The organism is Mesorhizobium sp. M0145 (assembly GCF_040322355.1).
In the GTDB taxonomy this organism is placed as follows: Bacteria; Pseudomonadota; Alphaproteobacteria; order Rhizobiales; family Rhizobiaceae; genus Mesorhizobium.
This window is the reverse complement of the sequence record NZ_JAMYTK010000002.1, coordinates 279,968-393,523: the sequence shown is the minus strand read 5'-3', so window position 1 is coordinate 393,523 and position 113,556 is coordinate 279,968. Positions and strand designations below refer to the sequence as shown.

The following is a 113,556-nucleotide window of genomic DNA, read 5'->3' as shown; positions in this document are numbered from 1 at the left end:
CAGGCCTATCCAGGGCTCGACATCGGCATTGGCCTGATAACCGCATGCGCCGTCGGTGGCGTCGCCGGCCTGATCAACGGCCTCGTCGTCACCAGGGGAAAGATCCCGGCGATCGTCGTCACGCTGGCCTCGATGTCGATCTTCCGCGGCTTCAACTCGATCTGGGCAGCCGGTGACCAGATCAGCGCCGACGAAGTCACGCAAGCCTGGCTCGACATGACCGGCCTGAAGATCGCCGGCGTGCCGCTGATCGTCGTCATCGCGATCGTCATCCTGTGCCTAGGTTATGTGCTGCTCTATCGCACGGCCATCGGGCGCGAACTGTTCGCCGCCGGCTCCAATCCCGACGGCGCGCGTCTGATCGGCATCCCCGTCGACCGGCGCATTCTGCTGGCCTTTGGCATGGCCGGCCTGCTCGGCGGCCTGTGCGGTGCGCTGTGGGCATCGCGCTATGCGACCATCGATGCCCGCGTCGCGCTCGGCTTCGAACTCACCGTGATCGCGTCGGCGGTGGTCGGCGGCGTCGCCATCCGCGGTGGTTCGGGCACGCTGCTCGGTATCATCCTCGGCGCGCTCACGCTGCTCGTCATCAAGAACGGGCTGACGCTGGTGCGCGTCGACCCGCTGTGGCTGCAGGGCGTCTACGGCCTGGTTATCCTGGTGGCCATCGGCATCGACACCTTCATCGTGCGGCGTGCCGAGCAGGCAAGACAGGCGAGGGCGCGGTGAAAAAGTTCCTCCGTTCGATCGACTTCTGGGATCTGCTGCTGGCGACCTCTTGCGTGGCCATCTTCCTCTATGCCGCGATCTTCGTGCCGAATTTCGTTTCCGGCTTCAATCTCTCGCAACTGGCCGCCAGCGCCTCGGAAAAGGCATTGCTGATCCTGCCGATGACGCTGCTCATCATCACCCGCGAGATCGACCTGTCGATCGCCTCGGTGCTGGCGCTGACCTCCGTCGTCTTTGGCTTGCTGGTCCAGGCCGGTGTGCCGACGCTTGCCGCAATCCCGCTGACGCTCGTCATCGGCGGCCTGCTCGGCGCCTTCAACGGCTATCTGGTCTCGGGCCTTGGACTGCAGTCGTTGGTTGTGACGCTCGGCACCATGGCGCTCTACCGAGGCATTGGCTACATCCTGCTCGGCACCGGCTCGGTCAACATCCTGCCGCCCGCGCTCGTCGATTTCGGCATCAACAACCTGCCTGGCACCGAGATACCGTGGACCATCGTGCCCTTCCTGGTGCTGGCGCCGGTGTTTGCGGTCGTGCTGCAGAAGACGCCGACCGGCAAGCGCATCTACGCGCTCGGCGGCAGCCCCGAAGTGGCGCGCTATTCCGGCATAAACACGCGCCGGATGGTGCTGAACCTGTTCGTCGTCTCGGGCGTCGTCGCGGCGATAGCCGGCATCGTTTATACCGCGCGCCTTTCCAACGCCCGCGCCAACAATGCGCTCGGCATGGAGCTCGACGTCATCACCATCGTGCTGCTCGGCGGCGTCAGCGTCTTTGGCGGCAAGGGCCGCCTGACCGGCGTCATGCTGGCACTGGTCCTGATCGCCATCATCCGCAACGTGCTGGCGCTGAACCAGATCGGTGGCGACGCGCAGGGCATGATCATCGGCCTGCTTCTGATCGGCTCGCTGCTGGTCGGCAATTACTGGCGCTCCACACAGGAGATGCTCAGCAGATCCCGCGCAATGCGCGAGACAAAGGGGTGATCTCGGGCCCCTTCCTTCAAGCCCGAATTTTGACGGAGGAGTCACAATGAAAGCGTTTAGATTAGCCCTGCTCGCATCCGCGGTTCTGCTTGCGCCAAGCTCGCTGGCCTTCAGCCAGGAGTGCGCCAAGGAACCCGTAACGGTCGGTTTCCTGCCCAAGCTCGACACGGATCCCTACTTCAAAGTGGCCTTCGGAGGCGCACAAGAGGCAGCCAAGGAAATTGGCGGCACCGCTACGCAGGTCGCCCCATCGCAGGCGACCGCCGAGGCGCAGATCGAATTCATCAACAGCCTCGTGTCGCAGAAGGTCGGAGTCATCGCAATTGCCGGCAACGACGCCAATGCCGTCGCGCCTGCGCTGAAGCGCGCCGTTCAGCAGGGGGTCAGGGTGATTTCGTATGACTCCGATGTGGCCGCCGATGCGCGTGCGGTGTTCGTCAATCAGGTGAAGGGCGACAGCCTCGCCGAGATGATGCTCGAAAGTGCATTCGCCCTCAGCGGCGGTGAAGGCGAATTCGCGATCCTGTCGTCGACGCCGACGGCGACCAACCAGAATGCCTGGATCGACTTCATGAAGGCGAAGATGGCGGCCGAGCCGAAGTTCTCCAAAATGAAGCTGGTGCAGGTGGCCTATGGCGAAGAAAGCGAACAGATCAACCAGCAGCAGGCATTGGCGCTGGTGCAGGCGTTTCCCGATCTCAAGGTGATCATCGTCCCGGCAGGCATCGGCCTTCCGGCGGCCGCGCGTGCACTCGAGGAAGCGGGCATGATCGGCAAGGTCAAGCTGACCGGGCTCGCGCCGGCCACTCTGATCTCGAAATACATCAAGGACGAAGCGGCTCAGGATATCTGGTGGAACGTCACCGATCTTGGCTATCTTACTTATCAGACGGCCCAGGCGTTTGCGCAATGCAAGATCACCGGCAAGGAGGGTGAGAAGTTCACGGCAGGCAGGCTCGGCGAATACACGATTGGCGCCGGCGGCGAACTGATCCTTGGTCCGGCCAAGATCGTGACTCCCGAAAATCTGGCCGAGTTCAAATTCTGATCCTATAGAGCTTGAGTTCTAGGGGGCGCCGGTCCATCCGGCGCCCTTCCTAAAAACCTCTCGAATGAAAACAGTGCGGGGCGGCAATGAAGATATTGCTTGCAGGCGAAACCTTTGCAGCGACGACCTCGGTTGCCATCGGCAGCGACGTGCTTACAAGTGCGGCCTCGACAAATGGTGCGACGGCCTTCAATGCCGCGCTGGCCACTGAAGGCATCGCCGTCACGCAGATCGGCGGCGAGCGTTGCAGCGCGGAGTTTCCCTATGATCTCGATGGGCTCGCCCAATATCAGGCGGTGGTGATCTCCGACGTCGGTGCCCTGACATTGCTGGTGACGCCGGATGCCCGCGCCGGGCGTGTCGGCGTCAACCGCCTCGATGTGCTCAAGGCCTATGTCGAAGGTGGCGGCGGGCTGATGCTGGCCGGCGGTTACATGGGCTTTCAGGGCATGTTCGGGACGGCGCGTTTCCACGACACCCCGGTCGAGGACGTTCTGCCGGTCCGTTGCCTACCCTACTGCGACGGCATGGAGGTGCCGCAAGGACTGCAGGCCTCCGTCCTGCAGTCGTCACATCCGATTTTTTCCGGGGTGGAGGGGCCTTTGCCGCCGATTCTCGGCATGAACAAGCTGGAATTCAAGCGCGACGGTTCGTCCCGGCTTCTGGCGACCTGCCACCATCGCGGCACCGACTGGCCGCTCCTTGCCGTCGGTAGCCATGGCCGCGGCCGCACGATTGCCTGGGCAACCGATATCGGCCCGCATTGGCTCTCGCAGGATTTCCTCGGATGGCCGTTCTACGGAAGACTGATGGCGAACATGGTCCGTTGGCTCGCCGGCGATGAATGAGAAAGCTGGACACCAGGTTTGACCACTGCAGTCCGCCTGCCGCTGCCTCCGATGCCGCGCGAGGCGCCGGTAACCAGCACCACCTTGCCGGCCAGGTCGAATTTCGGCGTGAACTCATTTGTCATGCGATTCCACCTTGTTTTTCAAATCGGACCGGCTGCCGTGTCGAACCGAATAGGCTCGCGTGAATTCGGCGCCCAGCAGAAATATCTCGGCCGAATAATAGACCCATAACAGCACGACGAGCAGGGCGCCGGCCGCGCCGTATGACGATGAGATGGCGCTGGTTCCGATATACCAGCCAATCAGCGACTTGCCGATGGTGAACAGAAACCCGGTGACCACGGCGCCGATGCCGACATCGCGCCATTGCAGGCTGCGGTCCGGCAGCACCTTGTAGATTGCGGCAAACAGCAGCGTGATCAGGGCAAACGAGACGATCCCGTTGATGGTGCTCAGGATGATGGTGCCGAACGGCAGGTAGGCGTTGATGACTTCTCCGAGCGCCGAAATTGCAGCGCTTACGACCAGCGACACCAAGAGCAGAAAACCGAGGGCGGCGACCAGGCCCAGGCTTGCAATGCGTGCCCGAACCATTCGTGAAATCGTTGCCCCGCTCGGTTTGACTTTCCAGATTTCGTTCAACCCCAGCTGCATCTCGCCGAACACGCCGGATGCGGCGACGAACAGCGTGACCAGCCCCAGAATGCTGGCGAGGGTTCCGGCTTCCTTCTGCGAGGCGTTTTCGATCGTAGCTCGCAGCAGCTCGGCACTTTGCGGCCCCATCAGGCCAGCGATCTGTGCCGAAAGGGCGAGTTGCGCCGCCTCGTGCCCGAAGGCCATGCCGGCAATAGCGACAACGATGAGCAGGATCGGCGCAAGCGAGGTCGTGGCATAAAACGCTATCGCCGCCCCATGGCTCAGCGCATTGTCGTCGATGAAGCCGATGACGCTCTGCTTGAGGAGCCTCCAGCCCTCTGCTGCCAAATTCCACATGTAGGCCTCGCATGCCTGTCAACAAACAAGTAGCGGCGGCGCAGCGCTAGGCGAGGGGTGGGGGCTCGGCCGGAACAAAGCCGGCAACGGCACGCTGTACAAGGCGATCGCCTATAAAGGCGGCGTGCAGCGAACATCCTGCGAAAGGTGCCGCTCGACTGGCCGGGGACGTGCTCACGATGCAATCAGGGGAACTGTGACAGTTGTCTGATAATGTATCGGATATCGGTTGAAATACGGGAACTCGATCACGAACGCATATTGGGCGGTCAGATGTGCCATGCGAAAGCCGCCGCTGGCGACGTCGATTGCTATTGTTACGTCGACGTCTTTCAATCCCAAATCCAGTAATTTTTCCGTGGCAATGGCTTGGATCTGGGCCTGAGTCAGCGAGTTCTTCATTTGCAGCGCACGTGACGACGTTTCCAGCGTGTACCGAACACTCGACATAGCATTCAGAGCCCAGCCGAATGCAAAGATGCCGATCAAAAGCATTATCAGAAAAGGCGCGATCAGCGCGAACTCTAATGCAGCTCCGCCTGATGCATCCCCCGTGAAAGCTCTCGACTTAGCGGACACGAATCACCTGTTGATGACTGAGTTCGCGCGAGAGGGAAAACGCGCCAAAACTGAAGGGCGGTGACCAGGTGGCTGTCGCCTGTATTACGAGGAAGACCGAGGGGGCTTTCAAAGTGTCGCACAGGACCGATGGATCGGCCACGATGTTCCCGCACATGTATTTCCGGCTCACTGCCACCTGCGCGCCATCAGGATGGTTTTCCCAGCTCGAAAGAGCGACAGCTTGGATGGTCGTATCCTCGACTGCTCCTTGCATCACGAGGTTCGCCGCGGTTTTGACGCCTGCACGCATCGACAATGCGCTCGAGACAAAAGACCAGCCGTCGATGATGCCAAGAAGTACCAGGCAAAGGATGGGCAGAACCAGCGCAAACTCTACCGCGGCAACACCCGAATCACTCCGGAACATCCGGACTTGTAGCCGATCCACGAAAACTACTCGACAAGCTGAACGGTTTGCGTGGCCGGAATGTCTCGCATTCCAAGGCTCGTGCAATCCTGAATGATGTTTGCGTTGCCGGACCATTGCACGGTACTTGCGACGACCTGCGTGCAACCACCTTTGCCCGAGAAATTGCCGAGATAATTGACGCCCTGTGTTGGAAAATACAGAGCGCCGGTCAATAGCGAATCCGCCGTGCCATTAAACGTGTTGGATCCCGCCAGGTTGGCTCTGTCGCCATAGAACAGCACACCTGAATAGGTGCCCGACGTCGGTGCGCTGAGCTTGACGGTCGCCGTGCCGTTCATGCTAACGCCGGAGGTATCGGCCAGATAAATGACGACACCCTCGCCGGAAATATTTGCATTCGAGCTCGCTTTGAAATCGCCTCCCTCAATGACGTATATCCCGGGCGAGAGGGTTACATTGCCGCTCAAGCTGAGCCCCTTGCAGTATGTTCCAGGTTGCAAGGTTGACTGATTGCCGTTTTGACAAGGGTTCGTGGCCGGCAGGTCGGCAAAAGGATCAGCAGCGGGCAGCGCCTGAGTTATCAGGCTGGCGCAAACGGTCTTCACGACGTTGCTCAACGAAACACCGCCTGCCGATATCAGGCAATCGACATCAAGGCTTGCCGATCCCTGAAGTTTGATGGCGTCCGGAGCTATCGAATTCGACATGACGGAGCAGCCTGTCAGTTTTGTGGTCGAACTGCCGGAAAAGAGCGCCGCTTTCGAAGCGGAAGGATCGACCGTCAAAATGCAGGCTTTTGAAGCATCCGTAATAAGAGCCACCGCCCTTGCTTGTGCGCCAACTGCGTTTTGCGTGAATATCGACGTAAAGAACCGATCGAGGTTCTGATGAACGACTACCTCAACCGCCTTTTTTCCGACATTTGGACCGGCTGACGGAGGCGAGAAAACCTCTATTGTACCTGCTGACGGTCCCCAGCCGTTCGTGGTCGCTGACGCTGTCGCTGCGGAGACAATCTTTGGCGTGTCGGATCCCGAAACCTTTTCCAAAGCGCCAGCATAGGCCGCCGCATCCGCCACCGCTTGTAGCTTCAGGCTGCTGTAATACCAATAGGAAGTCTCGATACCGAGGCCCGCACCGCCGACGACAATCGGCAAAGACAGAGCAAAAATAGTAGCAACGTTGCCGCTCTCGCCGATCGGTCGCATAGCGCGGAAAAAACACCTAAAAATGCGGGCACGCCAGTCCATTTCCCTATTAAAGCAGGATTGCATAAAAGAATGACTAAGAATTTCCGTACATTTCTTGGCTGCGATCCATCCGGGCTTAACGGCCCGTTCCGCCGCTTCAACGCGGGCCTTTGGCGCCACAGGACCCTCGTTAGTCCTTCGGCCGGGTGCATGTCTTCATAGGAACAATTCTGGTTTCCGGGGTCATGCGCAAGAAAAGACCGCCGCGGCCGGTTTCGATTGGCAATGGGTTGCCGTTCCCTGCTATTCCCGCTTCAAATCAAAAAGCAGTGGACGTTTCCAGTATGACCAATGTCGCCTTGACCGGGCTTGCCCGCGATCTTGCCAAGCGTGCCGCGGAAGGCCGCCCGGTGCGCATCGGCGTCATTGGTTCTGGCGAGATGGGCACCGACCTGGTGACGCAAGGCATGCTGATGCCGGGCATTTCGGTTTGCGCGATCTCGACGCGCCGCCCGCATACGGCGCGTGAGGCCATCCGCATTGCTTATGGCGACCAGGCGATGGCAGCCGAAGCGGACAGCGCTTCGAAGGTCAGCCAGGCGATCGAAAGCGGCAAGATCGCCATCACCTCGAACGAGATGCTGGTCACCAATCCGCTCATCGATGTCGTCATCGATGCCACCGGCAAGCCCGGGGTCGCCGCCGATTTCGACCTGATGGCGATGCAGCACGGCAAGCACCTGGTGATGATGAATGTCGAGGCCGACGTTACCATCGGCTGCTATCTAAAGCAGCAGGCCGACCGGCTCGGCGTCGTCTATTCGGTCGGCGCTGGCGACGAGCCGTCGAGCTGCATGGAGCTGATCGAGTTCGCTTCGGCGCTCGGCTACACCATCGTCTCCGCCGGCAAGGGCAAGAACAACCCTCTCAACCACGACGCCGTTCCCGACGACTACCGCGAGGAGGCGCTGCGCCGCAACATGAATCCGCGCATGCTGGTCGAGTTCGTCGACGGCTCGAAAACCATGGTCGAGATGTGCGCCATTGCCAACGCCACCGGGCTGGTGCCCGACGTTCCCGGCATGCACGGGCCCAAGGCCGATCGCGACGAGCTGGTCAAGGTGCTGATCCCGCGCGAGCAGGGCGGCATTCTGTCGAAGAAGGGCGTCGTCGACTACACCGTCGGCAAGGGCGTGGCGCCCGGGGTCTTCGTCATCGTCGAGGCGACGCATCCGCGCATCATCGAGCGCATGGACGATCTGCATATCGGCCACGGTCCCTATTACAGCTTCTTCAGACCCTACCATCTGACCTCGCTGGAAGTGCCGCTGACGGCCGCTCGCATCGCGCTTTACGGCAAGCCCGACATGGTGCCGCTGCCGCGGCCGGTGGCCGAGGTCTGCGCCGTGGCCAAGCGCGATCTGGCGGCAGGCGAGGTTTTCGATGCGATCGGCGAGACCTGCTACCGCTCCTGGACCATGACCGTCGAACAGGCCCGCGCCCATCGCGCCGTGCCGGTCGGTCTGCTCGAAGGCGGCAAGGTGCTGAAACCGGTGAGGAAAGGCGAATTGCTCACCGCCGACAATGCCGCGCCCGACCCGACGACCGGGCTGTTCGCCTTGCGCCGGCTGCAGGACGAGATGCTGTATGGGAATCTTGGTGATGGCTGAGGTCCGTGAATCCGAGTTGAAGCGGGAAAATGGACGCCCTTCTCTGGCAGAGCGGCTCGCGGCCATTGCCGATGATCTCAAAGCCAAAGCCGGCAAAGACGGGCGGCCCGTGAACAAGGACGAGATCGACGACTTGTGGGGACATCGCTGATATCTGTCGACATTCTAGGCTATCGCGATTTTGATGTCGGCAGGACAGTGGAGGGCGCGAAGGAACGCCGCGTAACGGCTTTTCTACCGGTTGCTATTGCCGAAAGGAACGGTCGACCATCACCGCCGACCGGCTCCCCCAGAAGCCCTACTTCCCCAGCTCTATCGACCGCAGCCGCGCCGCTTCCACCGCCTCGGTGAGCAGGCGCGTCAGCCGGTCCTCGCCCATCAGTACTGCAAGGGCCGCAGCCGTGGTGCCGTTGGGGCTGGTCACCTGCTGTCTGAGCACGCCCGGCTCCTCGCCGCTTTCGGCGGCCAGCGAGGCGGCGCCGTAGACCGTCTGCATTGCCAAGAGCTTGGCAGTCCTGGTCGGCAGGCCGGCCTTCTCGGCTGCCACCGTCAGCGCTTCGATGAAATGGAAGATATAAGCCGGCCCCGACCCGGAGACTGCCGTCACCGCGTCCATCAGGCCCTCGTCATCGATATCGGCCACTTGCCCGCCCGCCGAAAGCAGGTCGGCCACAAAACGCTTGGTGTCCTCGGAAACCAGCCTGTTGGAAAACACCACCATCATGCCCTTGCCGATTGCCGCCGGCGTGTTGGGCATGCAGCGCACGATCGGCGCGCGGTCGCCGAGAATGCCTTCGAACGTGGCGACCGGCGTCCCGGCGGCGATGCTGAGGAAAGTGGTTCGGCCATCGTTGAAGCGGATGTAGCCAGCCGTGACGTCGCGGATCACCTGTGGCTTGACCGCAAGGACGACGAGGGCCGGCACGGCGTTGGCCGGTATGGCGCCAGCATCCGCGCCGGCAGCGCAGCCCAGTGCTTCGGCACGCTTGCGCAACTCGGCATTGGGCTCGACCACGAACACCACCGCCGGAGCCAGCTTGCCGGCTTTCAGCCAGCCCGAGAGCATGGCGTAGCCCATATTGCCGCAACCGGCGAGAACAAGCCTGACCGTCATCGAAAGCCTCCCATATTGAGATGGCTTCCCCATAGACGTTCGCGGCAGGGCGGGGAAGCCCTGTTGGGACCGTGATCAGGCGGAAACCCCGACCTTGCGGTTGGGATGCGTATGTAGTCGCGCAGCCGCGCGGCGACCAAATTAACCTTTTATTTCCTATGCCTGTTTAGCATCGCTTAACCAGTGGCGGTCGCTACGTCCCAGCCCGAGGGGAAGGCTCCAGAAACCATGGCTTATAGGAAAAATCGTGAACACTGGAGGAACGAGCAGTCCTTGCTGTCGCTCGTCGAGGCGGTGCGCGGCGAGGACGAAGCATCGCTGGTTTCGCTAGAGGACCGCGCAGGCCCGTCATGGCGCGAGGATGCCGCCACACGCCATCGTCTTGCCCGCTCGCGCCGCGAAGCGTGTGCCAGTCCGATCCTGTTGGCAGCCGCCGGCATAAGCCAGCCCGATCCTGATGAGCCAAAGGCCGGCACCATACTGATGGAAGAGGCTGCAGCTGCCGATGGGGTTTTCGACCCCGCTGGCTCCCTTGGCGGCCCCGATGCCGGTTCCGCCGATCACGCAGCATACCGGGCAGCGCCGCCTCCCGCTCAGCCGGTCGAGGTCGCGCGTACCAAACGTCCTGGTCCGATCGGTGCCGTGTTGTCGGCGCTGAGCCGGCTCATGCCTGGCAGAGCGCCGGAGGAGATGGCGTCCGGTGAGACTTCCGCCGCGACAAATTCCACCGCAGCGATGCCACCTGCGTTCCACCCGCAGCCGCTCTATGCCGGTCGGGCACCTTATCCGCAGCAACCCACGCCGCCGCATTCGGCCCATACTCAGGCCTGGTCGAGGAAGGCAAATCAGGCCTCGGAAGCCGCCGATCAGCAAAGCCAGATCGAGGAAATCCGCGCCAGCCTGCGCGAATTCCGCGAGGTCGTTCGCGAGCTCACCGAAAACCGCGCGCGCCGCCGCTATTTCTGAGCGTCGAATAAAACATGCCGGTTTCGAGTTAACGGCATGGGACGGCGCATTGACGGGATTGCCCGGCTCGATTTTCGTGAAAATGCCGCGCTGCATGTCCGCCCGCAGCGCATGGTTCTGGGCAACGGCCTGCATAAAAGATATCTGGAGCGCGCCGCATGGATGTTTTAACGCGGCAGGCTTACGCGATAGGCGTCGAGGGTGGTTCATGGCTGAGTTGATTGACGGAAAAAGCGTCGCCGAAGACGTGGTGCGGCGGGTCAAGGCCCTGACCGCCGAACTGGCGGAAAAGGGCGGACGGCAGCCCGGTCTCGCCGTGGTCATCGTCGGCGAGGATCCGGCGAGCCAGGTCTATGTCGCCTCCAAATCCCGCACCGCCAAGGAATGCGGCTTCCATTCGGTTCAGCACACGCTGCCGGCCGAAACCTCCGAGCCGGACCTGTTGAAGATCATCGGCCAGCTCAACGCCGATCCGGCCATCAACGGCATCCTCGTGCAGCTTCCGCTTCCCGGCCATATCGATTCCGGCAAGATCATCCAGACCATCGCGCCGGAGAAGGATGTCGACGGCTTCCACTTCATCAATGTCGGCAAGCTCGGCACCGGCGAACTCGAGACCGCCTTCGTGCCTTGCACGCCGGCCGGCTCGATGCTGCTGATCGAACGCGTGCGCGGCAAGGACCTGTCCGGTCTCAATGCGGTCGTCGTCGGGCGTTCGAACATCGTCGGCAAGCCGATGGCCAATCTTCTGCTTGCCGCCAACTGCACCGTCACCATCGCACACAGCCGGACCAGGGACCTGCCGGCGCTTGCCCGCACCGCCGATATTCTGGTCGCCGCCGTCGGCCGGTCTGAAATGGTCCGCGGCGACTGGGTCAAGCCTGGCGCCACTGTCATCGATGTCGGCATCAACCGCGTCGCCGCACCTGAAAAGGGCGAAGGCAAGACGCGCCTCGTCGGCGACGTCGCCTTTGCCGAAGCAGCGAAGGCGGCCGGCGCCATCACGCCGGTGCCTGGCGGCGTCGGACCGATGACCATTGCCATGCTGATGGCCAACACGCTAGCTTCCGCCTATCTCGCAGCCGGATTGAAACGGCCTTCCTTCTGACCAGAAAGCAGCGTCCTTGCCGAACCTCACTGTTCCCTTAGAACGGCCGGTCACCAATGATCCCGTTCAGGGCGGGCGGCAGTTCGGGTTTCTGTTGGTCGACAAGTTCTCCATGTTCTCGCTGGCCGCGGCAATCGACACGTTCCGGTCGGCGAACCGGCTGCTCGGCCGCGATTTCTATGGCTGGACTACGGTGTCGGCCGACGGCGACGCCGTCATGGCGTCCAACGGCCTGCCGCTCAAGATCGACTACGCGGTTGCCGATCTGCCGCCGGTCGATATCCTGTTCGTCTCGGTCGGGCTGACGACGGAATTTCCCGGCAAGAGCAAGGTGCTGGCAGCGCTGCGCAGTTGGGGCCGGCGCGGCAATGCGCTCGGCGCGCTTTCGGTCGGCTCCTATTTGCTTGCCGAAGCAGGCCAGCTCGATGGCTATCGCTGCACCATCCATTGGGAAAACCGCGCCGGCTTCCTCGAACGCTTTCCGGACATCAACTGCACCGGCAACGTCTTCGAGATCGACCGCAAGCGCTACACCTGCGCCGGCGGCACCACATCGATCGACCTGATGCTGGAGATCGTGCGCGGTGATTTCGGCTCGAGCCTCGCCAATGGCGTCGCCAACCAGTTCCAGCATGAGCGCATCCGCTCGGCCGGGGACCGCCAGCGCGTCGGCCCGGAACGCGACCTGACCGGCAAGTCGGAGAAGCTGCGCCGCATCGTCGAGCTGATGGCCGACCATCTCGACGAGCCGCTGTCGGCGGTGCAACTCGCCAAGTCGGCGGGCCTGTCGGTGCGCCAGGTCGAGCGCCTGTTCCTGCGCCATCTCAGTGTGACGCCCGGGCGCTATTATATGCGGCTCAGGCTCGAGCGGGCGCGCGAATTGCTGCGCCAGACAAACATGCCGATCCTCGACGTGGCAATCGCCACCGGCTTCACCTCGCATTCCTATTTTGCCCAGAGCTACCGGCTGCAATTCGGCCGGCCGCCTTCCGAGGAACGCCGCACGGCCTATTGAGGGTTTGGCAGAGAGGCGACGCAGCTTCGTACTCCGTCCGGGCTTGTGTCGCGACCCGGCGTCAAATAGCTTTCCGGCGCCGAGCGGCGGCGACTGACGGGGGAGATTTTTGATGGCGGGATTTGTGCAGAGCGTCGCTGCGGCCGCCCTGTTGCTGTGGACGACGGGGTTCGGCTTCGCCGCCGATCGCGTCATCGTCATTCTCGATGCCTCCGGCTCGATGTGGGCGCAGATCGACGGCAAGCCCAAGCTCGAAATCGCCCGTCAATCGCTGCGGAACGTGCTGCAATCGGTCCCGGCCGAGGAGGAAATAGGCTTCATGGCCTATGGCCATCGCGAGAAGGCCAGTTGCGACGACATCGAACTCATCGTGCCACCGCAGGAAGGCTCGGCAAGTGCGATCTCAGCCGCGGCCGACAGCTTGAAATTTCAGGGCAAGACGCCGCTGACCGCTGCGGTCAAGCAAGCGGCGGAAGCATTGAAATACACCGAGGACAAGGCGACGGTCGTTCTCATCACCGATGGCATCGAGACATGTAGCGGCGATCCCTGTGCGCTCGGCAAGGAACTGGAGGCTGCTGGCGTCGACTTCACCGTCAATGTCGTCGGCTTCGGCCTGACGGCGGCCGAGGGCAAGCAGGTCGGTTGCCTCGCCGACAATACCGGCGGCAAATATATCGAAGCGTCGGATGAAAAGGCATTGCAGGACGCCCTCGTCGAGACCGTTGCGCCTCCGCCACCCGCCCCTGAACCGACTCCCGCCCCGCAGCCTGCTCCCCAGCCGGCGCCCGCCCAGCCGGCGGAGTCCAATTTCGTGCCCACCGTCGTGCTTGCCGAGGGTGGCGATCCCGTCACCGACGGCAATGCCTGGGAGATCTACAAGGCGAATTCCGACGGCACGCGCGGCGATCCCGTCACCACCGAATATGGCACCTACAAGGGCAATCTGGAGCCGGGCGACTATATCGTCGTCGCGCGTGCCGGCGAGGCCAGGGCCGAACAGAAGATCAAGATAGAGCCTGGCCAGGTCGCCAAACCGCACTTCAACCTGAATGCCGGCACGCTGGTCATCCACCCGCGGCCAAGCGAAGGAGCGGACGTTGATGACGGCGCGGCTGTCGTAATCGGCTATCCCGGCGTCGACACCCCGCCGACCTATTACGGTGACACGAAAGTCGTGCTGCCGGCCGGTGACCAGAAGGTGACGGTCACGATCGGCCAGGGCATGGTTATCGAGACGATCCCGCTTGCCGCCGGCAGGGTCATCGACAAGGACATCATCGTCGGCGTCGGGCGTATCGTCGCCAACGCCTATTATGCTGCCGGCGGCGACAAGGCCGAGGGTTCGGGCGTCGGCTTCAAAGTGCTCCAGGCGAAAAAGAACGTCGACGGAACCAGGCAGGAGGTGACTTATGCCTACGGTCCGGACAGCAAGTTCGATCTGCCGCCCGACGATTATGTAATGGTCGCGACGGTCGACCTTGCGGTGGCCGAGCAGCCGTTCAGCGTCAAGGTTGGCGACCATCAGGATCTGAAGATCGCGATGAACGCCGGCATGCTGACGATAACCGCGCCAGGGGCCTCGAAGATCGAGATATTCGAGGCCAGGAAGGCCATCGACGGAACCCGCAAGTCGGTCGGCTACGCCTACGACCAGAAGTATCAAGCCACCCTGTCGGCCGGCGACTACGCGGTGGTTTCGGAGAAATCGGACAACAGCTCGAGGGAAGGCACGGTAACGATCAGGGCCGGCGCGCGAGCCGACCTGACGGTTCAGTAGATCTAATGCATGTCGCGCAAAAGTGTGCAGCGGTTTTGCGATAACGACATGCATAAAAACAAGATCCTAAAAGCGCGTCGCGTGAGGCCGATCGAACGCCACGCGCTTTTGGAGAGCGGCCACCAGCCGCTCTTCCATGGTCGAAAAGTCACGCCGTACCGAAGGCGCTGGCGCCATGGTCGGCGCGTCCCACCAACTGCCGGAACCCGGCGAAAAGCTCGCGGCCGAAGCCGAATTCATTGCCTATGAGGTCGCTGTCCGCGGGGCGGCGCAGTGCGAAATCGCCGGCTGGCACCAGTACCTCCAGCGTCCCGGCCTCGGCGTCGAGCCTGATGATATCGCCGTCATGGATCCTGGCGATAGGCCCGTCCTCCGCTGCTTCCGGCGTCACGTGGATCGCCGCTGGCACCTTGCCTGAAGCGCCCGACATGCGGCCGTCGGTGACCAACGCCACATGCTGGCCGCGGTCCTGCAGGATGCCGAGCACGGTGGTCAGCCTGTGCAATTCCGGCATGCCGTTGGCCTTCGGTCCCTGGAACCGAATGACGGCGATGAAGTCGCCGGTCAGCGACCCCGCCTTGAACGCCTCGTTCAGGCCTTGCTGGCTGTCGAACACCTTGGCCGGCGCCTCGATGACGCGCCGCTCCGGCTTGACCGCCGATGTCTTGATGACGGCGTGGCCGAGATTGCCCGAAAGCACTTTCAGACCGCCGCTCGGCTGGAACGCCTTCTTGAACGGCGCCAGCACCTTCTCGTCCCCGCTCTCGCGCGGCGAAGCCTCGCGCACGACGCCGCCGTCGGCGCCGAGCCTGGCCTCGACCGCGTAGGGGCGCAGCCCTTCGCCCCACACCGTCTGCACATCCTCGTGCAGGATGCCTGCGTCGAGCAGTTCGCGGATCAGGAAGCCGAGCCCGCCGGCGGCGTGGAAGTGGTTCACATCGGCAAGGCCGTTCGGATAGACCCGCGCCAGCAGCGGCACGGCTTCCGAGATGTCGGAAATATCCTGCCAGGTAATGGCGATGCCGGCCGCCGCTGCCATGGCGATCAGGTGGATGGTGTGGTTGGTCGAACCGCCGGTGGCGTGCAGGCCGACGATGCCGTTGACGATCGAGCGCTCGTCGATCATCCGCCCGACCGGCGTGTAGGCGTTGCCGAGCGCGGTGATCGCCAGCGCCCGCTTCGTCGCTTCCCTGGTCAGCGCGTCGCGCAACGGCGTGCCGGGATTGACGAAGGAAGCGCCAGGCGTGTGCAGGCCCATGATCTCCATCAGCATCTGGTTGGAATTGGCGGTACCGTAGAAAGTGCAGGTTCCCGGCCCGTGATAGGATTTTGATTCCGCTTCGAGCAGTTCGGCCCGTCCCGCCTTGCCCTCGGCATAGAGCTGGCGGATCTTGGCTTTTTCGTCGTTCGGAATGCCGGTCGTCATCGGCCCGGCCGGGATGAAGACCGCCGGCAGATGGCCGAAGGTCAGCGCCGCGATCACCAGCCCCGGCACGATCTTGTCGCAGACGCCGAGATAGACGGCGGCATCGAACATATTGTGCGACAGGCCGATTGCCGCGGCCATGGCGATCACGTCGCGCGAGAACAGCGACAGCTCCATTCCGGGCTGGCCCTGGGTGACGCCGTCGCACATCGCCGGCACGCCGCCGGCCACCTGGGCGATGCCGCCGGCCTCGCGCGCCGCATCCTTGATCAGCGCCGGAAACGTCTCGAAAGGCTGATGCGCCGACAGCATGTCGTTATAGGAGGTGATGATACCGAGGTTCGGCACCCGGTCGCCGCCAAGCGCCACCTTTTCGGAAGGGCTGCAGACGGCAAAGCCGTGGGCCAGGTTGCCGCAGGACAGCACGGCCCGGTTGGCGGTGCGGTTCGAGGCTTCGGCGATGCGGCCGAGATAGGCCTCGCGACTGGGCTTGGAGCGCTCACGGATGCGCTGGGTGATGGCTTCGATATCGCGTCTTGCGGTCATGGCGGTCGGTCCTTTCAGGCGAGGTCCCGCAACACCTTCCGGCTATTGCCGGGACCTGCAGCCAAGTTGAGATCAGGGTGCCCAGAAAACCTCTACGGGCTTTTGAGTGGCATCGAGCACGGCGCGAATGGGCTTTCGTGTTCCAGTTCCAAGCGCGGCCTCGAATGCGCTGCGTTTTTCCGCGCCCTCGATATGCAGCGCGATGAAGGTGGCATTGATGATCCGCCCCAGTGACAGCGTCAGCCGTGGCTCGCCGGCGCTTGCCGCGTGAACCGGAAGCACGATCCTTTGCGACGACGGATCGAGCAATCTTGCCAGGTTGTCGGCATCCGGAAAGAACGAGGCGGTGTGGCCATCAGTTCCCATGCCGAGCACAACGACGTCGAGTGGCCAGGGCAGCACTTGCAGCGCCTCACTGTCGGAGACCGCTGCACCCTCGATACTTGCCGCGGCGTGGTAGAGCGGCACGAAATTCGCGGCGGCGGCCGCGTTCTGTAGCAGGTTGGCGGCAACCAGGCCGGCATTGGAGCGCGGCGATGAGGGCGGCACGAAGCGCTCGTCGACCAATGTTATCGTCACCTTTTCCCAGGCGATCGGAACGGTCGAAAGCGCCGCGAAGAATTTCGCCGGCGTCGTGCCGCCCGAGACCGCAAGCAGCGCCGTGCCGCGCTCGGCGATCGCCTTTGACAGACGGCCGGCGACGTGGCCGGCAAGCGCTGTCGCCAACTCCTGGCGTCCGGCAAATTCGTGCCAGTTGTAGGCGCCGCCTAATTGCTCTCGTGCCATGTCCGCCCGTCGCGTTCGATCAGCGCAATCGAGGCCGAGGGGCCCCATGTGCCGGCGGTGTAGCCTTGCGCCTCTTGCCTGCCGCTTTCCCAGGCGTCCTGGATCGGGTCGATCCATTTCCACGCCGCCTCGACCTCGTCGCGGCGCATGAACAGCGTCTGGTTGCCACGGATGACGTCCATGATCAGCCGCTCATAGGCATCGGGGGCGCGGCCGTCGAAGGATTGCGCAAAACTCATGTCGAGCGGAATCTGGCGCAGCCGCATGCCGCCCGGCCCCGGGTCCTTGATCATGATGAACTGCTTGACGCCCTCGTCGGGCTGCAGCCTGATGACCAGCTGGTTGGCGGAGATCGGCCCGGCGCTCTCGCCGAAGATCGAATGCGGGATCGGCTTGAATTCGATGACGATCTCCGAAACGCGCGTCGCCAGCCGCTTGCCGGTCCGGAGATAGAACGGCACGCCCGCCCAGCGCCAGTTGCCGATCTCGGCTTTGAGCGCAACGAAAGTCTCGGTGTTGCTGTTCTTGCCGAGCTCCTCGACATAGCCTTTCACCGGCCCGCCGGCCGAGGCGCCGGCACGGTATTGTCCGCGCACCGTGTGCTTCGGCGCTTCGTTGCCGTTGATGCGCTTCAGCGCCCGCAGCACCTTCAGCTTTTCGTCACGGACGGCGTCGGCGTCCATCGACGACGGCGCCTCCATGGCGACGAGGCAGAGCAGTTGCAGCATGTGGTTCTGCACCATGTCGCGCAATGCGCCGGCCTTGTCGTAATAAGTGACGCGGTCTTCCAGGCCGACTGTCTCGGCCACGGTGATCTGCACATGATCGACATTGGCGGAATTCCAAAGCGGCTCGTAGAGCGCGTTGGCAAAGCGCAGCGCCATCAAATTCTGCACCGTCTCCTTGCCGAGATAGTGATCGATGCGGAAAATCTGGCTTTCATGGAAGTCGTCGCCGACCAGGTCGTTGAGCGCGCGCGCCGAAGCTAGATCGCGGCCGATCGGCTTTTCCAGCACGATGCGCGAATTCGGCGTGATCAGCCCGTGCTCCTTCAGCTTGTGCGAGATGTCGCCGAACAGTGCCGGCGCCACCGCCAGATAGAAAGCGCGGATGTGTTCGCTGTCGCCGATCGCCTGCTTCAGCCTGTCGAAGCCGGCACCTGTGGTTGCATCTGCCGGGACATAGGAAAGCCGTGCGAGGAACGTCTTCAGTTCCGTGGCGTCGATATCTTCCGGCTTCACGTGGTCGGCAATCGCCTGCCTGGCGAAAGACTGGAACTCCTCGTCTGTCATCTTCGAACGCGATGTGCCGATGATGCGCGTCGGCTCGGAAAACTGGTGGTCGCGCTGGCGGTAGTATAGCGACGGCAGAAGCTTGCGTTCCGACAGATCGCCGGTGCCGCCGAAAATGATGAAGTCGAAAGGGTCGACGGGGATGATCTGGCTGGTCATGGTCTGTCCGCTCTGACGCCGGTCGCGATAACGCGGCTGATATAATCTAATCGATTTAAACTTGCCAGTGCCATTGCGTCACATCCGCGTGTGCTCTTGACACCGGCGCTGGCCGGCGGCTTGTCGGCAAGCGATGCTTCCGGGAGCGTTCGCAGGTGCAGCATAGAGCGGGATCAAGGCGAAAGCCAAAGGAGAAATCGGCAATGGACACACATCTTTCGATGGCCATGGCCAAACGCGTTTTCGATCGTCTTCAACGATGAGTGAGAAAAGCATGCGCCTCAAAAACAAGGTCGCCATCATCACCGGCGCTGCCTCGGGTTTTGGCGAGGGCATGGCCAGGCGCTTTGCCGAGGAGGGCGCGCGCGTAGTCGTCGCCGATCTGAACGCCAAGGGCGCAGAGCGCGTTGCCGGCGAGATCGGCGAAAAGGCGATCTGGACCCAGACCGACGTCTCGCTGCGGTCCGAATTCGACGACATGGTCCATGCTGCAATGAGCGCCTTCGGCCGCATCGACATCATGGTCAACAACGCCGGTTATACCCATCGCAACGGTGACATGCTGGAAGTCGACGAGGCGACCTTCGACCTGATCACGTCAGTCAACATGAAGGCGATCTACCACGCAGCGCTTGCCGTGGTACCGGTGATGGAGCGGCAAGGCGGTGGCGTCATCCTGACGACGGCCTCCACGGCCGGTATCAGACCGCGGCCCGGCCTCACCTGGTACAATGCATCGAAGGGCTGGGCGATCACCGCGACCAAATCGATGGCGGTGGAACTCGCGCCGAAGAACATCCGCGTCAACTGCCTCTGCCCAGTTGCCGGCGAGACCGGCATGCTCGCGAAATTCATGGGCGCCGACACACCCGAGATCCGCGAGAAGTTCCGCGCGTCGATCCCGCTCGGCCGGCTTTCGACGCCGCTCGACATAGCCAATGCCGCGCTTTGGCTCGCTTCGGACGAGGCGGCTTTCATCACCGGCGTGGCGCTGGAAGTCGACGGCGGGCGTTGTATTTGAACGGTCCGGTTATCCGGCGGAGGACCGGCTGATGGCGAGCGACCCGCAATCGCTCTGCCGGCCCTACGCCCCGGTTTTGACGTAGCTCTTGTAGATCCAGCCGCGCTTGCCGTTGTACACGATCTGGCACCATTGCTTGCAGCTCATCACTTGCACCGATGTCTTGGCCGGCACGGTGAGAATGGCGGCCGCATTCTTTTTTGGGCCGGTGCGCATGGTGACGGATCTCAGGATGCGTCCGGTACCGGCAGTATTGGCTCTTCCGGATTTTGCCTTGGTGCTGTTGTCGTCTTCGCTCGCGGTCTGCGTCGGCAGTTGCGGCTTGGGCGTGGGGATGGCGGCGGTCTGCGCGCCATCGGGCCCGCTGTTTTTCGTTGAGCTGCCGGGAGCCGCGACCTTGGCAAACAATGCCGCAGCGTCGGGTTTTGCTGCCGGGTCGGCGAATGCCACCGAAGCAGACGATTTATCGGTCGCCTGCTCGGTCTGGCTTGCCAGCTGGTCGGATGCTGCCGTGGCGGCGGCCGATGCCGTCTTTGGCCCCGTCCAGCGCGGATCGTTGGGAGCCAGCGCTGGTATCTCGGCTTCCGCTGCGGCCACCGCTGGGGAAACCGCATCTGCCTTGCCCGTCGTCCGCGGCGCCGCAGCAAGCTTGGCAGGCATGATCTTCGTCGTCTTGACCGGGATGGTCGGAACGATCTGCTCAGGACTTGCGGCCGCTTGTCGCTCATTTGCCGGCAATGCCAGCCACAGTGCCACCGCGGCAACGCCGAGCAGTGCGGCCGTGCCAAGCGCGGCTATCACCAGATGCGCGTTCGACCGAACCCCGTGCCAGAACGTCGGCCGCATATCGTAACCGAATTGCATCGCAAGGCGCCGTCGTTCCGGCGCGCCGAAACTGAAGGGCTCTCTCACACTTGCCACCTCCATTTGCGGGCCGATGTTCTTACGACCCATGCCGGAGAGCCGGCATTTCGATCGGCATCGGTCCCAAACCAAAAGCGGGCAGGCCCGCAAAAATTCCCCGTTCAGCTGCCCACGAGCATCATCTTTCGCCCGCGATTGTGGCATCACTGCGCCCTTGGCCGGAATTCTGCGCCCTGGTTAAGGATTCTGCAACGTCTGGTTAAATCCTGTCCCGCAACGCGTACCAGTTGAGCGCAAGAAAGAGCAGTGGCGCGCGCAAACGCCGGCCGCCGGGGAAGGGTGGAATTTTCAGGTCCTCGATCAGCTTCAGCCGGTCGCGGTTGCCGGCGACCGTCTCGGCATAAAGCTTGCCGAAAAAGTTCGACAGCATGACGCCGTGGCCGGAATAACCGCCGATCGAGGTCACATTGGGCATCACTTCGCGCACGAACGGCTTTCTCGGCACGGTGATGCCGACATAGCCGCCCCAGCCATGCGTGATCTCGACGTCCTTCAGTGCCGGATAGATTTCGGCGATCTGCCGGCGGATGTGGATGTGGATGTCCTTGGGATCGTTGACCGCATAGATCTCGCGCCCGCCAAACAGCAGCCGCCCGTCCTTCGATTTGCGGAAATAGCGCACGACGAAGCGCGAATCGTCGACCGCCTCGCCACCCGGCAACACTTTGGAATCGGCTCCCAGCGGCACCGTTGCGCCGATGAAGGAGCCGATCGGCATGATATGCGCGGCACTCACCGGTTCGAGCGTGCCGCCATAGGCATTGACCCCGATCAGGCATTTAGCGGCGGCGATCGTGCCCTTCGGCGTCACAACCCTCACCTTGCCGCCGCTGGAGGTGATGCCGGTCGACGGCGTCTGCTCGAATAGCTTTGCGCCGGCCTCTGCCGCCACCTTTGCGGTGCCGATGACCAGTTTCAGCGGATGGATGTGGCCGGTGCCGGTGTCGCGGGTGCCGCCGAAATAATGCGTCGAGCCGAGCCGCTCGGCTGTCTCCGCGGCATCCATGAATGAGATGTGCGGATAGCCGAATCGGCACGCCATGATCTCGGCATGCGCCTTGTAGTCGTCGACATAGCGCTTCTTGTGCGCCACCGACATCTGGCCGGGCATATAGTCGATCTCGATCTGGTGCATCGCGGCAAAGTCGAGCAGATGCGCCTTGGCCTCTTCGGCCAGGTCGAACAGCGCCTTGGCGCGGGAAAAGCCGTATTCCGCTTCCAGTTCCTCTGCCCAGGCCCGTTGTCCGGTGCCGAGCTGGCCACCATTGCGGCCTGATGCGCCGTCACCGAAACGATGCGTTTCGATAAGCACGACATCCGCGCCTGTCTTGGCGAGATGAGCCGCCGCCGACAGACCGGTAAAGCCGCCGCCGACAATCACCACATCGCATGTCCGGTCGCCGTCGAGCGCCGGATACTCGGGCCTTGGCCCGGCCGTGTCTTCGTACCAGGAGCGGCCGGGGGAGATTGGGGATTGGTAAGTCATGATGCTCGGCTAGGGCAGTAGGGCAGTAGGTGTCTATTCAGCCGACAGCTTGCGGATCAGAAGCCGCAAGAGCTTTCCTACGCTCTCGCTGTGGGGCATCAATGACTCGACCGCCTCGCGAGAGGTAATTCCAACCCTTTGCGCGATTAAAAGGTGTGTCTCCAGTTCCTTGAGTGATCCCTGGGCGATCCTGAGAAACTGCTGGTAGGAAGCTCGGCTTTCTCGGCCGTAACCCTCGGCGATGTTGGCGGGCACCGACGTTGCTGCCCGACGCACCTGACTCGTCAGCCCGTAGATCTCGTCTTTCGGCCAAGTCCTTGTTACTTGGTAGATTGCAACTGTTAGGTCCATGGCTTGCTGCCAAACGATCAGATCCCTGTACGATGCGATCTTGTCCGTCATCCTTGCCCTACTGCCCTACTGCCATATTGCCCTACTCCCCTACTGCCATATTGCCCTACTCCCCTACTCCCCTACTCCCCTACTACACATTCAGCAGCAAATACTCCCTCTCCCACGGGCTGATCACTTCCATGAAGGTCTCGAATTCCGCTCGCTTGATCGCCGCATAGGTGGCGGCAAATGACTTGCCGAGCAGCGCGCCGAGTTCTTCGTCAGCCTCGAACAGGTCGACGGCTTCGAGCAGGCTGCGCGGCAGGTCGATCTGGTCCTCGTTGGCGGTCGTCAGAACCGGCGGCTCGGCCTTGATCTTGTTGGTCATGCCGATCAGCCCGCAGGCAAGCGATGCCGCCAGCGCCAGATAGGGGTTGGCGTCGGAGGAGGGGATGCGGTTCTCGACGCGCCGCGCCGCCGGGTCGGAGCGGGGCACGCGGAAGGCCGTGGTGCGGTTGTCGTAGCCCCATTTGTTGTTGACCGGCGCCGAGGCCGACTGCGTCAGCCGCCGGTAGGAATTGACGTAGGGCGCAAACATCACCAGCGCGTTCGGCACATGTTTCTGCATGCCGCCGATGAAATGGAAGAAGGCCTCGGTCTCCGAGCCGTCCTCCGCCGAAAAAACGTTCTTGCCGGTCTTCTTGTCGATGATCGACTGATGGATATGCATGGCCGAACCGGGCTGCCCTTGGATCGGCTTGGCCATAAACGTGGCGTAGATCTCGTGCTTGAGCGCCGCCTCGCGGATGGTTCGCTTGAACATGAACACCTGGTCGGCGAGCTCGATCGGATCGCCGTGACGCAGATTGATTTCGAGCTGGCCGGCGCCCTCCTCGTGGATCAGCGTGTCGATCTCCAGGCCCTGGCTTTCGGAGAAATGGTAGATGTCGTCGATCAATTCGTCGAATTCGTTAACCCCGGCGATCGAATAGCCGGCGCCGCCGCCGATCGGCCGTCCCGATCGACCTACTGGCGGGGTCAGCGGATAGTCCGGATCGGGGTTCTTGCGCACCAGGTAGAACTCGATCTCGGGTGCCACGACTGGCCTCAGCCCACGCTTGTCATAGGCGGCAAGCACGCGCTTCAGCACGTTGCGCGGCGTGAACTCGACCGAGCGGCCGTCCTGGTGGACGAGGTCGCAGATAACCGCCGCGGTAGGGTCCTCCTCCCACGGCACCACCGTCAGCGTCGAGAGGTCAGGCATCAGCTTGAGGTCGCCGTCGTCCTCCGGATAGTGGAAGCCGTTGCCGTCCTCCGGATAGCCGCCGGAAATCGTTGTCATGAACACCGCCGAAGGCAGCGCCAGCGAGGTGTTGGAGGTGAACTTCTTCGATGGCATCATCTTGCCGCGCGCAACCCCGGCCTGGTCGGGTGTGATGCATTCGATATCTTCGATGCCGCGCCATTCCAGCCAGGCGCTGACTTCCTTCCAGTTCTTGACGCCACGTTGGTTTTTCACGAAGGCAGGCGTGCGGACGCGTCCTCCGCGGCTCGACGGACGGACTTCCTTTTTTGCAGGCGGCATCAATCACCAGATTTGTTGCAGATTGTGGAGTATAGCCGTTGCCGACGACGAAAGGGAAGGGGAGCCGGCTGGCGTGCGCCTCGATAACCGGGGGAACACAACGACTTCCGGATAAAAGCCTCCTGGTCTAGGGTCGGCCTCCCGCAACGCTGCAATTAATGGTCCCCATGCAACACAGCCGCAAACTGACGACGATCGGCTTCGACGCCGACGACACGCTGTGGCAGAACGAACAGTTCTTCCGCATGACCGAGCAGCGCCTCGCCGCGCTGCTCGCCGACCACGCCGAGGAGGACCGGATTTCAGCAAGATTGCTGGAGGCCGAGAAGCGCAACCTCGCGGTCTACGGCTTCGGCATCAAGGGGTTCACGCTGTCGATGATCGAGACGGCGATCGAGGTCACCGAAGGCCAGGTGCCTGCCTCAACCATTGCTGAAATTCTCGCCGCGGGCCGCGAGATGCTCAGCCATCCGATCGAGCCGCTTCCGCATGCGCGCGAGACCGTGGAAAAGCTGGCCGGCGCTTACCGCCTGGTGCTGATCACCAAGGGCGACCTGTTCGACCAGGAACGCAAGCTCGCGCAATCCGGCCTGGGCGAGCTGTTTGATGCCGTCGAGATCGTCAGCGACAAGAGCGCGGCCACCTATACCCGCATCTTCAGCCGCCACGGCGACGGCCCGGAAAAGGGTATGATGGTCGGCAACTCGCTCAAATCGGACGTCGTACCGGCCATCGAAGCCGGCAGTTGGGGCATCCACGTGCCGCACGAGCTCACCTGGGTGCTGGAACATGTCGAGCCGCCGGTCTCAGCACCACGCTTTCGCCAGATAGCCAATCTCGGTGAACTGCCGGGCTTGATCGAGCGTATCGGCGAGATTGATTGATCAGGTCTGCAGCCGAGGCATCGCGGTAGGCGTCAGTTGCGGCCGACCCCGACCAGCCGGTCGATCACCGGCTGCAGCCGTTCGGTGGTGATCGGCTTGACGACCACTGCATCGATGACGCTGGACAGGCCCAGGCTCTCCGGCGTGCCGGTCTTGACTGAGAGCAGGATCACCGACGGAAGCGATCTGCCTGACGCCCTTCGCAGTGCATCGATACCCGACAGCAAGGCGTCGCAGTCCCCATTCTCCGCACCGCCGTCGAGAACGACAGTGCCGGGAATCAGCGCGTGCAAGGCCTTTGCCGCGGTTTCGGGAGCTTCCGAGATCGGTTTGAGGCCGGACCGCTCCACGATTTTTGAAACCACGACGCGGTTGATCGGTGATTTTCCGACCACCAGCACCCGCGAAAAATCCGGGAGCATCCGCGTCTCCATGTCCCGGCTAACAAAAGGCAGCTGTTTTGCAGTCTCGATATCGCGATTCGCTGGGCACATGGCGGGGCAGGCCGTTGTTCAATGTTTCAATGCAGGGTTGAAACTCGAGAGGTAATTGGCGTGAGATCACTGCTCATGTCAAGCTCAAATGGCGTATCAGGAGAATATCGCAAGAAACATTAAAATTAAAATTAAGTGCTTTTCTTTGCGGCCGCCCGAAGAAGAAGTTGCCACCACAATCGGGCAGGCTCAGCTAAGTTTGGCTTTGCAGCGCGAACGCACCAACTCGCAGCCGTAGCCGGGTTGACGTAAGGTTGGACGAAGGCGAGTCAGGCCTGTCGCGAGCTTGTCGTATCGCCTCGCCGAACTACCCTTCCTCGTTGGCTAAGCACGTCTCTTTGACCGACGGGAGATGACGATGGAACTCGTGACTCACAAGAAATTCAAAAATGGCCGGTTGATGCCATGGGGAAAGGGTACGATCGTTACCGGCGCAAAGGGGTTTATCTACCTTTCCGGAAACACCGCGACGGCCGAGGACTACGATCCGATCGGCAAAAGCGGCGGCGCCGCCATTGGCGATGCAGCGGCACAGTGGCGCGCAATTCTCACCAATATCAAATCAGATCTGGAGGAGCTTGGCAGTGCGCTCGAGCATCTCATCCGGCTGACCTTCTTTGTTAAGGGGCCATTTCCAGATGGCGGCGTGCTGAGCTCGCCCAATTTTCGCTTGGACGTCTTGGACGAATTCTTTGCCGTGCACTGCCCGAAGCACTGCAGCTACAACAACCCGCCGCCCTCGGAAGTTATTGGCGTTGCAGCGCTTGCGCAGCCTGATCTTGTCATTGAAATCGTTGCATTAGCGGCTCTGCCGGATTAGGCAAAGCCGCGGCGTGCAAGGTGCGATAGCATGCGCTCAAAAGAGGCGCGGTGCTATCGAGTTTGTCTGTCGTGGCTCCGCTGTGTGACGATGACCGGGATCAGCAGATCGCCCCAGTTGCCGTCGCCGCCATGGTGCCGTGCCGAGCGCACCAGTTCGACCGAGACGCCTGCCTCGACCGCCTTCATCACCGACTGATTGAGCCTGTGCAGATCGTTCGCCAGCATGCGGATGGTCGCCTGCTGGTCGACATTCATGCTGGTGGCCTGCTCTTCGGCCCGTTCCTTGACGCGGCTTATCGAAGCCATTGGTCTTCTCCCTGTGTTGCCATGCCTGTTGTGTTGCCATGCCCGTTTGGGCGTTCACTCTGTTTGTCTGCTATTCCGCCGCCGGCCTGAATTGGGCGCGCTCGGTCGATCCCTGCATGGCCGTGGTCGAAGACTGGCCACCGGTGATCGCCATCGAGACGGCATCGAAATAGCCGGTGCCGACCTCGCGCTGGTGCTTGGTGGCGGTATAGCCATTGGCTTCCGCGGCGAATTCCGCCTGCTGCAGTTCCGAATAGGCGGCCATCTGCCGCTCCTTGTAGCCGCGGGCGAGCTCGAACATGCCGAAATTGAGCTGGTGGAAACCGGCCAGCGTAATGAACTGGAACTTGTAACCGATGGCGCCGAGTTCCTTCTGGAACTTCGCGATCATTGCGTCGTCGAGATTCTTCTTCCAGTTGAAAGACGGCGAGCAATTATAGGCAAGCAGCTTGCCTGGATGATGCTTGCGCACGCCTTCGGCAAACGTCCTGGCCTGCGCCAGATCGGGCTTGGAAGTCTCGCACCAGATCAGGTCCGCATAGGGCGCATAGGCGACGGCGCGGGCGATGCAGGGCTCGATGCCGTTGCTGACACGATAGAAGCCCTCCGCGGTGCGGCCGGCGCCATAATCGACGAAGGGCTGGTCGCGCTCATCGATGTCGGAGGTCAAGAGCTGTGCCGCTTCCGCGTCGGTGCGTGCCACGACCAGCGTCGGCGTACCCATGACGTCGGCGGCAAGCCGCGCCGCGTTGAGGTTGCGGATATGTGCGGCGGTCGGGATCAGCACTTTGCCGCCAAGATGGCCGCATTTCTTCTCCGAAGCCAGCTGGTCCTCGTAATGGATGCCGGCCGCACCCGCCTCGATGAACGCCTTCATGATCTCGAAGGCGTTGAGCGGCCCGCCGAAACCGGCTTCCGCGTCGGCGACGATCGGCGCGAACCAGGTGTCGACCGACAGCCCGTTGCCTTCCGAAGTCTCGATCTGGTCGGCGCGCTGTAAGGTGCGGTTTATGCGCTTGACCAGTTCGGGCGCGGCATTTGCGGGATAAAGCGACTGGTCCGGGTACATGGCGGAAGCGGTGTTGGCATCGGCGGCGACCTGCCATCCTGACAGATAGATCGCTTTCAGCCCGGCCCGCACCTGCTGCATCGCCTGGTTGCCCGACATGGCACCCAGCGCGTTGACGAAATCCTCTTCATGGATGAGCTGCCACAGCCGGTTTGCCCCCATTTCGGCGAGGCTCTGCCGGATCTGCACCGAGCCGCGCAGCCGCTTCACGTCGTCCGGTGAATAGGGCCTTTCGATGCCATCAAAGCGGCCTTGCGGCGCCGACGGGACGAGGTTGTAAAAGTCGGTCATTGATCACTCCAGGCGGTTTTGATGCCGGTTTAGGAAGGCGTCGCAGAGGGAAAATATGTGCGCCATATGTGTGACACCATTTACACGTCGGCACGACGCAAGCGAGGTAAACCTCCGGATCAGTCATAAAATAAGGGAAAACCTGTGTTGTGTTTGACTGATGAGAGCTGTAAATCTGTCATGGTTGTAAAGACAGCCATGCCATCGGCGGATGTAAAATTCTGTCAAGGAAACTCGATTGGCCGACCACAAAATCTTTGCCGGGCCGCGCATTCGTCGCATCCGCAACGCCAAGGGGCTGACCCAGACGGCGATGGCCGAAGGGCTCGGCATCTCGCCGTCCTATCTCAATCTTATCGAGCGCAACCAGCGGCCGCTGACGGTGCAACTGATCCTGAGGCTGGCATCCGTCTACAAGGTTGACCCGCACGAACTGCAGGGCGAGGCGCGGGGATCGGTCGCCGATTTGAAGGAAGTGTTTTCAGATCCGTTGCTGGCCGGCGAACTGCCGGGCGACCAGGAACTCATCGAGCTTGCCGAGGCGGCGCCCAACGCTTCCGCCGCTGTGATAAAACTGTTTCGCGCCTATCGCGAGCAGGCCGAGCGATTATCGGATCTCAACGAGCTGCTCGCGCGTGAGGGCAAGGCCACCGCACTCTCCGGTGCCCGGCTGCCGATCGACGAGGTGCATGAGATTTTCGAACGCCGGCCGAATCATTTTGCCGCGCTCGAAGAGGAAGCCGAGGCATTCACGTCGGTGCTCGATCCTGGCGACGATCTGTTCAGTGCGTTGAAGGCTTGGCTGCGGCGTGAATTCGGCATCGTCGTTAAGGTACTGCCGGTCGCTACCATGCCCAACTGGCGGCGTCGCTATGACCGTCACTCGCAACGCCTGTTCCTGTCCGAGCGCCTGTCGCCATTCGATCAGCTGCGCGAGGTGGCTATGGAGGCCTGCCTGATCCGCATGAGCGTCGCTGTCGCCGCCGAGATCCAGGCGCTGAAGCTGACCACGGACGAAGCCCGCCGGCTGGCGCGTTTCGAGCTCGGCCGCTATGCCGCGCACGCTCTGATGATGCCCTATCAGCCTTTTCACGCCGCTGCGGTCCGCACCCGCTACGATATAGACATGTTGCGGTCGCGCTTCGGCGTTTCCTTCGAGCAGGCGGCGAACCGGCTGACCACGCTGCAGCGGCCGGGTGCGTCGGGTGTGCCGTTCTTCATGCTCGAGGTCGACAGTGCCGGCAATCGGTTCCGCAAGGCGGGCAGCCACGGCTTTCCGCAAAGCCGCTTCGGCGGCGGCTGTCCGAAGCTGCCGGTCCATGCCGCCTTCGCCCAGCCCGGCCAGATCCTGGTCGAGGCAGTGGAAATGCCCGACGGTGCGGCGTTCCTCTGCATGGCCCGCACGCTCGAAGGGCCGCAGGGCTCGTTTGCCGAGCGCCCGCGGCGCACGGCGCTGTTGCTCGGCTGCGACATCGGTTTTCGCGACGAGGTCGTCTATGGAGCGGCATTGCCGGGGCCGGCCGCCATCGGCAAGACCGGACAGAGCGCCGCTGCGCTGGCGACGCCGGTCGGCCCTGCCTGCCGGCTGTGCGAACGCATCGGCTGCCTCGCCCGCGCCGAGCCACCCGTTACACGTCCGCTCGGCCTCGACGAGATGGTCACGGGACTGTCGGCGTTCGATTTCCAGTGATTCGGCTCCAGCAATATTGCGGCTGAATCTTCGACCAAAGGACCTCATCTGTTCCTGCGGCGGCAACCAGTAAGCTGGTTCGCGGTTGCCGGCCAAAATATTGGTTCAGCCAAAATATTGATTCAGCCGAATATTGATTCAGCATTGACGGTACGGTATCAAAAAAAAGAACTGCGCAACGGTCGGGGGATCAATGATGGGCAGGACAGTTTTTTGGCTTGGCTTGGCGCTCGCGTTTTCGGCCGATCCCGCATTGGCTGAAAAGTCCTCGGATTTCTTCAATTCCTATCAACACTACAATGATGCCGGCAAGGCGTTCCTGGACAAGATCGATCCGAAGACCGGCGCGATAAATCTTGCCGAAGGCATCCATCTCGACCTCAAGGACAAGTTCTATTTTCTGGACAAGAAGGACACGCTCTCCGTCCTCACCGAAGCCTGGGGCAATCCGCCCGACTCTGGTTCCGATGCCCTCGGCATGATCTTTCCAGTCTCCCATGATCCCATTGCCGACAACAATTGGGGGATAGAGCTGCGCTGGGAAAAGATCGGTTACGTCGACGACAGCGACGCCGCGTCCATCGATTACAATGAACTGCTGCGCAACATGCAGTCAGACACTCTGTCCGGCAACGATCAGAGGGTAAAGGATGGCTATGCGCCCATTACGCTGATCGGCTGGGCGTCGCCGCCGGTTTATGACGCGGCCCACAAGCGCCTGCACTGGGCCAAGGAGCTGCAATTTGGCAACGATGCCGCCCATACGCTCAACTACGACGTCCGTTTCCTTGGCAGGGAGGGCGTCTTCGTGATGAGCTATATCGCGACGGTGGAACAATTGCCGGAGATAAGGCAAAGCCTGGATGAAGTGCTTGGCCTCGCGGACTTCAATACCGGCAAGACATACGCCGATTTCGTGCCGGGCGTCGATACGGTTGCGGCGATTGGCGTCGGTGGTCTGATTGCCGGCAAGCTGGCGGCGAAAGCAGGTTTTCTGGTCGTGGCGCTGATCGCGCTGAAAAAGTTTGGCCTGCTCCTGCTGATTCCGCTGGCCGGTCTCTGGCGTTTTATCCGCGGCAACAAGAGCACCTCGTAACGCATCATCGACAGGTCGCCTCGGAGCATCGCCGGGCGAGGGGCGAGGCGCCCTCATCAGTGCGCCAAACGGAACATCGAACTGGATCACGCCCGGCCTTCTGCTTTGCGTTACGCGAATTAGGCACGTCTCTGTCGTCCATTGCACATCGTGCTGCTCCGAATTCGCCGACAGTCGTACCCATGACCGATACCGCATCATCTCCGGTTGCCGCTTCGCCGATCGTGTCGCCGCAAGGGGAACGCGTCGGCTTCCTGCTGGTATTCCTGTCGGCGTTGATGTGGAGCTTCGGCGGCAGCATTGCGCGCTTCATCGACAACGCCGACAGCTGGACGGTGGTGTTCTGGCGCTCGGTCTGGGCCGCCGCCTTCCTGCTCTGCTTCATGGTCTGGCGCGACGGCTGGCGTGGCACGCTGAAGCTGTTTCGCGGCATGGGCCTGGCCGGCCTTGCGGTGGCGTTCTGCTTCGCCACGGCGTCGACCTCTTTCGTCGTGGCGCTTGCCTATACCACGGTCGCCAACATCCTGTTGATGCAGGCCGGCGTGCCGCTTCTGGCAGCGCTGTTTGCGTGGGCGCTGTTTCGCGAACGGGTGGCGGTGGCGACCTGGGTGGCGATCGCCGCCGTCATTGCCGGCGTCGCCATCATGGTGTCGGAATCGCTCGATGGCGCGGTGTCGCCGATCGGCGACGGGCTGGCGCTGCTCATCGCTGTCATGTTCTCGATCGCCACCGTCATCACGCGCCGCTTTGCCCATGTGCGCATGACGCCGGCGACCTGCCTCGGCACGATGCTGGCGGCCGCCTTTGCGGCATCGCAGGCGTCGGCGCTGGGCGTCTCCAGTCACGATATGGGCTTCCTCTTTGCCTTTGGCGTGATCAATCTGGGACTCGGTCTCGCCTTCTTCGCCACCGGAGCCCGGCTTGTTCCGGCCGCCGTCGCGGCGCTGCTCGGCACGTTCGAACCGATCCTTGGCCCGATCTGGGTCTGGCTCATCCATTCCGAGGTGCCGTCGGCGCGCACCATCGTCGGCGGTGCGGTCGTGGTCACCGCGCTGCTCGTCCATATCGGGCTCGAGTTCAAGCGTCAGACGCGGCCCGCGCGAGCGGGCGTCACCGGTGTGCCGTCACCTAATTGATGCAGTGCGCGCGTCAAAGCGAGATGAACCATTGACAACGTCGCAGCCGCGCGGGCAGGCTGCGATCACGGCAACAACAAGACAGGCGTATCTTGCCAAGTCTCCATGCCGGCCGCATCGAGGCCGGACAATATCGTCGTCTCCCTGCCCGCGCCGTAGCGAAAGCTTCCGACGGCGTCGGAACACCACCAACGCCACGCCAGGTCTTCGCTGTCGGCTCGCCGCCGAACGATAATGGCGCCGGCAATTCGCGCTTGTCGCCTGCCTGCAAGCCCAATACCCTGAAGCAAATGCCCAGCCGCGCGGACGCCGCGACGAGCTGGCGACGGAACACTCATCAAAGGAGAATAGCATGACCCGCAAAGCGCTCTGGCTTTCGGCGACTTCGGCGTTTCTGGCAGTTTTCACCTTGGGCGCGCATGCCGAGGATCGCGTCGTCAACGTCTTCAACTGGTCGGACTATATCGACAGTTCGATCATCGACGACTTCACCAAGGAAACCGGCATCAAGGTCGTCTACGACACTTTCGATTCCAACGAGATCCTGGAAACGAAACTGCTCGCCGGCGGCAGCGGCTACGATGTCGTCGTGCCCAGCGGCAATTTCCTTGCACGCCAGATCCAGGCGGGTGTGTTCCAGAAGCTCGACAGGTCGAAACTGCCGAACATTTCAAATATGTGGGACACGGTCATGGAACGGACCGCCAAATATGATCCCGGCAACGAATATTCGATCAACTACATGTGGGGTACTGTTGGCATCGGCTACAACATCAAGAAGGTGCAGGCAGCGCTCGGCACCGACAAGATCGACAGCTGGGACATGTTCTTCAATCCCGAAAGCCTGGCCAAATTGAAGGACTGCGGCGTCTATGTGCTGGATTCGCCGGCCGACATCATACCGGCGGCACTGAAATATCTGGGCCTCGATCCGAACAGCACGTCGCCCGATGAGATTGCCAAGGCCGAAGAAACCTTGCTGAAGGTCCGGCCCTATATCCGCAAGTTCCACTCTTCCGAATACATCAACGCCCTTGCCAATGGCGACATCTGCCTGGCGGTCGGCTGGTCGGGTGACGTCTTCCAGGCCCGCAACCGCGCCGACGAAGCCAAGCAGGGCGTCGAGATCGGCTACTCCGTGCCGAAGGAAGGTGCCCAGATGTGGTTCGACCAGATGGCGATCCCGGCCGATGCGCCGCATGTCGCCGAAGCCCATGAGTTCCTGAACTACATGATGAAGCCCGAAGTGATCGCCAAATCGTCGAACTATGTGCTCTATGCCAACGGCAACAAGGCTTCGCAGCAGTTCATCGACAAGGCGATCCTGGAAGATCCGGCGATCTATCCGGATGCAGCCACCTTGCAGAAGCTCTACACCGTATCGCCTTACGATCCCAAGACCCAGCGCATCATCACTCGCACCTGGACCAAGATCGTCACCGGCCAATAGCAATCTGACCAGGCCCCGGCAGCCGTTGCCGGGGCCGCTTTCTCATGGGGCAAGCAGCAGGACGGAGTGGGACATGAAATCGCTTGGCAGCATCCGCAGGGATTTTGCGCCATGGAACGATCCGAACGCCAAGCCATACATCCAGTTCGACAACGTCACCAAGAAATTCGGTGAGTTCACAGCGGTCAACAACCTGTCGCTGACCATTTTCGAACGCGAATTCTTTGCCTTGCTGGGGGCCTCAGGCTGCGGGAAATCGACACTGCTTAGGATGCTTGCCGGCTTCGAGGAGCCGACCGCCGGCCGCATCCTGCTCGATGGCCAGGATCTGCGCGGCATTCCGCCCTACCGGCGGCCGGTCAACATGATGTTCCAGTCCTACGCCTTGTTTCCGCACATGACGGTCGAGAACAACATCGCCTTCGGCCTCAAGCAGGAAGGCATGGCCAAGGCCGACATCGACAAGCGCGTCGCCGAGATGCTGAAGCTGGTCAAGCTCGAGCAGTTCGCCAAGCGCAAGCCGCACCAATTGTCGGGCGGCCAGCGCCAGCGCGTCGCGCTCGCGCGCTCGGTGGCCAAGCGGCCGAAAGTCCTGCTGCTCGACGAGCCGCTTGGTGCGCTGGACAAGAAGCTGCGCGAGGAAACCCAGTTCGAGCTGATGGACCTGCAGCAGAACCTCGGCCTCACCTTCGTCGTCGTCACCCATGATCAGGAAGAGGCGATGACGATGGCTGACCGCATCGCCATCATCGACAAGGGCGAGGTGATGCAGGTGGCGACGCCGGCCGAGGTCTACGAGGCGCCGGGTTCCCGCTTCGTCGCCGGCTTCGTCGGCAATGTGAATATGTTCGACGGCAAGATCGCGGCTGGCGAGGCCGGCAGCGCGAGCATCGATGCCGGCAACGGCATCACCATCCGGACCGAAAATGCCGGCAGTGCCGCCGCCGGAACATCCGTCACCTTCGCCATCAGGCCGGAGAAGATCAAGGTGTCCTCCACGAAACCGGCCGGTGCCGTCAACGCCATCGAGGGCGAGGTCTACGACATAGCCTATCTCGGCGACATGACCGTCTATCACGTCAGGCTGGACGACGGTCAGGTGGTGCGGGCGAGCACCATGAACGCGGCACGCCTCACCGAGGACCCATTGACCTGGAACGACCGCGCCTGGGTTTCTTTCCGCCCCGACGCCGGCGTCGTCCTGGCACGGTAGGGACTGATCATGTCCGCTGTCACCGCCGCAACAAGCTCTCCGGCAAGCGCTGCCGGCAAATCCGCCTTGGTCAGGCTGGGAGCGGCCTTCGTTAGCCGGCTCGTCATCATCGTCCCCTACCTCTGGCTGCTGTTCTTCTTTCTCGTCCCTTTCATCATCGTCTTCAAGATTTCGCTGTCGCAGACTGCGATCGCCATGCCGCCCTACACGCCGGTGCTCGATTTCCGCAGCGGCATTTCCGGGTTTATCTCGGAATTCGGCGCGCTCAATTTCGACAACTATACCTGGCTGACGCAGGATGCGCTTTACTTCAATGCCTATGTGACGAGCGTCATCGTCGCCGCCATCTCGACGGTCCTGACATTGCTGGTCGGCTATCCCATTGCCTATGGCATGGCACGCGCTCCGGCGACGATTCGCCCGACCTTGCTGATGCTGGTGATCCTGCCGTTCTGGACCTCGTTCCTGATCCGTGTCTACGCCTGGATTGGCATCCTCAAGCCCGAGGGCCTGCTCAACCAGCTGCTGCTCGCCACCGGCATCATCAGCCAGCCGCTGATCATCCTCAACACCTATACGGCGATCTTCATCGGCATCGTTTACTCCTATCTGCCGTTCATGGTGCTGCCGCTCTATTCGTCCTTGGAGAAAATGGACCATTCTCTGATCGAGGCGGCCAAGGATCTCGGCTGCCCGCCGACCAGCGCCTTCTGGAAGATCACCTTTCCGCTGTCGCTGCCCGGCGTCATCGCCGGCTGCCTCCTGGTGTTCATTCCTGCCGTCGGCGAGTTCGTCATCCCCGACCTGCTCGGCGGCTCGCAGACGCTGATGATCGGCAGGACGCTGTGGAACGAGTTCTTCGCCAACCGCGACTGGCCAGTGTCGTCCGCGGTTGCCGTCATCTTGCTGCTGCTGCTGATCGTGCCGATCATGCTCTTCCAGCGAGCCCAGGCGCGCGCCCAGGAGCAGGACCAATGAATGCGACCTGGAGCCGCTTCAACATCACTTCGATCGTGCTCGGCTTTGCCTTTCTTTACCTGCCGATCGTCCTGCTCGTTGTGTTCTCTTTCAACGAGTCGAAGCTGGTCACCGTCTGGGGCGGCTTTTCGACGAAATGGTATGTGTCGCTGTTCCACAATCGGGGTCTGATGGACGCCACCTGGGTGACGGCCCGCGTCGGCGTCATCTCGGCCACGGTGGCGACCGTGCTCGGCACGCTGGCGGCGCTCACCTTGACACGCTACACGCGCTTTCGCGGCCGGCTGCTGTTTTCGGGCATGGTGTTTGCGCCGCTGGTCATGCCGGAAGTCATCACCGGCCTGTCGCTATTGCTGCTCTTCGTCGCCGTCGGCCTCGACCGCGGCTTTCTGACGGTGACGCTTGCCCACACCACGCTTACCATGTGCTTCGTGGCGGTGGTGGTTCAGTCGCGCCTGATCACTTTCGATCGTTCGCTGGAAGAGGCCGCGATGGATCTCGGTGCGCCACCGGTGAAGACCTTCTTCCAGATCACGCTGCCGGTTATCATGCCGGCTATCGTCTCCGGCTGGATGCTGGCCTTCACGCTGTCGCTCGATGATTTGGTTATTGCCAGCTTCACCTCGGGACCCGGCGCCACGACGCTGCCGATGAAGATCTACAGCCAGGTCCGCCTTGGCGTGACGCCGGAAATCAACGCAGCCTGCACCATCTTGATCGCGGTCGTCGCAGTTGGCGTGATCATCGCTTCGCTCGCCAACAAACGCCGCGAGGTGCAGCGCCAGCGCGACGAGCAGGCCGCGCAGCGAGGTTGAAGGCTCGCTACTCTCCCGAAACGCCGCGGCTTATCGGCGAGATGAACGGCGTGCTCCACGTGCCGCCGACGAAGAACGACGACTGCTTGGGCGGCTGGCCATTCGTCTGCGTGGCAGCCTGGCTCGGCTGGACGATGCCGCCGGACAGCGCCAGCCCGCGTCCGGCATAGGATGCGATGCCGGAAAGCCAGATCTTGTATTGCGCGGAATTCACCTCGGCCTTGTCGATACGCGCCACGCCGTTCGAAATGCTCGCCTTGAGCTCGGCCCCGTCGATCGGCAGCGTTCCGTCCGAGACGTCGTCCAGCGCGAAGAATCCGCCCTGTTCGGTGTGCTTGAGGAACGCCGGCAGGTTAAGCCGGCTCAGCGCACCCGCGCCGAACGTCGCGGACAGCGAGCCATTGGCGTTTTCGAAAATCGAGTCCCAGGTTCTGCCAGGCCCCTTGAGGATGACCGAAACGGTTCCAGTGCCGATCGGCACCAGCCGCGTCATCCCGGCCGCGGTGCCGAAAGCGCCGCCGTCGATATCGGAAGCAAGCAGCCGGATCTCGACTTCCGTGCCGGCGGGCTTGCGGTCGAAACGGACGCTGCTCTGGACGTTGCCGCCAAAGGCGGATGCATCCGAGATGTCGAAGGCGGCAAGGCCGTTCTTGACCTGGGCAGTGGCAGCGACGTCGGCAAGCTGGATGGCGCCGGCGGTGGCATGCGCCGCCGACAGCCTGAGATCGAGATTGATCCGGTCGGCGAAGCTTGTGTCGATTTCGCCCGGGCCGGTGCCGCCGGCGGATGGTACCGGCGTAAAGGCGGAGAGAAATGATCTGAGGTCGAGCGTATCGAAGGCAAGTGTGCCGGAGATCACCGGCAGTGCCTCACCATAGGTGAAGTCCAGCGCACCCATTCCCGGGTTGTTGTCGAGGGTCAGGGCCGTGTTTTCAAATTTGACGCGCCCGGCCGTCGCCGTGATCTTGCTTGAAACCGAGATCGAGCCGATTGCGGCACCGGGCGCGATGCCGGCCTGCGACCATTCGAGCACGCGTCGGAGCGAAGGTGCGGCGAATTTTGCCTGGCCGTCGAAATAGCCGTTCTCCGACATGCTGGCGCGGCCGTCGAACGAAAAACTGGCCGGTGCCGCCTTGAAGGAAAATGTAGCCGGTGCTGTGCCGCCACCAAACAGCACGAGCGGGTTCGGCGATGCGGCGTCGATGGCAACACTTTCGCCGCGCCATATCCCGGTCGCCGACAGCGTCGCATTGCTGTTCATCGCGGCCCAGTTCGCCTGGCCGCTCAGGCTGCTCAATATCTCCTGGTCCTTGCCGCCGATGGCAGCCACTACGCGGCCGTCCCTGAACTCGACTGTGCCGAACGGATCTGTCGGCAGCTTGCCGAGATCCGGCTTGGCGGGATTTGTGTTGATCACCGCGCGGGCAGCATCGATCGAACGCGTAATGCGCCCGCCGCTGGGAATCGCAGGCAGGAAAAACCCGCTCGCGGTACGCTGAACCCGGATCGTCGGTCGTACCAGCCGCGCCGTCGAAAACATCACATCGCCACGCAGCGCCGCCATCGCTGAGAGGTCGACCTCGACCCGTTCGGCCTCGACCACGGGCGGCGCATCCGTCTCTGTCCATTGCGACAGCGTCACGTCGCTCAGGATCGCCCGGAAATTCGGCCAGACCTCGATACGCGGCGCGCCGTCGATGGTGACCCGGAAACCGCTCCACGCGCTCATTTCCCACGCGATACGGTCGCGTACGATGCGGGTCGAGGCGATCAACGGCAAGGCTGCGACAACCAGCGCGATGACGATGACGGCTGCGCCGATCGCCCATATTCCGCGTCGGATCAAAGGTGATGGCATATCGCCCCGTATGCTTCCATTCCGACAAAATCGCCCGACGGGTGTAACCGACGGCTGACGCATTTCAAGTCTTTATGGCCCGGCGATGGCATTTGCGCACACCCTGACCGGCGCGGTCCAACAAAATCTTGCTCTGCTGCATCGCGATATGCATAAGCGATGCCAATGCATGTCGCCCAAAGTGCGCAGCGGTTTTGGGATAAACGACATGCATAAAGACAAAAGTTTAAAGCGCGTCGCGTGAATCTCTTCAAACGTGACGTGCTTTAAGGAGGAACAATGATGGCTGACGACGCACCGCTCTGGATCCCGACGCAAGAGCAGATCGACGCAGCGCCGATGACCGCCTTCATGAACACCGCGGCGAACATGGCCGGCAAGGTTTTCTCCTCCTATGCCGACCTGCATCGCTGGTCGATCGATGATCGCGAGACCTTCTGGAGCCTGGTCTGGGACTTTTGTGGCATCGTCGGCGACAAGGGCGAACGCGTGCTGGTCGATGGCAACAAGATGCCCGGCGCGACCTTCTTTCCTGAGGCAAAGCTGAATTTCGCCGAGAATCTCCTCAAGAAAACCGGGCTTGGCGACGCAATCGTCTTTCGCGGCGAGGACAAGGTCGAGCGGCGGCTGTCCTGGAACGAGCTGCATGCGCTGACCTCGCGGCTGCAGCGGCTTTTCCTGTCGCTCAAGGTGAAGAAGGGCGACCGCATCGCCGCGATGATGCCCAACATGCCGGAGACCGTTGCTGCGATGCTGGCGGCCGCCTCGATCGGCGCGGTCTGGTCGTCCTGCTCCCCAGATTTCGGCGAGCAGGGGGTTCTCGACCGGTTCGGCCAGATCGAGCCTGTCGTGTTCATCGCGCCGGACGGCTACTGGTACAATGGCAAGGCGATCGAAGTCGCCGACAAGATCGCGGCCGTGGCGGGCAAGCTCGCCACCGTCCGCAAAGTCCTCATTGTCGACTATCTCGGCACCTCGCTCGACGTCGCCGCGACCATCGGCAAGGCGGCTGCGCTGGAAGAGGCGCTGTCACCCTTTGCCGCAAGGCCTGTCGCCTACGAAAGGCTGCCGTTTTCGCATCCGCTGTACATCCTGTTTTCATCGGGCACGACCGGCATTCCCAAATGCATTGTCCATTCGGCCGGCGGAACGCTGATCCAGCACGTCAAGGAAGAACGGCTGCATGCCGGCCTGCTCGACGGCGACCGCTTCTTCTACTTCACCACCTGCGGCTGGATGATGTGGAACTGGCTGGTGTCGGGCTTGGCATCGGGCACCACCTTGCTGCTCTACGACGGCTCGCCGTTCTACCCGGACGGCAATGCGCTGTTCGACTTCGCCGATGCCGAAAAGATGACCTATTTCGGCACCTCGGCCAAATTCATCGATTCCGTGCGCAAGGCCGGCCTGAAGCCGATCCGCACGCATGATCTTTCCAGCGTGCGCACCATCTCATCGACCGGCTCGCCGCTATCGCCGGAAGATTTCCGCTTCGTCTATGAAGGCATCAAGAAGGACGTGCATCTGGCTTCGATTTCCGGCGGCACCGATATCGTCTCCTGCTTCGTGCTCGGCGTGCCGATCGAACCGGTATGGACCGGCGAGATCCAAGGGCCCGGGCTCGGCCTTGCCGTCGATGTCTGGGACGATGACGGCCGCCCGCTCCGCCAGGAGAAGGGCGAGCTCGTCTGCACCAAGACGTTTCCGGCGATGCCGATCGGCTTCTGGAACGACCCTGACGGCAGGAAATACAAGGCCGCCTATTTCGAACGTTTCGACGATGTCTGGTGCCACGGCGATTTCGCCGAATGGACCGTCCATGGTGGCCTGATCATCCATGGCCGTTCCGACGCCACGCTCAATCCGGGCGGTGTCAGGATCGGCACGGCGGAGATCTACAATCAGGTCGAGCAGATGCCGGAAATCCTCGAAGCGCTGTGCATCGGCCAGGATTTCGACAATGACGTGCGTGTCGTGCTGTTCGTGCGGCTGGCGGCCGGCGTTGAGCTCGATGCCGAGCTGGAAAAGCGCATCCGCGCGAAAATCCGCACCGGGGCGAGCCCGCGCCACGTGCCGGCCAAGATCGTCGCCGTCAGCGATATTCCGCGAACCAAATCGGGCAAGATCACCGAGCTCGCGGTACGCGACATGGTGCACGGCCGCGCCATCAAGAACAAGGAAGCGCTCGCCAATCCCGAAGCGCTCGAGCTGTTCCGCAACCTGCCGCAGCTTGCCGACTGACCCTGGGATCCAAGGTGGGAGCCGTTTTGAGGTCAGGTATAGTTAACAAATTATCTCTTCGGAATTTACCTAGATTTCATGAGTGGTACACATTGGTAAATTTTCCGGCGTGCCGGTAAGGATTTGTTAAGGCCCGGCATCAATAGTCGTGCGTAACTTGAGGGAGAAATCCCGTTCCTCTTAGCCCCGAGAGGATCTGATTCGCTCAAGCCCCGTTGTGACAGCAATTCCAATTTCTCAAGGCGTCCTGTTGGACGCCTTTTTTCTTTGCGCAACCATAGCTAACCGGCGAGCACGCGGGTCGAGGGAAAGGCGACTTCGACCAGGGTTCCCTCGCCGGGCGTCGAGTTGATGGTGAACCGGGCCCGGTTCGCTTCGACCATCGCCTTGGTCAGCGGCAGCCCAAGACCCGTGCCGTCGCCACGGCCGCGCTTCAGCGCATTGATCTGCTTGAACGGCTTCAGCGCCTGCTCGATCTCGGACTGGCTCATGCCGATGCCGGTATCGCGCACGCGCATGACGACATCGCCGGAGATCTCGTAAGCCGTCGACACGATCACCTGGCCGCCAGCCTGCGTGTAGCGGACGGCGTTCGACAGGATGTTGAGCGCGATCTGCCGCACGCTGCGCAGATCGGCCACCACTTCCGGCAGCCGCGAGGCGAAGCTGGAGCGGATGATGACGCGTTCCCGGTTGGCTTGCGGCTGCATCATCGCCACGGTTTCGGCCAGCGTGTCGTTAAGCGACACCGCCTCATAGGCCATCTCCTGCTGGCCGGCCTCGATTTTCGAAATGTCGAGCAGGTCGTTGACCAGATCGAGCACGTGGTTGCCCGAACGGTTGATGTCGCGCAGATAGTCGCGATAGCGGTCATTGGCCACCGGCCCGAATTTCTCGTCGACCATCAGCTCGGAAAAGCCGATTATGGCGTTGAGCGGCGTGCGGATCTCGTGGCTGATGCGGGCCAGAAAATCGGTCTTCTGCGACGAGGCGCGTTCGGCGACCGCGCGCGCCTGGGTCAAGTCCTCTTCGGCCCGCTTCCACTGGGTGATATCGCGCACCACCGCACAGAAGCCGCTGTCGTTGGGCAGCCTGCCGATGGTCATGAACAGCGGAATGAAACGCCCCTGCGCCTCGCGCCCGATCACCTCGCGGCCATCGTTCATCACGCTTGCAACGCCGGGCTCCGACAACCCCTCGAGATAGTCACGCGCCGCGCGCTGGCTTTCGATCGCAAACAGCGAGACGAACGGTTTGCCGGTCACCTCGTCGCTGTCGAAGCCGAACAGCGCTTCCGCCGGACGGCTAATTGAACGGATCGTTCCGTTACGGCCGATCAGCACGACGCCGTCGGTGGCGGTGTCGATGATGGTGCGCATTTCGGCAATGCGTGCCTTGAGCTCGGAAACATCCGGCTGCGTTTGGTCTTCGGCGGCGCCATGTGGAATGGCTGCTGCCTCGTCGTCGCCGGAACGACGTACGACCAGCATCAGCGCCTTGCCGTTTCCCCAGGGCACGGAGCGTAAAATCGCATCGATCGGAAACTCCTGACCTTCGCGCGTTTTCAGCCGCAGAGCGCGGTCGCCGCCGTCCGAACTGCCGTCGTCGGCATAAGGGTCGGCAAACAGCGCGCCGAGCCCGCCGGCCTCGTCCAGGGCATTGAGCGTCGCATAGCCGGTCAAGCCGAGGAATTCGTCATTCGCGTAATGCAGCTGGTCGCCGGAATGGATAAGCACCGGCACTGGCAGCTTGCCGAGGATCGAGGTATCCGGCCCCTTGTTGTCCTCTCCGGCAAACGCCGACGGCACGAAGCCGTCGAGTTTGAGCGGTGGTGCCTGCAGCCGCGCGATGGGCGGCACCTGGCCGGCAACGTCGGCTGCGGCTGCGCTGTCCTCGGACCAATCCTCGCTGTCCTCGGCGTCACGGAAATCTTCGGCCGTCATGCTGTCGTCGTCGCCATCCCGCGGCGCTTCGGCGATGATCGTTCGACGGTTCGTGCTGGGCTCAATGCCTTCCTGCGCTTCGTCGCTGGGTTCGCGGTCGGCATAGTCGAGCAGCGATCCGGAAACAGGGCGTGTGACGGGTTCGCCGGCTTGCGCCTCTGCTTCCGCCTCATCGGGCTGCTCGCCGTCGAGCCGGGCAAGATCCTTCTGGTCTTCGGTATCGGCCTCGGGCGGTTCGGCGGCAGCCGCCCCGCTTTCCGGACCTCGCGCCGGCATCTCACCCTTGTCCGCCAGCCCGGCTTCTTTCAGCTTTGGCTCGTCGGCCTTGCCGGCTGCCTCGACTTCCTCAACCGGCTTCTGCTTTCCGGCGCCGGGCTGTTCTTCGGCCGGGGTGCTGTCCTTCTTGAGACGCTCGCCAATCTCGCGAAACGCGCTGCGTTCCAGCGTCGACAGGCCCTTGTCGTTGGCCGGCTGCCGGTGCTCGGCCAGCCGGATCACCTTGTCGGCAAAGCGCCGCTCGGGTTTTGGCACGATGGTCAATGCCGGCACTTCGCCCCTGAACGGATCGGCGGATTTAGGTGTCTCGGGGAGAGGTTCGACGGCTTTCGGCCCGATGGTCGCGGCAGGTTTCTCCTCGGCGACAAGGGCCATGCCGACGGCATCCGGATCGACCACCGCATCGCCACTCCTGGCCACGCCGAAACCGCGAAAACCTTCGAAAACGCGGCTGCGGCTGTAAACCGGGAGCGCCGCCAGATCGACGGGTATCTTCAGATCGGTGCCGGCGACCGGCCACAGCACGGAGCGGCCGGACCAGGTGTCGCGCCGTTCGAGCAGGCCGGCAATCTCGCCAGAAGCATCGAGGCCATAGGCGGCCGAAACATCCTCGAAACGGCGGCCGATCACGTCGGCGGCAGGCTTGCCGACGAGCTCGGCAAATTCCGGCGACAGGGCGCTGAAATGGCCCTCCGCGTCGGTACGCCAGACGAAACGCATGGGCGCGGCGGTGCGATCGATCGCCGAAGCGCGGTGTTCGGCCGGCGAGGCGGCTTTGGTGGCTTTTGCGGCGCTTTCCGGCGAAGTATCCGGGCTGGCTGGGGTCTCGACTTCGCCGGACACAGCTGCCCCGGGCGAGATCTGCGTGTCGTCGCCGGCATTGAAGTACCAATGGTCATGCTGCGTCGGCGTTTCGCTAGCCGTGCGGTGATCGCCGGCCGCGTCGGCAGGTTCGTGCTCCGCCGATGCCGAGGTTCCTTCCATCGCTGCAAGGTCGATCTCCGCCGCGCCGGTGCTGGTGATTGGCTGCTCGTTGTCCTGGTTCGTTGGCTGGGGAAGATCGCCACCGCTCGGTGCCGCTGCCCCCTCGGTTTCCCCGCCGGCGCGCTCGCCATCGGGGGCCTCGCCGTCAAGCCGGTCCTCGTCGATCACCACCAGCAGGTGCCGCTCTTCCGTCAGCCGGGCAAGGCCCGCGGGATAGGAGCTGGACCCACCCGGAACCAGGCGCTTGACGATGCGGTCGCTCTCGTTCGCCACGTCGGCGACAAGTGCGGCCAGCGTCTCAGGCCGGATGCCGAGCGCCGAAAAGCCGTCCGATGCGGCGTCGATATTGCCCTTGGCATCGACAAAGGCGATGTAGTGGCCGTCTTCCGTAAAGCCACCGATGGCGCGGTCGGCGATCTCGGCCGCGCTGCGCGAGCCGGTCTGCGCCGCCGGCAGCGCCAGCATGATTGCTTCCTCGCCATCGGGCATGGTCACTGCGCTGGCCAGGAAGCCGACCGCGCGGCTGGTCAGGCCAGTCGCCAGCCGGACCGTGATGGCACGGTCGCGGCCGATCTGCGGAAAACCGCTGGTTGCCATGATCTGGCGCCTGGCGATCAGCGGCAAACCTGCCGAGGCGCCGATGATCGCGCCGATGTCGGGATAGCCGAATACCGCTGCGCCGGGGCCGTTGGCCCAGATCACCTGCTCGAGATCTGCCGACAGAATAGCGATCGCGTCGCCTGCGGCGAAGCGCAAGCGGACGGCGTCGAGCACGGCGACATCGAGGAAGGAGTAGTTTTCAGCCGGCATGCGCTTGGCGACCCTCACAGAGCGGGCAATTTGCGGTTAACGCTTTGTTAATAAAAGCCGACGGCGCGAAGGTCCACAAGTCATAGCGTGCAACCAGCGGAATCTCTAGGCGCGTGGTTAACGCCGCGAACCAAATATTTTATGGTGCGATGCAACAAACATGTTGCAATGCACAAAATTTGCCTTTATATTGCCATGATAGATGAACGAGACGGCATTTTGTCAAAGCCGCTGCCGCTGAAAAGGATGGAAAATGTCCAGGACCAAGACTGCTGAAACGATTGAAAACGTTGAATTCCCGAGCTTCGACGCTTCCAAGGCCACCGACCAGATCCGCGCCTTCGCCGAAAAGGGCGTCGAGCAGTCGAAAGAGGCCTATGCAAAGCTGAAGACCGGCGCCGAGGAGACCCAGAAGGCGCTGGAGTCGACCTATGAGACCGCCAAGACCGTTTCCAGCGACCTGTCGCTCAAGACCATCGCCGCCTTGCGTGCCAATGCCGAAGCCGGCTTCTCGCATTTCGAAGCCCTGATCGGCGCCAAGTCGCTGTCGGAAGTCGTCGAGCTGCAGACAGCATTCGTGCGCAAACAGGTCGAATTGACCGTCGAGCAGGCCAAGGACTTCCAGGCGGTTGCTGTCAAGGCGGCCGAGGACGTATCCAAGCCGATCAAGACCGCCTTCGAAAAGGCCGTGAAAGAAATCAAGATCGCCTAATATTTGCGCACAGTTTGACGATGCATCAAAAGGTCGCATTTCGTCAGACAAATAGATGTGCGATATAATTGTTTCAAACGAATACCCGGCGGGTGGAACCTCCTCCCTCTGCTCACCGGGGTGACCAGCCAGCACCTCCTCCCGCTGGCTCGTAATAGGAAAGGCCGGCACCTCCTCCCGCCGGCCTTTTCTTTGTCCGGCGAAAAATGACGCGATGCCGGAGCGATCTTTTGCTTTGCCAAAAGCCTTGAATTAAACTCCGATAGCCCGTATGGACGCATCGCCGAACGACAGAGCGGGTCCCGGAGAATGAACGTTCCGTCTGGATCTCGCTCGGGCAAGCGTGCCGTTGTAGCTCAGATGGTTAGAGCGCCGGATTGTGGATCCGGAGGTCGCTGGTTCGATCCCAGCCAACGGTACCATTCAGCTTTCAGCCAGGTTTCTGACCAATAGCGCCGAGCGTTCACTACGATCCCGTAGCGCTCACCCACGGTCCCGCGCCTGACGCGCGCCGCGCAGGTGATCCACGAGGGCTCTCAGCTTCGGCGCGATATTCCGTCGGCTTGGGAAATAGAGATAGAAACCCGCAAACGGCGGAAAATAGCCGTCCAGGATTGGCACGAGCTCGCCGCGGTCGAGCCAGGGGCGGAATGTATCGGCCATGCCGAACGTGATTCCGGCGCCTGCAACGGCCAGCCGGATCATCAGCCACATGTCGTTGGTAGTGATCTCGGGCGCAACCGCCACGTCGAACTCGCGCCCGTCCTCGCCGAACTCCCACCGATAGGGCGAAACTCCCGGCGCCGGCCGCCAGCCGATACAGCGATGTGCCACAAGCTCGCGCGGATGGGCGGGTGCTCCGAACTTTTCGAGATAGCGCGGGGCGCAGACGGCCATCTGCCGCTGATCGCCCGATACCGGCACGGCAATCATGTCCTGCTCGATCACTTCGCCGAGCCTCACTCCCGCATCATAGCCTTCGGCAACGATGTCGAATTCCTCGTCGGTGACCACAATATCCAGATGCACCTCGGGAAACCTTTCTGCAAAGGACGCCAGCAACGGTCCTGACAGAAAGGCCTCTGCGATAGACGAAACCGCGATCCGCAGGCGGCCGCGCGGGCGGTCCAGCAACTCCGTGGTGGCTTCGATTGCCGCGTTCACGTCGGCGATCGCCGGTGCGACGCTCGCCAGCAGGCGCTCGCCCGCTTCGGTCAGGTTGACGCTGCGTGTCGTGCGCTGCAGCAATGCGATGCCAAGGCGCTGTTCAAGCCTGAGGATGCTCTGGCTGACCGCCGAGCGCGTCACGCCCAGCCGGCCTGCCGCAGCACGAAAATTGCGTTCCTCGGCCACCGCGACGAAGACGGCAATTGCATTGAGATCGATATCCATTGGTTAGTCAAACTTACCATCGAGGTTAACGGCGGGCGGGTTATCGCGACAATGCCACGGCTCTATCTCTGTCGCAACGGCAAGAAGGCTTGATCCTCCCGATCCAAGCCGAAGCCGACCGACAAGGAGATATCCCATGACATCACTCCCTTCCTCCTGGGACCTGGATGGAAAAGTCGCCCTCGTGACCGGCGCGGCACGCGGCATCGGCCGCTGCGCGGCGGAACTGCTGCGGGCGCGGGGCGCCCGGATCGTGGCAAGCGATCTCAGCGACAGCGTACGCGAATTGGAAGCCGAGGATGTGGCAACGCTGGTCGGCGATGTCGCCGACGAGGACCTGGCCAGACGCTCGGTCGAACTCGCCGCGAAGCGCTTCGGACGACTTGACATCGTCGTGAACAATGCCGGTCGCACGCTCAACAAACGACTGACTGAGACCTCGGTCGACGACTATGACCGCATTCTGCAGATCAACGCGCGCGGCAGCTTCGTCACTGCCCGTGCCGCAGTGGAATTGATGGCTGCCGGCGGTAGCGGCGCGATCGTCAATGTCTCGTCGATCTCGGCCGTCGCGGCCTTCGAGACGCAGGCGGCCTATGCCTCCTCCAAGGCGGCTGTCGCACAGCTGACCAAGGTGATCGCGATCGAATACGGGCGCATGGGCATTCGCTGCAACGCCGTTGCCCCTGGCGTGATCGAAACCGACATCATGGAAGGTGTGGTGGAGAATGGCCGGGAGATGCTGCGCAGCTTCGGCGGCGCGCATCCAATCGGCCGGATCGGCCAGCCGCAAGAAGTTGCCGAGGCCATCGCCTTTCTTGCCTCGCCGGCATCCAGCTTCATCACCGGGGCCTTGCTTCTGGTCGATGGCGGCTACACCGCCCAGTGACCCCAAATAAGGCTGACGCACCGCACGCCATCCCTTCACATCGTGAAAATAATCACAGAACCAAAAGGATCATCTCGATGACCATGAACAGAGTTGTTCTGATCACCGGTGCCTCCAGCGGCATCGGTGCTGGCATTGCCCGCGAGCTTGGCGTGGCAGGTGCGAAGCTGATGCTCGGCGCACGCCGCACCGACCGCCTTGAAGCGCTTGCGGCCGAAATCGAGGCAGCTGGTGGAACGGTTCGCGTGCGAGCGCTCGACGTCACCAGGAGGGCGGATGTCGCAGCATTCGCCGATGCCGCCCGGGCCGAATGGGGCCAGGTCGATGTCATCGTCAACAATGCGGGCCATGAAGGTCGACGAGTGGGAGCTGATGGTGGACGTCAACATCAAGGGTGTTCTGTACGGCGTCGCGGCGGTTCTGCCCGAGATGACGGCACGCGGCTCCGGTCACATCATCAATATCGGTTCCATTGGCGCACTGGCCGTCTCGCCCACGGCTGCCGTCTATTGCGCAACGAAATACGCTGTCCGCGCGATTTCCGATGGGCTCCGCCAGGAGAGTGACGATATCCGCGTAACCTGCATTCATCCTGGCGTGGTGGAAAGCGAGCTGGCGAACACGATCTCCGACGAAGCCGCTGCCGCCGCCATGAAAACCTGGCGTGCTATTGCCCTGCAACCCGATGCCATCGCCAGGGCAGTGCGCTACGCAATCGAACAGCCCGACGATGTCGACGTCAACGAGATCGTCGTGCGTCCGACGAAGGCGGCGCATTGATGCGATCCACTTTGGCCGCAGTGCTTACGGATATTGCCGTTGCTGTAGCTCCAACCGGCCTGACCCTTCCTGCAACTCCAATCCTTGCGGAGGAACCAATGACGCACCAAGATCATCCCTATGTCGGAATGTGGGTCACCGAGGATCGCCATATCAGGCACGAACTCCTGCCGAACGGCCGTTATGACGAAGCGCGCGGTGACCGCGAGAGCGCCTATCGGGGACGCTATGAAGTGCAGGGCAGCCACATAGAATACTGGGACGATACGGGCTTCACCGCGGATGGTGAGTTCGTCGAAGGCGTCCTCTATCATGCCGGCATGATCCTTTACCGCCAGCGGTAGAGAGCCAACCTGGACAAGCACTTCAGGGTTCCACAAGACGCTATTGCACGCCTTGCATGAGGCGCTCGGCAGTTTGCACCGCAAGCCTCGCCACACCACATATGTCCCAGCAAGCGCGGCGGAAAGAAGCAGGATCGCCGGCAGAGTCGACATTGCAAATGGTTGTCACTATATAGCGGCGGCTTTGACGGCTCGCCTCTTACATGGTGCCGGCGAGAGCGCGGTAAATGTGCTAGTCATTGCGACATCTATTGTGATCTAAAACGGCTTGAAAACCGAAAAAAAGCAAATAGAAACAATAGCGCGGGTCGAACGAGTTTCGTCGAGAGAATCAGTCCTCAAGAACTAGAACGTGCTCCTTGAACCCTCCATTCCCTTCAGCTCTGTGGACCTCGGACAAGTTCGGCTTGCCGGGCGAAGCCGACTCGGCTCGAATGGCAGCACGCATCTTTTCGAAGATGCCGACGTTTATGAATACCAACCGGCATAGCCGCTAGGGAAACAGCAGTATGAGTGAACACGCGATCGAGTTCTTGCGCGGGTGGATTGGCGAAAAAGTCCACTGCCAGCCCTCGCCAGCCAGAATCGAGAAGCAGGCCGAGACCCTCGCCAGGGAATGTGCGGCCAAGGCTGCCGAAGCCGGCATACCCCTGGAGGATATCCAGGAAGAGGTCGGCGACATTCAGGAGCTCATTGCTTCAAGGCTCGAAGAGGCGGCCGAGGCCGATCAGGACGAGCGGAATTCCAACAAGCCTGCCGGCTGACGGACCGCCTCCGGCAAAACTTGCCGGGCAACATTGCCTGTCTGATGCAGTTGCGCGGTCTTATCGCCGCGCAGCTTTGCCAAATCTCTCCTTAAGCCATGTTTTCGGCAACGCCGGCACGAAATTGCCGTCGCGCCCGGTCATGTCGTCATTGGCGACCAGTGCGTTGAGGATGGCTTCCTCCACGCTCTGAATGACGGCGTCGAAGAACGGGTTGATGTCGGCATCCGGTATATAGCCGGCGCTGACCAGCTTGCCGGCCGCGCCGCGCGCCGCGTCGGGATTGGCCGTGCTGAAGGCCAGAAAGATATCGCCGGACGAATTGTATCCATAGCCGCCGATCAGCGCCACGCCGAGCGGCACGCGTTTCGCCAGTCTTTTCAACTGATGCGGCATGAATGGCGCATCGGTGGCGACGATCGCGATGATCGAGCTCTTTTCCGCTCGCGGCGTGTTGTCCCGGATCGCCGGTTCGGCGAGTTCCGCTCCGGCTCTGATGCCACGGATCACGAGGTTTCGCCGTGCACCGAAATTCGACTGAACGAAGCAGCCGATCGTGAAACGCTCTCCATTCCAGTCGACGCTGCGCGAGGATGTGCCGGACCCTGCCTTGAAGCCGAAGGTGATCATGCCTGTGCCGCCGCCGACGCTGCCCTCTTCGATCGGCCCGCTTTCAGCCGTTTCGAGCGCGGAAAACACGTGCTCGAAGCTCACATGGTGGCCGTTGATATCGTTCAGGAAGCCGTCGTAAGTCTCGCCCGCCACCGGCAGCGCCCAGGCGCTGTCGAGCGATTGCGGCAGCACCGTCTGCATCCAGCGCAACGTTGCGTCGCGGCTGACGCCGCAGGAATGCGTGTTGGTGATGGTGATGGGAAGATTGAACGCTCCGAGCTCCTCTATCAGATGTGAGCCGGTCAGTTCGCCATTGCCATTGGCGCTGAACACGCCGGCAAACGCAGGGACGGCCAACTCGTCTCTGGGCCATGGCAGGATCGCGGTCACGCCGGTGCGTACCGGACCCTTGCCGACGACGAGCGGCCCGTCCCCTGAGATCAGCGTGGTATAGCCGACCGTCACGCCGGGCACATCGGTGATGGCATTGAAGCGGCCTGGCGTGCCATCGAATGGGATCGCGAAGGCGCGGGCGCGCAGTTTGCCCGAGGGCGTCGCGAGATGCGGGTCGGTCATTTTTTCCTCAGAAAAGCGAACCTTGGCCGCCCGGCGCCTTGAGCTTGGCCGCGGGCTTGGCAACCGTCTTCGGCCGCGCCGTGCCACTGATGGCGACTGCATCGGCGGTGCCGTCGGCGAACTCCAGCGAAAGCGCCATTCCCGACGCCACTTCCGCCGCATGCTTGACCACCGCGCCGTCCGCATCCTTGACCAGCGCGAAGCCTCGCGCCAGCACGGCCTTGTGCGAGAGCGTCGCCAGCAGCCGGTCTGCCTGCGTCAGTTTTCCACGCAGACGGTCCAGCCGCCGCGAAATTGCCTGGTCCTGCCGCCGCGTCAGTGCCAGCAGTGCATCGCCTTGCAGTTTCTGCCGTCTTGCGATCGGCGCCGGTGACAGTCTGGTCGCCGTGCGTGAAAACCGCGCTCGACGCTCGCGCACGATGGCGAAGAACGCCGCTTGCGCACGGGCGAGGTCGCGACGGGTCAGCGTGCGGGCTTCGTTCATGCGCCGCGACAAAGTCGCCGGCGTCAGCCGCTGCCCCAGAAGCCTGGCTCGCTTGCGCTCGACGCTGACCGACAGCGCCCGGCCGAGCCGGCTCGTCGCCTCGTCGAAGCGCCGCCGCGGCAGCGCCAGCAACTGGTCGGGCGAGGGCAGCGCCCGGGCGGCCGCGCGTGCCGCCTGCCGCTTGCGTTCGAAATTGCGGGACAGTGCGGTCTTCAACCGCGCGCCAAGGCCGGCAAGCGTCGCTTCGAGGTCGACCTTGACCGGCACGGCGATCTCGGCGGCGCCTGTCGGCGTCGGCGCCCGCACATCCGCCGCCAGATCGATCAATGTCCAGTCGGTCTCGTGGCCGACCGCAGAAATCACCGGAATGCCCGAAGCGGCGACGGCCCGGGCAAGCGCTTCGTCGTTGAACCCCCACAGGTCCTCCAGGCTGCCGCCGCCGCGCGCCACGATCAACAGATCGGGCCGCGCGATGGCGCCGTCCCATGGCAGTGCGTTGAAGCCGTTGACGGCAGCCGTCACTTCCGCACCCGCCGTCTCGCCCTGCACCCGCACCGGCCAGACGAGCACGTGCAGTGGAAACCGATCCTTGATGCGGTGGATGATGTCGCGGATGACGGCGCCTGTCGGCGAGGTGACGACGCCGATGACGCAGGGCATGAACGGCAGACGCCGCTTGCGCGACGCGTCGAACAGGCCTTCGGCCTGCAGCCGGCGCTTGCGCTCGTCCAGCAGCGCCATCAGCGCACCGGCACCGGCCGGCTCGAGATTGTCGATAACGATCTGGTAGTTCGACTTTCCGGGATAGGTGGTGAGCCGGCCGGTGGCGATCACCTCCATGCCTTCCTCTGGACGGAATTTCAGCCGGCTCATCGTGGTCTTCCACACCACGGCGTCGAGCCGCGCGCGATCGTCCTTCAGGCAGAAATAGGCATGGCCGGAGGAATGCGGTCCGCGATAGCCGGAAATCTCGCCGCGCACCCGTACATTGCCGAAGACGTCCTCGACCGTACGCTTCAGCGCGCCGGAAATTTCGCTCACCGTATATTCGGTGGCGTTGGTGCGTGATTCGGATGCTGCGTCGCTCATCGGCCGATTGGGGGACGATTGCTGGCCGGCGTCAAGGCGGCCGTGTTCGATGTCCGCCCCAATCGCGCGATCACCAGCCCGGCAGAATCTGGTTCGGCTTGGTCCGCTTCATCTTGGCGAAGGCGAGGGCGGCGAAATCGAACGTGCCGGTCTCCTCGCCGAGTGGCACGGAAATATTGTCGAGGCTCTCCGAAATGTGGCGCGCAAGCGCGTCGACGATCTCCGGCCGCGAGGTCTGACCGCGCATGATGCCGATGCGGCAATCGGGCAGGGCGCCGAAACCGTCGGCCTCGCCCAGCACCCGCATGCCGGGCCGCAGGGCGCATTCCGGCAGCACCGAGATCGCCAGACCGGAAAGCACCGCGGCTGCGATGACGGTGGCAGAGAAGCTGGTGAACAGGATGCGATAGTCGCGGCTCTGCTGATCGAGCACGTCGGCGGCGGCCCGCCGCCAGATGCAGTTCGGCCGGCCGAAGGCCATCGGCAGGATCGGCTGCTCATGCGTCGCATGGTTGGCCGAGGTAACCCACAGCAGCGGTTCGCGCCGCACCACTTCCGACTGGCCACGCGCGTCGTTGTGCGTCACCAGCGCCAGGTCGAGATTGCCGCGCTTGATGTGTTCGACCAGTCCCGGCGTCGGTTCGCAGATAACGGTCAGTTCGACATGCGGGTTGGAACGGGCAAACCGCGCCATGATCTCTGGCAGGAAGCGATCGGCATAATCGTCCGGCGTGCCGATGCGGATGGTGCCTTCGAGCCGGCGGTCGTCGAAGGCGGCCAGTGTTTCCTTGTTGAGATAGAGCAGCCGCCTTGCGTAGGAGAGCAGTCTGTCACCTTCCTCGGTCAGCCTGTTGGTGCGGCCGTCTTTTTCGAACAGCGGCTTGCCGATCCGTTCCTCCAGCCGCCGCATCTGCATCGACACCGCAGACTGGGTCCGATGCACCGCTTCCGCCGCGCGGGTAAAGCTGCCGGTGTCGACAATCGAGATGAAGGTCTGCAACTGATCGAGATCGAGCGGCGCTTTCATTGGCCTAATCCATCATTGATGCTGATGCTAAAGATTAGAAACATTCGTTGGATTAATCAATCGGGCCATGGCAAATTCCGATTGTCCACATGAAGGCATGTGAATCGAAGCCGGAACGGCCGCTGTCGCCAGCGCCCGATCGACCGGTTTCGCCCGTTCGAATGTGAAGGAGACCGACATGGCTACGTTTGATTTCGCTACCGAGACCTCGCGCATCACCTCGCGTCCGGCCGTTGCGACGCGCGTGGCCAATGCCGCTGCCAATGTTTACCGCGCCTGGAGAAACCGCCGCGCCTTTTATCGCCTCGGCGAGATGTCGGATGCCGAACTCGCCGACATCGGCCTGACCCGCGCCGACCTGCACGTCGCTGTCGGTGTACCCTTTGGCCGCGATCCGACAGAAAGGCTTCGCGTCATCGCGGTCGAGCGCGCCGAAACGATCGAGGATATTGCCTGCAAGGTCGTGTGATCGCGTGGTTTCGCCGTTCGGGCGCGTTGAACCTTTTTGAGGCACGACGCCACTAAGTTACGCAGGCTCCCCACTCCCTGCCGGATCCCCCCGGCCAGCCTGCGCGCTGCCCGGTCCTCCCAGGACCGGGCTTTCTTTTTTGGGCGGCACTGATGATTGGTTGCCGGTGTCTGGTCTAGCGCCGGCCCATGCCCTGCTTGAACTGGTCGAAGATCGACTCCATGCCTTTCTGGTAGTCGTCGCGCTGCTGGGCGCCTGTCTCGAACATCTTGCCGAACAGGTCGTCAAACGGATTTCTCGGCCTGCCGCTCGGATTGGCCTGCGGCTGCGGCGCCTGGGGTTGCTGCGGCGCCTGACGCGGCTGAGACTGCGGTGCGCCACCGCCGAACATGTCCTGCAGTACTTTGCCGAGCGGATTGTCACCATAAGGGTTCTGTGTTTGCTGGGGTTGGTTCTGCGGCTGCTGCGGCTGTGGTGCACCGCCGCCGAACATATCCTGCAGCACCTTGCCCAGCGGGTTGTCGCCGTAAGGGCTCTGCGTCTGTTGCGGCTGCTGCCCGCCGAACATATCCTGCAGCACCTTGCCGAGCGGGTTATCCGTGGGGCCTGCAGGCTGAGGGGCCGGCGCCTGGCCGCCGCCGCCCGCCTGCCGCATCATCTGCTCGATGAGCTCGCCAAGCGGATTGCCGCCACCGCCTGCCGCATGTATCTGCCCGCCTAACTGGTTGGTGGTCTGCTTGAACAGCCCGCCCATCATCATCGAGGCGATTGCCGGCAGCATCTGCTGCAACACCTGCTGGCTGACGCCGCTCGCCTGCGCGGCCTGGTTGGCGACGGCCCGCGACAGGTCCTTCGAGCCGAACAAATGGCCGAGAATGCCGTTGCCTTCATCGAGGCCCTGCGGCGAGAAGGCCCGGCTTGCATCCTCGAAATATTTGGCGTGCTGGCCGCTTGCCATCGCCGTCATGAAGGAGCCGAGCCCATAAGGGTCCGCCGTGTTGCGCTTCAGCCCCTGCGAAAAGGCCGGCAGCAGCGCCGCGACCGCCACCTGCGTCTGCTGCTGCGAAAGCCCGAACTGCTGGGCCAGCGCCTGCATGCCGTTGCCGTTCTGGGCCTGTGCCAGAATATCGAACAATGAAGGCATTGTTTTCTCCTCCGGGAAATCCTCGTTGGAGAAGCCTAGTTCGTTTCCATCACTGATTGAAGCGAATTTGCCGGACCATCGGCCAAGCGGATAGCGAAGCGTTAATACGCGTATTCCATGAACACCGGCTCGATCGAGCCGCCCCAGCGTGTGTGGTAGGCCGAGAGCATCTCTTCGGCGCTGGTGGTGCCACGCGCGACGACCTCGTCCAGCGTGTTGAGGAACGACGTCTCGTCGTAGCCGTCGCGGTTCTTGCGGTCGCGGTTCTTCAGTCCCATGCGCGAGATGACGAGCACGTCGCGGGCGATCTCGCGCAATGTCGTGTTGCGGAAGGGCGCCGAAATGCCCTGTTCCGGCACTGCGTTGCGCATTGCCAGCACTTCGTCGTAGCTCCAGCTCGAGGTCAGCGCCTCGGCCGCGTCGAGCGCAGCCGCATCATAGAGCAGCCCGACCCAGAAGGCCGGCAGCGCGCAGATGCGCCGCCACGGCCCGCCATCGGCGCCGCGCATTTCGAGAAAGCGCTTCAGCCGCACGTCCGGGAACAGCGTCGACAGATGGTTCGCCCAGTCGCCCATCGTCGGCAGCCCGTCCGGCAGTTCGTTGCGGGCAGCACCCGCCATGAACTGGCGGAAGGTGATGTGCGTCATGTCATGGTACTGGCCGTCGCGGATGACGAAATACATCGGCACGTCGAGCGCCCATTCGACATAATCGGCAAAGCCGAAATCGGGCGAGAAGCAGAATTCGAGCAGGCCGGAGCGCTGATTGTCGGTGTCGCGCCAGATCTCGCCGCGCCAGCTCTGCAAGCCGTTCGGCCGGCTTTCGGTGAAGGGCGAGTTGGCAAACAGCGCCGTCGACAGCGGCTGCAGCTTCAGCGACACCTGCATCTTGCGGCGCATGTCGGCTTCGCTCTCGAAGTCGAGGTTCACCTGGATCGTGCAGGTCCGGTACATCATGTCGAGGCCCTTGGTGCCGACTTTGGGCATGTAGCGGGTCATGATCTCGTAGCGCGATTTCGGCATTTTCGGCGTCTCGGCCAGCGACCATTTCGGGCTGCCGCCAAGGCCGAGAAAACGAATGCCCATCGGTTCGGCGATCTCGCGCACCTGCGCCAGATGCGCATTGCCTTCGCGGCAGGTCTGGTGGATCGTCTCCAGCGGCGCGCCGGACAGCTCGAACTGGCCGCCGGGCTCCAGCGAGATCGCGCCCTGGCCGGTCGGCTCGACCAGGCCGATGATGCGGCCGGCATCCATGATCGGGTCCCAGCCGAGTTTGTCCTGCATGCCTTCGAGGATGGCGCGGATGCCGCGCTCGCCGCCATAGGGCACCGGCGCATTGCCGTCGACATAGAACGGGAATTTCTCGTGCTCGGTGCCGATGCGCCATTTGTCGCGCGGCTTGTTGCCTTCGGCCAGGTGCTCCACGAGTTCGTCGACGCCTTCGATCGGCCGGAAATCGGTAGTATCGCGCGCCATAATAGCCCTCCGCACATGGCCCCGAAAACCGGCTTCGATTTTCGGAAAGGATCATGTGCCCAATCAATATGCTACAGCGTCCTTTGCGCGCCCGAAAGGACGCGCGGCCACTGCCGGCGCTAGATGGACGAAATGTCAGTAGCCGATCAAGCGAAAAATCCTGAGCCAGCGGGTGACTGGAATTGATCACCAATCCCCGATTGTCGCCTGGATCAGCGCCAGTGCTGCTACGGCCGCCGTGTCCGCCCGCAGGATGCGCGGCCCAAGCGGAATGGCGGTAACGAAAGGCAGCGCTCTCAGCATCCTGCGCTCCTCGTCGGAAAAGCCGCCCTCCGGCCCGACAAGCAGCCCGAGCTTGTTCTCCCGCACCGCCTGCAATGCCGGCAGGGGACTGTTGGTCGATGCATCCTCGTCGCAGAAGATCAGCCGCCGCTCACGGTCCCAGCCCGCCAGCAGGCGCTCGAATTTTTCCGCTTCGCGCAGCTCCGGCACCGCCAATATGCCGCATTGTTCGGCCGCCTCGACGACATTGGCGCGCAGGCGCTCGATGCCGGGTTTTGTCACTTGCGTATGCTGGGTGATGACCGGCTGCAGGATGCCGGCGCCCATCTCCACCGCCTTTTGCACGAGGTAGTCGAGCCGCCCCTGCTTCAGCGGCGCGAAGCAATAGACGAGATCGGGCAGCGGCGGCTGCGGCCGCTGCAATGCCAGCAACTTCAGCCGCAACGCCTTCTTCGACTTCGCCGCGATCGCCGCCGACCATTCGCCGTCGCGGCCGTTGAAGACCAGAATTTCGGCGCCTTCGCCGAGCCGCAGCACGTGCGAGAGATAATGGCTCTGCTGCGGGCCGACGTCGAACTCGATGTCCGGTCCAAGCCCGTCCGGCACGAACAGCCGCTGCATCTTGTAATTGGCGCGCATCGCCGAGGAATGCGGCAACGTCACCCTCGGCGTCAAGCCTCGGCGGAAGGATGCCAGACAGGCTCGTAGCCTTTCTGCAGCACCGAAACAGTTGTCGCCGGCGTGAGCATGCCGATTGGACGGTCGGTAAAACCGCCGAACCCCACCGGTTCGCCATAACCGCCGAAACTCCAGGGCAGCGCCGCGCCATCAAACAGGGCGTACGCCCTGTTTCCTGACGAGATCACCGTGCCGTCCGGCAAGTCCGCAAGCGCTTCCGGTTTCAGTCTCGTCGCTCGTCCGCCCGGGGCCAGGCGCTCCTTGTGCAGGCGCTTGTCGAGCTGCGGCGCGCGTGGCTCGGCAATGCCGAAGGCGTCGCCGAAACGCCGGACAAAATCCCTGGCCCGCTCGCGCCGGCAGAAGAAGCAGGGACGGTGGCCGGCGGCAAGTGCCGTCACCTCGTCGAGGAAAAACAGCTCGGTCCAGCCGGCCTTGCCGCCAGCCCGGTTGCGCCCCATCGGCTCGCGCCGCACGTTGCCGAATTCGCAGACGCAGACAATCCAGGCTTGCAGCGCCCAGCGCTTCTTCAACAGCGTTCTCGTCTCGGGGTCGTGAATGATGCCGCGATTGCCCATGAACAGGCCGCGCTCCGGCACGGCATGGATGGCGCCGAACGGGTCGACCCGGTTTTGCAGTGGCATAGGCGTTCCCTGTTGGCTGCAATGCTGGTGCCATGATATCGCTCGTTGCATCAATTTCATGTCAGCAGGTTTCGATGCGGGTCTTGGTTGTCCAGAACTTCGACAATGAGGGCCTTGGCCAGATCGGCGCGGCCCTTGTCGAGGCGGGCGCCGATATCGACCTGCGCCGTCCCTACCGCGGCGACGCGCTGCCGCAAGATAGCGGCGGGCATGACGCCATGGTGGTGCTCGGCGGCGCCCAGAATGCGCTGGACGACGAGCTCTGTCCTTATTTTCCGGGTCTGCTCGATCTGACACGCGACTTTGCCGAGAGGGATCGCGCGGTGCTTGGTATCTGCCTCGGCAGCCAGTTGGTCGCGCGCGCCTTTGGCGGCGAGAACCAGATCGGCGGCGCGTCGGAGTTCGGCTGGTACGAGGTCGCGCTCACCGCGGCGGCGCAGGCCGATCCGGTGCTCGCCGCCTTGCCTGAAAAATTCCCGATCTTCGAATGGCACGACGACACCTTTGTCTTGCCCGAGACTGCCGTGCGGCTGGCCGGCAATGCCGTCGCCGAGAACCAGGCGTTCCGCATCGGCCGCGCCGTCTACGGCTTCCAGTTCCATTTCGAGGCCGACAGTCCGATGGTGCGCGACTGGAGCACCTCCTTCGCACCGCTGATCGCCGAGCGGCATCCTGAATGGGCGGGCCGGCTCGACGATGAAATGGCCCGCAACGGACCGCAAGCCGATGCCGCCGGCCTGGCCATCGCCCGCGCCTGGGTGGCGACGATCTGACGGCTCATATAGTCAACGTATTTGGCGACGTTGCATATTTGGCACGCGGCGGCAAATCCGCCGGGGATAACGCGTTTCATCCTTGGCCTGTGTCTGTGCGCCAGCCTAAAAGGCGCCCGCTCTGCATCTTGCGTGCAACCGCGATGAACCTTTCCTGTGACCCGCGCGACACACCGCCGATACAGAACATGCCTAGAAGCGCGAAACCGTCAGACATTTGCGACGTATTTCGCGTTTCAACGCATTGGTAACCCGCTCGTGCATAGATGCAGAAAGCTCAACAAGAGATGACGTCCGTGAAAGCAGCCTTTTTGTCCTTTGCCATGTTGTCGGCCATCGTCTTGTGCGGCCTCGGCATTTATTCCGCCGACGCAGCCAACAACCACAATGCCGTTGACGGCTACGGCGTCACCGCCGCGCTTCGCTAGCCTCTCTGCTCGTAATCCCACGCCTTTCCTACGCCCGCTTATCCGTCACTGTCAGGATATGCTTGTCAGCGCCGTCCACCACGAGCGCGGTGAGGTTTCCCGACTGCCAGGCGAGGGTGTCGACATTGACGCGGTTGCCGGTGATCTCGGGCTTGGGCACCGGCGTATGACCGTGCACCACGATCTTCGGATGAAGACCGGTGTGGTCGTGGAAGACCTCGCGGATCCAGATCAGGTCCTGCCGGGTCTGGCTTTCCAGCGCAATGCCGGGCCGGATGCCGGCATGGCAGAAGAAGAAGTCGCCGAACGTCACTGAAAAGGCCAGCGAGCGCAGGAACTCGACATGGTTCTGCGGCACCGCCTCGACCAGTGCGGCGTGCCCTTGCCGTAATGCCGCATCGGCGCGGCCAAACCAGGCGCTGCTCCCACCGAGTGAGACACCATACGATAGCGCCGTCTGGATGCCGCCATAGCGCATGAACAGCCCGTCCGGATCGGGGACATCGAGAAAATCGAGAAAGCCGAGATCATGATTTCCGGCCAGCATCAGGTGACGCGGATCGCGTCTTTGCGCGTCGATCAGGAAATCGATGACGCCCCTGGAGTCCGGGCCGCGATCGACATAGTCGCCGAGATGGATCACGCGCCAATCGGCCGACGGCCTTTGACCGAGCTCCGCCTCGATCCGCCGGTGCATGGCGGTCAGCAGGTCGAGCCGGCCGTGCACATCGCCGATCGCGTAGAGACGCATGCCTTGCGGTCCGCGCGCCTCGTAGAAACTGATGCCGGGCTCCGTCAATGCCTGCGTCGCCTCCGTGGTCATGCCGTCACGGGACTTTAGCGCCGAAGCTGATCCTTGCCCATGTCGGTGACCAGACGCTTTCCGCACAGAGCCAGCGTTATGTCCATCTCCTTGCGGATGATTTCCAGCGCCTTGGTAACCCCTTCCTTGCCGAGTGCGCCGAGGCCGTACAGGAAAGGCCGGCCGATATAGGTGCCCTTGGCGCCGAGGCACAGCGCCTTGAGCACGTCCTGGCCGGAGCGGATGCCGCCGTCCATATGCACCTCGATCGCGTCGCCGACGGCGTCGGCGATCTCTTCGACCGCCATGATCGACGACGAGGCGCCGTCGAGTTGGCGGCCGCCATGGTTGGAAACGATGATCGCGTCGGCGCCTGTCCTGGCCGCCATCAGCGCATCCTCCTTGTCGAGTATGCCTTTCAGGATCAGCTTGCCGCCCCAGCGCTCCTTGATCCAGGCGACGTCCTTCCACGACAGATGCGGATCGAACTGCTCCTTCGTCCACGACGACAGCGAGGCGAGGTCGCCGACGCCCTTGGCATGGCCGACGATGTTGCGGAAGCTCCGGCGCTTGGTGCCGGCCATGCCGACGCACCAGCGCGGCCTTGTCGCCATCTGCCAGAGGTGCTTCGGCGTCATTCGCGGCGGCGCCGAAAGCCCGTTGCGGATATCCTTGTGGCGCTGACCGAGGATCTGCAGGTCGAGCGTCAGCACCAGCGCCGAACATTTCGCCGCTTTTGCGCGATCGATCAAATCGAAGACGAAGTCCTTGTCGCGCAGCACATAGAGCTGGAACCAGAACGGCTTCCTGGTCACCGCCGCGACATCCTCGATCGAGCAGATGCTCATTGTCGACAGCGTGAACGGCACACCGAATTCTTCCGCCGCCTGGGCCGCCAGCATCTCGCCGTCCGGATGCTGCATGCCGGTCATGCCGGTCGGCGCCAGCGCCACCGGCATCGTCACCTTCTCGCCGATCATGGTCGATTCCAGCGAGCGGTTGTCCATGTCGACAAGCACACGCTGGCGGAACTTGATCTTCTGGAAATCCTCTTCGTTGGCGCGGTAGGTGCTTTCGGTCCAGGCGCCGGAATCGGCGTAGTCGAAGAACATCTTCGGCACGCGGCGGCGCGCCAGGTCCTTGAGGTCGGCGATGGTGAGAATGCTGCTCATGGATCTTTTTCCGCTGGTTCTTCGCTGGTTCGTCGTTGAATTTTCTGGGCGGTGCCTACGGCTGTTTTCTTGCCGGCTCACCGTCACCGGGCTCGGAGCGCTGCCTGAGCCTCAGCCGCGACACGCGCTGCCAGTCGCCGCTGCGCTCGGCCTCGGCCATCGACCGTTCGACATAAGAGATGTGGTCCATCGCCGCCTGCCGCGCCGCGGCTGCATCGCCGGCCTTGACCGCCGTGTAGATTGCCCGGTGCTGCGAAAGCAGCGTCTCGCGCGCGCCCGGCACGCTGAACACCAGCCGCCGGTTCTGGAACACGCCTTCCGACAGCAGCCGATAGCACGAGCGCAGCGTGTGCAGCAGGATGATGTTGTGCGCGCATTCGCAGATCGCGTGGTGGAACTCGACGTCGATTTCCGCCTCGTCGTCGAAATTGCCGGTCCGGTGCGCCTCGTCCATACGTGCCATGATGCGGTCGAGCAGCGCCAGATCGTCCGATGTGGCACGCCGCGCCGCATATTCCGCCGCCACCGCCTCGATCTCGCGGCGGTACTCCAGATAGTCGGTCACCGCCTTGCGATGCATCGAGATCAGGTCGGTCACCGGCTTGGTGAACAGCTGGCCGATGACATCGGCGACATGGGTGCCGCCGCCTGGCCGTGTCGTCAACAGCCCGCGCCCTTCCAAGGCTTTCAAGGCATCGCGCAGGATCGGCCGCGACACCTCGAACTGGCGCGCCAGTTCGCGCTCGCCCGGCAGCCGGTCGCCGGTGCGCAGGACACCTTCGAGGATCAGGCTCTCGATCTGCTGCACCACCTCGTCGGCGGTGCGCGAATGCTCGATCCGGGAGAAAATGTCGCTCAAACGGGATGCCTGGGGGTTGAACCGATGTCGCGCAAGATAAAGCCAGCGTCGCCAACTGGTCAAATTATTTATCCAATTCGCCGTGGCCGGGTCCGTTTCACAGCCGCGGCGCCATATCATCTTCAGCTAAATTGGGCGTTTGCGTCCCCTGGCGATTGCCTCTAGAGGGACGTCATTGCCAAGGGCTCACAGAAGCCCGGGGGACCAGCCGTGCCAGACGCCGACCCTTCCAACCTCGAATTCCAGCTGCGCGCCAAAGCCGTGGGCGGCACCGTCATGGGCTTTCCGGCGCATGAAGGTCGGCCGGGCGCGCTCGGCGAGGTCCACGCCCGGCCGCAGCCGCTGGTCGAAAAACCGCGCGTGCTGGTGCAGCTTTCCTTCATGACCGAAGCTGGATCCGGGATCGATCAGGCCGTGCTTTCCGAATTGTCGCGACGCCTCGGCATCGCCGCGCCCGACCCTCACGCCCGCCACCACGCGATGAAATGGGGCAAGGGCTCGCTGCGTTGGGAACGCCACACGGAATTCTCGACCTATCTCTGGGAAGGCCCGCTCGCCGAAAACGGCAGGGGGCAAGAAGACACACCCTTCGGCAACGGGTTTTCGCCGCCGGGCACGGTGATTTCCGGCATCAGGCTGGAGATCCGCAAATGGACGCCGGCGAACGAAAAACTGATCGCCGGCTTCGACCCGACCAGCCTGTGCTATTCGCTGGTCGAGCGCGGCAACGCGGCCATCGTCACCGATTTCCGTCAGGATGGCGACGGCTTGACCCGCATGCTGGTGCTCGACCGCGGCCTGACCCCGGCGCGCACCGGGGCACTGTCGCAGCGGCTGATCGACATCGAGACCTACCGCACGCTGGCCATGCTTGGGCTGCCGCTGGCCCTGACGCTGTCCGGTCGCGCCCGCCGCATCGAAGACAGGCTGGCCCAGACCACGTTGGAAATGAAGGTCGCCGAGACCCGCGACAGCCAGACGCTACTTGCCGACTTGACCGAACTGGCCGCCGAGTTGGAGGCCGATGCCGCCTCCAGCCTCTACCGCTTCGGCGCCAGCCGCGCCTATGACGGCATCGTGCGCGAACGGCTGGAGGCGCTCGACGAAGAGGCGGTGCCCGGCTACGACACCTGGGGCGGTTTTCTGCAGCGCCGCGTGGCGCCGGCGATGCGTACCTGCCGTTCGGTCGAGGAGCGTCAGGCCAACCTGTCGACGAAGCTCACCCGTGCCACCACACTGCTGCGCACCTGGGTCGACGTCGAGGTCGAGAAGCAGAACCGCGATCTTTTGGCATCGATGAACAATCGCGCCCGCCTGCAATTGCGGCTGCAGCAGACGGTGGAGGGGCTCTCGGTCGCCGCCGTCTCCTACTATGTCGTCGGCCTCATCGGCTACGTCGCCAAGGGCGCCTCGATCTTCGGCCATGCCTTCGCGCCGGAAATGGTCACCGCCGCCTCGGTGCCGCTCGCCATCGTGCTCGTCTGGTGGGGCGTGCGCCGCGTCCGCCGCATGCACTCCGAACCAGGCAAGCAGCCGGGCGAGTAGTGTGGGGCGCAGCGGCAGATTGCCGCTGCGGAAGGCAGTCTCGGCCATAGGCCTCTCATCCCGGCCAACGCGGCATTTGCAAGCGACCACCGTCGCTGGTAAAAGATTTTTACCAGTCGATCGAAGGAGGCTGTCGATGTCCGGCCTTGCCATGCCGAAACCAGACGACGCCACGATGCGCCGGCGCGACGAGATCGTCGCCGATATGCGCATCATGGTGCCGGGCGAGGGCGTCGTCGACGCCGCCAATGCCATGCGCGCCTTCGAGAGCGACGGGCTCACCGCCTACCGGCAATTGCCGCTGGTCGTGGTGCTGCCGCAGACCGTGGCGCAGGTCTCGCGGGTGCTGAAATATTGCAGCGACCGCAACATCCGCGTCGTGCCACGCGGCTCCGGCACCTCGCTCTCCGGCGGTGCGCTGCCGCTCGAAGACGCGGTGCTGCTGGTAATGAGCCGCTTCAACCGCATCCTCGAGATCGATTTTCAGAACCGCGTCGTCGTCGCCCAGCCCGGCGTCACCAATCTCGGCATCACCACCGCCGTCGAGCAGGAGGGTTTTTATTACGCCCCCGATCCATCCTCCCAGATCGCCTGCTCGATCGGCGGCAATGTCGCGGAAAATTCCGGCGGCGTGCACTGCCTGAAATACGGTCTCACCGCCAACAATGTGCTCGGCATCGAGATGGTGCTGATGAATGGCGAGGTGGTGCGCCTCGGCGGCAGCCATCTCGACGCGGAAGGCTACGACCTGCTCGGCGTCATGACCGGCTCCGAAGGACTGCTCGGCGTCGTAACCGAGGTCACCGTACGCATCCTGAAAAAGCCGGAGACGGCGCGTGCCCTGCTGATCGGTTTCCCGACCAGCGAGCAGGCCGGCCAATGCGTTGCCGACATCATCGGCGCCGGCATCATTCCGGGCGGCATGGAGATGATGGACCGTCCGGCCATCCACGCCGCCGAGGATTTCGTCCAGGCCGGCTATCCCTTGGATGTCGAGGCGCTGCTGATCGTCGAGCTGGACGGGCCGGGTGTCGAGGTCGATCACCTGATCGGCCTGGTCGAAGCCATCGCCTATAGGAACGGCTCGACCATATGCCGCATTTCGCAATCGGAGCAGGAGCGGCTGAGCTTCTGGGCCGGCCGCAAGGCGGCTTTCCCGGCGGTCGGCCGCATCTCGCCCGACTACTACTGCATGGACGGCACCATCCCGCGCAAGGAACTGCCGCGCGTGCTCGCCGGCATGCGCGAGCTGTCGGAGAAATACGGGCTCGGCGTCGCCAATGTCTTCCACGCCGGCGACGGCAATCTGCACCCGCTCATCCTCTATGACGCCAACGTGCCGGGCGAACTCGACAAGGCGGAGAGTTTCGGCGCCGACATATTGCGGCTCTGCGTCAAGGTCGGTGGCGTGCTGACCGGCGAGCACGGGGTCGGCGTCGAGAAGCGCGACCTGATGCCGGAAATGTTCAACCAGATCGACCTCGACCAGCAGATGCGCGTCAAATGCGCCTTCGACCCCAACCATCTTTTGAATCCCGGCAAGGTCTTCCCGCAATTGAGGCGATGCGCCGAGCTCGGGCGGATGCACGTGCATCGCGGGCAAGTGGCGTTTCCGGACATTCCGAGGTTTTGAGTGGGTATGTTGGCGCTTGAACACCCCCCTCTGTCCTGCCGGACATCTCCCCCTCAAGGGGGGAGATTGGCAGCTTGCACGCCTCAGCCTTCTTTCAATATTGACGATTGGCGAAGCCAGACGCGACGTCCGATCTCCCCCCTTGAGGGGGAGATGTCCGGCAGGACAGAGGGGGGCGCGAAGGAACGCGACGTCTTTGCATTTGCCATTGGCGCATCCGCCTCATGACCACCTTCGTCCCCACCACCGCAGCCGAAGTCCTCTCCACCGTCGCCTGGGCCGCGGCGGAAGACGCACCGCTGGAAATCCTCGGCCACGGCTCCAAGCGCGGTATCGGCCGGCCGCAGCAGGGCGAGCATACGTTCGACCTTTCCAAACTCTCCGGCGTCATGCTTTACGAGCCGGCCGAACTGGTGCTGTCGGCAAAAGCCGGCACGCCGCTGGCCGAAATCGAAAGCCTGCTTGCCGAAAACGGCCAGCAACTTGCCTTCGAACCGATGGATTACGGCCCGCTGCTCGGCGGTGAGCCAGCGCGAGGCACGATCGGCGGCGCACTCGCCGCGAACCTTTCCGGCCCGCGCCGGCTGAAGGTGGGTGCTGCGCGCGACCATATCCTCGGCATAGCGGCCGTTTCCGGGCGCGGCGAGGCCTTCAAGTCCGGCGGCCGCGTCGTCAAGAACGTCACCGGCTACGATCTGTCCAAGCTGATGGCCAACAGCTGGGGCACGCTGGCGGTGCTCACCGACGTCACCTTCAAGGTGCTGCCTGCTGCCGAGACCGAAGTCACGCTTGCCATCCGCGGCCTGCTCGACGATCACGCCGCCGCCGCCATGGCGCTGGCGCTGGGTTCCAGCGCCGAAGTGTCGAGTGCTGCCCATCTTCCCGAACGGGTCGCAGCTAGGGTCGCTGGCGGCAGTCTCGGCAGCGATGCCGCGACGCTGCTGCGCATCGAGGGCTTCGGCCCGTCGGTCGCTTACCGCATTGCCGCGCTGAAAGACCTGCTGAAAAACGCTGGGCCGCTGCAGGAGATTTCCGGTTCGGTCTCGTACTCGGTCTGGCGCGATGTCCGCGACTGCGCGTCGTTCGCCGATGGCAGCGAAAGGCCGGTGTGGCGCGTCTCGATGGCGCCGTCGCGGGGCCACCAGATGGTGCTGGCGCTGCGCATGCAGGCCCCGGTCGATGCCTTCTACGATTGGCAGGGCGGGCTGATCTGGCTGCGCATGCAGCAGGACGATCCCGAGGCTGGCCTGTTGCGCGGCCTGATCAGAAGACATGGCGGCGGCCATGCGACGCTGGTGCGCGCAATCCCTGCACATCGCGCCGCCGTGCCGGTGTTCGAGCCGCAGGCGCCACCGCTGGCAGCACTGTCGGCGCGGCTGAAGGCCGAATTCGACCCGAAGAATATCCTCAATCCCGGCCGTATGGCGCCGGGCGCAAGCTCTGCTACTCTCGCGCCGGCAACCGAGGGAGGAGCACAATGAGCGATCCAGGCCAAAACGGTACGTCACGCCAGACCGACCGCTGGCTGGAGCCCGGCCCGACCAACGCGCTGGTCATCTACATCCTCTATCTCGCCGGCCTGGCCATCGGCGTCAGCGGTATTGTCGGCGTCGTCCTGGCCTATATCAATCGCGGCAAGGCCGGCGGCTTCGTCGAGAGCCATTACACATTCCTGATCCGCACCTTCTGGATCGGCCTGCTCTATGCACTGATCTCGGCGCTGCTGATGATCGTGGTCATCGGTGTCGTGCTGATGGTTGCCGTCGCGGTCTGGTTCATCGCCCGCTGCATTCTCGGCCTGCAGGCGCTGCAGCGCGGCGAGCCGGTCAAGAACCCGGAAAGCTGGTTTCTGGGATTATGAGCATGATCCCCAAAAGTGGGTACCGGTTTTGGGAAAAGATCATGCTCAAACGGTAGGGATTCGTTTACGTGCAGACCAATTTCTCAGCTGCCCAGCTCGCCGATCCGCATGTCGCGGAATCGGAGAAGATCCTGCGCAAATGTGTGCATTGCGGCTTCTGCACCGCCACCTGCCCAACCTATGTGACGCTCGGCAACGAACTGGATTCGCCGCGCGGCCGGATTTATCTGATCAAGGACATGCTGGAAAACGGACGGCCGGCCGACAAGCAAATCGTCACCCATATCGACCGCTGCCTGTCCTGTCTCGCCTGCATGACCACCTGCCCATCGGGCGTCAACTACATGCATCTGGTCGACCACGCCCGCGTCCATATCGAGGAGACCTACAAGCGTCCGCTGGCCGATCGCCTGACACGCGCCATGCTGGCCTTCGTGCTGCCCTATCCCTCGCGTTTCCGCGCGGCGCTCAAGCTGGCGAAGCTCGGCCAGCCATTCGCCGGCCTGTTTGAGAAAATCCAGGCCTTGAAGCCTTTCGGCGCGATGTTGAAGCTGGCCCCGGCGTCGGTCCCGGCAGTCTCGCCGATGGCCTCGCCGGGCGTCCATGCCGGGCAGGGCGCGAAGAAAAATGGCCGCGTCGCCATCCTCACCGGCTGCGCGCAATCCGTGCTCGATCCCGGCATCAACGACACGACGATTTCGCTGCTGACCCGGCTTGGCGTTGAGGTCGTGGTGCCCGAGGGCGAGGGCTGCTGCGGCGCGCTGGTACATCATATGGGGCGCGAGGACGCTGCCTTGGCGTCGGCCCGACGGAACGTCGACGCCTGGACGCGCGCCATCGAGCAGGGTGGACTCGACGCCATCGTCATCACCGCATCCGGGTGCGGCACCACCATCAAGGATTACGGCTTCATGCTGCGCCTCGATCCGGCCTATGCCGACAAGGCCGCGCGCGTGTCGGCGCTGGCCAGGGACATCACCGAATATCTGGCAAGCCTCGACCTGCCCGAGCCGGTCCGCAAGCCGGGCACCATCGTCGCCTATCACTCAGCCTGCTCGATGCAGCACGGCCAGAAGATCACCCGCCAGCCGAAGGAGCTTCTGGTCCGTGCCGGCTTCGTCGTGCGCGAGCCGCGCGAAGGGCATCTGTGCTGCGGTTCGGCCGGCACCTACAACATCCTGCAGCCCGGGATTTCGGCAACGCTACGCGACCGCAAGGTCAGGAATATCGAGGCGACCGGTGCCGAAATCGTCGCCACCGGCAATATCGGCTGCATCACCCAGATCGCTTCTGCCGCGAAGCTGCCGGTGGTGCACACGATAAAGCTGCTCGACTGGGCCTATGGTGGGCCGAGGCCCGAAGGCGTTCGCGAAGAGAGGGCGGTTGTCGCGGCCGAGTGATGCGCCAGTCGCCTACTCCGCCGCCAGCCTGTCCGCTATGCCGTAGGTGGCCTGGTAGCGGGCGCGCTGGCGGCTGAGCGCTACCATCGTGTTGCGCAGCAGGATCGCCACCGTGATCGGGCCGACGCCGCCCGGCACCGGCGTGATCCACGACGCGACATGCCTGACGCTCTCGGCATCGACGTCGCCGACGATGCGGCTCTCGCCGTCCGGCCCGATTTCCGAATTGATGCCGATATCGATGACGGCGGCGCCCGGCTTGACCATGTCGGCCTTGATCAGCCGCGGTTTGCCGACCGCGACGAACAGTGCGTCGGCGCGGCGTGCGTGTCCCGCCACCGAACGCGTCATGTGGTGACAGACGGTCACCGTCGCGCCTTCGCTCATCAAAAGGAAGGCGATCGGCTTGCCGACGATCTCGGAATGGCCGACGACCACCACCTCGAGCCCCTTGAGGTCGAGGCCGGTTTCCCTGAGCAGTTCGACCGAAGCGGCGGCGGTGCAGGGCGCCAGGTCGAGCTGGTTGTAGACGATGTTGCCGATCGAGGCCGGATGCATGCCCTCGACATCCTTGAGCGGATGCACCGCCGCCTGCAGCGTCTTGATCGGAATGTGCACCGGCACCGGCCGCTGGATGATGATGCCGGTGACGCGCGGGTCGGCGTTAAGCCCGTGGATTGCCGCTTCCAGCTCGCCGGCGGTGATGTCGGCGCGAAAGCGCCTTTCCTCGAAGCCGATGCCGGCCAACCCGGCCTTGGCGCGCTGGTTGCGGACATAGACGTCGACCGCGGCGGTATCGCCGACGGTGACCGACACCAGCTTGGGCGGAAAGCCTTCGGCGGTGGCGATCGCCGCGTCCTCGCGCACGCCGGCGATGATGCGTTGGGCAACCGGGCCGCCTCTGAGATAGCGGCTGTCATCGGAAAGGGGCATCGGGATGGGCCTTTATCTGGATTTTAGCCGCCACATAGCAAAGCAACCGCGAAAAGGCAGCGCGAAAAGCGAACCGCCATGCCGGTCGCGCGACGTGCCGGCGAAATCTTCCCGTCAATTCTTGCTGGCGTTGGCGGAAACAAAAAGGGCAGCACGGCTTGCCGCGCTGCCCTTTCGTGACTGGCCGCATCCCCACACGGCCCGTCCCCCGTTATTCAATGCTCCCGAGGCTTCTGAGCAGAATCATCGGTGAGGTCAACCGCAGATTACATCACTACAACCGTCGTGCCAACATTGACCCGCTCGTAAAGGTCGACCACGTCCTCGTTGCGCATGCGGATGCAGCCCGACGACACCGCGCCGCCGATCGTCCAGGGCTGATTGGTGCCGTGGATACGGTACTCGGTCGAGCCGAGATAGAGCGCGCGTGCGCCGAGCGGGTTTTCCATGCCGCCGGCGAGATAGGTCGGCAGATAACGGCCCTTGGCGGCTTCGCGGGCGATCATCACCGCCGGCGGCCGCCAATCCGGCCAGACGCGCTTGTTGGTGATCTTGTGGGTGCCGGACCATTCGAAGCCCGGCTTGCCGGTGCCGACGCCATAACGCCGCGCCTTACCGTTCTTCCCGACCAGATAGAGGAAATTCTCTCGCGTATCGATGACGATCGTGCCCGGCTTCTGCGGGCCGTCATAGGCGACTTCCTGCGGCAGATAGATCGGGTCGATCTGCGGCCGCATCACCATGCGCTTGGCCGGCGCCTGCACCGCTGCGGTGCGCAGCTGATCGGGTTCGGCCAGCCGCCGGTAGCGCCGTTGCGGCTGCGCCTCTTGCCGGCTCTGCCGCACGATGCCCGGCGCATGGCCGAGCTGCAGCACCCAGGGCGCCGAAAGATCTGGGCTGACCACCACCGGCGGCCTCTCGGCATAGCGGTCGTTGGCATTGGCGGCACCGGCCGCAAGCACGGCCGCGGCGCCGAACAGTGGGAACAAGAATGTCTTCATCGCAACGCACCTTGATCGTCGAACATGCCGGGGTGCAAAGCCTCCCCGATTTCGCCGACATTGGGCGCGAAGCGGCAACCGAAACATGAATCGGAATGCGTAAAATGCCGATCTGTCAGTAAAGCTTTTGGTGTGGTTACCGCCCGGTTCAGGAATCTGGTAAAGCCGCGGTAAAGCCCGCGTCAAAACGCGTTAACGCCAAGACACGAACGGAATTCCGCCATGGATGAAAAGACAGGTCTGCTTGCCGGTCCCGACGGCATCGCCCGCTGCTTCTGGCACGGCAACCTGCCGGATTATCTGCACTACCACGACCACGAATGGGGCCGGCCGGTCGCCGACGACCGCCGCCTGTTCGAGAAGATCTGCCTCGAAGGTTTTCAGTCGGGCCTGTCCTGGCTGACCATATTGCGCAAGCGCGACAATTTCCGCGAGGCGTTTGCCGGCTTCGATGTCGACAAGATCGCCGCCTTCACCGACGCCGATGTCGAGCGCCTGCTCGGCAATGCCGGCATCATCCGTCACCGCGGCAAGATCGTTTCGACCATCAACAACGCCAAGCGCGCCCGCGAACTCATCGACGAGGCCGGCTCGCTGGCCGCCTGGTTCTGGAAGTTCGAACCCGGCCCCGACGAGCGGCCCGAGATCGTCGACCTCGCGCATTTGCGCGCCAATCCGACGACGGCCGTCTCGGTCCGCATTTCGAAAGAGCTGAAGAAGCGCGGCTGGAGCTTTGTCGGCCCGACCACCGTCTACGCCTTCATGCAGGCGATGGGGCTGGTCAACGACCATCTCGAGGGCTGCGTCTGCCGCGAGCCGGTCGAGGCGGAACGGAAAGCGTTCAAGCGGCCGAAATAGCGGCTCAGGCGCCGCCGGCGCCGGCGAGGAAAAACCCGGCAAGGATGGCCGCCAGCGCGGCGAACACCGGATAGATCACCAGCAGGCCGGTCATCAGCACGTCGCGCATCGTCGGTCCGCTGCGCTGTTGCGCCGCGATCTCGAACGGTCCGGCGATTTGCTTCGTCTTCGGCGCATAACCATCGGCCGGCCGCAGCCGGACCGAGGCGTCGCGTGCGCCGCTATCGATGATGTCGAACTTCTGTAGCGTGGCCATGGCCCCGAGCCCCTTGTTTCGGCGCGCTTATCGGCCCGGATTGTGTCGGCACGATGCCGCGCGCATGGCGCAATTGTTTCAGCTTCTTTTTCGCCTTTCCTTCTCCCCTTGTGGGAGAAGGTGGATCGGCGCGCAGCGCCGAGCCGGATGAGGGGTGTTGGACGGAGTGCCGTCATAGCCAAGCTGGAACACCCCTCATCCGACCGAGCTTCGCTCGGCCACCTTCTCCCACAAGGGGAGAAGGAGAGGCGCAAACCCTTGCCGCTCCCGGCTGCATCGGTTAGGACACCCGCGCCGTGGAAATCGGTCATTTAACCGATCCCCGGAAGCGCCACGAAACACCGAGTACCCATCCCATGGCCGACAAATCCGAAAAGATGAAAGCGCGCCTGCCGCGCGGCTTTGTCGACCGCGGCGCCGACGATCTCCGCGCCGTCGAGAAGATGATGGCGACGATCCGCTCGGTCTTTGAGCTCTACGGTTTCGAGCCGGTCGACCAGCCGCTGATCGAATACACAGATGCGCTCGGCAAATTCCTGCCCGACCAGGACCGGCCGAACGAGGGCGTGTTCTCGTTCCAGGACGATGACGACCAGTGGCTGTCGCTGCGCTACGACCTGACCGCGCCGATGGCGCGCTTTGTCGCCGAGAATTTCGAGCGCCTGCCGAAACCCTATCGCAGCTATCGCTCCGGCTGGGTGTTCCGCAACGAGAAGCCGGGCCCCGGCCGCTTCCGCCAGTTCATGCAGTTCGACGCCGACACGGTAGGCACGCCGGGTGTCGCGGCCGATGCCGAGATGGCGATGATGATGGCCGACGTGATGGAGGCGCTCGGCATCAAGCGCGGCGACTACGTCATCCGCGTCAACAATCGCAAGGTGCTCGACGGCGTGCTGGAGGCGATCGGCCTCGGCGGCGACGAGAACGCTGGCCGCCGGCTGCAGGTGCTGCGGGCGATCGACAAGCTGGACAAGCTGGGCGTCGAGGGGGTTCGTCTGCTTTTGGGCGCCGGGCGCAAGGACGAGAGCGGTGATTTTACCAAGGGTGCCGGGCTGGGTAACGCTCAAATCGATGTTGTGATCAGCTATTTCACGGTCATGGCGCAGCATGATCCCGAACAAATTGTCCAGACACTGGGATCTATCACCCCAGGGCTCAGCAATCTTGTCGAGGAAAGGAAACTCGAACATCTCGGCATAACGAATGCCTCGTTTGTTGAGGGTCTTGCAGAGTTGGAGCAGATAAGAACCATGGTCGCACAAAGCGGCTACGGTGAGGATCGCATTCGCATCGATCCCTCCGTCGTGCGTGGCCTCGAATATTACACCGGCCCGGTCTACGAGGCCGAGCTGCTGGCCGAGATCCCCAACGAGGACGGCCAGATCGTGCGCTTCGGCTCGGTTGGCGGCGGCGGCCGTTATGACGGTCTCGTCTCGCGCTTTCGCGGCGAGCCGGTGCCGGCGACCGGTTTTTCCATCGGTGTCTCGCGGCTGATGACGGCGCTGAAGAACCTCGGCAAGCTCGATACTTCCGATGTCATCGCGCCGGTCGTCGTGCTGACCATGGACAAGGATACGGAAAGCCTCGGCCGCTACCAGAAGATGGTGGCCGAGCTGCGCGCCGCCGGCATCCGCTCGGAAATGTACCTCGGCGGCGCCGGCATGAAGGCGCAGCTGAAATATGCCGACCGTCGCGGCAGCCCGGTCGCCGTCATCCAGGGCGGCGACGAGCGCGCCAAAGGCGAGGTGCAGATCAAGGATCTGATCGAAGGCGCGAAAATGTCGGCCGAGATCGCCGACAACGCCGAATGGCGCGCCGCACGACCGGCGCAGGTGACCGTGGTGGAGAGTGAGCTGGTTGCCGAAGTGAAGAAGATACTGGCGGCGCAGGCCGAGGAGCGGGCGCGTGGCAAGTAGGGCGCCGCTTCCTTCTCCCCTTGTGGGAGAAGGTGGCCGAGCGAAGCTCGGTCGGATGAGGGGTGTTCCAGGGAACGCCGACGCCTCATTTCTTCCGGCACCCCTCATCCGTCTTGGCGCGTCGCGCCAATCCACCTTCTCCCACAGGGGGAGAAGGGAAGGTGGCGTTTTATGACCTCCCGCTACCCCGCCATCGCATCCGACATCACCAAGCTCTTCGCCGCGCGCAACACCCATGCGGTCGAGGTTGCCGTGCTGCAGCCGGCCGATCCGTTCCTCGACATGGCTGGCGAGGATTTGCGGCGCCGTATCTTTCTCACCGAGAGCGAGACCGGGCAGACGCTTTGCCTGCGGCCGGAATTCACCATTCCGGTCTGCCTCGACCACATTACCAGCCAGGCCGGCACGCCGCGCCGCTATTCCTATCTCGGCGAGGTGTTTCGCCAGCGCCGCGAGGGCGGCAACGAGTTCTTCCAGGCCGGCATCGAGGACCTCGGCGACGGCGACACGGCCGCCGCCGACGCCCGTTCGCTGGCCGATGCGCATGCGCTGCTTTCGCTGGTGCTGCCCGGCCGGGAGCTGGCGGTGACGCTCGGCGACCAGACCATTTTCGAGGCGGTGCTGGCCGCCCTTGGCCTGCCGCGCGGCTGGCGCATGCGGCTGGCGCGCGCCTTCGGCTCGGCGCCGATGCTGGAGGCGGCGCTTGCCGACCTCGCCAATCCGCCGCGCAACAGCCAGCTTGCCGGCGTGGTCGCCGCGCTTGTCCTCGACGGCGATCTCGACGGTCTTTCGGCGCATATCGCCGGCGGCATGGAAGAGGCCGGCCTGTCGGCAACGGCCGGGCGTTCGCCGTCCGAGATTGCGCGGCGCCTGATCGAGAAAGCCGAACTGCGCAGCGTACGGCTGTCGAACGAGGCATTCGCGGCACTAAAGAGTTTCCTGGCCATCGACGTGCCGCTCGACAGCGCCGCCGGAGCGCTCGAACGTTTTGCAGCCGATGCCGGGCTTTCACTGGGGGCTGCGCTGGAGAATTTTGCGGCCCGCGCCGCGGCCATCGAAGCCCTCGGCCTGCCGATGTCTGAAATCAGCTACGACGCCGCCTTCGGCCGGCCGCTCGACTACTACACCGGCCTCGTCTTCGAGATCGCGGCGCAGGATGGCGACCGGCCGCTCGCCGGTGGTGGCCGCTACGACCGGCTGCTGACGCTGCTCGGCGCCAAAACGCCGATCCCCGGCGTCGGTTTTTCCGTCTGGCTCGACCGCATCGAGGTGCTGCGGGAGACGGCGCCATGATCACGCTGGCGCTGCCGTCGAAGGGCCGGCTCAAGGAGCAGGCGCTGGAGGTGCTGGCCAAGGCCGGGCTTGCCGTCAGCCTGCCCGGCGACGAGCGCAAATATCGCGCCCGCATCGACGGCCTTGACGGCGTCGAGATAGCGTTCCTGTCGGCCTCGGAGATATCAGGCGAAATCGGCCAGGGCTCGGTCGATCTCGGCATCACCGGCGAGGACCTTTTGCGCGAAAACCTCGCCGATTGCGAGGCGCGCGCCGAAATCATCGCCCGCCTCGGTTTCGGCAATGCCGATGTCGTCGTCGCCGTGCCCGACATCTGGCTCGATGTCGACACCATGGCCGACCTCGACGACGTCGCCGCCGATTTCCGCCAGCGCCACGGCCGCCGGCTCAGGATCGCCACCAAATACTGGCGCCTGACCCAGCAGTTCTTTTCGCAAAAGCACGGCATCCAGGTCTACCGCATCGTCGAAAGCCTCGGCGCCACCGAAGGCGCGCCGGCAGCCGGATTGGCCGATATCGTCGTCGACATCACCACGTCAGGCGCGACGCTGCGCGCCAACCATCTCAAGGTGCTGGCCGACGGCGTCATCCTGCGCTCGCAGGCCTGCCTCGTCGCGTCGCGGAAGCAGCGCGAGGCGGCCGACGAGGCGGTGTTGCGCGATATTGCGGCAAGGATGGCATCGGTGAATTCAGGCTGACGTCGCCAATCTCCCCCCTTGAGGGGGAGATGTCGCCGAAGGCGACAGAGGGGGTCGGTACGTCTTGACGCGACTCTCCTAACGGACAGAACAGGCAGGTGCTCCACGCGAGACGACCCCCTCTGGCCTGCCGGCCATCTCCCCCTCAAGGAGGGAGATTGGCAGCTTGGCCGCTGGCACCGACCTGAAGCGATTTTCTTGACGTACAGCAATTTTGTTCTTGCTTTGTGCCGGCAGCTATGCTACTAATGTCGCTATGGTGCCAATTGGCCCCGAAGCCCGCCCGCCGTGGCGGGTTTTTTATTTTCGGCGCCATCCCTCACGTTCGAACCCCAACCGTACCATCGACGGGATTTCCACTACCCCGCCGGGCTGATAGGCTCGTTCTGTCTGCGGAGGACACGGCGATGCCGATCAATCTCGACGAGTTGAAGAATGCCAGCAATTTGCGCTCCAAGCGCGATGGCGGTTCGTTCATTGCGCCGGTCGACGGCACGGCGCATGTCTCGGGCGAGCGCAGCGTGCCGCTGCTCAACCTGACGATCCCGGCGCTGTTTGCCGATACGGTCGGCAAATACGGCACGCTCGATGCCGCCGTCTTCGTCGAGCAGGACAAGCGCTTTACCTGGGAGGAACTGTCGGAGACGGTCGATGCGCTGGCCGCCGGCTTCCTGGCGCTCGGCCTCGAGAAAGGCGATCGCGTCGGCATCTGGTCGCCGAACCGCTGGGAATGGCTGGTGACGCAATTCGCCACCGCCCGCATCGGCCTGATCCTGGTCAACATCAACCCGGCCTATCGGTTGGTCGAGCTGGAATATGCCTTGAACAAGGTCGGTTGCAAGGCGCTTGTCACCGCCGCCAAATTCAAGAGCTCCGACTATCTCGGCATGATCGAGACGCTGGCGCCGGAGATCGCCAAGGCCACCCCCGGCAAGCTCGACGCCAACAAGCTGCCGGCACTGAAGACAGTCATCCGCATGGACGAGGAGAATTCGCCGGGCATGTTCAATTTCGCCGACGTGCTGGCGATGGCCGGGCGCGACGAGCATGACCGGCTCGACCGCATCTCCGACGGGCTGAAACCCGACGATGCCATCAACATCCAGTTCACCAGCGGCACGACCGGCGCGCCCAAGGGCGCGACGCTGACCCACAACAACATCGTCAACAACGGCAATTTCGTCACCTCGGCGATCCGGCTCACCGTCGACGACCTGCTGTGCATCCCGGTGCCGCTCTATCATTGCTTCGGCATGTCGATGGGCACGATGGGCTGCGTCACCAAGGGCGCGACCATGGTTTTCCCGAGCGAGGGGTTCGATGCGGGCGCCACCCTAAAGGCGGTGGCAACGGAACGCTGCACCGCGCTTTACGGCGTGCCGACCATGTTCGTCGGCCTGCTCGACCATCCGGATTTCGCCTCCTTCGATCTCACCAGCCTGCGCACCGGCATCATGGCCGGCTCGCCATGCCCGATCGAGGTGATGAAGAAGGTGGTGTCGCTGATGCATATGGCTGAGGTGACCATCGCCTACGGAATGACCGAGACCAGCCCGGTCTCGTTCCAGAGCAGCGTCGACGATCCCCTGGAAAAGCGCGTCTCCACCGTCGGCCGCGTCCATCCGCATGTCGAGGTCAAGGCCATCGACGCCGAAAGCGCCACCGTCGCGGTCGGCGCGCCGGGCGAGCTCTGCACGCGCGGCTATTCCGTGATGAAGGGCTATTGGGACGACGAGCAGAAGACCCGCGAGGCCATCGACGCCGACGGCTGGATGCACACCGGCGACCTCGCCACCATCGATGCCGAGGGCTATTGCAACATCGTCGGCCGGGTCAAGGACATGGTCATCCGCGGCGGCGAGAACGTCTATCCGCGCGAGGTCGAGGAGTTCCTCTATCGCCACCCCAAGGTCAAGGAGGTGCAGGTGTTCGGCATTCCCGACCCGAAATACGGCGAGGAGCTGTGCGCCTGGATCGTGCTCAAGCCCGGCCAGATCACCACGGAGCAGGAGATCAAGGCTTTCTGCGCTGGCCAGATCGCCCATTTCAAGATCCCGCGCTACATCCGCTTCCGCACCGAATTGCCGATGACGGTGACCGGCAAGCCGCAGAAATTCCTGATGCGCCAGGCGATGGTCGATGAACTGGGATTGGTGACGCAGAAGACGGCGTGAGCGGGGGCGCGCTTCGGGCTTCGTCAAGGTGCGCAGGGGGCTTGCGCAGAGGGGGCTGAATGAGTGGTTTCGCAAGATCGGCGGTTTCCTACGGCATGCCGTTGGCCGCGCTGGCGATGGCGGTCGCGGTCAGGGCCAGCGGGGTGTCGGTGGACGAAGGGTCGCTGGGCACCAGGATATTCATCGGCGCGCTGTCGAGCGCGATCATGTTCATCACCATTTTCGTGGTGCTCGACCACGCCGAGGCGGTGGCTAGGCGGGTGGGCGAGCCGTACGGCACGTTGGTGCTGACCATCGCCGTGACGGCAATCGAAGTGTCGATCATCGTTTCCATCATGCTGCACGGCGCGAACAACCCGACGCTTGCCCGCGAATCCGTGTTCTCGACGGTGATGATCACGTCGACCGGCGTCGTCGGCATGTGTCTGACGTTTGGCGGCTGGCGCCATCGCAAGCAGGCGATCGTCCGCCAAGGGACCAGCGCCTATCTGGCGGTGCTGGTCGCGCTGAGCGTCATGACGCTCATTCTGCCGACCTACACGCGAACCACCGATCCCGGCACGTTTTCGGCCGCCCAACTTGGCTTCGTCAGCGTCCTTTCAGTGCTGCTCTATGCCGGTTTTCTGTTCGCGCAGACTGTCCGCCACCGCGACGATTTCATCGACGGGCAAGCGCATGGCGCCGCAGTGCGAACCGACGCTCACGAAAGCGTCGCCGCCGGCGCTCTGCTCCTGCTGATCGGGCTGATCGGCATCGTCATGCTGGCCGAGCAGGTCGCCGCCAGCGTCGAGGACGCGCTCGTCGCCTACCAGGTGCCGCAGGCCGACGCCATTGTCGGCGCGATGATCGCCGGGTTGGTTCTGATGCCGGAGGCGATCTCGGCTGTTCGCGCCGCACTCAGCAACGAGCTGCAACGCGGCCTGAACGTCGCCATGGGTTCGGCCTGTGCCACAATCGGCCTGACAATACCGGCAATCGCTGCCGCCAGCCTGCTGACCGGAAGAGGCCTGACCCTGGGGCTGCCGGCGACCGACACGGTGCTTTTGGTTCTGGCGCTCTTCATCTGCAATGTAAGCTTTAGCACCGAGAGAACGACGTTCTTGACCGGCTTGGTGCATCTGGTGGTGTTTTTTACTTGGGTGTTTTTGATATTTGTGCCGTGAGGGTTGGGGGGGAGGTGGCAAACCACTATCGACCGGTTTTCGAACGAGCGGTCATCCGTTTCCGCATTGAGTTGCGAAGTAGGCGAGCCGCAGAAGTTCCGGATGAGGCGATGGTCGAGAATTGAGAGTGGTGACAGCAAAGACGGCTTGAGGGGTGGGCGCCAATTTGTCTCCTTTGCGCCGTGGGCGGACGCTTAGCACCAAGGCCTTGAACGTCTCGATCTGCAGCCGATTGCGGAATGGCGGCTTTAACGTTTGAAGAAGGATTGCGGACGTTCAGCCCGACGGGACCAAGATCTGCTCCCGGGTCTAGCCGTCCCGTCTCAATGGCGTCCCGGACCGCCCGGTGGATCTGCGTTGCCAGTGGCGGGTGGCGGGGCAGCCACAGGGTGGACATTTCAGCCGACATGGAAAATGATCATGTTGCCATGCACAACACTGCAGTGCTCTGATCTCGACGAAAAGCCTGAGCGTAGAAGCGGATCAACCGACCTCCGGGTCCAGCGAGCGAGGACGCAAATGGACACCCCAGAGAATGGGCAATTGCATCGCGACGCGGGCGGGCGACCCTGTCGATCGGCCGGCTGGCTTCCCCGCGCCGCCGTGTCGGCGGCATTCCTGCTCGGCATGGCTTTCAGCAGCACTGCGTTTGCGCAGGACCAGCAGCTACCCGTGGTGACAGCGGCCAAGCCGGTGGTCCGTGAAATCGTCGAAGACGACGAGTTCGTCGGGCGCTTCGAAGCCGTCGACCAGGTCGCCATCCGTTCGCGCGTCAGCGGCTATCTGGACAAGGTCAGCTTCCAGGACGGCGCACTGGTCAACAAGGGCGACCTGCTCTTCACCATCGACGAGCGTCCGTACCAGGCGGCTTATGATGCCGCCAAGTCGCAAGTGGACGTCGCCAAGAGTCTGCTCGAATTCTCCAAGATGCAGCTGGATCGCGCCGACGAACTCGCCAGGACCGGCAATATCTCAACCGCGACGGTCGACGACCGCCGGCGGGAATACCTTTCAGCGCAGGCGCAGATGCAGGGCGCGACGGCTGCGCTGACGACGGCCAGCCTGAACATGGAATTCACCGAGATCAAGGCGCCCTTGTCCGGCCGCATCGACCGCCGGCTGGTGTCGGTCGGCAACCTCGTGCAGCCGGATTCCACCTTGCTGACGACCATCGTTACGCGCGATCCGATCGACTTCTATTTCGACATCGATGAGCGCCTGTATTTCAGCTATGCCCGCGACGCGAAGGAGCGCGGCGGCAGCATGCAGGAAGGCGCCGGCGGGCTCGAGGTGGTGGTGCGCGTCGCCGACCGCGCGGAGGCGGTATTCAAAGGCAAGCTCGATTTTGCCGAGAACCGGATCGACAACGCGACCGGCACCATGCGGGTGCGTGCAAGGTTTCCCAACGCCGATGGCATTCTCCAGCCAGGCATGTTCGGGCGCATCAACGTGCCGGGGTCGCTGCCGCATAGCGGCGTGCTGGTGCCCGACGAGGCGATCGGCGCCGATCAGGATCGCCGCATCGTGTTCCTGGTGGATGAGGCCGGGATGGTGTCGGCGAAGCCCGTGCGCACCGGCCCGCTTCTCGACGGCTACCGGGTCATCCGCCAGGGCCTGACCGGCGACGAGACAATCATCGTCAAAGGGCTGATGCACGCCAGGCCCGGCACCAAGGTGAAGGTCGAGATGGTGACGTTGCCGCCCAAGGCCGAGACCGCCGAGTTGCAGCAATGAGGTTCGCACATTTCTTCGTCGACCGTCCGATCTTCGCATCGGTCGTTTCGATCGTCCTGCTGATCCTCGGCGGGATTGCTTATACCCAGCTGCCGGTCGCGCAATATCCCGAGATCGCGCCGCCGACCATCGTCGTTCGCGCGCAGTATCCGGGCGCCGACGCCGAGACGGTCGCAGCGACGGTGGCAACGCCGATCGAGCAGGAGATCAACGGCGTCGAGGGCATGCTCTACATGTCGTCCTATTCGTCGGGCGACGGGGCGATGGCGCTGACCATCACCTTCAAGCTGGGCACCGATCTCGACCAGGCTCAGGTGCTGGTGCAGAACCGCGTGTCGGTCGCCGAGCCGCGCCTGCCCGAAGAAGTCCGCCGCCTCGGCATCACCACCACCAAGAGCTCGCCCGACCTGATGATGGTCGTGCACATGCTGTCGCCCGACAATACCTACGACCAGCTCTACGTCTCGAACTACGCCCGCTCGCGGGTGCGCGACATACTGCTCAGACTAGACGGCGTCGGCGACCTCATCATCTTCGGCGAACGCGAATATTCGCTGCGCATCTGGCTCGATCCGGAAAAACTGTCCGCCCTGGGGATGACCTCGGGCGATGTGGTGCAGGCGCTGCGCGACCAGAACGTCCAGGTGTCGGGGGGCTCGATCGGCGCGCCGCCGACCAGCACCGGCACGGCGTTCCAGTACACGGTCACCACGCAAGGCCGCTTCAACGACGCACGCGACTTCCGATACGTGATCGTCAAATCGACCGACGACGGCCGCCTGATCTCGCTGCAGGACGTGGCGCGCATCGAGCTCGGCGCCAAGGATTACGTCACCAACTCCTATCTCAACGGCAAACCGGCGGTGGCGCTCGCCATCTTCCAGCGGCCGGGCACCAATGCGCTCGCCGCAGCCGCGGAGATCCAGGACAAGATGAAGGAGCTTTCCCGCGACTTCCCGAAGGGGTTGAGCTACGACATCGTCTACAATCCGACCGAGTTCGTCGCCGAGTCGATCCAGGAGGTCTACAAGACGATTCTCGAGGCGATGCTGCTGGTCATCATCGTCATCATCGTCTTCCTGCAATCGTGGCGCATGGCGATCGTGCCGATCGTGGCGATCCCCGTGTCGCTGATCGGCACGCTGGCGGTGCTTTACGCCGCCGGCTTCTCGCTCAACATGCTGACGCTGTTCGGCCTAGTTCTGGCGATCGGCATCGTCGTCGACGATGCGATCGTCGTGGTCGAAAACGTCGAGCGCAATATCGCCAGAGGGCTGGCGCCCAATGCGGCGTCGCACCTGACCATGGACGAAGTCGGAACGGCCGTCATCGCGATCTCGCTGGTGCTGATAGCCGTGTTCGTACCGACAGCCTTCATCCCCGGCATTTCTGGGCAGTTCTATCTGCAGTTTGCGATCACTATCGCGGTGTCGACGGCGATCTCGGCATTCAATTCGCTGACGCTTTCGCCGGCGCTGGCCGCACTGCTGTTCAAGCCGCATCACGCCGCGGCGGCGCCGCCGCGCTTTTTCCTGGCGCGGTTCGGACGGGCGCTCGCCGACGGCTTCAATCGCGGCTTCGACAGGGTCGCCCATTGGTATTCGAGCATCATCCGCGTGCTGGTCGGCTCGTGGACAACGATCGCCGCCATGCTGGCCGTTTTCGCGGCCCTCATCTACGCCACGGCCTACATGGTGCAGTCGGTGCCGCGCGGTTTCATTCCGTCGCTTGACCAGGGCTATGCGATCGTCGTCATCCAGTTGCCGGACGGCGCTTCGCTGTCGAGGACCGATGCGGTCATCCAGCAGGCGTCGCAGATCATCCAGAAAACGCCAGGCGTCGACTACGCAGTCGCCTTCGCCGGCTTCTCCGGCGCGACCTTCACCAACGCCAGCAACGCGGGCGTGATCTTCGCCAGGTTCAAGCCGTTTGACGAGCGACTGAAAGCCGGCCAGTCGGCGACCCAGGTCATCGGCAATCTGTTCGGCAGCCTGCAAAGCATCAAGGAAGCCTTCATTATCGCACTGCCGCCGCCGCCGATCCGCGGCGTCGGCAATGCCGGCGGCTTCAAGCTGCAGATCCAGGAGCGCAACAGCGCCGACATGCGGCAGATCCTGGCGCTTGCCAACGAAATCGCCGGCAAGGCCAACAAGACGCCGGGGCTGACGGGCGTGTTCACCACGTTCTCCGCGTCGAGCCCGCAATTCTTCCTGGCGATCGATCGCGACAAGGCGCGCATCCTGAACGTGCCGATCCCCAACATCTTCGAGGCGCTGTCGATCAATTTGGGCACCGCCTACGTCAACGACTTCAACGCTTTCGGGCGCGTCTACCAGGTGCGGGCGCAGGCCGACCAGGCGTTCCGCCTCGATCGCGCCGACATCTTGAAACTGAAGGTGCGCTCGGCGACCGGCGCGCTGGTTCCGCTCGGCACGTTGGTCGAGATCCGCGACGTCACCGGCCCGGCGCTGGTCCAGCGCTACAACATGTACGTTTCGGTGCCGCTGCAGGGCAACGCCGCGCCCGGCGTTTCCACGGGCGACGCGCTGGCATTGATGGAAGGGATCACGGCAAAGACGCTGCCGGCCGGTACCTCCTATGAATGGACCGAGCTCGCCTATCAGGAGCGCAACACCGGCAATGCCGCTGTCTATATCTTCGGACTGTCGGTGCTGTTCGTGTTCCTGGCGCTGGCGGCGCAATATGAAAGCTGGGTGCTGCCGTTCGCCATTGTGCTGGTGGTGCCGCTCGGCGTGCTCGCGGCGTTGCTCGGCGTGTCGTTCCGAGGGCTGGACAACAACATCCTCGTGCAGATCGGCCTCATCGTGCTGATCGGGCTTGCCGCCAAGAACGCGATCCTGATCGTCGAATTCGCGCGGCAGGCGCAGGAACGCGGGCTGTCGGCCGCCGAGGCTGCCGTCGAAGCCTGCCGGCTCAGGCTGCGGCCGATCCTGATGACCGCCTTCTCGTTCATCCTCGGCGTCGTGCCGCTGATGATCGCAACGGGCCCGGGCGCAGAAATGCGCCAGTCGCTCGGCACCGCGGTATTCTCCGGCATGCTCGGCGTCACCTTCGTCGGCCTGTTCCTGACGCCGGTGTTCTACGTCACGCTCAGGTCGCTGTTTTCACGGCGCAAGCCCCGTGCCGAGGCCGAGCCTTCGGGGCCGGCAGAGGCGCCATCGGAGACGGCCGCCGAGTAGGGTTACGAATTCGCCGCGTCGGGCGCGGCTTATCACTCCAGAAAATCGGCGCGGCGCGGCAACGGCCACGATCTGCGCGATCTCGGCGTAGAGGTGCGGCGGAGACCCTGCTCGGTCTGATCCAGCCTAACAGCCGCATCCAGTTCAGCGAGACGATGCCGGGCGGCGAGGCCAATGCGATCTTCTATCTGGTCGACCGGGCGGGGCTTGAGGGCGCAACCGCGACCTCCGGAGTCCTCGCTTGCGATGTCTGCTTTCAGGACGCGGAGAAGCTGATCTCTACGGCCGAGATCGGGCGCGAAGCGGTCATCCACGATCTTCAGGTTTTGACCCAGGACGGCCTTTCCCCGGTAGTGAGCGGGAAGGGCGCGGTCGTCGAGCGAGTGTCAGCCGCCTATTTCCGCAGCCCATCAATGTGCAACTTGGGAAGCCGCTGACATCAATTCCTCCGGATTCGGCGCCTTGGGGGTATTGAGGCCAGCCTCCAGAACTTCAGTGAAGCTCCAGCGTACAATGCCCCCTCGGTCGATGAGAAACTGACCAACCAGCAGCTCCTTAGCGGAAGCCATCATCTGCTGATCGGCTTCCGTAATCTCATACCCCTCCTTCTTGTTGAGCAACTCGTTTATTGCGATGGGGTCCATAGGCTCGGGCAACTCGCCCGGGAGATCGATACGGATCCCCATGACCGTGTCCATCCCGATCTCGCGCAAGCCGAAAGCACGGTGCGAGGCCCGCTCCGGGTCGGACGCGGCGAGAAGATCGGGTGTCGGATGGTAACGGAAATAGAGCCGTGCCCGCTCTACCGGCGTATTGACGACCGCCAGGCATTCGACGCCTTTCTCAGCCAGAGCCGGCTTGAGTTGCGCCATTGCCGCGACATTGCGCCGGCAGAACGCACAGTGCAGGCCTCGAAACAAGCCGATCAACAATGGGCTACGACCTCGAAAATCAGTGAGCGCGATTTTGCCTTCGCGGGAGATCGCATCGAGAATAATATTCGGTGCCCGGTCGCCCGGCTGCAGCGGACGTTCGACACTACTCGTGGACATGGACAACCTCCTCGCCCCGGATAAGCACGCCCAGCCATCCGGAGTTGAGTCCGTGCTGGGCGACGCCAGGGCAAAATTGCTTTCGACCTTTGTCATATTGCCGAGGTCGAGATTAGGCGCGTTGCAAATGCATCATAACACGAAAAAAGCCTCTGCGGGTCGCCCGTTTCGCGAGCTGTCGCGAGCGCTGTGGTAAACAGTGTATCGTCTCATCCGTGCCATGGGACGACACAGCGGCGGGACCGATTGGATCTTCACATGCTTGCGGTGTTCAAGCCTTGAAACTTGGGCGGCTTCGATGTGCCCGGACGTCAAATTCCGACCGCACAGATCGCAGATCTCTACCCTCAGCGGAACCGACGGCCGTGCAGCCGGTTAAGTCGGCATGAAGCCACCACCAATCCAAGGCCGCATCATGAGCATTCTGCAAACCACGAAGAAAGCCGTCGAGCAGGTCACCGGTGCCGCCAGACCGGGCCGGCGCGAGGTCCCCGATCTGGTCAGGCCGCGCAAAGCGAATGCGTTTCGGTTTGGGGATGATGGCCTTGTGCCCAACCATCCGTTCTGGCCGCTTGTCGTCTATCGCGGCGCCGTGACGCTGTCCGAGGAATTCGATCCTGCGGCTGTCATGGAGGCGCTTTTCGAGGCAAATGGCTGGGGCGATAGCTGGCGCAACGGCATCTACGACTACGTCCACTACCATTCGCGGATACACGAGGTGCTCGGCGTCGCGCGCGGGACGGCGAAAGTCCGCTTTGGCGGCAACAAGGGACGAACGCTCCCCCTGAAGGCCGGCGACGTCGCGGTGCTTCCGGCCGGCACCGGGCACCAGCGTCTTTCCGCGTCGGACGATTTTCTGGTTGTCGGCGCCTATCCTCCATCCGGCACCTATGACCTGTGTACGACCGCCGCCGACCATGCCAAGGCAGTCGTCACGATCCCCAGGGTTGGCCGTCCGCGCAAGGACCCTGTCTATGGAAGCAACGGCCCGTTGCTCGCAGCCTGGGAAAAGGATTGAAGCCGTTCCTTTCTTGCGGGTTGGCTTCGGGGCTAAAACCGGATCCTTGACCCGCCGCTCTACGCTGCCAGCACCGCCGCATCCAGCCCGCGGATGATCTTGGCCAGTTCGACGCATTCGTCGTGGCGCACCTTGTTGCGCCGCCAGGCGAGGCAGATCGTGCGCTGCGGCATCGGCTCCTGGAACGGCACGATCTTCAGATCGGGGATAGTGCTGGCCGGCCCTGCCGCCATTTCCGGGATGAGCGTGACGCCGAGCCCGTGCGCCACCATCTGTAAGAGCGTCGTCAGGCTGGTCGCGCCGTAGCTTGCCATCGCCACCGGCCGCACGCTGCCGCAGACGGCGAGCGCCTGTTCGCGCAGGCAATGGCCTTCCTCCAGCAGCATCAGCCTTTCCAGCGCCGGGCTTTCCGGCGGCACCGGCGGTGAGGCGAAGGCGGGGTCGCCGGCCGGCACGGCCAGGAAGAACCGGTCGGCGAAGAGCGGTTCGGTGACCAGGCCGGGATAGTCCAGCGGCAGTGCCGCGACGAAGGCATCGAGCTTCCCCGAGCTGGTGTCGTCGACCAGCGAGGCGGTCACGGCTTCGCGCAGTTCCAGCTGTAAGGCCGGGAAATGCCGTTTCAGCTCCGGCAGCACATGCGGCAGCAGATAGGGCGCTACCGTCGGGATGATGCCGAGCCGGAAGCGGCCTTCCAGCGCCGGGCGGCCGCGCCGGGCCGTCGCCTCGACGTCGCGGACGTCGGCAAGAATGCGCTCGATGCGCGGCAGCAGGGCCACGGCCTCGTCGGTCATCCGCACCACCTTGCCGCCGCGCTCGAACAGACGGCAATTGAGCCGCAGCTCCATCTCGGCGATCTGCGCGGACAGCGCCGGCTGGCTGACGCCGGCGAGTTTTGCCGCGCGGCCGAAATGCAGCGTCTGCGCCAGCGCCTCGAAATAATGCATCTGCCGGACGGTCAAACCGATCATAAGGAAAACCTATCAGAATAAACAGCAAAGGCAATTTGTCTTTATCGGCTGGGCGGGCTAGTCTGGAACCATTCCAGGATGGCGCGGCCGCTGGCCCTGCCCGGAAAATCAACAAAATCCCGGAAAATCAACAAATCGGAGGCAAAGATGGACGCGAAAACCGACGACAACAGCGCCGGCAAATGCCCGGTCCCACATGGATCGGCCAGGAGGAGCAACCGTGACTGGTGGCCGAACCAGCTTGACCTTGGCGTCCTCCACCAGCAGTCCAGCCTCTCGGACCCGATGGACGAGGACTTCGACTACGCCAAGGAATTCAAGAGCCTCGATCTCGATGCGGTGATCAGGGATCTGCACCAGGTGATGACCGATTCGCAGGATTGGTGGCCGGCCGATTTCGGCCATTACGGCCCGCTCTTCATCCGCATGGCCTGGCACAGCGCCGGTACCTATCGCATCGGCGACGGCCGTGGCGGCGCCGGCGCCGGCCAGCAGCGTTTCGCGCCGCTCAACAGCTGGCCGGACAACGCCAATCTCGACAAGGCGCGCCGGCTGCTGTGGCCGGTCAAGCAGAAATACGGCAGGAAGATCTCCTGGGCCGACCTGTTGATCCTCACCGGCAACGTCGCGCTGGAATCGATGGGCTTCAAGACCTTCGGCTTCGCCGGCGGCCGCGCCGATGTCTGGGAGCCGGAGCAGGACGTCGACTGGGGATCGGAAACCAAGTGGCTCGCCGACGAGCGCTATTCCGGCGACCGTGAACTTCACGGCCATCTCGGCGCCGTGCAGATGGGGCTGATCTACGTCAACCCGGAAGGGCCGAACGGCACGCCCGATCCATTGGCCGCGGCGCGCGACATTCGCGAGACCTTCGCTCGCATGGCCATGAACGACGAGGAAACCGTGGCGCTCATCGCCGGCGGTCACACCTTCGGCAAGACCCACGGCGCCGGTGATGCATCGCTGGTCGGGGCGGAGCCGGAAGGCGCCGGCATCGAGGCACAGGGCCTCGGCTGGTCGAGCAAGCATGCCACCGGCATTGCCGGCGACGCCATCACCTCGGGCCTCGAGGTGACCTGGACCACGACGCCGACCAAATGGAGCAACAACTTCTTCGACAATCTGTTCAACTACGAATGGGAGCTGACCAAGAGCCCGGCCGGCGCCCATCAGTGGACGCCGAAGGGCGGCGCCGGTGCAGGCACCGTGCCGGACGCGCACGATCCCTCGAAGCGCCGCGCGCCGGCGATGCTGACCACCGACCTCGCGCTGCGCGTCGACCCGGCCTACGAGAAGATCTCGGGACGGTTCCATCAGAATCCTGATCAGTTCGCCGATGCCTTCGCCCGCGCCTGGTTCAAGCTGACCCATCGCGACATGGGTCCGGCCGTCCGCTATCTCGGCCCGCTCGTGCCGAAGGAAGAGCTGATCTGGCAGGACCCGATACCGGCAATCGACCACGAGCTGGTCAGCGAACAGGACATCGCCTCGCTGAAGGCGAAGATCCTGGCCTCCGGCCTGTCCGTTTCCGAACTGGTCTCGACCGCCTGGGCCTCGGCCTCGACTTTCCGCGGCTCCGACAAGCGCGGCGGCGCCAACGGCGCCCGCATCCGCCTGGCGCCGCAGAAGGATTGGGAGGTCAACCAGCCGGCGCAGCTGGCCAAGGTGCTCGAGACACTCGAAGGCATCCAGAAGGGCTTCAATAACTCGCAGTCCGGCGGCAAGAAGATCTCGCTTGCCGACCTGATCGTTCTCGGCGGCGTCGCCGCGGTCGAGAAGGCGGCCAAGGACGGCGGCCATGACGTGCAGGTTCCTTTCACGCCGGGCCGCATGGACGCTTCGCAGGAACAGACCGACGTCCAGTCCTTCGCCGCGCTCGAGCCGAAAGTCGATGGCTTCCGCAATTATGTCAGGGGCAAGCCGCCGATGTCGGTCGAAGCGATGCTGGTCGACCGGGCGCAGCTGCTGACCTTGACGGCGCCGGAGATGACGGTGCTCGTCGGCGGGTTGCGGGTGCTCGGCGCCAACACCGGCCAGTCGAAGCACGGCGTGTTCACCGACAGGCCCGGCACGTTGACCAACGATTTCTTCGTCAACCTGCTCAGCATGAACACGGTCTGGGATCCGGCCGCCGGCTCCGATGAAGTCTACGAGGCGCGCGACCGCGAGACCAGGGCGGTCAAGTGGACCGGCACCCGCGCCGACCTGATCTTCGGCTCGCACGCGCAACTGCGGGCGCTGGCCGAGGTCTACGGATCGGCCGACGCCGGGCGGAAGTTTGCCAAGGATTTCGTCGCGGCCTGGGCCAAGGTGATGAACGCCGACCGTTTTGACCTCGCGGCGTGATCCGGGCATACCAATTCTCGACGCAACAAAAAAGGCGCGGGCCTCGACCCGCGCCTTTTCATGAAGCCTTCGAAAAATCAGTCTTTCTCGAAGATACCGGCCTTGGCGACCACGCCGGCGATGGCGCCGCCGATCAGCGGCGCGACGATGAACAGCCAGAGCTGGCCGATCGCCGCAGTTCCCGAAAACAGCGCCGGTCCGATCGAACGGGCCGGGTTGAGCGATGTGCCGGTCACCGGAATGATGGCGAAGTGCAGTCCGGCCAGCGTCAGGCCGATGACCAGGCCGGCGAAGGCCGTCGTGTGCTTGGCGTTGGTGACGCCGAGGATCACCGTGACGAAGGTGAAGGTTCCGATCAGCTCCCACAGGAAGGCCGAGCTGACGCCCCATTTCGTCACGTCCCAGCCATTGGCGCCGAAGCCGCCGGTGTGGCCGCCGACCTGTCCGGAGACGACGATCCACAGCGCCAGCGACGCGATGATGGCGCCGATGACCTGCGCGATCCAATAGGGAATGACGTCCCTGGCCGGCATCCGCCCGGCGAGGAACACACCGAGCGTCACCGCCGGATTGAGATGCGCGCCGGAAATCGGGCCGATCGCATAGGCCGCCGCGATCAGGCCGATGCCGAACGCCAGACCGATGCCTTCCTGGCCAAGCGGCAGCGCGCCGCCGAAGCCGCCCGTCACCACCGAAGCCGTGCCGATGAACACCAATAGAAACGTGCCTAGAACTTCCGCCAGATAAGTTTTCATTGCCCTCTCCTCGTATCGACCCGCGGCTCCGCTTTTTCTGCGACGCGAATCACCGCGCAAAGAGTATTCGCAACCGGAAAACTTGCAAAGCAGAGCAGTTTCGCAAGCCGCTATGCTTGTGAGCGCCGGACACGCACATTAGAAGCATGTAATATATTGATCGAATTGTTTCGTTCCGCATGCCGGCGCCCGCCTGGTGGCCGCGGCTCGCGATGCACCAACCCACATTCGTCACCCCTCGGCATGGATCGTCTCGCCGTCGGCGAAACAGAACTGTTTCAATCAGGGCACGAAAAGCTCTAAGAGCAGGGCCGGAATTAATTTGCTGAGTAATGGAAGACGACAATGAGACTGGGCGGGCGGCTGGCGGCAGCCATCGAAGTGCTTGACGACATTGGCCGGCGTCACCGGCCGGTGGCCGACGCGCTGAAGGACTGGGGCCTGTCGCACCGCTTCGCCGGCGGCGGCGACCGTGCCGCGATCGGCAACATCGTCTACGACGCGCTGCGCCGCAAGCGCTCCGCAGGCTGGCTGCTCGGCGAGGACACGCCGCGCGCCATCGGCTTCGGCGCGCTGCTGCTCGAATGGGGCCAGACGGCGCACTCGCTGAACGAGGCGCTCGAGGGCGACAAGTTCGCGCCGCCGCTGCTTACCGCCGACGAATTGAAAACGCTCGGCGGTCGCCGGCTTGCCGATGCGCCGCCGGCCGTCAGGGCAGACATCCCCGACTGGTGCATGCCGCTGTTCGAACGGGCGTTCGGCACGGCCTGGGTGGAAGAGGGTGCCGCGCTGGCGACACGCCCGCCGCTCGACCTCAGGGTCAATACGCTGAAGGCCGATCGCGGCAAGGTGCTGGCGGAACTGGCGGAGACCGGCGCCAAGCCTGCCCGGATCGCGCCGCACGGCATCCGCATCCCGCCGATCGAAGGCGACGGCAGGCACCCGAACGTGCAGGCCGAGCCGGCCTTCCAGAAAGGCTGGTTCGAGGTTCAGGACGAGGGTTCCCAGATTGCGGCCGAACTGGCCGGCGCCAAGCCCGGAATGCAGGTGCTCGACTTTTGCGCCGGCGCCGGCGGCAAGACGCTGGCGCTGTCCGCGGCGATGGACAATCGCGGCCAGATCTTCGCCCATGATGCCGAAAAGGCAAGGCTGGCGCCGATCTTCGACCGCATCCGCCGCTCGGAAAACCGCAATGTGCAGATCGTCACCAAGCCGGCCGAACTCGCGCCGCTCGGCAAGCATATGGACATCGTCCTGATCGATGCGCCCTGCACCGGCAGCGGCACCTGGCGGCGCCGGCCGGATGCCAAATGGCGGCTGACGCAAAGACAGCTCGACGCCCGCAAGGGCGAGCAGGAGACGATACTCGATGCCGCCAGGGACTTCGTCAAACCCGGCGGCCTGCTGGTCTACATCACCTGTTCGGTGTTCGACGAGGAGAATGGCGACCAGGTTTCGGCCTTCCGGGACCGCCATCCCGGTTTTGTCCCGCTCGATCACCGCCAGCTTTGGGACAGCCGTTTTGCGGGCCACGAAGCGGCAATGCGGATAGGCGCTGCGGGCGGCATTTCGCTGTCGCCGTTGCTGAGCGGCACCGACGGCTTTTACTTCTGCGCGCTGCGGCGGGCCGGCTGAATCGTTGCCATCGATACAGGGCTAAGCCGAATGCTGCAGTGCAGCATTTGCGATTGCCTGCCGCCCACCCCTCTGCGATAAATGCCTTTGCAATAAGATTTGTCGAGAAACGAAGGGCGACGGCCATGGCAGCAAAGATCGTTCCTGCTCCCGATTACGAGGACCGCGTCAGGACGTCCTTCGCGCGCCAGAACGCGATGATGACGATTGGCGCCGAGCTGACGCTGGTGACGCCCGGCATCATCGAGATCGAAATGCCCTATTCTGCGGCATTGACGCAGCAGCACGGCTTTCTCCATGCCGGCGTCATTTCGACGGCTCTCGACTCGGCCTGCGGCTATGCGGCATTCTCGCTGATGCCGGAAAATTCCGGCGTGCTGACCATCGAGTTCAAGGTCAATCTGCTGGCGCCGGGCAGGGGCGAGCGTTTCCTGTTTCGCGGCTCGGTTACCAAGCCCGGCCGCACCATCATCGTCGCCGACGGCCAGGCCTATGCGTTCGCCGTCGACGGCGAGGCCAAGCTGATCGCCACGATGACCGGAACGATGATGACAGTGCTCGGCCGCGACGGCATCGAGGGCTGAGGAACGGGCAGGGGAGGATGGACGATCATGGCCGGCAAGACACCTGGTGAGCTCACCCCGATCTCCGGCAAATCCGTTCTCTTCGTCATGGCGGCCGAAGCCGAATACGGTCCACACCTGCAGCGGCTGTTCACGCCGCTGCTGACCGGCGTCGGACCGGTCGAGGCCGGCGTCGGACTCAGCGCCGAACTATCCCGGCTGCATGCCGGGATGGCGCTGCCCGATCTCGTCGTGTCGCTCGGGTCGGCGGGCAGCCGGACGCTGGAGCAGACGGAAATCTACCAGGCCGTTTCAGTCGCCTACCGCGACATGGACGCCTCGCCCCTCGGGTTCGAGAAGGGCGCCACGCCGTTCCTCGACCTGCCTGTCAGCGTGCCGCTGCCGTTCAGGATACCAGGCGTCAGACAGGCGACGCTGTCGACCGGGGCGGCAATCGTCTCCGGCGCCGCCTACGACGCGATCGCCGCCGACATGGTCGATATGGAGACCTTCGCCTGCCTGCGCGCCTGCCAGCTGTTCGACGTGCCGCTTATCGGCCTGCGCGGCATTTCCGACGGGGCAGCCGATCTGAGGCATGTCGGCGACTGGACCGAATATCTGCACGTCATCGACGAGAAGCTGGCCGCGGCGGTGCAACTGCTGGAACAGGCGATCGCCTCGGGCGCGATCGACTTCAAGCTTGTTGGGGCGGCAGCTTCTTAGCGTTGCCGAACAGCACGCCGATCATCCTGAAGCGAACGGCGTTGTCGCGATTGATGTAAGTGACTGACCCGGGCTCGTGATCGAGGGTCCAGCGTCCGGTCGCGCCGGTGTCCCAGTCGGCGACATAACCGTCATCGAGCATCCGCCAGCGCCCGCTTCGCGCCTCGCCATCGTCGAGCAGCATGTGCGCGGCACCCTCGCTTTCAAAATAGACGTAAGCCTCCTTGCCGTTTCGTTCCAACACATGGGTCATGCCCGGAATGAGCATTGCAAGGGTTTCCTTCTGAAGTGCTGCCATGATTTCCTCCTGAATTGAAGTCGCCGATTGCCTTGACCGGCATCGCCACTTAGAGTGAACTAGTAGTCAAGATGCTTGACTATGTATCGGGCGAGAAGAATTTGGTCAAGGGCCTTGACGAAAAACCTGAAGCGCTGCCGGATCACATAGGTTGGCGGCTGTGGCAGGCGAGCCGCGCCTGGCAGACCGAGTTCGCCGCTGCGATGCGCGCTGCCGGCCATCACTGGTTCACCGAAGCGCGTGCCGGCCTGCTTGGACACATCCCGCGCGGCGGCATGCGCCAGTCGGCGCTGATCGAGCGCTCGGCGATCTCAAAGCAGGCGATTCAGCAATTGCTCGATGGCCTGGAGACGGAAGGTGTGTTGCAGCGTCTGCCCGATCCGCAAGACGGTCGCGGCAAACTTGTGCGCTACACCCGCAAGGGCCTGGACGCCCTGCGCGATGGCGACCGCATCAAGCTGCAGATCGAACGGAGCTATGTTGCCCGCCTTGGTCACGAGCGTTTCGCGGCGCTGATGGGCGCCTTGCAGTCGCTCGATACAACGCAAACGGATGCATTGGACAAAGCCTCTGGCGTTCAGGACGACACACCGGAATCGAAGTGAAAGCGCGACCTCACAACCCATTGCGCCGACTCGTTTCTTTCTCTAAACGCTCGCCATGAAAACAGCCAATCATCCCGACACCGTCCTGATTGTCGATTTCGGCAGCCAGTTCACCCAGCTGATCGCCCGCCGCATCCGCGAGGCCGGCGTCTTTTCCGAGATCGTGCCCTTCCAGTCGGCCGAGGCGGCGTTCAAGCGCGTCAATCCGAAGGCGGTGATCCTGTCCGGCGGCCCGGCCTCGACCGGCGACATCGGCAGTCCGCGCGCGCCGCAGATCGTCTTCGACGCCGGCGTGCCGGTGCTCGGCATCTGCTATGGCCAGATGGCGATGTGCGTGCAGATGGGCGGCGTCGCCGAAAGCTCCGACCACCGCGAATTCGGCCGCGCCTTCGTCGAGATCGCCAAGGACAGCCCGTTGTTCGACGGCCTGTGGGCGCCCGGCCAGCGCCACCAGGTGTGGATGAGCCATGGCGACCGCGTCATCTCCCTGCCCAAGGGGTTCGAGGTGCTCGGAAAATCGGAGGGCTCGCCCTTCGCTATCTTCGGCAATGTCGAACGCAAAATGTACGGCCTCATGTTCCACCCCGAAGTGGTGCATACGCCGGACGGCGCCAGGCTGCTCCGCAACTTCGTCCACAACATCGCCGGCATCGAAGGCGACTGGACGATGCGCGCCTACCGCGAGCACGCGGTCGAGACGATCCGCAAACAGGTCGGCAAGGGCAAGGTGATCTGCGCGCTGTCGGGCGGCGTCGATTCCTCGGTCGCGGCCTTGCTGATCCACGAGGCGGTCGGCGACCAGCTCACCTGCATCCTTGTCGACCACGGTCTGATGCGCAAGGACGAGGCATCAGGCGTGGTGGAGATGTTTCGCCAGCATTACAATCTGCCGCTGATCCTGGTCGACGCTGCGGACCGTTTCATCGGCGCGCTCGAGGGCGAGTCGGACCCCGAGAAGAAGCGCAAGACCATCGGGCGGCTGTTCATCGAAGTGTTCGAGGAGGAGGCCGAGAAGCTCGGCGGCGCCGATTTCCTGGCACAAGGCACCCTCTATCCCGACGTCATCGAAAGCGTCTCTTTCAGCGGCGGCCCGTCGGTGACCATCAAGTCGCATCACAATGTCGGCGGCTTGCCCGAACGCATGAACATGCAGCTGGTCGAGCCGCTGCGCGAATTGTTCAAGGACGAGGTGAGGGCGCTCGGCAAGGAGCTCGGCCTGCCCGACAGCTTCATTGGCCGGCATCCGTTCCCCGGTCCCGGTCTCGCCATCCGCTGTCCGGGCGGCATCACCCGCGAAAAGCTGGAGATCCTGCGCGAGGCCGACGCCATCTATCTCGACGAGATCCGCAAGGCCGGACTCTACGACGCCATCTGGCAGGCCTTCGCCGTGCTGCTGCCGGTGCAGACCGTCGGCGTGATGGGCGACGGCCGCACCTACGAGTTCGTCTGCGCGCTGCGCGCCGTCACCTCGGTCGACGGCATGACGGCCGACTTCTACCATTACGACATGGCATTCCTGGGAGCAGCCGCCACCCGCATCATCAACGAGGTACGCGGCATCAACCGCGTCGTCTACGACGTTACGAGCAAGCCGCCCGGCACCATCGAGTGGGAGTGAGGGAAACGGCGATGATAGGCGGCTCTAACGTAGAATTTCGCAGAAAATACAATGATTTGCGGGCAGGGCAGACTGCTAGCCAGGGCACATTGTCAATGGAATTGACAAACCTATCAAGTCATTGAAATCGTTAAGTTTATCGGAGCGCTTGGCGCGGCTCGCAGCTTGTAGCAGATCACTCTGACGGTACTTTTGACGGTGCTTTTCGTATCCGACAGAGCATTCTAAAAAGTACCGTCATTCCTTTTTAGGGTTTGACGGTACTTTTCTGTGTGTCAACGCTTTGAAATATATAACGAAAATTACCCGTAGCATGACATTTCCGCGCTGACGGTACTTTAGTTATCGACATACATAGTTTCAGCTTTGGCTGCGGTACCGATCGATGTTCCGGACCCGATCGCATATCGTCGGATGGCACCTTCGCATCACCTATCAAATGTTGTCCCGACTGCTGCCGGATCTGCGATGGAGAGAAGCGTCGACCGCATCCAGGCGGGAGCTTGGACCGCGGTAGATGCGAGCGTCTTTTTATCGTTGGGAGAAAGATGAGGTGCCGCGATCTGTGCAAGCTCGGCCGCGCGCGCCGGCCCAATATGACGAAGCGCCTGGACGACGGTCCCGGCCAAGCTGCCCGGAGCAATCAAATGCTTATCCGCCCGCGTGGTCGTTGCCACCGTGCGCGGCGATGAACATGGCGACGGCCGACCGGCAATAGGATTCGATTTCGTTGTCGTCCTCTGCTCTCGCCTCATCGAAGCGTGCGATAATCAGGAGATCGGATCCTTTGAAAAGCGCGGCAAACAAGCGGGCGGACCGGAGAGGATCGGGCACGTTCAGAACCGCCTTCGCGTGCAACTGACGCAACAGGGCCTCGATTTGGGCGATGACATGGGCGGGGCCGGCTTCGTATTGGAGCTTGCTTAACGACTTTTGATTCGTCTTGTCGGCCATGATCATGGCTTCGACACTGCGGACGTCCGAGCTCAACAGCGTGCGAAGCAGGGATGATCCCACCGCCATGAGCTGATCTTCGGCCGAACCGTCGACGCCTTCAAAAAGGGCCTGTGGTGCAAACTGATGGCAGCGGGCCGCGATGGCCGCGCTGAACAGCGCCTCCTTGTTCTCGAAGTGCCGATAGATGCTGAGCTTGGATATCTTCGCCCGCTGGGCGACCTTGTCTAATGTCGTCGCTTGAAAACCCAATTCCACAAAGAGTTCGCACGCGGCGTCGACTATCGTTTGGCCAAGCGCCTCGTTGGCGGGCCGGCCGCGCCGGCCCTGGCTGTTTTCGGTCACGACAATTCCAGTACTTGACAGTATCCTAATTCTTGCATTACGATACCATTTAGTATCTGAAATGTGCAAGCCAATGGATAGGTTTCAACCTGTCCTCCAAATCAAGTTTCCCCGGGCCGCCCGGCGATATCGAATGCGGCATTGTCCGGCCGGTCAACACAGTGATGGGCGACTTTCTCGTCGATGCCGAAGCCCTGCTCGCTGCCCGTCTCGAGCGCGTATCGCTGGACGATATTTCGCGCCAGGCCCAGCCCAACCCTCTCCATCCACAACACGGAGCTTATCACCATGGATGACGTCATCATCATCGGCGGCAGCTTTGCCGGTCTCGCCGGTGCCCTGCAGCTCGGCCGTGCCCGCCGCAAGGTCACCGTTCTCGATACCGGCCTGCCGCGCAACCGCTTCGCCGGCCACTCGCATGGCCTGCTCGGCCACGATCACAAGCCACCGCTGGACATCCTGGCCGAGGCGCGGCAGCAGCTGGCGCGTTATCCCACGATCAGGCTGGTCAATGCCCGGGCCGACAGCGTCTCCGGCGCCGTCGACGATTTCTCCGTCCTCACTGGCGATGGCGAAAGCCTTGGGGCGCGCCGCCTGATCCTGAGCTATGGCGTCGCCGACCAGATGCCTGATGTTCCGGGCTTTGCCGAAGGCTGGGGCACGTCCATCGTGCCCTGCCCCTATTGCGACGGCTTTGAAGTCGCCGGCCAGCATTGGGGCCTCGTCTGGTCCGGCCCGCAGTCGCACCAGTCTGTCAGGCTGTTCCACGATTGGACCGACAGGTTGACGCTCTTCGCCGATGGTCACGACATTCCGCCCGATATCCGGGCCGATCTCGCGCGCCGCAACATTCCTGTCGTCGATGGCCGGATCATCGAGATCGCCCATCGCGGGGGCCATATCGCCACCGTCAATCTCGAGACCGGCCGCAATGTCGCGGTCGACATCCTGTTCGCCCATCCGCGCAATAAGCCGTCCGCAAGCCTGCATGAATCACTGGGCCTCGCCACGGTCGATACGCCCGGCGGCATCGCCCTCAAGGTCGATGAGCGCCGCGAAGCCAGCATTCCCGGCATCTACGCCGCCGGCGACCTCGCCAACCCCCTCATGGCCTCGGTCACCACGGCATCATCGCACGGCGCGATGGCGGGCATCTTCGCCCAGCAGTCGATGCTGGTTTGAGAGCACAGATTCCCTTCTCCGGTTGCCGCGGGCTATCAAATTCAGAAGGTTGCGGGCCGGTGTCACGGAACGCGGGCCCCCTCTCGCCTGAGGGGAGAGCCTAGCAAAGAAAGAATCAGAACAAGGATATGGCATGGCAGAGAAAAATGTTTATCAGGTAGCCGACTGGAATGGCCAAAGCGGGGAGCGCTGGGTCGCTTACCAGGCCCGGCTCGATGCCATGATGGCGGTGTTCGGCCAGGCCGCGATCGAAGCCGCCGCGCCCGCCACGGGCGAACGCGTGCTGGACGTCGGCTGCGGCGCGGGGGCGTCTAGTCTGGATCTGGCCGCCCGCGTCGGCGCGGGGGGCCATGTGCTAGGCGTGGACATATCCGAACCGCTGATCGGCAGAGCGCGCGCGCTAGCGCCGCAGGATACGCCGGCCCTGTTCCAGGTGGCCGACGCCAGCAGCACCGCGTTGCCCGAGGGCGCGTTCGACATCCTGTTCTCGCGCTTCGGAGTGATGTTCTTTGACGATCCTACGGCGGCGTTCGCTCATATGCGCCGTGCGCTCAAGCCGGGCGCGCGGGTCGCTTTCGTCTGCTGGCGCGGCATGGCCGAGAACGATTGGGTGCGCTTGCCGATGGGCGCGATCAAGGGCATCGTCCCGCCGACGGCGCCGCCCGATCCCGAAGCGCCCGGCCCGTTCTCGTTTGGCGACCAGGGGCGGGTGGCGCGTATTTTAACGGCGGCTGGCTTCACCGATGTCGCTATCGCGCCATTCGATGCCTCCATCCCGTTCGGCGAGGGGGGGACGCGGGACGCGGCGATCGACGACGCGGTGGAGATGACACTCGAGGTCGGCCCGCTGTCGCGCGCTCTCGCTGATCAGCCCGACGACATCCGCGCCCGCGCCTCGGCCGCGGTTCGTGCCGCCTTCGCGGGCCTCCCCGGCGAGCGGTCGGTGATGATCGACGGCGCGGCGTGGATCGTTATGGCACGCAATCCGGCAAGCTGACAGGGATTAACAGGGGAGACGCCCCCGCTCGGTGGAGCGGGGCGTCTTTGGCCGGTCAGATTGATGTCCCTTCTGGCTTGGAAGCCGCCATTAGCGAGCTAGAGGCTTTGATGGCGGGGTACAGCGTTTGCACGACACTCGAAAACGTTGGTGCACGTGCTTACGGAGCACGTAGCGGGTACGACGTCCGCACGCGATGTATTCGAGGCTGCACAGAACGCCGCCAAGGCGTAAGTCCGGGACGGATCAAGGCATGAGAGGAACTGCGTGTCGTTCAGGCTCTTGCGAGCCGTGACGGTCTTTTTGCCGACGGGATCGTGAAGGCACAGCTAAAGAATGTCGAAAATCGACCAATCGATGCCGATAGTCGCTGAAACCGAGCAGATTTTGAATCGCCGAAATTCTCCTTTGAATTCAAGAGCGCAAATTTCTGACGGATCGGGGAGACGGTTCTTCATTGCGTGCAGAAAGAATTTGTGCGTGGAATTCAATGCGTTACGATCACTTAAAACAATCGAGTGGGAATGAGGGGGCGTAGGTTGGAGTACTGTCGGATATATTCGGAAATTGTTGGTCAACGATAGGAGGCGATAGTTCGCGGGCGATTCTGCAAGAACAAGCAGCCGTTTTGCAGGTCGGCGATAGACCTTCGATTATGTGTAGAGATGCTCAAAGGGATCGATACACCGCGCCGTTCACAGCACATGCTTTGGATTGGGATCGGAGCGCCGATCCAATTCCTCGGACAATAGACATTATGTTCCGCGGATTTGTATCATGGTCTAAGCCCCCGGGGCGGGACCAACGAGACGGGCGCACGGCCGCCGAGCACAGCGGGGACGGCGCCGTAGCTGAATACGTTCTCGTGCCTCGCATAGTTTCAGAGTGCCCCCGCAATGCGTGGATCGTGCGCATGCCGTGCGGCAGATCCCTGTAGACTTAAGCGTGCCATGCTTCAGCAGCTTGGCCGACAGCGGACCCGAGTTGGCGAACGGAACAATTTGGTCGTCCTGCTACGCGACGAAGCGGACCACGCCACCATCCACCCGCAAAGCCGCGCCGGTGGTCGCCGAAGCCTGCTCCGAGCATGTGTAGATGATCATGTTGGCCACCTCATCGGTGGTCGCGAAGCGGTGGATGAGGCTCGTCGGACGCATCGCCTGCAGGAAGCCCTGCTCGGCTTCGTGCTGCGTGATTCCATTTGCGTCAGCCTGTTTCGCCATGAAGTTGCCCAGGATCTCAGAGCGGGTAGGTCCCGGCAGGACGGCGTTGACGGTGACGCCCGTGCCCGCGACCGCCTCGGCAAGCCCGCGTGAGACCGCGAGTTGAGCGGTCTTGGTCATGCCATAGTCGAGCATTTCCTTAGGGATGTTGACTGCGGATTCGCTACTTATGAACACGACGCGGCCCCAGCCTTTCGCCACCATCCGCGGCAGGTAATGACGGCTCGCGCGCACGCCACTCATTACGTTCAACTGGAAGAGGTCAAGCCAGTCCTCATCGGGGATATTTGCGATATCCTCGACGCCGTTGTAGCTCCGGATGTGTGCTGTACCGACGTTGTTCACAAGGATATCGGCGTCCGGCGCATGCGCGATCAAGGCCTTTGCCCCCTCCGCTGTCGCAAGATCAGCGGCGATACCCGAGATGTCGCTGCCGGGGAAGGCCTGCCGCATCTGCCGCACCGCCTCATCGACCCGAGCGTTTCCACGGCCGTTGACGACGACCGATGCACCGGCACGCGCCAACCCCTCCGCCGTCGCGCGGCCGATACCGGCGGTGGATCCGGTAACAATGGCCTTGCGGCCTTTGAGTTCGATATTCATCTCATTCATCTCCAAAATTAAATAGGAAGCGCAATCAATCCACTGTCGTCTTCGCTGTTTCCGCCTCCGCTGCGCGGGCGAGGCTTTCGACCCAGTCTTGGTGATACCGGTAGAGTGCGCCGGGATGTTTGCGCCCGAGCTCATCGAGGAAGAAGGGGCCCTGCTGCGTTTCCTCGGTCAGCACGTGGCAGCCATGGTCCGTAGGCGTGATGACCCAGCCATGGTATGCGGTTGAGCCGGTCTCGTCGCCATCAACTGTCGTCGCCCATGCGAGCCTACGAAGGGGCTCGCATTCCGTCACGACCAGACTCATCGGAAATCCAACCGTCACACGGCTGTATCGCGTTCCGAGCGCCAGTTCCGGCTCCCCCGTCAGAATCTTGACCTGATCCTCGGCGGGAAAGTAGCTCGACCAATTCTCGGCTTCGACGAGCAGCTTCCAGACCGCTTCAGGCGGCGCCTTCACGTCAATGTCGTTGAGTGCGTAGATGGCCGACGTTTTCGGATCATATCGCTCGGGCCAGGTCACATGGTCGTACATCGATTACTGCTCCTTCTTGAACAAATCCTGGAAGATGAGCTGGCCCCAAGTGCGGCCGCGCGCGTGCACCAGCGCGCCACCCTCGTTGAGCTTTCCCAGCTTGACGGGTGCGAACCCGAGTTGTTTGGCCAAGGCCGCCACGGGAGCGGTCGCGTCCTCGTCGTCGCTCGACAGAAAGACGACACGGTGCCCGCCCTCGACGATCGGATCGGCAGCCAGGGTGGCCGCAACCAGGTGATTGAACCCTTTGACGAACTTGGCGCCGGTGAACGCCTTCGCGACGAAGGCGGAGGACGGGAGACCGTCCAGCTCTTCAGGCACTGGAAACACGTTCGTCGCGTCGATGACTGTCTTGCCTTCCCAGTTCGGCAGAGCCTTCGCAACTTCGCGGTGCTCTCCGAACGGGACTGCCAAGATGATTGTGTCGGCCTCGAGTGCATCCCGCAGCGACTTGGCGACGACCGTGGGTCCAATCGCCCGAGCCTGCGGCGCCAACGCCTCGGGCGGCCGGCGGCTCGCGACGGCCACGTCGATGTTTTTACGGGCGAAGGCGTGGGCGAGGGCCTGGCCTATCTTACCGAATCCTACAATTGCGTAGCTCATGATGCTTCTCCGATCCGTGTTGGTATTGATTTCCCCGGCCTTCAACGGCGCTGGGTTATTCGTTGCGCTGTGTGGCGACCTTTGCGTGGTCGTTCCACCATGGACACGCTAGTTCCCGCCGGTCAGCCGCTTCCCGCGATCCGGCGCGATTTCAGATGGCCGAGAAGCCGCCATCGACAGACAACTCCACCCCATTCACGAAGCTCGAATCGTCGGAAGCAAGAAACAGCGCGGCCGTCGCAATTTCCTCAGGACGCCCCATCTTTCCCCGCGGGATCAGGGATTCGAACATCTGCTTCGCCTCCTCGGTGAGGACTTGGTCCTGCATCGGTGTGGCGATCGGCCCCGGGTGCAGCACGTTCACCCGGATATTCCTGCCCTTGAGTTCGTTGAGCCACCCGCGTGCGAATGCGTGCAGCGCCGCCTTGCTCGCCGCATACACGCTGTAACCAGGAAAACCTTTCACCGAAGCAACTGACCCGGTCATGAAGATCGATCCGCCATCGTTGAACAGCGGCAACGCCTTCTGAACCGTAAACAGCGTGCCGCGCGTATTCAGGCCGAAGGCCGCATCGAAGTGCTGCTCGGTAATCTCGCCCAGTGGGACGGCTTCGCCTGTGCCGGCGCTCGCGTACAGGACGTCGATCCTGCCCTTTTCCCGCTTGACTGTATCGAACAGGCGGTCGAGGTCGTCGAGATTGGCCGCGTCGCCGCGCACGCCGGTCACGTTCCGGCCGATCAGCTTGACGGCCTCGTCCAGCGCCTCCTGTCTCCGGCCCGTGATGAAAACATAGGCGCCTTCTTCAACGAACCGCCTGGCGCTCGCCAGCGCCATGCCGCTCGATCCACCCGTGATGACCGCAACCTTACCCTCAAGCTTTCCCATGACTTCTCCTTTTCGTGGTGTCGGGACAGCATCTGCCCCCGAGAGCCTCGAAATGGGTCCGCCGGCGTCAGTTGTTGAGTGCGGAAGCGCGCACATCGGTGGTGCGAAATCGATCCGGCTGGACGCCTGACGCCAGCCGCGACGATCGGCGTCCGCCGTTCGGAATTGAGCCGCACTCGTCGACATAGGCTATGATGACCGCCCGTACTGCTGTTCGATGTGTTAGATACGGGCCTTGGAAGGCGCACCGCGCGGTGCCGGATTGCACCATGATCGACTGGGATGACGTTCGCTACTTTCTTTCCGTCGCGCGCGGAGGCTCGGTGCGGGCCGCCGCCGAGCGCCTCGGTGTGAACCACTCGACCGTGCTGCGACGCGTCGCCCAGCTCGAGGAACGCCTCGGGGTGCAGATGTTCGAAAAGCTGCCTTCGGGCTACCGCCTGACGGCTGCGGGCGAGGAGGTCCTCGAGTTCGCGGACCAGATGGAAGTGTCGTCGCACCTGCTGGAGACGCGCGTCTTCGGGCGCGACCAGAGCGTGCGCGGGCTTCTGCGGGTGACGCTGGCACCGCCCCTCGCGACACACCTGCTCATGCCGGACTTCGCCGATTTCGCGCGTCTGCATCCGGACATCGAGATGGAAATCTTGTCGTCCGGCGAGCTGGCAAATCTGACCAACCGAGAGGCCGACGTCGCGATCCGCGTCGTCTACGACCGCAAAACCCTGCCGCTCAATCTTCATGGCCTGAAGGGACCGGAGGTGTTCGGCGGCGTCTATATGTCCTGTGATCGACTAGCCGCGTGGCGTGCGGGCGCGCCTGATCCCATCCGGTGGATCGTCATAAGCATTCATGGAATTCCGGAATGGGCCAGCGAGGGTGAGGTTCGCACCACGGGGGTTCCCTTCAGGACCACGGACGCCGAGGCGCAGATCGTTGCTGTACGGCAAGGGCTCGGGATCACGACACTGCCCTGCTTCGTCGGCGATGCCGACCCCCTACTGGTGAGGGTGCCGGGCACCGAGCTGCACATGTACGGAACGCTCTGGCTTCTCACACAGGGGGAGACACGCAAGACGAAGCGCGTGCGGCTCTTCACGGAGTTCGTATCCCACAGGCTCGCCGCGTACGCGCCGCTTCTCGCGGGGCTGTCCATATCGCGCGACTGACGCCTGGCAGGTCACCGATGGCGCTGTCTCGAGCGTACCGCTGTATCAACGACGCAGCCCGATGTAATCTCGCGACGGACTCTGGTCGTAGACCGCCTCGTGACGGTCTTTTTTGGGAACTGCCGTTACGGCTCGGTCGGCGGCCGTCAGAAAGAAATCGACCTATTGATACTGATAGTCGCCGAAACCGAGCAAAACGTGGACCGTCGAAATTGGTGTTTGAATTCAAGAGCGCAAATTTCTGACGGATCGCAAGAGGGTTCTTCGTCGTGCGCAAAGGATTTGCGATGCGAAATCAGCGAGTTACCATACCTATGAACCATTGAGTGGGAATGAGGGGGAGTCTTAGCGAGCAGCCGAGAGCAGAGTGGCGGAAGCGATAATACTCCGGCAGATGTAGGCGTAGTGGCCTCTAGTCTCTGAAGGCGACGAGAAGGGCCATTCTCGGCGTTGAAAAACAATTGCTCTTTGAAGACTGTGGCGCGTACAGCTATTTCGAAATCCATGATTGGTATGAGAAGCTTTGCCCGAGCACCGCGCCGCACGAATGATGACGCGCAGCGCAACCAAATTGGGGAGGATTCAAAATATTGGTATGCGATGTTTGATTGTCACGGCTCATCCACTCAATCCAAGCCTTTGCCAAACGCTTTCGAACGCAGCTATCGACACCCTGATGGATGCGAAGCACCAGTGCCGACATGTTGATCTGTATCGATCTGGCTTCTTCCCGGCTCTTACACCGGCGGAGCGCGCGAGCTACTATTCCGGATTCGAGACTACAGAGGTAGCTAAAGAGATTGAGGATCTTCTCTGGGCCGAGACTATCGTCTTGATTTTTCCCACGTGGTGGTTCGGACCTCCAGCTATATTGAAGGGCTGGTTCGACAGGGTATGGGTGCCTGGTATTGCATACGATCACGCAGCCGATCTTGGTGCCATACAACCGCGACTTCGCCAGTTAAGGAAGGTGGTTGCAATAACCACTTTGGGCTCACCTTGGTGGGTCGATTGGCTGATCCTCAGGCGGCCAGTGCGGCGTGTTCTCAAGACAGCTATTCTGAATACCTGTGCTCCTCAAGCCTCGCTTACGTTCCTTTCATTTTACAAGGTTGAAAGTCTGCCTAGGCAAGGTGTCGATGCTGCGATAAATCGCATTAGATCAATGCTACAGCATCTATAGCTAAGCCCCGTCACAATGCTCCTTTTCTTTGAAGGGCGCAGGTAGAGCAATGCCCGTGGGGACAGCGCGGCTCGTGACCGCTGCCCTTATCGGTATGTACGCGCATACGCGCCGAAAGCGTCACCATCGGTAGATGGCAGCACCGCGGATATCTACCGTCACGACCTGGCATTCCTGGGCGCCGCCGCCACCGGCATCATCAACGAGGTGCGCGGCATCAACCGCGTCGTCTATGACGTGACGAGCAAACCGCCAGGCACAATCGAGTGGGAGTGACGAGGAGTACTGCGGAGTAGAAGAGGATAGAGCAGCATGTTTAAGGCGATGTTGGCTCGGCGATAATAGTCAATAGTCCCAGCCCCCGGCCACCCGGCGACGGCATAGACGAAGCATCCGGCCGATCGGCGAATGTCTGGAACGAACGTCCCACAGAGAAGGGTGGAGCAGCCTAGCCTTGCTGGGTTTGACAACCGGGGTCCGCGGCAACTGCCACCGGCGAGGCGTTGCATCTGCCGGCCACGTATCCTTTCGCTGGGTTCATCCGTCTTAGCTGTTCATGGGCACGGTCATCCTTGACATCGCCCTCCTGGACGAATTGGAGCGTGACAAATGAACAGCAAGCAGAGCCTAGCGAACAAGATACACTACGAAACGCTCGCGGAGGCTTTTCGCAGCGGTCGAGAATCGCCACAGGAAGCATCCGAGTGGTCCGTTTTGACGGCAGAACCGGGCGGCGTCGATTACGTCGAGACGACCCTCGGCGACACGACCGCGCTGTGGGTTCAGCCAAAACTGGCGGCCAAGGATCGGGTCATGCTCTACGCGCACGGCGGTGGTTATGTTGGCGGATCGATCTGGACCCATCGCAAGATGGTCGGACACCTTGCTAAGGCGATCGGCTGTTACGCTCTGCTCGCTACGTACGACTACGTTTTCCAGAGCAAGTTTCCGCGCCAGATCGAGCAGACCCTGACCGCGTTCGAATGGCTGCTCGAGCAGGGTGTCGCGCCGAAGCACACCATAGCTGCAGGCGATTCCGCTGGCGCGGGCCTGATCCTCGCGGCCTCGATTAAGCGCCGCGACGCCGGACGTCCGCTGCCGGCGGCGATCCTCAGTATCTCCGGCTGGCATGATATGTCCGCGAGCGGACTCTCCTACGAAGCGAACCGTGAGAAGGACGCCTTCTTCCAGAAGGCCAGCGTGGACATGCTCGCGTCGCAAGTCCTCGGTGAGGTCGATATCCGACATCCCTTGGCCAGCCCGATCTTTGCCGATCTCAAGGGCCTGCCGCCGATCTATTTGCAGGCGGGCGAAGAGGAAACCCTGCTCGACGACAGCCGAGCGCTCGCCGAGCGTGCAAAGGCCGCCGGCGTCGAGGTGCGCTTAGACGTATTTCCGGGGATGCTGCACTCGTTCCAGATGATGGCCGGCCGCGCTCCCGAAGCCGACGACGCGATCGCGCGGTTGGCACAATGGGTTCGCCCCAAGCTTGGTCTGGCCGCAACCGCGGCAATACGCGCTGAAGGTCAGGAGGTCGCATGACTGGCAAATTGAAACCAAGATGTGGCAGCTGAAGGACATGCCCGAGCGACCGACCGGCCTGTTCGATGCGCGATATCGCGCCTTCCTCGAGACGGTGTCAGGCGTCCGCGCCCAACTGCATCGCTACTGCGCCCGCATGACGGGCTCACGCCTCGACGGTGAGGATCTCGTGCAGGAGACGCTGTTCGAGGCCTACACGAAGATTGAGACCCTCGACGATGCCCGCCGGCTGAAGCCCTGGCTGTTTCGCATCGCTCACAATCGCTGCATCGACTTTCTGAGGCGACGCGATGTGCGCGAGCGCGCGGAGCACGCCTATTCGGACGACGTCGGCGTTGTCTCTGCAGAGCCGGCAGCGACCGATGCACGCCGCGCCATCGAACGGCTGGTTGGCCGCTTGCCGCCCAAGGAGCGCGCCTGCATCCTCCTGAAGGACGTGTTCGACTATTCGCTGGAAGAGACCGCAGAACTCGTGGACTCGACGGTTGGGGGCGTCAAATCCGCGCTCTCCCGCGGACGGGCGAAGCTCGCCGACTTGCCCCCTGAACCTGCCGGTGAACCGAACCGTCCGCTTGATCCCGACACCGCGCGGCTCTTGCAGCGCTATGTTGACCTCTTCAACCGCCATGACTGGGATGGCGTGCGGAGCCTCACCAGCGCCGATGCTCGGTTGCGGGTCGCCGACTGCTTCGACGGCCTGCTCAGAAGTTCTCCCTATTTCGTCGAATACGAGCGAAACCCGGAGACGTGGACCATGGAGTTGGGGGCGATCGACGGACAGCCTGTCCTGATCGTGCTCTTCCAGCGAGGCGACCGGTGGCAGGTCGCGTGGCCGGTTCGTGTCCATGTCGCCGGTCGCGTCATCGATCGCATCGAAGATTATTATGCCTGCCCATGGATGTTGGAAAACGCCGCGGAATCCGACCTGAAACTCATGACTGGGCCAGCCGTTTTGGGAAGAGCATAAGGCGACGATTTCTCACTTCTGGCCTGGCGGAGCTCCGCCGGCGGCCGGGCAACGGGCAATTTGAGTTCCGGAATTTTGGCGTCGGCGGCGACTTGGCCTACAACGCGCTGCAGCGGTTGCCGGATGTGCTCGCCTGTCGTCCCGACAAGGTCATCGTCTGGGTCGGCGGGAATGATGTTCTCACGCTCGTGTCACGCAAAGTGCGGCGGTTCTTTACGTTTTGGAAGCGTCTGCCCCGCACGCCTTCGCCCGATTGGTTCCACGAGAATCTGGCCGAGATAGCACGCAGGCTGAAGCGCGAGACGGCGGCGGACATCGGCCTTTGCTCGCTCCCTCCGATAGGAGAAGCGCCGGATTCGGACGACCCGTTCCAGAGCGAGTTCAACCGGCGGATCAAGGAATATTCTGCGATCGTGGCGGCCATCGCGCACGAGGAACGCTGCGGCTATGTCCCGCTCCATGAGGCGCTCACCGAGGCGGTTCGCGCCTCGCCCTGGCCGGGCCTACACGGCGTTCAACTTTCTTCCATTCTATCGCGATGCTTTTCGCGTACTGGTGCTGCGGCAGCGTCCGGATGATGTCGCCCGCGTAAATGGCTGGCTATTTCACACCGACGGCGTGCACTTGAACAGCCGGGCAGGGCTGATCGTGGCGGATCGCCTACAGAAATTCGTTCAGGCCTGAACCCTGAGCGGCAAGGCTGTATCCGATTTGCGCACCTATCTGAATGTCTTATCGCGCAGGCTGGCGGCCGGTTTATCGACCTAGCAACATCGCCACGCGCGATGCCAAAAGTTTAACGACGAACCCTAGAGGATAACCCCGGTGGCTCGGCACGTCGTCAGGAATGACATCGCTGTCCGACTTGAACTTAGTGCAAATCCGCAGCTGCAGTGGCGGGAGTTCTCCGTGAAACCGCGCTCTGTATGCCGAGACCCAATGCGGACCTCTATCGAAGTTCATTAACATCGCTGAATTGCAGCACATGGCGATGACCCTATTCGTGGCTGAAGTTTCCTTAAGCTTGTAACCCCTCAGCAATTCGGCCCCCTTGGAGCACTCGATGCGGTCCTTTCGATAGAGGATGTATGCGGTGCCGCCATCGGGATCGCGTATGGCGCCAGCACCTGGCAAAGCTTCGATCTGATCAGCTCCCTTCCGGCAGTCGTCGCAGTAGCAGGCACTGCTCACGATCGGCCTGCCAAAGGCTTTGAGTTCGACGCCACCGCAAGAGCAAGTTGCGGTCATGATAGGTGAGTGCGTCATCTGCTGGTGATCATCATGCGATTGCCCTCGCTGTCCCGAAATTCCGCGATCGTGCGCCCCGGTTGCCATGGCGCGGGGCGCGGTTCTGCTATGATCTCGGCGCCTCGCGATTTGAGTCTCTGAACGGTGACTTCGATTTCGTTGTCAACCAGCACGAGGACGGGCCCCTCAGATGGTGTTTCGTCCTTGCGCCTTAGGAAGTGGAGGGTGGTTTCGGCACCTGGAAATCCGAGTTCGATCCATCGCCACCCATCATTGCCCATTGGCTGATCGGCGACGACGCGGCAGTTCAGGTGATCGATGCAGAACGCCTTGGCGCGTTCCTGGTCGAACACCGGAAGCTCCGCGAACTGGATGTGCATTGTCGATCTCTCCCCATTGCATCTCGGTCCAAATCAAACTAGACGGTCCAGTACCATGAGTCAATCGGCAGCGGACACGCCAGGAGCATGACCACGACGCGTTCAGCAGGTGTTTCAGAAGAACTCGAACCGCACGGCCGGTCGGCGAAAAAGCGGCGGGCCATCCTCGAGGCGGCGACAGAAGTGTTTCTGCAAAAGGGCTATCTGGCCACCAATATGGACGAGATCGCGGCGCTTGCGGCGGTGTCGAAACAGACCGTCTACAAGAATTTTCCGAACAAGGAGATGCTGTTCGTGGAGATCGTGAGCAGCGTGACCAATCGAGCCAGCGATAGGGTCCACAGTAAAATGCCCGAACTCGCCGAGGGCGAAGATATTGCCGATTATCTTCAGCGCTATGCGTACCGACAGCTTACCACTGTACTCACGCCGCGCGTCATGCAGCTGCGCCGTCTGGTGATCGGCGAGGTCGGCCGCTTCCCAGAACTGGCAAAGGCGCTCTTCGATGGCGGACCCGGGCGCGCAATTGCGGCGATGGCAGTGTTGTTCGAGCGCTTGGCTGATCGCGGCCTGCTTGCGATCGATGATCCGGCCGTCGCCGCTTCCCAGTTCAATTGGTTGATTATGGGCGAGCCATTGAACAGGGCCATGCTGTTGGGTGACGAGTCGATTCCGAAACCGGCGAAGCTTCGACGGCACGCCGCGGCCGGCGTACGGGTGTTCCTTGCGTCATACGGCAAGTGAGGCACGCCACGGCGACGAGCGAATGCCGGGCGCTACCGTGCGGACCGTTCGGCCGTGTTTGACGGTCCTTTTTTGGTCCCCAGTGGGTCGCGGCTTGTTGCGGCGCGGCTGTCGAAAATCGACCGATTGTTGTCGATAGTCGCCGAAACCGAGCCGATCCCGAATCGCCGAAATTCCCTTTTGAAATCAAGAGCGCAGATTTCTGACGGATCGCAGAGTCGGTTCTTTAGGGCGTGCAGAAAAGTTTGTGCTGCCGCGTCAACGCGTTACCATGGCTCAAAACGATCGAGTGGGAATGAGCTCAAATTCGGTCCGACGGACGTTAGGGTGTCGGGTGGGTTGTGATCAGGCGGGAACGTACGTCAACCTGATGGCGTCCTCGCCAACCCGGTCGCTGGCCACGAGACGCAGCGGCGGCCGCGGGCCGGCGAAGAATGGCTTGCCGCGACCAAGCACGATGGGACGGAAGTAGAGCCGGTACTCATCGATAAGGCCAAGCTCGGTCAGACTACCCGCAAGCTCCGGTCCGGCGACTTCGATCTCGCCCTCGTGTTCGGCTTTAAGCGCCCTAACGAACCCTTTGAGATCGTCGTCCACCAGCGTGGCGTTCGGCCCGACCGACTTCAGGGTGCGAGAGACGACCCATTTCGGCTGCGCCCGCCAGGCCGCCGCAAAGTCGCGCCCGACCTGGTCCTGTCCCGACTGATCCTCGTCCCAATAGCGCATTACCTCGTACATGCGCCGGCCGTAGAGGCTGCCGGCGATCCCGCGCACATGGGCGTTGAAGTGGCGATGGAGCGCCTCTCCGGGCATCGGCAGCCCGGGCCCGCCCTCGGCGCCAGCGACATAGCCGTCGAGCGACTGCATCATTCCGAATACAAGCTTCGCCATGCACAGGCTCCTATCGATCGACGACGATCCGAAGGGATCGCATTCATTTATACCTCGCCCTCACTTCGTCGGTTCGTTGGTTGCACACATTCTCTGACGTGTTCACGTTGGCCGGTAAATCTGCGCCACCGCGCCCCCCGGGAAGGCTTTCGAGCTCACCAGCTTGAGAGACATCGGCGCGACCAGTTCGGAGAACAGCGGCAGGCCTTTGCCCAGCGCCACGGGGGCCACCGTCAGGGCGAGCTGGTCGACCAGTCCTTGGGCGACGAGACTGCGGGCGAAGCTCACTCCGCCGTGGGCGATGATCGGCTTGCCCTCTTGGGCTTTCAACTTCGCGACTTCCTCCGCCAAGTCACCGCTCGCCACATAGGCCTCCGCCCAACTTTCACCACCGGGCTGCAACTTCGCCGGCTGTCCGGTTCCCGCGTTGACGGCGCGAGCCTCATCGAGCGCCGCCGACTTGCTCACCTCCCTCAGGATCTCCGGTCCCCGTCGTGAGAAGACGGCCTTGGGGATCTGGTTCATCGGCGCCGCGAACTGGTCGCAGGAGATCGGCCACCAGGCGGCCATGTCACGGAAGCTGCGGCTGCCCATGATGTGCAGGCTCGAGTTCCATATGAACTCTACGCCCCAGGCCTTCGCCTCTTGATCGGCGCCGAACATCCATGTGTTTCGGCCATCCAGGTCACTCACGAAGCCGTCGATCGATATGGACATCTTCAAGATCAGGTCTCTCATCGCTTCTTCCTTGCGCTGGTGAGACCCAAGGACGGGCCAGATCGGTCAGTTCCGACAATTCGTTGCGGGATAGTCCGACAACGCTTGCGCGCCGCCGAAGAAGGGATACCTAGCTTCCTTGCCTGGTCGGCGAGGGTGTCGTTGATGCCGCGCCAAATTCTGGTTCAGCGCCGTTTGTCAAAGCAGCGCACCTGAAGGTTGCGGCTGAGGCAACTGCCGTCCGCCAGGTGGCGAGAGACATGTGAGACGAAGCCGGTGCACGCCGACTGATTTGATTCCCAAAACCGGATACGGGTCTTTCCGTAACGGCGCCAATCAGCTTATCCATTTTTCTCGGCCGGGTTCTCCTTTCGTGGCACCGAGGCGGGTAAGCAGATTGAGCGTGATCCTGCCGACATCGTTCATGGCGCCTGCGGCTGGCAGCGCGCCGCACCAGGCAACCGAGCTTGCGGAAAAGATCAAGCCGCCTGCTGCGAGCTTTCGCAGGGTCATTTCGGCGCAGCGGCGGGCGATGCGTTGCCTATCCCCGCCCTCATACCAGCGCGTCGGATCCTGGAAGAAGCTGTCGGGAAATCCCGTCGCCCGCGCGATCACGACGGTGTCAGCGGAAGTGCCGAGGGCTGGATCCGTCGCATCCACTTCGTAGCCCGCGGCACCGCCCAGCACGATGCCGTCGGTGCCGAAGGTCGCATTTTCAACGCCTTCGAACAGCCATGCGCATCCTGCTTCATGGCTTTCCTCAGTGCGCGTGAAGGGGCGTGCGCCATCGAAACCCATCAGTGAGATCGCGCCACCGATCAGCGTGAATTCGCCTCGGCCGCGGCAACGGAGATAGCCGCCTGGTTCGTTGGTGATCGACAGCGCCTGTTCGGCGACCGGGCCGTCCCAGGTTCGGCCGGCCTCCAGCGGCGAGCGCCGCAACTCCATCAGATCGTCCTTGAAAGCCACAGTGGCAGCAAAGCCGTTTCCGCCGAGATAGGCGATGCTGCCGCCTTCGGCCACAAACTGCCGCAGCGCCTGCTCCATCTCGATCGACATATATTCGGGATGACTGCCGGTGACGACGGCTTGATGTCGACGCAAACCGTCTATGCCGCATTCGTGCAAATCGTGATCGGTCATGACGTCAAACACGATTCCATTGTCGTGGCAGAATCGGAGGAAGTGCAGATCGACCGGCAAATTGTGTGGGCAGCCGCAGAGCGGATAATCGTAATCGTCCCTGAGCGTCACTTTCGGCTTTTTGTAGGAGCAGATGGAAACACCGCTAAGGTCGGAATGGTAGTCGTAAAGGGATTTCAGATTGTTGGAGATCGCGAAGCGATGTCCCCGGTCGTCGCCTTTCCATTCATAAAGATGATCCGGGAGATATTCGTCCGCATAAGCGAGATAGGTGGCCGTCGGCACGAGATACAACAGCGGCGACGAAACCTGTGAAGAGGTGACGAAGAACACCACGCGTTCGTAGCCACCCTCCCATTCGACCTGGAACGCGTAGACGCCTGGGTGTGCGTTTTCGGGGATCGTCGCGCGGTGCGAGACCGGCCACCCAAGCGGGCCGATGTCGTCGTCGTGGCAATGGATAGCGTCGTAGTGCGACGGCACCAAGCGAGGCTCGAAGCTCGATCCGTCCCAGCGTGCCGAAGTCACGCAGAAGGCTGGCTGATTGATCACGTCGAGGAGCAACGGATCTGCTCCGCCCGACGACAGGATCGGCTGCGTTGGTAACAGCGTCGGGAAATCCCAGGCAATGGTCCCCTGTGGGGTGTCGAGCCGGATCGCAGCAAATTTCGCGTTGAGGGTAGGTTCGTGGTTGGTGGCACTTGCGCCGAAATGGATGTCGTGCGCCTGGAGGGTCCGCTCAGGGCTGGCAAAACCTTCGTGGAGTTCGTAAGGCGCGAGACGGTCATGGGATTTGATGCGCAGGCGCAACTGCTCCTGCCGCAGGTCCAACTCGACAGTGAGCCACACACCAGTTGGCGCCTTCTTCTCGACAAGGGTTTCGCCGCCGATTTCCACGACAAATGCGCCGTCGCGGAGGCGCAGCCCGAGGGCGCCTGCCTCCAGGATCGTGCGCGCACCTTCGTTGCGCGTGAGGAACAGCTCAAAACGTATGCCGTGGACGGCTTGTACTTTGGCCAGTTCGCCGGCTCGCACGAACAGGAACGACCCTTGGTCGAAATGCCGACGCCGTGCTTCACCTACCGTTTCGATGGGCCAGGCGAGAAATTCCGGAGCCGGCTTGTCGAGCCGGCAAATTCGTGTGGCCTTTATCGGCCGATCGCATGACAGGCTGAGCTTGATCCGCTGGCCTGCTTTGGCACTCCAGGGGGTGGTATAGCCAACCACGCTCATCGCGTCGTGGTCTAC

At 63.0% G+C, this 113,556-nt stretch carries 104 protein-coding genes, 1 tRNA gene and 4 pseudogenes (2 of these 109 only partly in view); 61 read left to right on the top strand and 48 right to left on the bottom strand.

Annotation, left to right across the window (positions count from 1 at the left end; genetic code table 11):
* The 4 genes from NKJ28_RS06860 to NKJ28_RS06845 form a co-directional block, all read left to right on the top strand.
* Positions 1-729, top strand: partial view of an ATP-binding cassette domain-containing protein gene (locus NKJ28_RS06860; RefSeq protein ID WP_352634695.1) — the 3' portion only. The gene continues 1,830 nt to the left of window position 1, outside the view; the window shows 729 of its 2,559 coding nt (coding positions 1,831-2,559); the start codon falls outside the window, past its left edge; its stop codon occupies positions 727-729.
* A complete protein-coding gene (locus tag NKJ28_RS06855) occupies positions 726-1,715 on the top strand; it encodes an ABC transporter permease (RefSeq protein ID WP_023677419.1) in 990 nt (329 codons plus the stop codon). The genes NKJ28_RS06860 and NKJ28_RS06855 overlap by 4 nt, the downstream gene beginning before the upstream one ends.
* A 46-nt stretch (positions 1,716-1,761) precedes the next feature.
* Complete coding sequence (locus NKJ28_RS06850) at positions 1,762-2,763, top strand: rhamnose ABC transporter substrate-binding protein (RefSeq protein ID WP_023677420.1); 1,002 nt, start codon at positions 1,762-1,764, stop codon at positions 2,761-2,763.
* An 86-nt stretch (positions 2,764-2,849) separates the two neighbouring features.
* Positions 2,850-3,611 carry a glutamine amidotransferase gene (locus NKJ28_RS06845; protein WP_352634693.1) on the top strand — a complete coding sequence of 254 codons (762 nt, stop codon included), beginning with the start codon at positions 2,850-2,852 and terminating at the stop codon, positions 3,609-3,611.
* A gap of 114 nt (positions 3,612-3,725) precedes the next feature.
* Here NKJ28_RS06845 and NKJ28_RS06840 read toward each other — a convergent pair whose 3' ends face one another.
* The 4 genes from NKJ28_RS06840 to NKJ28_RS06825 form a co-directional block, all read right to left on the bottom strand.
* A complete protein-coding gene (locus NKJ28_RS06840; RefSeq protein ID WP_352634691.1) occupies positions 3,726-4,607 on the bottom strand; it encodes a YihY/virulence factor BrkB family protein in 882 nt (293 codons plus the stop codon).
* Between the two features lie 174 nt (positions 4,608-4,781).
* Positions 4,782-5,186, bottom strand: coding sequence for a TadE/TadG family type IV pilus assembly protein (locus NKJ28_RS06835; protein ID WP_352571643.1), 405 nt, complete (start codon positions 5,184-5,186; stop codon positions 4,782-4,784).
* Positions 5,176-5,595: a TadE/TadG family type IV pilus assembly protein gene (locus NKJ28_RS06830; RefSeq protein WP_352571642.1), complete on the bottom strand. Its 420-nt coding sequence runs from the start codon at positions 5,593-5,595 to the stop codon at positions 5,176-5,178. The genes NKJ28_RS06835 and NKJ28_RS06830 overlap by 11 nt, the downstream gene beginning before the upstream one ends.
* A gap of 26 nt (positions 5,596-5,621) precedes the next feature.
* A complete protein-coding gene (locus NKJ28_RS06825; RefSeq protein ID WP_352634689.1) occupies positions 5,622-6,968 on the bottom strand; it encodes a pilus assembly protein TadG-related protein in 1,347 nt (448 codons plus the stop codon).
* A 164-nt stretch (positions 6,969-7,132) separates the two neighbouring features.
* Here NKJ28_RS06825 and NKJ28_RS06820 point away from each other — a divergent pair, with 164 nt between their 5' ends.
* Positions 7,133-8,458, top strand: coding sequence for an NAD(P)H-dependent oxidoreductase (locus NKJ28_RS06820; protein WP_352634686.1), 1,326 nt, complete (start codon positions 7,133-7,135; stop codon positions 8,456-8,458).
* The gene (locus NKJ28_RS06815; RefSeq protein WP_352589246.1) at positions 8,451-8,609 is read left to right on the top strand and encodes a hypothetical protein; all 159 of its coding nucleotides are present in this window, start codon (positions 8,451-8,453) and stop codon (positions 8,607-8,609) included. The genes NKJ28_RS06820 and NKJ28_RS06815 overlap by 8 nt, the downstream gene beginning before the upstream one ends.
* Positions 8,610-8,756: 147 nt before the next feature.
* Here NKJ28_RS06815 and proC read toward each other — a convergent pair whose 3' ends face one another.
* The gene (proC, locus tag NKJ28_RS06810; RefSeq protein ID WP_023677429.1) at positions 8,757-9,572 is read right to left on the bottom strand and encodes a pyrroline-5-carboxylate reductase; all 816 of its coding nucleotides are present in this window, start codon (positions 9,570-9,572) and stop codon (positions 8,757-8,759) included.
* 228 nt (positions 9,573-9,800) lie between these two features.
* Between proC and NKJ28_RS06805 the strand changes: the two genes are divergently transcribed.
* From NKJ28_RS06805 to NKJ28_RS06785, 5 genes are all read left to right on the top strand, one after another.
* Complete coding sequence (locus NKJ28_RS06805; RefSeq protein WP_352634683.1) at positions 9,801-10,538, top strand: hypothetical protein; 738 nt, start codon at positions 9,801-9,803, stop codon at positions 10,536-10,538.
* A 36-nt stretch (positions 10,539-10,574) separates the two neighbouring features.
* Entirely contained in the window at positions 10,575-10,709 is a 135-nt protein-coding gene (locus NKJ28_RS06800) for a hypothetical protein (protein ID WP_023677431.1), read from the top strand.
* A 37-nt stretch (positions 10,710-10,746) separates the two neighbouring features.
* Positions 10,747-11,646, top strand: coding sequence for a bifunctional methylenetetrahydrofolate dehydrogenase/methenyltetrahydrofolate cyclohydrolase FolD (gene folD / locus NKJ28_RS06795; RefSeq protein ID WP_023677432.1), 900 nt, complete (start codon positions 10,747-10,749; stop codon positions 11,644-11,646).
* Between the two features lie 16 nt (positions 11,647-11,662).
* Positions 11,663-12,661 (top strand): GlxA family transcriptional regulator, encoded by a 999-nt coding sequence (locus NKJ28_RS06790; RefSeq protein WP_023677433.1) that lies wholly within the window; start codon positions 11,663-11,665, stop codon positions 12,659-12,661.
* Positions 12,662-12,773: 112 nt separating this feature from the next.
* On the top strand, positions 12,774-14,441 hold the full coding sequence (locus NKJ28_RS06785; protein ID WP_352634680.1) for a vWA domain-containing protein: 1,668 nt from the start codon (positions 12,774-12,776) through the stop codon (positions 14,439-14,441).
* 148 nt (positions 14,442-14,589) lie between these two features.
* Here NKJ28_RS06785 and edd read toward each other — a convergent pair whose 3' ends face one another.
* The 3 genes from edd to zwf form a co-directional block, all read right to left on the bottom strand.
* Positions 14,590-16,413 (bottom strand): phosphogluconate dehydratase, encoded by a 1,824-nt coding sequence (gene edd, locus NKJ28_RS06780; protein ID WP_352634678.1) that lies wholly within the window; start codon positions 16,411-16,413, stop codon positions 14,590-14,592.
* Between the two features lie 72 nt (positions 16,414-16,485).
* Entirely contained in the window at positions 16,486-17,199 is a 714-nt protein-coding gene (gene pgl, locus NKJ28_RS06775; RefSeq protein ID WP_352634676.1) for a 6-phosphogluconolactonase, read from the bottom strand.
* A complete protein-coding gene (gene zwf / locus NKJ28_RS06770; protein ID WP_352634674.1) occupies positions 17,181-18,650 on the bottom strand; it encodes a glucose-6-phosphate dehydrogenase in 1,470 nt (489 codons plus the stop codon). The genes pgl and zwf overlap by 19 nt, the downstream gene beginning before the upstream one ends.
* A 274-nt stretch (positions 18,651-18,924) precedes the next feature.
* Here zwf and NKJ28_RS06765 point away from each other — a divergent pair, with 274 nt between their 5' ends.
* Positions 18,925-19,671: an SDR family oxidoreductase gene (locus NKJ28_RS06765; RefSeq protein WP_023677438.1), complete on the top strand. Its 747-nt coding sequence runs from the start codon at positions 18,925-18,927 to the stop codon at positions 19,669-19,671.
* A gap of 63 nt (positions 19,672-19,734) precedes the next feature.
* Here NKJ28_RS06765 and NKJ28_RS06760 read toward each other — a convergent pair whose 3' ends face one another.
* From NKJ28_RS06760 to NKJ28_RS06745, 4 genes are all read right to left on the bottom strand, one after another.
* A complete protein-coding gene (locus NKJ28_RS06760) occupies positions 19,735-20,535 on the bottom strand; it encodes an SH3 domain-containing protein (RefSeq protein WP_352589266.1) in 801 nt (266 codons plus the stop codon).
* A 259-nt stretch (positions 20,536-20,794) separates the two neighbouring features.
* A complete protein-coding gene (locus NKJ28_RS06755; RefSeq protein WP_352634672.1) occupies positions 20,795-22,081 on the bottom strand; it encodes an NAD(P)/FAD-dependent oxidoreductase in 1,287 nt (428 codons plus the stop codon).
* Positions 22,082-22,114: 33 nt separating this feature from the next.
* Positions 22,115-22,483, bottom strand: a complete 369-nt coding sequence (locus NKJ28_RS06750) for a four helix bundle protein (RefSeq protein WP_023677441.1) — start codon at positions 22,481-22,483, stop codon at positions 22,115-22,117.
* 82 nt (positions 22,484-22,565) lie between these two features.
* Complete coding sequence (locus NKJ28_RS06745) at positions 22,566-23,999, bottom strand: glutamine synthetase family protein (RefSeq protein ID WP_352634670.1); 1,434 nt, start codon at positions 23,997-23,999, stop codon at positions 22,566-22,568.
* A gap of 167 nt (positions 24,000-24,166) precedes the next feature.
* On the opposite strand from NKJ28_RS06745, the gene NKJ28_RS06740 reads away from it, so the two are divergent.
* Entirely contained in the window at positions 24,167-24,883 is a 717-nt protein-coding gene (locus NKJ28_RS06740) for an HAD family hydrolase (protein WP_352634668.1), read from the top strand.
* A 32-nt stretch (positions 24,884-24,915) separates the two neighbouring features.
* On the opposite strand, the gene NKJ28_RS06735 is transcribed toward NKJ28_RS06740, so the two are convergent.
* Complete coding sequence (locus tag NKJ28_RS06735) at positions 24,916-25,305, bottom strand: ANTAR domain-containing protein (protein ID WP_352634666.1); 390 nt, start codon at positions 25,303-25,305, stop codon at positions 24,916-24,918.
* A gap of 430 nt (positions 25,306-25,735) precedes the next feature.
* Between NKJ28_RS06735 and NKJ28_RS06730 the strand changes: the two genes are divergently transcribed.
* On the top strand, positions 25,736-26,197 hold the full coding sequence (locus NKJ28_RS06730) for a RidA family protein (RefSeq protein ID WP_023677445.1): 462 nt from the start codon (positions 25,736-25,738) through the stop codon (positions 26,195-26,197).
* Positions 26,198-26,250: 53 nt separating this feature from the next.
* Here NKJ28_RS06730 and NKJ28_RS06725 read toward each other — a convergent pair whose 3' ends face one another.
* Both NKJ28_RS06725 and aceA read right to left on the bottom strand, forming a co-directional pair.
* A complete protein-coding gene (locus NKJ28_RS06725) occupies positions 26,251-26,505 on the bottom strand; it encodes an SMc00767 family acetate metabolism repressor (protein WP_023677446.1) in 255 nt (84 codons plus the stop codon).
* Between the two features lie 70 nt (positions 26,506-26,575).
* The gene (gene aceA, locus NKJ28_RS06720) at positions 26,576-27,865 is read right to left on the bottom strand and encodes an isocitrate lyase (protein ID WP_352634664.1); all 1,290 of its coding nucleotides are present in this window, start codon (positions 27,863-27,865) and stop codon (positions 26,576-26,578) included.
* 238 nt (positions 27,866-28,103) lie between these two features.
* Here aceA and NKJ28_RS06715 point away from each other — a divergent pair, with 238 nt between their 5' ends.
* The 7 genes from NKJ28_RS06715 (at position 28,104) to NKJ28_RS06685 (ending at position 36,243) form a co-directional block, all read left to right on the top strand.
* Positions 28,104-29,555 carry a helix-turn-helix domain-containing protein gene (locus NKJ28_RS06715; RefSeq protein ID WP_352634662.1) on the top strand — a complete coding sequence of 484 codons (1,452 nt, stop codon included), beginning with the start codon at positions 28,104-28,106 and terminating at the stop codon, positions 29,553-29,555.
* 196 nt (positions 29,556-29,751) lie between these two features.
* Positions 29,752-30,651, top strand: a complete 900-nt coding sequence (locus NKJ28_RS06710; RefSeq protein WP_352571625.1) for a DUF2167 domain-containing protein — start codon at positions 29,752-29,754, stop codon at positions 30,649-30,651.
* Positions 30,652-30,833: 182 nt separating this feature from the next.
* Entirely contained in the window at positions 30,834-31,787 is a 954-nt protein-coding gene (locus NKJ28_RS06705) for a DMT family transporter (RefSeq protein WP_352634660.1), read from the top strand.
* Between the two features lie 352 nt (positions 31,788-32,139).
* Entirely contained in the window at positions 32,140-33,237 is a 1,098-nt protein-coding gene (locus NKJ28_RS06700; RefSeq protein WP_352634658.1) for a polyamine ABC transporter substrate-binding protein, read from the top strand.
* Positions 33,238-33,310: 73 nt separating this feature from the next.
* Positions 33,311-34,450 carry an ABC transporter ATP-binding protein gene (locus NKJ28_RS06695; RefSeq protein WP_352634656.1) on the top strand — a complete coding sequence of 380 codons (1,140 nt, stop codon included), beginning with the start codon at positions 33,311-33,313 and terminating at the stop codon, positions 34,448-34,450.
* A 9-nt stretch (positions 34,451-34,459) separates the two neighbouring features.
* The gene (locus NKJ28_RS06690; RefSeq protein WP_352577543.1) at positions 34,460-35,428 is read left to right on the top strand and encodes an ABC transporter permease subunit; all 969 of its coding nucleotides are present in this window, start codon (positions 34,460-34,462) and stop codon (positions 35,426-35,428) included.
* Positions 35,425-36,243, top strand: a complete 819-nt coding sequence (locus tag NKJ28_RS06685; RefSeq protein WP_352577544.1) for an ABC transporter permease — start codon at positions 35,425-35,427, stop codon at positions 36,241-36,243. The genes NKJ28_RS06690 and NKJ28_RS06685 overlap by 4 nt, the downstream gene beginning before the upstream one ends.
* Positions 36,244-36,250: 7 nt before the next feature.
* Here the strand turns inward: NKJ28_RS06685 and NKJ28_RS06680 are convergent, their stop codons facing one another.
* Positions 36,251-38,101 carry an AsmA family protein gene (locus tag NKJ28_RS06680; protein WP_352457085.1) on the bottom strand — a complete coding sequence of 617 codons (1,851 nt, stop codon included), beginning with the start codon at positions 38,099-38,101 and terminating at the stop codon, positions 36,251-36,253.
* A 282-nt stretch (positions 38,102-38,383) separates the two neighbouring features.
* Here NKJ28_RS06680 and NKJ28_RS06675 point away from each other — a divergent pair, with 282 nt between their 5' ends.
* Positions 38,384-40,342 carry an acetoacetate--CoA ligase gene (locus NKJ28_RS06675; RefSeq protein ID WP_352634654.1) on the top strand — a complete coding sequence of 653 codons (1,959 nt, stop codon included), beginning with the start codon at positions 38,384-38,386 and terminating at the stop codon, positions 40,340-40,342.
* 281 nt (positions 40,343-40,623) lie between these two features.
* Here NKJ28_RS06675 and NKJ28_RS06670 read toward each other — a convergent pair whose 3' ends face one another.
* Entirely contained in the window at positions 40,624-44,355 is a 3,732-nt protein-coding gene (locus tag NKJ28_RS06670) for a PAS domain S-box protein (protein ID WP_352634652.1), read from the bottom strand.
* Between the two features lie 253 nt (positions 44,356-44,608).
* On the opposite strand from NKJ28_RS06670, the gene NKJ28_RS06665 reads away from it, so the two are divergent.
* The gene (locus NKJ28_RS06665) at positions 44,609-45,067 is read left to right on the top strand and encodes a phasin (RefSeq protein WP_023677458.1); all 459 of its coding nucleotides are present in this window, start codon (positions 44,609-44,611) and stop codon (positions 45,065-45,067) included.
* A 345-nt stretch (positions 45,068-45,412) separates the two neighbouring features.
* A tRNA-His gene (locus NKJ28_RS06660) sits at positions 45,413-45,489 on the top strand.
* A gap of 61 nt (positions 45,490-45,550) precedes the next feature.
* On the opposite strand, the gene NKJ28_RS06655 is transcribed toward NKJ28_RS06660, so the two are convergent.
* Positions 45,551-46,459, bottom strand: coding sequence for a LysR family transcriptional regulator (locus NKJ28_RS06655; RefSeq protein WP_352634650.1), 909 nt, complete (start codon positions 46,457-46,459; stop codon positions 45,551-45,553).
* A gap of 136 nt (positions 46,460-46,595) precedes the next feature.
* Here NKJ28_RS06655 and NKJ28_RS06650 point away from each other — a divergent pair, with 136 nt between their 5' ends.
* The 4 genes and pseudogenes from NKJ28_RS06650 to NKJ28_RS06635 all read left to right on the top strand — a co-directional run bounded on the left by NKJ28_RS06650 (position 46,596) and on the right by NKJ28_RS06635 (position 49,236).
* A complete protein-coding gene (locus NKJ28_RS06650; RefSeq protein ID WP_352634648.1) occupies positions 46,596-47,348 on the top strand; it encodes an SDR family NAD(P)-dependent oxidoreductase in 753 nt (250 codons plus the stop codon).
* 77 nt (positions 47,349-47,425) lie between these two features.
* A pseudogene (locus NKJ28_RS06645) lies at positions 47,426-48,128 on the top strand (SDR family oxidoreductase).
* Positions 48,128-48,472, top strand: a complete 345-nt coding sequence (locus NKJ28_RS06640; protein ID WP_352634646.1) for an Atu4866 domain-containing protein — start codon at positions 48,128-48,130, stop codon at positions 48,470-48,472. The pseudogene NKJ28_RS06645 and the gene NKJ28_RS06640 overlap by 1 nt, the downstream one beginning before the upstream one ends.
* Before the next feature lie 509 nt (positions 48,473-48,981).
* Entirely contained in the window at positions 48,982-49,236 is a 255-nt protein-coding gene (locus tag NKJ28_RS06635; protein ID WP_023677464.1) for a DUF768 domain-containing protein, read from the top strand.
* Between the two features lie 60 nt (positions 49,237-49,296).
* On the opposite strand, the gene NKJ28_RS06630 is transcribed toward NKJ28_RS06635, so the two are convergent.
* From NKJ28_RS06630 to NKJ28_RS06620, 3 genes are all read right to left on the bottom strand, one after another.
* Positions 49,297-50,424, bottom strand: coding sequence for a DmpA family aminopeptidase (locus NKJ28_RS06630; RefSeq protein ID WP_352634644.1), 1,128 nt, complete (start codon positions 50,422-50,424; stop codon positions 49,297-49,299).
* A 7-nt stretch (positions 50,425-50,431) separates the two neighbouring features.
* Positions 50,432-51,997 (bottom strand): exodeoxyribonuclease VII large subunit, encoded by a 1,566-nt coding sequence (xseA, locus tag NKJ28_RS06625; protein WP_352634642.1) that lies wholly within the window; start codon positions 51,995-51,997, stop codon positions 50,432-50,434.
* Between the two features lie 70 nt (positions 51,998-52,067).
* The gene (locus NKJ28_RS06620; protein WP_023680469.1) at positions 52,068-53,024 is read right to left on the bottom strand and encodes a LysR substrate-binding domain-containing protein; all 957 of its coding nucleotides are present in this window, start codon (positions 53,022-53,024) and stop codon (positions 52,068-52,070) included.
* 178 nt (positions 53,025-53,202) lie between these two features.
* On the opposite strand from NKJ28_RS06620, the gene NKJ28_RS06615 reads away from it, so the two are divergent.
* Positions 53,203-53,493: a DUF1127 domain-containing protein gene (locus NKJ28_RS06615; RefSeq protein ID WP_031213160.1), complete on the top strand. Its 291-nt coding sequence runs from the start codon at positions 53,203-53,205 to the stop codon at positions 53,491-53,493.
* A gap of 175 nt (positions 53,494-53,668) precedes the next feature.
* Here the strand turns inward: NKJ28_RS06615 and NKJ28_RS06610 are convergent, their stop codons facing one another.
* The 4 genes from NKJ28_RS06610 to NKJ28_RS06595 form a co-directional block, all read right to left on the bottom strand.
* A complete protein-coding gene (locus NKJ28_RS06610; protein WP_352634639.1) occupies positions 53,669-54,637 on the bottom strand; it encodes a DUF937 domain-containing protein in 969 nt (322 codons plus the stop codon).
* A gap of 101 nt (positions 54,638-54,738) precedes the next feature.
* Positions 54,739-56,112, bottom strand: a complete 1,374-nt coding sequence (locus NKJ28_RS06605; RefSeq protein WP_352634637.1) for a glutamate--cysteine ligase — start codon at positions 56,110-56,112, stop codon at positions 54,739-54,741.
* Positions 56,113-56,298: 186 nt separating this feature from the next.
* A complete protein-coding gene (locus tag NKJ28_RS06600) occupies positions 56,299-57,033 on the bottom strand; it encodes a 16S rRNA (uracil(1498)-N(3))-methyltransferase (protein WP_352634749.1) in 735 nt (244 codons plus the stop codon).
* Positions 57,034-57,065: 32 nt separating this feature from the next.
* On the bottom strand, positions 57,066-57,713 hold the full coding sequence (locus NKJ28_RS06595) for a hypothetical protein (protein ID WP_352634635.1): 648 nt from the start codon (positions 57,711-57,713) through the stop codon (positions 57,066-57,068).
* Positions 57,714-57,787: 74 nt separating this feature from the next.
* Here NKJ28_RS06595 and NKJ28_RS06590 point away from each other — a divergent pair, with 74 nt between their 5' ends.
* Together NKJ28_RS06590 and NKJ28_RS06585 are read left to right on the top strand one after the other, a co-directional pair.
* Positions 57,788-58,486 carry a type 1 glutamine amidotransferase gene (locus NKJ28_RS06590; RefSeq protein ID WP_352634633.1) on the top strand — a complete coding sequence of 233 codons (699 nt, stop codon included), beginning with the start codon at positions 57,788-57,790 and terminating at the stop codon, positions 58,484-58,486.
* Positions 58,487-58,782: 296 nt separating this feature from the next.
* A complete protein-coding gene (locus tag NKJ28_RS06585) occupies positions 58,783-58,914 on the top strand; it encodes a hypothetical protein (protein ID WP_280952144.1) in 132 nt (43 codons plus the stop codon).
* A gap of 28 nt (positions 58,915-58,942) precedes the next feature.
* On the opposite strand, the gene NKJ28_RS06580 is transcribed toward NKJ28_RS06585, so the two are convergent.
* Genes NKJ28_RS06580 through NKJ28_RS06570 form a run of 3 tightly spaced genes read right to left on the bottom strand, consistent with a single transcriptional unit; the run spans position 58,943 to position 61,747 of the window.
* Positions 58,943-59,713, bottom strand: a complete 771-nt coding sequence (locus NKJ28_RS06580) for a metallophosphoesterase (RefSeq protein WP_352634747.1) — start codon at positions 59,711-59,713, stop codon at positions 58,943-58,945.
* Positions 59,714-59,751: 38 nt separating this feature from the next.
* Positions 59,752-60,888 (bottom strand): alpha-hydroxy acid oxidase, encoded by a 1,137-nt coding sequence (locus NKJ28_RS06575; RefSeq protein ID WP_352634631.1) that lies wholly within the window; start codon positions 60,886-60,888, stop codon positions 59,752-59,754.
* Between the two features lie 55 nt (positions 60,889-60,943).
* A complete protein-coding gene (locus NKJ28_RS06570; protein ID WP_352589305.1) occupies positions 60,944-61,747 on the bottom strand; it encodes an FCD domain-containing protein in 804 nt (267 codons plus the stop codon).
* A 210-nt stretch (positions 61,748-61,957) separates the two neighbouring features.
* Here NKJ28_RS06570 and NKJ28_RS06565 point away from each other — a divergent pair, with 210 nt between their 5' ends.
* The 5 genes from NKJ28_RS06565 to glcF all read left to right on the top strand — a co-directional run bounded on the left by NKJ28_RS06565 (position 61,958) and on the right by glcF (position 68,186).
* On the top strand, positions 61,958-63,292 hold the full coding sequence (locus NKJ28_RS06565) for a DUF3422 family protein (RefSeq protein ID WP_352571607.1): 1,335 nt from the start codon (positions 61,958-61,960) through the stop codon (positions 63,290-63,292).
* 136 nt (positions 63,293-63,428) lie between these two features.
* Positions 63,429-64,925 (top strand): FAD-linked oxidase C-terminal domain-containing protein, encoded by a 1,497-nt coding sequence (locus NKJ28_RS06560; protein ID WP_352589307.1) that lies wholly within the window; start codon positions 63,429-63,431, stop codon positions 64,923-64,925.
* 224 nt (positions 64,926-65,149) lie between these two features.
* Positions 65,150-66,406 carry an FAD-binding protein gene (locus tag NKJ28_RS06555; RefSeq protein ID WP_352634627.1) on the top strand — a complete coding sequence of 419 codons (1,257 nt, stop codon included), beginning with the start codon at positions 65,150-65,152 and terminating at the stop codon, positions 66,404-66,406.
* On the top strand, positions 66,403-66,786 hold the full coding sequence (locus tag NKJ28_RS06550; RefSeq protein WP_352577553.1) for a DUF4870 family protein: 384 nt from the start codon (positions 66,403-66,405) through the stop codon (positions 66,784-66,786). Before NKJ28_RS06555 ends, NKJ28_RS06550 begins: the two co-directional genes overlap by 4 nt.
* A 68-nt stretch (positions 66,787-66,854) precedes the next feature.
* Entirely contained in the window at positions 66,855-68,186 is a 1,332-nt protein-coding gene (gene glcF, locus NKJ28_RS06545; RefSeq protein ID WP_352634625.1) for a glycolate oxidase subunit GlcF, read from the top strand.
* Positions 68,187-68,198: 12 nt separating this feature from the next.
* Here the strand turns inward: glcF and NKJ28_RS06540 are convergent, their stop codons facing one another.
* Positions 68,199-69,119 carry a bifunctional 5,10-methylenetetrahydrofolate dehydrogenase/5,10-methenyltetrahydrofolate cyclohydrolase gene (locus tag NKJ28_RS06540; protein WP_352634623.1) on the bottom strand — a complete coding sequence of 307 codons (921 nt, stop codon included), beginning with the start codon at positions 69,117-69,119 and terminating at the stop codon, positions 68,199-68,201.
* Between the two features lie 266 nt (positions 69,120-69,385).
* The gene (locus NKJ28_RS06535) at positions 69,386-70,120 is read right to left on the bottom strand and encodes a L,D-transpeptidase (RefSeq protein ID WP_352472683.1); all 735 of its coding nucleotides are present in this window, start codon (positions 70,118-70,120) and stop codon (positions 69,386-69,388) included.
* Between the two features lie 222 nt (positions 70,121-70,342).
* On the opposite strand from NKJ28_RS06535, the gene NKJ28_RS06530 reads away from it, so the two are divergent.
* Entirely contained in the window at positions 70,343-70,978 is a 636-nt protein-coding gene (locus NKJ28_RS06530; RefSeq protein ID WP_352634621.1) for a DNA-3-methyladenine glycosylase I, read from the top strand.
* 4 nt (positions 70,979-70,982) lie between these two features.
* On the opposite strand, the gene NKJ28_RS06525 is transcribed toward NKJ28_RS06530, so the two are convergent.
* A complete protein-coding gene (locus NKJ28_RS06525; protein ID WP_031213141.1) occupies positions 70,983-71,234 on the bottom strand; it encodes a hypothetical protein in 252 nt (83 codons plus the stop codon).
* Between the two features lie 356 nt (positions 71,235-71,590).
* On the opposite strand from NKJ28_RS06525, the gene hisS reads away from it, so the two are divergent.
* From hisS to NKJ28_RS06485, 8 genes are all read left to right on the top strand, one after another.
* Positions 71,591-73,150: a histidine--tRNA ligase gene (hisS, locus tag NKJ28_RS06520; RefSeq protein WP_352634619.1), complete on the top strand. Its 1,560-nt coding sequence runs from the start codon at positions 71,591-71,593 to the stop codon at positions 73,148-73,150.
* Between the two features lie 171 nt (positions 73,151-73,321).
* Positions 73,322-74,443, top strand: coding sequence for an ATP phosphoribosyltransferase regulatory subunit (locus NKJ28_RS06515; RefSeq protein WP_352634617.1), 1,122 nt, complete (start codon positions 73,322-73,324; stop codon positions 74,441-74,443).
* Positions 74,440-75,141, top strand: a complete 702-nt coding sequence (gene hisG, locus NKJ28_RS06510) for an ATP phosphoribosyltransferase (RefSeq protein WP_352634615.1) — start codon at positions 74,440-74,442, stop codon at positions 75,139-75,141. The genes NKJ28_RS06515 and hisG overlap by 4 nt, the downstream gene beginning before the upstream one ends.
* A 407-nt stretch (positions 75,142-75,548) precedes the next feature.
* Positions 75,549-77,315, top strand: coding sequence for an AMP-binding protein (locus NKJ28_RS06505; protein ID WP_352634613.1), 1,767 nt, complete (start codon positions 75,549-75,551; stop codon positions 77,313-77,315).
* 59 nt (positions 77,316-77,374) lie between these two features.
* Positions 77,375-78,478, top strand: coding sequence for a calcium:cation antiporter (locus tag NKJ28_RS06500; RefSeq protein WP_352634611.1), 1,104 nt, complete (start codon positions 77,375-77,377; stop codon positions 78,476-78,478).
* Positions 78,479-79,105: 627 nt separating this feature from the next.
* Complete coding sequence (locus NKJ28_RS06495; protein WP_352634745.1) at positions 79,106-80,212, top strand: efflux RND transporter periplasmic adaptor subunit; 1,107 nt, start codon at positions 79,106-79,108, stop codon at positions 80,210-80,212.
* A complete protein-coding gene (locus NKJ28_RS06490) occupies positions 80,209-83,412 on the top strand; it encodes an efflux RND transporter permease subunit (RefSeq protein WP_352634609.1) in 3,204 nt (1,067 codons plus the stop codon). Before NKJ28_RS06495 ends, NKJ28_RS06490 begins: the two co-directional genes overlap by 4 nt.
* Before the next feature lie 155 nt (positions 83,413-83,567).
* Positions 83,568-83,849 carry a hypothetical protein gene (locus tag NKJ28_RS06485; protein ID WP_352634607.1) on the top strand — a complete coding sequence of 94 codons (282 nt, stop codon included), beginning with the start codon at positions 83,568-83,570 and terminating at the stop codon, positions 83,847-83,849.
* Here the strand turns inward: NKJ28_RS06485 and NKJ28_RS06480 are convergent.
* Entirely contained in the window at positions 83,823-84,464 is a 642-nt protein-coding gene (locus tag NKJ28_RS06480; protein ID WP_352634605.1) for a peroxiredoxin-like family protein, read from the bottom strand. The genes NKJ28_RS06485 and NKJ28_RS06480 overlap by 27 nt on opposite strands.
* 415 nt (positions 84,465-84,879) lie before the next feature.
* On the opposite strand from NKJ28_RS06480, the gene NKJ28_RS06475 reads away from it, so the two are divergent.
* Positions 84,880-85,482 carry a cupin gene (locus NKJ28_RS06475; RefSeq protein WP_352457577.1) on the top strand — a complete coding sequence of 201 codons (603 nt, stop codon included), beginning with the start codon at positions 84,880-84,882 and terminating at the stop codon, positions 85,480-85,482.
* Positions 85,483-85,541: 59 nt separating this feature from the next.
* On the opposite strand, the gene NKJ28_RS06470 is transcribed toward NKJ28_RS06475, so the two are convergent.
* Positions 85,542-86,450 carry a hydrogen peroxide-inducible genes activator gene (locus NKJ28_RS06470; protein ID WP_352623135.1) on the bottom strand — a complete coding sequence of 303 codons (909 nt, stop codon included), beginning with the start codon at positions 86,448-86,450 and terminating at the stop codon, positions 85,542-85,544.
* A gap of 147 nt (positions 86,451-86,597) precedes the next feature.
* Between NKJ28_RS06470 and katG the strand changes: the two genes are divergently transcribed.
* Positions 86,598-88,796 (top strand): catalase/peroxidase HPI, encoded by a 2,199-nt coding sequence (gene katG, locus NKJ28_RS06465; protein WP_352634603.1) that lies wholly within the window; start codon positions 86,598-86,600, stop codon positions 88,794-88,796.
* A gap of 77 nt (positions 88,797-88,873) precedes the next feature.
* Here katG and NKJ28_RS06460 read toward each other — a convergent pair whose 3' ends face one another.
* On the bottom strand, positions 88,874-89,551 hold the full coding sequence (locus NKJ28_RS06460) for an MIP/aquaporin family protein (protein WP_352634601.1): 678 nt from the start codon (positions 89,549-89,551) through the stop codon (positions 88,874-88,876).
* A gap of 345 nt (positions 89,552-89,896) precedes the next feature.
* Between NKJ28_RS06460 and NKJ28_RS06455 the strand changes: the two genes are divergently transcribed.
* The 3 genes from NKJ28_RS06455 (at position 89,897) to NKJ28_RS06445 (ending at position 92,472) form a co-directional block, all read left to right on the top strand.
* Positions 89,897-91,186 (top strand): RsmB/NOP family class I SAM-dependent RNA methyltransferase, encoded by a 1,290-nt coding sequence (locus tag NKJ28_RS06455; protein ID WP_352634599.1) that lies wholly within the window; start codon positions 89,897-89,899, stop codon positions 91,184-91,186.
* 125 nt (positions 91,187-91,311) lie between these two features.
* A complete protein-coding gene (locus tag NKJ28_RS06450; protein ID WP_023677140.1) occupies positions 91,312-91,770 on the top strand; it encodes a PaaI family thioesterase in 459 nt (152 codons plus the stop codon).
* Positions 91,771-91,797: 27 nt separating this feature from the next.
* Entirely contained in the window at positions 91,798-92,472 is a 675-nt protein-coding gene (locus tag NKJ28_RS06445; RefSeq protein WP_352634597.1) for a 5'-methylthioadenosine/S-adenosylhomocysteine nucleosidase, read from the top strand.
* On the opposite strand, the gene NKJ28_RS06440 is transcribed toward NKJ28_RS06445, so the two are convergent.
* Entirely contained in the window at positions 92,444-92,770 is a 327-nt protein-coding gene (locus NKJ28_RS06440; RefSeq protein WP_023677142.1) for a hypothetical protein, read from the bottom strand. The two genes, NKJ28_RS06445 and NKJ28_RS06440, sit on opposite strands and share 29 nt — an antisense overlap.
* A 71-nt stretch (positions 92,771-92,841) precedes the next feature.
* On the opposite strand from NKJ28_RS06440, the gene NKJ28_RS06435 reads away from it, so the two are divergent.
* Positions 92,842-93,375 carry a MarR family winged helix-turn-helix transcriptional regulator gene (locus tag NKJ28_RS06435; RefSeq protein ID WP_245274715.1) on the top strand — a complete coding sequence of 178 codons (534 nt, stop codon included), beginning with the start codon at positions 92,842-92,844 and terminating at the stop codon, positions 93,373-93,375.
* Between the two features lie 55 nt (positions 93,376-93,430).
* On the top strand, positions 93,431-94,993 hold the full coding sequence (guaA, locus tag NKJ28_RS06430) for a glutamine-hydrolyzing GMP synthase (RefSeq protein WP_352634594.1): 1,563 nt from the start codon (positions 93,431-93,433) through the stop codon (positions 94,991-94,993).
* Between the two features lie 428 nt (positions 94,994-95,421).
* Here guaA and NKJ28_RS06425 read toward each other — a convergent pair.
* From NKJ28_RS06425 to NKJ28_RS06415, 3 genes and pseudogenes are all read right to left on the bottom strand, one after another.
* Positions 95,422-95,649 (bottom strand): annotated as a pseudogene (locus tag NKJ28_RS06425) (hypothetical protein); the annotation flags it as partial.
* On the bottom strand, positions 95,645-96,292 hold the full coding sequence (locus NKJ28_RS06420) for a TetR/AcrR family transcriptional regulator (protein WP_352569201.1): 648 nt from the start codon (positions 96,290-96,292) through the stop codon (positions 95,645-95,647). The gene NKJ28_RS06420 and the pseudogene NKJ28_RS06425, both read right to left, overlap by 5 nt.
* 101 nt (positions 96,293-96,393) lie before the next feature.
* Positions 96,394-96,582 carry a hypothetical protein gene (locus NKJ28_RS06415; protein WP_352569202.1) on the bottom strand — a complete coding sequence of 63 codons (189 nt, stop codon included), beginning with the start codon at positions 96,580-96,582 and terminating at the stop codon, positions 96,394-96,396.
* Here NKJ28_RS06415 and NKJ28_RS06410 point away from each other — a divergent pair.
* Both NKJ28_RS06410 and NKJ28_RS06405 read left to right on the top strand, forming a co-directional pair.
* Entirely contained in the window at positions 96,581-97,474 is an 894-nt protein-coding gene (locus tag NKJ28_RS06410) for an NAD(P)/FAD-dependent oxidoreductase (protein WP_352569203.1), read from the top strand. The genes NKJ28_RS06415 and NKJ28_RS06410 overlap by 2 nt on opposite strands.
* A gap of 133 nt (positions 97,475-97,607) precedes the next feature.
* Complete coding sequence (locus NKJ28_RS06405; protein ID WP_023676202.1) at positions 97,608-98,471, top strand: class I SAM-dependent methyltransferase; 864 nt, start codon at positions 97,608-97,610, stop codon at positions 98,469-98,471.
* Positions 98,472-99,368: 897 nt separating this feature from the next.
* On the opposite strand, the pseudogene NKJ28_RS06400 reads toward NKJ28_RS06405, so the two are convergent.
* From NKJ28_RS06400 to NKJ28_RS06380, 5 genes and pseudogenes are all read right to left on the bottom strand, one after another.
* Positions 99,369-99,481 (bottom strand): annotated as a pseudogene (locus NKJ28_RS06400) (alpha/beta fold hydrolase); the annotation flags it as partial.
* Positions 99,482-99,484: 3 nt separating this feature from the next.
* Positions 99,485-100,297, bottom strand: a complete 813-nt coding sequence (locus NKJ28_RS06395) for an SDR family NAD(P)-dependent oxidoreductase (protein ID WP_352569204.1) — start codon at positions 100,295-100,297, stop codon at positions 99,485-99,487.
* A 34-nt stretch (positions 100,298-100,331) separates the two neighbouring features.
* On the bottom strand, positions 100,332-100,838 hold the full coding sequence (locus NKJ28_RS06390) for an SRPBCC domain-containing protein (RefSeq protein ID WP_352569205.1): 507 nt from the start codon (positions 100,836-100,838) through the stop codon (positions 100,332-100,334).
* Between the two features lie 3 nt (positions 100,839-100,841).
* Entirely contained in the window at positions 100,842-101,441 is a 600-nt protein-coding gene (locus NKJ28_RS06385; protein ID WP_352569206.1) for an NADPH-dependent F420 reductase, read from the bottom strand.
* Between the two features lie 151 nt (positions 101,442-101,592).
* A complete protein-coding gene (locus tag NKJ28_RS06380) occupies positions 101,593-102,327 on the bottom strand; it encodes an SDR family NAD(P)-dependent oxidoreductase (RefSeq protein WP_352569207.1) in 735 nt (244 codons plus the stop codon).
* Positions 102,328-102,596: 269 nt separating this feature from the next.
* On the opposite strand from NKJ28_RS06380, the gene NKJ28_RS06375 reads away from it, so the two are divergent.
* From NKJ28_RS06375 to NKJ28_RS06350, 6 genes and pseudogenes are all read left to right on the top strand, one after another.
* Positions 102,597-103,493: a LysR family transcriptional regulator gene (locus tag NKJ28_RS06375; RefSeq protein WP_352569208.1), complete on the top strand. Its 897-nt coding sequence runs from the start codon at positions 102,597-102,599 to the stop codon at positions 103,491-103,493.
* Positions 103,494-104,040: 547 nt separating this feature from the next.
* Positions 104,041-104,676: an NAD(P)H-dependent oxidoreductase gene (locus NKJ28_RS06370; protein WP_352634743.1), complete on the top strand. Its 636-nt coding sequence runs from the start codon at positions 104,041-104,043 to the stop codon at positions 104,674-104,676.
* 108 nt (positions 104,677-104,784) lie between these two features.
* Positions 104,785-104,952, top strand: a pseudogene (locus NKJ28_RS06365) (GMP synthase (glutamine-hydrolyzing)); the annotation flags it as partial.
* Positions 104,953-105,285: 333 nt separating this feature from the next.
* The gene (locus NKJ28_RS06360) at positions 105,286-106,218 is read left to right on the top strand and encodes an alpha/beta hydrolase (RefSeq protein WP_352569210.1); all 933 of its coding nucleotides are present in this window, start codon (positions 105,286-105,288) and stop codon (positions 106,216-106,218) included.
* 19 nt (positions 106,219-106,237) lie between these two features.
* Positions 106,238-107,185, top strand: coding sequence for a sigma-70 family RNA polymerase sigma factor (locus tag NKJ28_RS06355; RefSeq protein WP_352569211.1), 948 nt, complete (start codon positions 106,238-106,240; stop codon positions 107,183-107,185).
* Positions 107,113-107,763 (top strand): SGNH/GDSL hydrolase family protein, encoded by a 651-nt coding sequence (locus NKJ28_RS06350; protein WP_352634590.1) that lies wholly within the window; start codon positions 107,113-107,115, stop codon positions 107,761-107,763. Before NKJ28_RS06355 ends, NKJ28_RS06350 begins: the two co-directional genes overlap by 73 nt.
* 178 nt (positions 107,764-107,941) lie before the next feature.
* Here the strand turns inward: NKJ28_RS06350 and NKJ28_RS32980 are convergent, their stop codons facing one another.
* On the bottom strand, positions 107,942-108,433 hold the full coding sequence (locus tag NKJ28_RS32980; protein ID WP_502894794.1) for a GFA family protein: 492 nt from the start codon (positions 108,431-108,433) through the stop codon (positions 107,942-107,944).
* Between the two features lie 14 nt (positions 108,434-108,447).
* A complete protein-coding gene (locus NKJ28_RS06345) occupies positions 108,448-108,813 on the bottom strand; it encodes a VOC family protein (protein ID WP_352569213.1) in 366 nt (121 codons plus the stop codon).
* 87 nt (positions 108,814-108,900) lie between these two features.
* Here NKJ28_RS06345 and NKJ28_RS06340 point away from each other — a divergent pair, with 87 nt between their 5' ends.
* A complete protein-coding gene (locus tag NKJ28_RS06340; RefSeq protein WP_023676206.1) occupies positions 108,901-109,557 on the top strand; it encodes a TetR/AcrR family transcriptional regulator in 657 nt (218 codons plus the stop codon).
* A gap of 345 nt (positions 109,558-109,902) precedes the next feature.
* On the opposite strand, the gene NKJ28_RS06335 is transcribed toward NKJ28_RS06340, so the two are convergent.
* From NKJ28_RS06335 to NKJ28_RS06325, 3 genes are all read right to left on the bottom strand, one after another.
* Positions 109,903-110,448 carry a dihydrofolate reductase family protein gene (locus NKJ28_RS06335; RefSeq protein WP_352634588.1) on the bottom strand — a complete coding sequence of 182 codons (546 nt, stop codon included), beginning with the start codon at positions 110,446-110,448 and terminating at the stop codon, positions 109,903-109,905.
* A gap of 102 nt (positions 110,449-110,550) precedes the next feature.
* A complete protein-coding gene (locus tag NKJ28_RS06330) occupies positions 110,551-111,186 on the bottom strand; it encodes a dihydrofolate reductase family protein (RefSeq protein WP_023676193.1) in 636 nt (211 codons plus the stop codon).
* A 315-nt stretch (positions 111,187-111,501) separates the two neighbouring features.
* Positions 111,502-113,556: the 3' portion of a N,N-dimethylformamidase beta subunit family domain-containing protein gene (locus NKJ28_RS06325; RefSeq protein ID WP_023676192.1), read on the bottom strand. It continues 12 nt past the right edge of the window; 2,055 of the gene's 2,067 nt are visible here — the last part of the coding sequence; the start codon falls outside the window, past its right edge — the gene reads right to left on this strand; its stop codon occupies positions 111,502-111,504.

Coding starts and splice junctions, on each gene's coding strand:
- NKJ28_RS06655 (WP_352634650.1), bottom strand. CDS start 46,459: ATGGATATCGATCTCAATGCAATTGCCGTCTTCGTCGCGGTGGCCGAG.
- NKJ28_RS06405 (WP_023676202.1), top strand. CDS start 97,608: ATGGCAGAGAAAAATGTTTATCAGGTAGCCGACTGGAATGGCCAAAGC.
- NKJ28_RS06575 (WP_352634631.1), bottom strand. CDS start 60,888: ATGAGCAGCATTCTCACCATCGCCGACCTCAAGGACCTGGCGCGCCGC.
- NKJ28_RS06360 (WP_352569210.1), top strand. CDS start 105,286: ATGAACAGCAAGCAGAGCCTAGCGAACAAGATACACTACGAAACGCTC.
- NKJ28_RS06460 (WP_352634601.1), bottom strand. CDS start 89,551: ATGAAAACTTATCTGGCGGAAGTTCTAGGCACGTTTCTATTGGTGTTC.
- pgl (WP_352634676.1), bottom strand. CDS start 17,199: ATGGCACGAGAGCAATTAGGCGGCGCCTACAACTGGCACGAATTTGCC.
- NKJ28_RS06415 (WP_352569202.1), bottom strand. CDS start 96,582: ATGGTGATAAGCTCCGTGTTGTGGATGGAGAGGGTTGGGCTGGGCCTG.
- NKJ28_RS06740 (WP_352634668.1), top strand. CDS start 24,167: ATGCAACACAGCCGCAAACTGACGACGATCGGCTTCGACGCCGACGAC.
- NKJ28_RS06355 (WP_352569211.1), top strand. CDS start 106,238: ATGTGGCAGCTGAAGGACATGCCCGAGCGACCGACCGGCCTGTTCGAT.
- NKJ28_RS06685 (WP_352577544.1), top strand. CDS start 35,425: ATGAATGCGACCTGGAGCCGCTTCAACATCACTTCGATCGTGCTCGGC.
- folD (WP_023677432.1), top strand. CDS start 10,747: ATGGCTGAGTTGATTGACGGAAAAAGCGTCGCCGAAGACGTGGTGCGG.
- NKJ28_RS06555 (WP_352634627.1), top strand. CDS start 65,150: ATGACCACCTTCGTCCCCACCACCGCAGCCGAAGTCCTCTCCACCGTC.
- NKJ28_RS06380 (WP_352569207.1), bottom strand. CDS start 102,327: ATGGGAAAGCTTGAGGGTAAGGTTGCGGTCATCACGGGTGGATCGAGC.
- NKJ28_RS06605 (WP_352634637.1), bottom strand. CDS start 56,112: ATGGCGCGCGATACTACCGATTTCCGGCCGATCGAAGGCGTCGACGAA.
- NKJ28_RS06370 (WP_352634743.1), top strand. CDS start 104,041: ATGATGACGCGCAGCGCAACCAAATTGGGGAGGATTCAAAATATTGGT.
- NKJ28_RS06730 (WP_023677445.1), top strand. CDS start 25,736: ATGGAACTCGTGACTCACAAGAAATTCAAAAATGGCCGGTTGATGCCA.
- NKJ28_RS32980 (WP_502894794.1), bottom strand. CDS start 108,433: ATGACCGCAACTTGCTCTTGCGGTGGCGTCGAACTCAAAGCCTTTGGC.
- NKJ28_RS06595 (WP_352634635.1), bottom strand. CDS start 57,713: ATGCCACTGCAAAACCGGGTCGACCCGTTCGGCGCCATCCATGCCGTG.
- NKJ28_RS06670 (WP_352634652.1), bottom strand. CDS start 44,355: ATGCCGGCTGAAAACTACTCCTTCCTCGATGTCGCCGTGCTCGACGCC.
- NKJ28_RS06480 (WP_352634605.1), bottom strand. CDS start 84,464: ATGTCCACGAGTAGTGTCGAACGTCCGCTGCAGCCGGGCGACCGGGCA.
- NKJ28_RS06455 (WP_352634599.1), top strand. CDS start 89,897: ATGAGACTGGGCGGGCGGCTGGCGGCAGCCATCGAAGTGCTTGACGAC.
- NKJ28_RS06640 (WP_352634646.1), top strand. CDS start 48,128: ATGCGATCCACTTTGGCCGCAGTGCTTACGGATATTGCCGTTGCTGTA.
- NKJ28_RS06840 (WP_352634691.1), bottom strand. CDS start 4,607: ATGTGGAATTTGGCAGCAGAGGGCTGGAGGCTCCTCAAGCAGAGCGTC.
- NKJ28_RS06695 (WP_352634656.1), top strand. CDS start 33,311: ATGAAATCGCTTGGCAGCATCCGCAGGGATTTTGCGCCATGGAACGAT.
- NKJ28_RS06680 (WP_352457085.1), bottom strand. CDS start 38,101: ATGCCATCACCTTTGATCCGACGCGGAATATGGGCGATCGGCGCAGCC.
- NKJ28_RS06725 (WP_023677446.1), bottom strand. CDS start 26,505: ATGGCTTCGATAAGCCGCGTCAAGGAACGGGCCGAAGAGCAGGCCACC.
- NKJ28_RS06335 (WP_352634588.1), bottom strand. CDS start 110,448: ATGGCGAAGCTTGTATTCGGAATGATGCAGTCGCTCGACGGCTATGTC.
- NKJ28_RS06340 (WP_023676206.1), top strand. CDS start 108,901: ATGACCACGACGCGTTCAGCAGGTGTTTCAGAAGAACTCGAACCGCAC.
- NKJ28_RS06410 (WP_352569203.1), top strand. CDS start 96,581: ATGGATGACGTCATCATCATCGGCGGCAGCTTTGCCGGTCTCGCCGGT.
- NKJ28_RS06540 (WP_352634623.1), bottom strand. CDS start 69,119: ATGCCCCTTTCCGATGACAGCCGCTATCTCAGAGGCGGCCCGGTTGCC.
- hisS (WP_352634619.1), top strand. CDS start 71,591: ATGGCCGACAAATCCGAAAAGATGAAAGCGCGCCTGCCGCGCGGCTTT.
- NKJ28_RS06485 (WP_352634607.1), top strand. CDS start 83,568: ATGCCGGGCGGCGAGGCCAATGCGATCTTCTATCTGGTCGACCGGGCG.
- NKJ28_RS06445 (WP_352634597.1), top strand. CDS start 91,798: ATGGCCGGCAAGACACCTGGTGAGCTCACCCCGATCTCCGGCAAATCC.
- NKJ28_RS06470 (WP_352623135.1), bottom strand. CDS start 86,450: ATGATCGGTTTGACCGTCCGGCAGATGCATTATTTCGAGGCGCTGGCG.
- NKJ28_RS06830 (WP_352571642.1), bottom strand. CDS start 5,595: ATGTTCCGGAGTGATTCGGGTGTTGCCGCGGTAGAGTTTGCGCTGGTT.
- xseA (WP_352634642.1), bottom strand. CDS start 51,997: ATGAGCGACGCAGCATCCGAATCACGCACCAACGCCACCGAATATACG.
- proC (WP_023677429.1), bottom strand. CDS start 9,572: ATGACGGTCAGGCTTGTTCTCGCCGGTTGCGGCAATATGGGCTACGCC.
- NKJ28_RS06800 (WP_023677431.1), top strand. CDS start 10,575: ATGGGACGGCGCATTGACGGGATTGCCCGGCTCGATTTTCGTGAAAAT.
- NKJ28_RS06705 (WP_352634660.1), top strand. CDS start 30,834: ATGACCGATACCGCATCATCTCCGGTTGCCGCTTCGCCGATCGTGTCG.
- NKJ28_RS06345 (WP_352569213.1), bottom strand. CDS start 108,813: ATGCACATCCAGTTCGCGGAGCTTCCGGTGTTCGACCAGGAACGCGCC.
- NKJ28_RS06350 (WP_352634590.1), top strand. CDS start 107,113: ATGGATGTTGGAAAACGCCGCGGAATCCGACCTGAAACTCATGACTGG.
- NKJ28_RS06610 (WP_352634639.1), bottom strand. CDS start 54,637: ATGCCTTCATTGTTCGATATTCTGGCACAGGCCCAGAACGGCAACGGC.
- NKJ28_RS06630 (WP_352634644.1), bottom strand. CDS start 50,424: ATGACCGACCCGCATCTCGCGACGCCCTCGGGCAAACTGCGCGCCCGC.
- NKJ28_RS06765 (WP_023677438.1), top strand. CDS start 18,925: ATGCGCCTCAAAAACAAGGTCGCCATCATCACCGGCGCTGCCTCGGGT.
- NKJ28_RS06650 (WP_352634648.1), top strand. CDS start 46,596: ATGACATCACTCCCTTCCTCCTGGGACCTGGATGGAAAAGTCGCCCTC.
- NKJ28_RS06515 (WP_352634617.1), top strand. CDS start 73,322: ATGACCTCCCGCTACCCCGCCATCGCATCCGACATCACCAAGCTCTTC.
- NKJ28_RS06750 (WP_023677441.1), bottom strand. CDS start 22,483: ATGACGGACAAGATCGCATCGTACAGGGATCTGATCGTTTGGCAGCAA.
- aceA (WP_352634664.1), bottom strand. CDS start 27,865: ATGACCGACTTTTACAACCTCGTCCCGTCGGCGCCGCAAGGCCGCTTT.
- NKJ28_RS06850 (WP_023677420.1), top strand. CDS start 1,762: ATGAAAGCGTTTAGATTAGCCCTGCTCGCATCCGCGGTTCTGCTTGCG.
- NKJ28_RS06535 (WP_352472683.1), bottom strand. CDS start 70,120: ATGAAGACATTCTTGTTCCCACTGTTCGGCGCCGCGGCCGTGCTTGCG.
- NKJ28_RS06735 (WP_352634666.1), bottom strand. CDS start 25,305: ATGCTCCCGGATTTTTCGCGGGTGCTGGTGGTCGGAAAATCACCGATC.
- NKJ28_RS06675 (WP_352634654.1), top strand. CDS start 38,384: ATGGCTGACGACGCACCGCTCTGGATCCCGACGCAAGAGCAGATCGAC.
- NKJ28_RS06620 (WP_023680469.1), bottom strand. CDS start 53,024: ATGAAAGCGCCGCTCGATCTCGATCAGTTGCAGACCTTCATCTCGATT.
- NKJ28_RS06560 (WP_352589307.1), top strand. CDS start 63,429: ATGTCCGGCCTTGCCATGCCGAAACCAGACGACGCCACGATGCGCCGG.
- NKJ28_RS06665 (WP_023677458.1), top strand. CDS start 44,609: ATGTCCAGGACCAAGACTGCTGAAACGATTGAAAACGTTGAATTCCCG.
- NKJ28_RS06690 (WP_352577543.1), top strand. CDS start 34,460: ATGTCCGCTGTCACCGCCGCAACAAGCTCTCCGGCAAGCGCTGCCGGC.
- NKJ28_RS06435 (WP_245274715.1), top strand. CDS start 92,842: ATGCTTGACTATGTATCGGGCGAGAAGAATTTGGTCAAGGGCCTTGAC.
- NKJ28_RS06785 (WP_352634680.1), top strand. CDS start 12,774: ATGGCGGGATTTGTGCAGAGCGTCGCTGCGGCCGCCCTGTTGCTGTGG.
- NKJ28_RS06710 (WP_352571625.1), top strand. CDS start 29,752: ATGGGCAGGACAGTTTTTTGGCTTGGCTTGGCGCTCGCGTTTTCGGCC.
- NKJ28_RS06805 (WP_352634683.1), top strand. CDS start 9,801: ATGGCTTATAGGAAAAATCGTGAACACTGGAGGAACGAGCAGTCCTTG.
- NKJ28_RS06615 (WP_031213160.1), top strand. CDS start 53,203: ATGGCTACGTTTGATTTCGCTACCGAGACCTCGCGCATCACCTCGCGT.
- NKJ28_RS06500 (WP_352634611.1), top strand. CDS start 77,375: ATGAGTGGTTTCGCAAGATCGGCGGTTTCCTACGGCATGCCGTTGGCC.
- NKJ28_RS06635 (WP_023677464.1), top strand. CDS start 48,982: ATGAGTGAACACGCGATCGAGTTCTTGCGCGGGTGGATTGGCGAAAAA.
- NKJ28_RS06745 (WP_352634670.1), bottom strand. CDS start 23,999: ATGCCGCCTGCAAAAAAGGAAGTCCGTCCGTCGAGCCGCGGAGGACGC.
- NKJ28_RS06525 (WP_031213141.1), bottom strand. CDS start 71,234: ATGGCCACGCTACAGAAGTTCGACATCATCGATAGCGGCGCACGCGAC.
- NKJ28_RS06475 (WP_352457577.1), top strand. CDS start 84,880: ATGAGCATTCTGCAAACCACGAAGAAAGCCGTCGAGCAGGTCACCGGT.
- NKJ28_RS06450 (WP_023677140.1), top strand. CDS start 91,312: ATGGCAGCAAAGATCGTTCCTGCTCCCGATTACGAGGACCGCGTCAGG.
- zwf (WP_352634674.1), bottom strand. CDS start 18,650: ATGACCAGCCAGATCATCCCCGTCGACCCTTTCGACTTCATCATTTTC.
- NKJ28_RS06330 (WP_023676193.1), bottom strand. CDS start 111,186: ATGAGAGACCTGATCTTGAAGATGTCCATATCGATCGACGGCTTCGTG.
- NKJ28_RS06600 (WP_352634749.1), bottom strand. CDS start 57,033: ATGCGCGCCAATTACAAGATGCAGCGGCTGTTCGTGCCGGACGGGCTT.
- NKJ28_RS06490 (WP_352634609.1), top strand. CDS start 80,209: ATGAGGTTCGCACATTTCTTCGTCGACCGTCCGATCTTCGCATCGGTC.
- NKJ28_RS06505 (WP_352634613.1), top strand. CDS start 75,549: ATGCCGATCAATCTCGACGAGTTGAAGAATGCCAGCAATTTGCGCTCC.
- NKJ28_RS06390 (WP_352569205.1), bottom strand. CDS start 100,838: ATGTACGACCATGTGACCTGGCCCGAGCGATATGATCCGAAAACGTCG.
- NKJ28_RS06550 (WP_352577553.1), top strand. CDS start 66,403: ATGAGCGATCCAGGCCAAAACGGTACGTCACGCCAGACCGACCGCTGG.
- edd (WP_352634678.1), bottom strand. CDS start 16,413: ATGACCGCAAGACGCGATATCGAAGCCATCACCCAGCGCATCCGTGAG.
- NKJ28_RS06385 (WP_352569206.1), bottom strand. CDS start 101,441: ATGAGCTACGCAATTGTAGGATTCGGTAAGATAGGCCAGGCCCTCGCC.
- NKJ28_RS06700 (WP_352634658.1), top strand. CDS start 32,140: ATGACCCGCAAAGCGCTCTGGCTTTCGGCGACTTCGGCGTTTCTGGCA.
- NKJ28_RS06395 (WP_352569204.1), bottom strand. CDS start 100,297: ATGAATATCGAACTCAAAGGCCGCAAGGCCATTGTTACCGGATCCACC.
- NKJ28_RS06375 (WP_352569208.1), top strand. CDS start 102,597: ATGATCGACTGGGATGACGTTCGCTACTTTCTTTCCGTCGCGCGCGGA.
- NKJ28_RS06755 (WP_352634672.1), bottom strand. CDS start 22,081: ATGACTTACCAATCCCCAATCTCCCCCGGCCGCTCCTGGTACGAAGAC.
- NKJ28_RS06440 (WP_023677142.1), bottom strand. CDS start 92,770: ATGGCAGCACTTCAGAAGGAAACCCTTGCAATGCTCATTCCGGGCATG.
- NKJ28_RS06590 (WP_352634633.1), top strand. CDS start 57,788: ATGCGGGTCTTGGTTGTCCAGAACTTCGACAATGAGGGCCTTGGCCAG.
- NKJ28_RS06530 (WP_352634621.1), top strand. CDS start 70,343: ATGGATGAAAAGACAGGTCTGCTTGCCGGTCCCGACGGCATCGCCCGC.
- hisG (WP_352634615.1), top strand. CDS start 74,440: ATGATCACGCTGGCGCTGCCGTCGAAGGGCCGGCTCAAGGAGCAGGCG.
- NKJ28_RS06820 (WP_352634686.1), top strand. CDS start 7,133: ATGACCAATGTCGCCTTGACCGGGCTTGCCCGCGATCTTGCCAAGCGT.
- NKJ28_RS06760 (WP_352589266.1), bottom strand. CDS start 20,535: ATGCAATTCGGTTACGATATGCGGCCGACGTTCTGGCACGGGGTTCGG.
- guaA (WP_352634594.1), top strand. CDS start 93,431: ATGAAAACAGCCAATCATCCCGACACCGTCCTGATTGTCGATTTCGGC.
- NKJ28_RS06495 (WP_352634745.1), top strand. CDS start 79,106: ATGGCTTTCAGCAGCACTGCGTTTGCGCAGGACCAGCAGCTACCCGTG.
- katG (WP_352634603.1), top strand. CDS start 86,598: ATGGACGCGAAAACCGACGACAACAGCGCCGGCAAATGCCCGGTCCCA.
- NKJ28_RS06845 (WP_352634693.1), top strand. CDS start 2,850: ATGAAGATATTGCTTGCAGGCGAAACCTTTGCAGCGACGACCTCGGTT.
- NKJ28_RS06815 (WP_352589246.1), top strand. CDS start 8,451: ATGGCTGAGGTCCGTGAATCCGAGTTGAAGCGGGAAAATGGACGCCCT.